Annotated in this window: 104 protein-coding genes, 3 tRNA genes and 2 pseudogenes (2 of these 109 only partly in view); 44 read left to right on the top strand and 65 right to left on the bottom strand. The window is 64.8% G+C overall.

The features are described from left to right. From OYT13_RS20290 to OYT13_RS20170, 25 genes are all read right to left on the bottom strand, one after another. Nucleotides 1–33, bottom strand: partial view of a DUF6094 domain-containing protein gene (locus tag OYT13_RS20290; protein ID WP_023095508.1) — the 5' end (the start) only. 1,077 nt of this gene lie to the left of the window's left edge; 33 of the gene's 1,110 nt are visible here — the first part of the coding sequence; its start codon is at nt 31–33; the stop codon falls past the left edge of the window. A gap of 64 nt (nt 34–97) precedes the next feature. Further along, a complete protein-coding gene (locus OYT13_RS20285) occupies nt 98–748 on the bottom strand; it encodes a hypothetical protein (protein WP_023095509.1) in 651 nt (216 codons plus the stop codon). Nucleotides 749–824: 76 nt separating this feature from the next. Beyond that, nucleotides 825–1,085, bottom strand: coding sequence for a hypothetical protein (locus OYT13_RS20280; RefSeq protein WP_023095510.1), 261 nt, complete (start codon nt 1,083–1,085; stop codon nt 825–827). Between the two features lie 16 nt (nt 1,086–1,101). Further along, nucleotides 1,102–1,509 (bottom strand): hypothetical protein, encoded by a 408-nt coding sequence (locus OYT13_RS20275; protein WP_023095511.1) that lies wholly within the window; start codon nt 1,507–1,509, stop codon nt 1,102–1,104. Nucleotides 1,510–1,612: 103 nt separating this feature from the next. Then, a complete protein-coding gene (locus OYT13_RS20270; protein ID WP_023095512.1) occupies nt 1,613–1,954 on the bottom strand; it encodes a hypothetical protein in 342 nt (113 codons plus the stop codon). 94 nt (nt 1,955–2,048) lie between these two features. Then, complete coding sequence (locus OYT13_RS20265) at nt 2,049–2,738, bottom strand: DUF3275 family protein (RefSeq protein WP_023095513.1); 690 nt, start codon at nt 2,736–2,738, stop codon at nt 2,049–2,051. A 95-nt stretch (nt 2,739–2,833) separates the two neighbouring features. Further along, nucleotides 2,834–3,661 (bottom strand): DUF932 domain-containing protein, encoded by an 828-nt coding sequence (locus OYT13_RS20260; RefSeq protein ID WP_023095514.1) that lies wholly within the window; start codon nt 3,659–3,661, stop codon nt 2,834–2,836. A gap of 148 nt (nt 3,662–3,809) precedes the next feature. After that, nucleotides 3,810–4,724: a DUF3577 domain-containing protein gene (locus OYT13_RS20255; RefSeq protein WP_033999126.1), complete on the bottom strand. Its 915-nt coding sequence runs from the start codon at nt 4,722–4,724 to the stop codon at nt 3,810–3,812. Between the two features lie 339 nt (nt 4,725–5,063). Continuing rightward, complete coding sequence (locus tag OYT13_RS20250; protein ID WP_023095516.1) at nt 5,064–5,342, bottom strand: hypothetical protein; 279 nt, start codon at nt 5,340–5,342, stop codon at nt 5,064–5,066. A gap of 92 nt (nt 5,343–5,434) precedes the next feature. After that, nucleotides 5,435–6,172, bottom strand: coding sequence for a DUF5983 family protein (locus OYT13_RS20245; protein WP_023095517.1), 738 nt, complete (start codon nt 6,170–6,172; stop codon nt 5,435–5,437). Nucleotides 6,173–6,382: 210 nt separating this feature from the next. Continuing rightward, nucleotides 6,383–6,775, bottom strand: coding sequence for a hypothetical protein (locus OYT13_RS20240; protein ID WP_023095518.1), 393 nt, complete (start codon nt 6,773–6,775; stop codon nt 6,383–6,385). A gap of 21 nt (nt 6,776–6,796) precedes the next feature. Then, entirely contained in the window at nt 6,797–7,009 is a 213-nt protein-coding gene (locus tag OYT13_RS20235) for a hypothetical protein (RefSeq protein WP_023095519.1), read from the bottom strand. 329 nt (nt 7,010–7,338) lie between these two features. Beyond that, nucleotides 7,339–7,896, bottom strand: coding sequence for a hypothetical protein (locus OYT13_RS20230; RefSeq protein ID WP_023095520.1), 558 nt, complete (start codon nt 7,894–7,896; stop codon nt 7,339–7,341). After that, nucleotides 7,880–8,488 carry a DNA cytosine methyltransferase gene (locus tag OYT13_RS25310; RefSeq protein WP_023095521.1) on the bottom strand — a complete coding sequence of 203 codons (609 nt, stop codon included), beginning with the start codon at nt 8,486–8,488 and terminating at the stop codon, nt 7,880–7,882. Before OYT13_RS25310 ends, OYT13_RS20230 begins: the two co-directional genes overlap by 17 nt. A gap of 531 nt (nt 8,489–9,019) precedes the next feature. Then, a complete protein-coding gene (locus OYT13_RS20220) occupies nt 9,020–11,041 on the bottom strand; it encodes a DNA topoisomerase III (RefSeq protein WP_023095522.1) in 2,022 nt (673 codons plus the stop codon). A 273-nt stretch (nt 11,042–11,314) separates the two neighbouring features. Continuing rightward, nucleotides 11,315–11,767, bottom strand: coding sequence for a single-stranded DNA-binding protein (locus tag OYT13_RS20215; RefSeq protein WP_023095523.1), 453 nt, complete (start codon nt 11,765–11,767; stop codon nt 11,315–11,317). Nucleotides 11,768–11,840: 73 nt separating this feature from the next. Beyond that, the gene (locus OYT13_RS20210) at nt 11,841–12,368 is read right to left on the bottom strand and encodes a DUF3158 family protein (RefSeq protein ID WP_023095524.1); all 528 of its coding nucleotides are present in this window, start codon (nt 12,366–12,368) and stop codon (nt 11,841–11,843) included. Next, entirely contained in the window at nt 12,365–13,147 is a 783-nt protein-coding gene (locus tag OYT13_RS20205; protein WP_023095525.1) for a PFL_4669 family integrating conjugative element protein, read from the bottom strand. The genes OYT13_RS20210 and OYT13_RS20205 overlap by 4 nt, the downstream gene beginning before the upstream one ends. A 445-nt stretch (nt 13,148–13,592) precedes the next feature. Further along, nucleotides 13,593–14,855 carry an STY4528 family pathogenicity island replication protein gene (locus OYT13_RS20200; RefSeq protein ID WP_023095526.1) on the bottom strand — a complete coding sequence of 421 codons (1,263 nt, stop codon included), beginning with the start codon at nt 14,853–14,855 and terminating at the stop codon, nt 13,593–13,595. A gap of 3 nt (nt 14,856–14,858) precedes the next feature. Next, nucleotides 14,859–15,419: a DUF2857 domain-containing protein gene (locus tag OYT13_RS20195; RefSeq protein WP_023095527.1), complete on the bottom strand. Its 561-nt coding sequence runs from the start codon at nt 15,417–15,419 to the stop codon at nt 14,859–14,861. Nucleotides 15,420–15,434: 15 nt separating this feature from the next. Beyond that, the gene (locus tag OYT13_RS20190) at nt 15,435–17,069 is read right to left on the bottom strand and encodes a ParB family protein (protein ID WP_033999127.1); all 1,635 of its coding nucleotides are present in this window, start codon (nt 17,067–17,069) and stop codon (nt 15,435–15,437) included. Continuing rightward, on the bottom strand, nt 17,062–17,310 hold the full coding sequence (locus OYT13_RS20185) for a hypothetical protein (RefSeq protein WP_033999128.1): 249 nt from the start codon (nt 17,308–17,310) through the stop codon (nt 17,062–17,064). The genes OYT13_RS20190 and OYT13_RS20185 overlap by 8 nt, the downstream gene beginning before the upstream one ends. Continuing rightward, nucleotides 17,294–18,169 (bottom strand): ParA family protein, encoded by an 876-nt coding sequence (locus tag OYT13_RS20180; RefSeq protein ID WP_033999130.1) that lies wholly within the window; start codon nt 18,167–18,169, stop codon nt 17,294–17,296. The genes OYT13_RS20185 and OYT13_RS20180 overlap by 17 nt, the downstream gene beginning before the upstream one ends. A 42-nt stretch (nt 18,170–18,211) precedes the next feature. Continuing rightward, complete coding sequence (locus tag OYT13_RS20175) at nt 18,212–18,424, bottom strand: AlpA family transcriptional regulator (protein ID WP_024890131.1); 213 nt, start codon at nt 18,422–18,424, stop codon at nt 18,212–18,214. 118 nt (nt 18,425–18,542) lie between these two features. Beyond that, complete coding sequence (locus tag OYT13_RS20170; RefSeq protein ID WP_033999134.1) at nt 18,543–19,298, bottom strand: hypothetical protein; 756 nt, start codon at nt 19,296–19,298, stop codon at nt 18,543–18,545. Between the two features lie 841 nt (nt 19,299–20,139). Here OYT13_RS20170 and OYT13_RS20165 point away from each other — a divergent pair. Further along, a tRNA-Gly gene (locus OYT13_RS20165) sits at nt 20,140–20,215 on the top strand. A gap of 113 nt (nt 20,216–20,328) precedes the next feature. Continuing rightward, nucleotides 20,329–20,402 (top strand) — tRNA-Cys (locus OYT13_RS20160). A 268-nt stretch (nt 20,403–20,670) separates the two neighbouring features. Here the strand turns inward: OYT13_RS20160 and OYT13_RS20155 are convergent. Genes OYT13_RS20155 through OYT13_RS20140 form a run of 4 tightly spaced genes read right to left on the bottom strand, consistent with a single transcriptional unit; the run spans nt 20,671 to nt 23,822 of the window. Beyond that, nucleotides 20,671–21,432 (bottom strand): MBL fold metallo-hydrolase, encoded by a 762-nt coding sequence (locus tag OYT13_RS20155; protein WP_017232525.1) that lies wholly within the window; start codon nt 21,430–21,432, stop codon nt 20,671–20,673. Between the two features lie 41 nt (nt 21,433–21,473). Beyond that, nucleotides 21,474–22,376: an alpha/beta fold hydrolase gene (locus tag OYT13_RS20150; protein WP_017232526.1), complete on the bottom strand. Its 903-nt coding sequence runs from the start codon at nt 22,374–22,376 to the stop codon at nt 21,474–21,476. 52 nt (nt 22,377–22,428) lie between these two features. After that, entirely contained in the window at nt 22,429–23,124 is a 696-nt protein-coding gene (locus OYT13_RS20145) for an alpha/beta fold hydrolase (protein ID WP_268566868.1), read from the bottom strand. 38 nt (nt 23,125–23,162) lie between these two features. Further along, the gene (locus OYT13_RS20140) at nt 23,163–23,822 is read right to left on the bottom strand and encodes an HD domain-containing protein (protein WP_261939777.1); all 660 of its coding nucleotides are present in this window, start codon (nt 23,820–23,822) and stop codon (nt 23,163–23,165) included. Nucleotides 23,823–24,095: 273 nt separating this feature from the next. Between OYT13_RS20140 and OYT13_RS20135 the strand changes: the two genes are divergently transcribed. After that, nucleotides 24,096–25,061 (top strand): GlxA family transcriptional regulator, encoded by a 966-nt coding sequence (locus OYT13_RS20135; protein WP_026131697.1) that lies wholly within the window; start codon nt 24,096–24,098, stop codon nt 25,059–25,061. 96 nt (nt 25,062–25,157) lie between these two features. Here OYT13_RS20135 and OYT13_RS20130 read toward each other — a convergent pair. Next, nucleotides 25,158–25,514 (bottom strand): annotated as a pseudogene (locus tag OYT13_RS20130) (LysR substrate-binding domain-containing protein); the annotation flags it as partial. Between the two features lie 89 nt (nt 25,515–25,603). Continuing rightward, entirely contained in the window at nt 25,604–26,809 is a 1,206-nt protein-coding gene (locus OYT13_RS20125) for an MFS transporter (protein ID WP_268566867.1), read from the bottom strand. Nucleotides 26,810–27,125: 316 nt separating this feature from the next. Between OYT13_RS20125 and OYT13_RS20120 the strand changes: the two genes are divergently transcribed. After that, the gene (locus OYT13_RS20120; RefSeq protein WP_268566866.1) at nt 27,126–28,394 is read left to right on the top strand and encodes a M20 family metallopeptidase; all 1,269 of its coding nucleotides are present in this window, start codon (nt 27,126–27,128) and stop codon (nt 28,392–28,394) included. Further along, nucleotides 28,391–29,035 (top strand): trimeric intracellular cation channel family protein, encoded by a 645-nt coding sequence (locus OYT13_RS20115; protein WP_017232534.1) that lies wholly within the window; start codon nt 28,391–28,393, stop codon nt 29,033–29,035. The genes OYT13_RS20120 and OYT13_RS20115 overlap by 4 nt, the downstream gene beginning before the upstream one ends. A gap of 90 nt (nt 29,036–29,125) precedes the next feature. Here OYT13_RS20115 and OYT13_RS20110 read toward each other — a convergent pair whose 3' ends face one another. The 3 genes from OYT13_RS20110 to OYT13_RS20100 all read right to left on the bottom strand — a co-directional run bounded on the left by OYT13_RS20110 (nt 29,126) and on the right by OYT13_RS20100 (nt 32,635). Beyond that, nucleotides 29,126–29,872 (bottom strand): FadR/GntR family transcriptional regulator, encoded by a 747-nt coding sequence (locus OYT13_RS20110; protein WP_017232535.1) that lies wholly within the window; start codon nt 29,870–29,872, stop codon nt 29,126–29,128. A 237-nt stretch (nt 29,873–30,109) separates the two neighbouring features. Further along, a complete protein-coding gene (locus OYT13_RS20105) occupies nt 30,110–31,270 on the bottom strand; it encodes a porin (protein WP_017232536.1) in 1,161 nt (386 codons plus the stop codon). Between the two features lie 81 nt (nt 31,271–31,351). Beyond that, nucleotides 31,352–32,635 carry a glucarate dehydratase family protein gene (locus OYT13_RS20100; RefSeq protein ID WP_268566865.1) on the bottom strand — a complete coding sequence of 428 codons (1,284 nt, stop codon included), beginning with the start codon at nt 32,633–32,635 and terminating at the stop codon, nt 31,352–31,354. A 311-nt stretch (nt 32,636–32,946) separates the two neighbouring features. Here OYT13_RS20100 and OYT13_RS20095 point away from each other — a divergent pair, with 311 nt between their 5' ends. The 7 genes from OYT13_RS20095 (at nt 32,947) to OYT13_RS20065 (ending at nt 39,399) form a co-directional block, all read left to right on the top strand. Continuing rightward, nucleotides 32,947–34,122, top strand: a complete 1,176-nt coding sequence (locus tag OYT13_RS20095) for an ABC transporter substrate-binding protein (RefSeq protein WP_017232538.1) — start codon at nt 32,947–32,949, stop codon at nt 34,120–34,122. A 21-nt stretch (nt 34,123–34,143) separates the two neighbouring features. After that, nucleotides 34,144–35,226 (top strand): ABC transporter ATP-binding protein, encoded by a 1,083-nt coding sequence (locus OYT13_RS20090; RefSeq protein ID WP_017232539.1) that lies wholly within the window; start codon nt 34,144–34,146, stop codon nt 35,224–35,226. Beyond that, complete coding sequence (locus OYT13_RS20085; RefSeq protein ID WP_150562559.1) at nt 35,223–36,107, top strand: ABC transporter permease; 885 nt, start codon at nt 35,223–35,225, stop codon at nt 36,105–36,107. Before OYT13_RS20090 ends, OYT13_RS20085 begins: the two co-directional genes overlap by 4 nt. A gap of 110 nt (nt 36,108–36,217) precedes the next feature. After that, entirely contained in the window at nt 36,218–37,060 is an 843-nt protein-coding gene (locus OYT13_RS20080; RefSeq protein ID WP_232424539.1) for an ABC transporter permease, read from the top strand. 217 nt (nt 37,061–37,277) lie between these two features. After that, nucleotides 37,278–37,670, top strand: coding sequence for a COG4315 family predicted lipoprotein (locus tag OYT13_RS20075; RefSeq protein WP_017232542.1), 393 nt, complete (start codon nt 37,278–37,280; stop codon nt 37,668–37,670). A 176-nt stretch (nt 37,671–37,846) separates the two neighbouring features. Further along, nucleotides 37,847–38,410 carry an RNA polymerase sigma factor gene (locus OYT13_RS20070; RefSeq protein ID WP_017232543.1) on the top strand — a complete coding sequence of 188 codons (564 nt, stop codon included), beginning with the start codon at nt 37,847–37,849 and terminating at the stop codon, nt 38,408–38,410. After that, nucleotides 38,410–39,399, top strand: a complete 990-nt coding sequence (locus OYT13_RS20065; protein WP_261939780.1) for an anti-sigma factor — start codon at nt 38,410–38,412, stop codon at nt 39,397–39,399. Before OYT13_RS20070 ends, OYT13_RS20065 begins: the two co-directional genes overlap by 1 nt. A gap of 102 nt (nt 39,400–39,501) precedes the next feature. Here OYT13_RS20065 and OYT13_RS20060 read toward each other — a convergent pair whose 3' ends face one another. Both OYT13_RS20060 and kdgD read right to left on the bottom strand, forming a co-directional pair. Further along, entirely contained in the window at nt 39,502–41,076 is a 1,575-nt protein-coding gene (locus tag OYT13_RS20060) for an aldehyde dehydrogenase (NADP(+)) (RefSeq protein ID WP_268566864.1), read from the bottom strand. A gap of 11 nt (nt 41,077–41,087) precedes the next feature. Continuing rightward, nucleotides 41,088–41,999, bottom strand: coding sequence for a 5-dehydro-4-deoxyglucarate dehydratase (gene kdgD / locus OYT13_RS20055; RefSeq protein WP_017232956.1), 912 nt, complete (start codon nt 41,997–41,999; stop codon nt 41,088–41,090). A 386-nt stretch (nt 42,000–42,385) separates the two neighbouring features. Between kdgD and garD the strand changes: the two genes are divergently transcribed. Continuing rightward, entirely contained in the window at nt 42,386–43,993 is a 1,608-nt protein-coding gene (garD, locus tag OYT13_RS20050) for a galactarate dehydratase (protein ID WP_268567911.1), read from the top strand. Nucleotides 43,994–44,007: 14 nt separating this feature from the next. Here garD and OYT13_RS20045 read toward each other — a convergent pair whose 3' ends face one another. Then, complete coding sequence (locus tag OYT13_RS20045; protein WP_017232958.1) at nt 44,008–44,484, bottom strand: nitrate reductase associated protein; 477 nt, start codon at nt 44,482–44,484, stop codon at nt 44,008–44,010. 579 nt (nt 44,485–45,063) lie between these two features. Here OYT13_RS20045 and OYT13_RS20040 point away from each other — a divergent pair. From OYT13_RS20040 to OYT13_RS20030, 3 genes are all read left to right on the top strand, one after another. Continuing rightward, nucleotides 45,064–45,270 (top strand): hypothetical protein, encoded by a 207-nt coding sequence (locus tag OYT13_RS20040; RefSeq protein ID WP_268566863.1) that lies wholly within the window; start codon nt 45,064–45,066, stop codon nt 45,268–45,270. Continuing rightward, complete coding sequence (locus tag OYT13_RS20035; protein ID WP_268566862.1) at nt 45,267–46,247, top strand: hypothetical protein; 981 nt, start codon at nt 45,267–45,269, stop codon at nt 46,245–46,247. The genes OYT13_RS20040 and OYT13_RS20035 overlap by 4 nt, the downstream gene beginning before the upstream one ends. A 101-nt stretch (nt 46,248–46,348) precedes the next feature. Beyond that, a complete protein-coding gene (locus tag OYT13_RS20030) occupies nt 46,349–47,242 on the top strand; it encodes a DMT family transporter (protein ID WP_261938019.1) in 894 nt (297 codons plus the stop codon). A gap of 48 nt (nt 47,243–47,290) precedes the next feature. On the opposite strand, the gene OYT13_RS20025 is transcribed toward OYT13_RS20030, so the two are convergent. The 4 genes from OYT13_RS20025 to OYT13_RS20010 form a co-directional block, all read right to left on the bottom strand. Beyond that, nucleotides 47,291–48,118, bottom strand: coding sequence for a DUF4088 family protein (locus tag OYT13_RS20025; protein ID WP_017232962.1), 828 nt, complete (start codon nt 48,116–48,118; stop codon nt 47,291–47,293). Between the two features lie 432 nt (nt 48,119–48,550). Next, a complete protein-coding gene (gene egtD / locus OYT13_RS20020) occupies nt 48,551–49,534 on the bottom strand; it encodes an L-histidine N(alpha)-methyltransferase (RefSeq protein WP_017232963.1) in 984 nt (327 codons plus the stop codon). Further along, complete coding sequence (gene egtB, locus OYT13_RS20015; RefSeq protein ID WP_017232964.1) at nt 49,534–50,757, bottom strand: ergothioneine biosynthesis protein EgtB; 1,224 nt, start codon at nt 50,755–50,757, stop codon at nt 49,534–49,536. The genes egtD and egtB overlap by 1 nt, the downstream gene beginning before the upstream one ends. An 86-nt stretch (nt 50,758–50,843) precedes the next feature. Beyond that, on the bottom strand, nt 50,844–51,047 hold the full coding sequence (locus OYT13_RS20010) for a hypothetical protein (protein WP_017232965.1): 204 nt from the start codon (nt 51,045–51,047) through the stop codon (nt 50,844–50,846). A 91-nt stretch (nt 51,048–51,138) separates the two neighbouring features. Here OYT13_RS20010 and OYT13_RS20005 point away from each other — a divergent pair. After that, nucleotides 51,139–51,223 (top strand) — tRNA-Leu (locus tag OYT13_RS20005). 268 nt (nt 51,224–51,491) lie between these two features. On the opposite strand, the gene OYT13_RS20000 is transcribed toward OYT13_RS20005, so the two are convergent. Continuing rightward, entirely contained in the window at nt 51,492–52,103 is a 612-nt protein-coding gene (locus OYT13_RS20000) for a DUF2239 family protein (RefSeq protein ID WP_268566861.1), read from the bottom strand. Between the two features lie 296 nt (nt 52,104–52,399). On the opposite strand from OYT13_RS20000, the gene OYT13_RS19995 reads away from it, so the two are divergent. Then, nucleotides 52,400–53,266, top strand: a complete 867-nt coding sequence (locus tag OYT13_RS19995) for a crotonase/enoyl-CoA hydratase family protein (protein ID WP_268566860.1) — start codon at nt 52,400–52,402, stop codon at nt 53,264–53,266. A gap of 40 nt (nt 53,267–53,306) precedes the next feature. On the opposite strand, the gene pdeR is transcribed toward OYT13_RS19995, so the two are convergent. Next, nucleotides 53,307–55,310 carry a cyclic di-GMP phosphodiesterase gene (pdeR, locus tag OYT13_RS19990; RefSeq protein WP_017232972.1) on the bottom strand — a complete coding sequence of 668 codons (2,004 nt, stop codon included), beginning with the start codon at nt 55,308–55,310 and terminating at the stop codon, nt 53,307–53,309. 513 nt (nt 55,311–55,823) lie between these two features. Between pdeR and katG the strand changes: the two genes are divergently transcribed. Next, nucleotides 55,824–57,998, top strand: a complete 2,175-nt coding sequence (katG, locus tag OYT13_RS19985) for a catalase/peroxidase HPI (protein WP_442796426.1) — start codon at nt 55,824–55,826, stop codon at nt 57,996–57,998. Nucleotides 57,999–58,046: 48 nt separating this feature from the next. On the opposite strand, the gene OYT13_RS19980 is transcribed toward katG, so the two are convergent. Together OYT13_RS19980 and OYT13_RS19975 are read right to left on the bottom strand one after the other, a co-directional pair. Then, nucleotides 58,047–59,231 carry a chromate transporter gene (locus OYT13_RS19980; RefSeq protein WP_017232974.1) on the bottom strand — a complete coding sequence of 395 codons (1,185 nt, stop codon included), beginning with the start codon at nt 59,229–59,231 and terminating at the stop codon, nt 58,047–58,049. Beyond that, a complete protein-coding gene (locus OYT13_RS19975) occupies nt 59,228–60,208 on the bottom strand; it encodes a chromate resistance protein ChrB domain-containing protein (protein WP_268566859.1) in 981 nt (326 codons plus the stop codon). The genes OYT13_RS19980 and OYT13_RS19975 overlap by 4 nt, the downstream gene beginning before the upstream one ends. A gap of 130 nt (nt 60,209–60,338) precedes the next feature. On the opposite strand from OYT13_RS19975, the gene OYT13_RS19970 reads away from it, so the two are divergent. Together OYT13_RS19970 and OYT13_RS19965 are read left to right on the top strand one after the other, a co-directional pair. Further along, entirely contained in the window at nt 60,339–61,400 is a 1,062-nt protein-coding gene (locus tag OYT13_RS19970; RefSeq protein ID WP_026131770.1) for a DMT family transporter, read from the top strand. Between the two features lie 120 nt (nt 61,401–61,520). Next, on the top strand, nt 61,521–62,294 hold the full coding sequence (locus OYT13_RS19965) for a hypothetical protein (protein WP_268567909.1): 774 nt from the start codon (nt 61,521–61,523) through the stop codon (nt 62,292–62,294). A gap of 41 nt (nt 62,295–62,335) precedes the next feature. Here OYT13_RS19965 and OYT13_RS19960 read toward each other — a convergent pair whose 3' ends face one another. Then, nucleotides 62,336–62,728, bottom strand: coding sequence for a hypothetical protein (locus OYT13_RS19960; RefSeq protein WP_017232978.1), 393 nt, complete (start codon nt 62,726–62,728; stop codon nt 62,336–62,338). 127 nt (nt 62,729–62,855) lie between these two features. Next, on the bottom strand, nt 62,856–63,839 hold the full coding sequence (locus OYT13_RS19955) for a LacI family DNA-binding transcriptional regulator (RefSeq protein ID WP_315973431.1): 984 nt from the start codon (nt 63,837–63,839) through the stop codon (nt 62,856–62,858). 222 nt (nt 63,840–64,061) lie between these two features. Between OYT13_RS19955 and OYT13_RS19950 the strand changes: the two genes are divergently transcribed. The 4 genes from OYT13_RS19950 (at nt 64,062) to OYT13_RS19935 (ending at nt 69,562) form a co-directional block, all read left to right on the top strand. Then, nucleotides 64,062–65,483 carry an MFS transporter gene (locus tag OYT13_RS19950; protein ID WP_327198101.1) on the top strand — a complete coding sequence of 474 codons (1,422 nt, stop codon included), beginning with the start codon at nt 64,062–64,064 and terminating at the stop codon, nt 65,481–65,483. A 39-nt stretch (nt 65,484–65,522) separates the two neighbouring features. Continuing rightward, complete coding sequence (locus OYT13_RS19945; protein WP_268566858.1) at nt 65,523–66,605, top strand: SMP-30/gluconolactonase/LRE family protein; 1,083 nt, start codon at nt 65,523–65,525, stop codon at nt 66,603–66,605. A 46-nt stretch (nt 66,606–66,651) separates the two neighbouring features. Beyond that, nucleotides 66,652–68,001, top strand: a complete 1,350-nt coding sequence (gudD, locus tag OYT13_RS19940; RefSeq protein WP_017232986.1) for a glucarate dehydratase — start codon at nt 66,652–66,654, stop codon at nt 67,999–68,001. Nucleotides 68,002–68,074: 73 nt separating this feature from the next. Next, a complete protein-coding gene (locus OYT13_RS19935; protein WP_017232987.1) occupies nt 68,075–69,562 on the top strand; it encodes a SulP family inorganic anion transporter in 1,488 nt (495 codons plus the stop codon). Between the two features lie 30 nt (nt 69,563–69,592). On the opposite strand, the gene OYT13_RS19930 is transcribed toward OYT13_RS19935, so the two are convergent. The 5 genes from OYT13_RS19930 to OYT13_RS19910 form a co-directional block, all read right to left on the bottom strand. Further along, complete coding sequence (locus tag OYT13_RS19930) at nt 69,593–70,060, bottom strand: c-type cytochrome (RefSeq protein ID WP_302476043.1); 468 nt, start codon at nt 70,058–70,060, stop codon at nt 69,593–69,595. A gap of 159 nt (nt 70,061–70,219) precedes the next feature. Next, nucleotides 70,220–71,017 carry a transporter substrate-binding domain-containing protein gene (locus OYT13_RS19925; RefSeq protein ID WP_017232989.1) on the bottom strand — a complete coding sequence of 266 codons (798 nt, stop codon included), beginning with the start codon at nt 71,015–71,017 and terminating at the stop codon, nt 70,220–70,222. A 43-nt stretch (nt 71,018–71,060) separates the two neighbouring features. Continuing rightward, nucleotides 71,061–71,789, bottom strand: a complete 729-nt coding sequence (locus tag OYT13_RS19920) for an amino acid ABC transporter ATP-binding protein (protein WP_017232990.1) — start codon at nt 71,787–71,789, stop codon at nt 71,061–71,063. After that, nucleotides 71,773–72,426: an amino acid ABC transporter permease gene (locus tag OYT13_RS19915; RefSeq protein WP_017232991.1), complete on the bottom strand. Its 654-nt coding sequence runs from the start codon at nt 72,424–72,426 to the stop codon at nt 71,773–71,775. The genes OYT13_RS19920 and OYT13_RS19915 overlap by 17 nt, the downstream gene beginning before the upstream one ends. Beyond that, nucleotides 72,423–73,238 carry an amino acid ABC transporter permease gene (locus OYT13_RS19910; RefSeq protein ID WP_261938027.1) on the bottom strand — a complete coding sequence of 272 codons (816 nt, stop codon included), beginning with the start codon at nt 73,236–73,238 and terminating at the stop codon, nt 72,423–72,425. The genes OYT13_RS19915 and OYT13_RS19910 overlap by 4 nt, the downstream gene beginning before the upstream one ends. 424 nt (nt 73,239–73,662) lie before the next feature. Here OYT13_RS19910 and OYT13_RS19905 point away from each other — a divergent pair, with 424 nt between their 5' ends. From OYT13_RS19905 to ubiA, 6 genes are all read left to right on the top strand, one after another. Next, nucleotides 73,663–74,124 carry an Lrp/AsnC family transcriptional regulator gene (locus OYT13_RS19905; RefSeq protein WP_268566857.1) on the top strand — a complete coding sequence of 154 codons (462 nt, stop codon included), beginning with the start codon at nt 73,663–73,665 and terminating at the stop codon, nt 74,122–74,124. 189 nt (nt 74,125–74,313) lie between these two features. Beyond that, the gene (locus OYT13_RS19900; protein ID WP_017235836.1) at nt 74,314–74,937 is read left to right on the top strand and encodes an iron transporter; all 624 of its coding nucleotides are present in this window, start codon (nt 74,314–74,316) and stop codon (nt 74,935–74,937) included. A 100-nt stretch (nt 74,938–75,037) separates the two neighbouring features. Then, complete coding sequence (locus tag OYT13_RS19895) at nt 75,038–75,361, top strand: cupredoxin domain-containing protein (RefSeq protein WP_051060359.1); 324 nt, start codon at nt 75,038–75,040, stop codon at nt 75,359–75,361. A gap of 58 nt (nt 75,362–75,419) precedes the next feature. Then, nucleotides 75,420–76,256: an FTR1 family iron permease gene (locus OYT13_RS19890; protein WP_017235834.1), complete on the top strand. Its 837-nt coding sequence runs from the start codon at nt 75,420–75,422 to the stop codon at nt 76,254–76,256. A 196-nt stretch (nt 76,257–76,452) separates the two neighbouring features. Continuing rightward, a complete protein-coding gene (locus OYT13_RS19885; RefSeq protein WP_268567907.1) occupies nt 76,453–77,796 on the top strand; it encodes a 4Fe-4S binding protein in 1,344 nt (447 codons plus the stop codon). A 76-nt stretch (nt 77,797–77,872) separates the two neighbouring features. Next, a complete protein-coding gene (gene ubiA, locus OYT13_RS19880; RefSeq protein ID WP_017235832.1) occupies nt 77,873–78,745 on the top strand; it encodes a 4-hydroxybenzoate octaprenyltransferase in 873 nt (290 codons plus the stop codon). A gap of 113 nt (nt 78,746–78,858) precedes the next feature. Here ubiA and proC read toward each other — a convergent pair whose 3' ends face one another. Together proC and OYT13_RS19870 are read right to left on the bottom strand one after the other, a co-directional pair. After that, entirely contained in the window at nt 78,859–79,671 is an 813-nt protein-coding gene (gene proC / locus OYT13_RS19875) for a pyrroline-5-carboxylate reductase (protein ID WP_017235831.1), read from the bottom strand. A gap of 91 nt (nt 79,672–79,762) precedes the next feature. Next, nucleotides 79,763–80,476, bottom strand: coding sequence for a YggS family pyridoxal phosphate-dependent enzyme (locus OYT13_RS19870; protein WP_268566856.1), 714 nt, complete (start codon nt 80,474–80,476; stop codon nt 79,763–79,765). Between the two features lie 227 nt (nt 80,477–80,703). On the opposite strand from OYT13_RS19870, the gene OYT13_RS19865 reads away from it, so the two are divergent. Beyond that, complete coding sequence (locus OYT13_RS19865) at nt 80,704–81,201, top strand: glutathione peroxidase (protein ID WP_017235829.1); 498 nt, start codon at nt 80,704–80,706, stop codon at nt 81,199–81,201. A 53-nt stretch (nt 81,202–81,254) separates the two neighbouring features. Here OYT13_RS19865 and OYT13_RS19860 read toward each other — a convergent pair whose 3' ends face one another. Then, nucleotides 81,255–81,746, bottom strand: coding sequence for a hypothetical protein (locus OYT13_RS19860; RefSeq protein WP_261938030.1), 492 nt, complete (start codon nt 81,744–81,746; stop codon nt 81,255–81,257). 176 nt (nt 81,747–81,922) lie between these two features. Between OYT13_RS19860 and OYT13_RS19855 the strand changes: the two genes are divergently transcribed. Continuing rightward, entirely contained in the window at nt 81,923–83,461 is a 1,539-nt protein-coding gene (locus OYT13_RS19855) for an aminotransferase-like domain-containing protein (RefSeq protein ID WP_442796425.1), read from the top strand. Nucleotides 83,462–83,512: 51 nt separating this feature from the next. Here OYT13_RS19855 and glcE read toward each other — a convergent pair whose 3' ends face one another. The 4 genes from glcE to OYT13_RS19835 are packed head-to-tail and all read right to left on the bottom strand — an operon-like array spanning nt 83,513 to nt 88,430. Beyond that, complete coding sequence (gene glcE / locus OYT13_RS19850; protein ID WP_268566855.1) at nt 83,513–84,595, bottom strand: glycolate oxidase subunit GlcE; 1,083 nt, start codon at nt 84,593–84,595, stop codon at nt 83,513–83,515. After that, nucleotides 84,595–85,464 carry an ion transporter gene (locus tag OYT13_RS19845; protein WP_017235824.1) on the bottom strand — a complete coding sequence of 290 codons (870 nt, stop codon included), beginning with the start codon at nt 85,462–85,464 and terminating at the stop codon, nt 84,595–84,597. Before OYT13_RS19845 ends, glcE begins: the two co-directional genes overlap by 1 nt. 1 nt (nt 85,465) lies before the next feature. Beyond that, on the bottom strand, nt 85,466–87,001 hold the full coding sequence (locus OYT13_RS19840) for an FAD-linked oxidase C-terminal domain-containing protein (protein ID WP_017235823.1): 1,536 nt from the start codon (nt 86,999–87,001) through the stop codon (nt 85,466–85,468). A gap of 7 nt (nt 87,002–87,008) precedes the next feature. Further along, nucleotides 87,009–88,430 carry an FAD-binding oxidoreductase gene (locus OYT13_RS19835; RefSeq protein ID WP_017235822.1) on the bottom strand — a complete coding sequence of 474 codons (1,422 nt, stop codon included), beginning with the start codon at nt 88,428–88,430 and terminating at the stop codon, nt 87,009–87,011. 333 nt (nt 88,431–88,763) lie between these two features. Here OYT13_RS19835 and OYT13_RS19830 point away from each other — a divergent pair, with 333 nt between their 5' ends. Then, entirely contained in the window at nt 88,764–89,324 is a 561-nt protein-coding gene (locus OYT13_RS19830; RefSeq protein WP_261938033.1) for a cob(I)yrinic acid a,c-diamide adenosyltransferase, read from the top strand. A gap of 131 nt (nt 89,325–89,455) precedes the next feature. On the opposite strand, the gene aroG is transcribed toward OYT13_RS19830, so the two are convergent. Then, nucleotides 89,456–90,529 (bottom strand): 3-deoxy-7-phosphoheptulonate synthase AroG, encoded by a 1,074-nt coding sequence (aroG, locus tag OYT13_RS19825; RefSeq protein ID WP_017235820.1) that lies wholly within the window; start codon nt 90,527–90,529, stop codon nt 89,456–89,458. Here aroG and OYT13_RS19820 point away from each other — a divergent pair. Further along, nucleotides 90,528–90,929, top strand: a complete 402-nt coding sequence (locus OYT13_RS19820; RefSeq protein WP_268566854.1) for a hypothetical protein — start codon at nt 90,528–90,530, stop codon at nt 90,927–90,929. The genes aroG and OYT13_RS19820 overlap by 2 nt on opposite strands. A 53-nt stretch (nt 90,930–90,982) precedes the next feature. On the opposite strand, the gene tldD is transcribed toward OYT13_RS19820, so the two are convergent. Beyond that, entirely contained in the window at nt 90,983–92,443 is a 1,461-nt protein-coding gene (gene tldD / locus OYT13_RS19815; protein WP_017235819.1) for a metalloprotease TldD, read from the bottom strand. Between the two features lie 420 nt (nt 92,444–92,863). Beyond that, nucleotides 92,864–97,228: a YhdP family phospholipid transporter gene (locus OYT13_RS19810; protein ID WP_268566853.1), complete on the bottom strand. Its 4,365-nt coding sequence runs from the start codon at nt 97,226–97,228 to the stop codon at nt 92,864–92,866. A gap of 155 nt (nt 97,229–97,383) precedes the next feature. On the opposite strand from OYT13_RS19810, the gene glnE reads away from it, so the two are divergent. After that, complete coding sequence (gene glnE / locus OYT13_RS19805; RefSeq protein WP_268566852.1) at nt 97,384–100,266, top strand: bifunctional [glutamate--ammonia ligase]-adenylyl-L-tyrosine phosphorylase/[glutamate--ammonia-ligase] adenylyltransferase; 2,883 nt, start codon at nt 97,384–97,386, stop codon at nt 100,264–100,266. Nucleotides 100,267–100,347: 81 nt separating this feature from the next. Here glnE and recN read toward each other — a convergent pair whose 3' ends face one another. Further along, complete coding sequence (gene recN / locus OYT13_RS19800; RefSeq protein WP_017233372.1) at nt 100,348–102,012, bottom strand: DNA repair protein RecN; 1,665 nt, start codon at nt 102,010–102,012, stop codon at nt 100,348–100,350. Nucleotides 102,013–102,035: 23 nt separating this feature from the next. Continuing rightward, nucleotides 102,036–102,944, bottom strand: coding sequence for an NAD kinase (locus tag OYT13_RS19795; protein WP_026131837.1), 909 nt, complete (start codon nt 102,942–102,944; stop codon nt 102,036–102,038). On the opposite strand from OYT13_RS19795, the gene hrcA reads away from it, so the two are divergent. The 4 genes and pseudogenes from hrcA (at nt 102,943) to OYT13_RS19775 (ending at nt 108,448) form a co-directional block, all read left to right on the top strand. Next, the gene (gene hrcA / locus OYT13_RS19790; RefSeq protein WP_085982686.1) at nt 102,943–104,085 is read left to right on the top strand and encodes a heat-inducible transcriptional repressor HrcA; all 1,143 of its coding nucleotides are present in this window, start codon (nt 102,943–102,945) and stop codon (nt 104,083–104,085) included. The two genes, OYT13_RS19795 and hrcA, sit on opposite strands and share 2 nt — an antisense overlap. Nucleotides 104,086–104,345: 260 nt before the next feature. After that, nucleotides 104,346–106,760 (top strand): DUF6600 domain-containing protein, encoded by a 2,415-nt coding sequence (locus OYT13_RS19785; RefSeq protein ID WP_268566851.1) that lies wholly within the window; start codon nt 104,346–104,348, stop codon nt 106,758–106,760. 105 nt (nt 106,761–106,865) lie between these two features. Next, nucleotides 106,866–107,897 (top strand): annotated as a pseudogene (gene hemH / locus OYT13_RS19780) (ferrochelatase); the annotation flags it as partial. Nucleotides 107,898–108,046: 149 nt separating this feature from the next. Beyond that, the gene (locus OYT13_RS19775; protein ID WP_150562597.1) at nt 108,047–108,448 is read left to right on the top strand and encodes an RNA-binding S4 domain-containing protein; all 402 of its coding nucleotides are present in this window, start codon (nt 108,047–108,049) and stop codon (nt 108,446–108,448) included. A gap of 54 nt (nt 108,449–108,502) precedes the next feature. Here the strand turns inward: OYT13_RS19775 and OYT13_RS19770 are convergent, their stop codons facing one another. Next, complete coding sequence (locus OYT13_RS19770) at nt 108,503–108,691, bottom strand: hypothetical protein (protein ID WP_017232021.1); 189 nt, start codon at nt 108,689–108,691, stop codon at nt 108,503–108,505. Between the two features lie 298 nt (nt 108,692–108,989). Here OYT13_RS19770 and grpE point away from each other — a divergent pair, with 298 nt between their 5' ends. The 4 genes from grpE to OYT13_RS19750 form a co-directional block, all read left to right on the top strand. Then, the gene (gene grpE / locus OYT13_RS19765; protein ID WP_017232022.1) at nt 108,990–109,535 is read left to right on the top strand and encodes a nucleotide exchange factor GrpE; all 546 of its coding nucleotides are present in this window, start codon (nt 108,990–108,992) and stop codon (nt 109,533–109,535) included. 251 nt (nt 109,536–109,786) lie between these two features. Continuing rightward, nucleotides 109,787–111,712 (top strand): molecular chaperone DnaK, encoded by a 1,926-nt coding sequence (gene dnaK, locus OYT13_RS19760; protein ID WP_017232023.1) that lies wholly within the window; start codon nt 109,787–109,789, stop codon nt 111,710–111,712. A 127-nt stretch (nt 111,713–111,839) separates the two neighbouring features. Continuing rightward, nucleotides 111,840–112,991: a molecular chaperone DnaJ gene (dnaJ, locus tag OYT13_RS19755; RefSeq protein ID WP_017232024.1), complete on the top strand. Its 1,152-nt coding sequence runs from the start codon at nt 111,840–111,842 to the stop codon at nt 112,989–112,991. 4 nt (nt 112,992–112,995) lie between these two features. Next, on the top strand, nt 112,996–113,530 hold the 5' end (the start) of the coding sequence (locus OYT13_RS19750) for a bifunctional anthranilate synthase component I family protein/class IV aminotransferase (RefSeq protein ID WP_268566850.1). The gene runs 1,466 nt beyond the window's last position; 535 of the gene's 2,001 nt are visible here — the first part of the coding sequence; its start codon is at nt 112,996–112,998; the stop codon falls past the right edge of the window.

The following is a 113,530-nucleotide window of genomic DNA, read 5'->3' as shown; positions in this document are numbered from 1 at the left end:
ATTGCGGGCGAGCCGCGGGAACATGAGGGCCATGGAAGTCTCCTGGTTGGCGGGGATGAAGTGCGAGAGCACGCCTTGGCGTGCTCTCGCGGGTGGGTCAAGCCGCTACCGCTTCCGGCGTCCAAATCTTGGCCGGATAGGGATAGGCGGTGAGCACGTCACTGCGGATCAGAGAGCCCAGCGCCAGGGTCAGCGCCGGCACATCGATGGCGAGCCGATGGCCTTCCAGCGGCCCGAGGGCGAACGGAAGGCGGGCCAGCATCTCGCGGGTCTGTAGCAGTTCCAGCACGGGTTCGCGCCAGTGGTCGAGTAGCGGAAGTGGGCAGGTGTCCCGTACCAGCATCCACAGGCGGTCAAGCCGGTGGGCGCTGCCCTTGGGCAGCAATGCCAGTGCGCTGGCGTTGGCCTTGTCGGGCTTGACGCAGCGGCGGTCGAACAGCCACACGTTGGACAGCGAACCGAACAGCGTTCGCCGGTAGGCGCGGGTCATGCGCTTTTCCAGGCGATCGACGTTGCTGACGAACACCGGGACGCTGCCGCCCTGGTCGGTGATGACGTGGAACTGGTCCAGGCCCTGTTCGTCGCGCCCGAGGGTCAGACGAGCGAGGAACTGCTGGACGGCGGTGTCGCGCGCCCAGATCGACAGAAAGATCAGATTGCCCTGGTCATCGCCGACGCAAGCGTCGGCCATCACGTCGGAGCATTCGTCGATGCGATACAGCGTGGTGGAAGAAGTGTTTGCGGGCATGGTGGTGTCCTCGGATGAACGGGAACAGCACCGCCCGCTGGGGCAAGTACTGCCCCAGGGGGTGGAAGAAAGCCGCTCAGTCCGGCTCGAACTGCCGGGTGTGCGGGTTGAAGTGCAGCGCCTCATCTACCGAAGTGATTGGCGTGAAGCCCTCCAGGTAGATGTTGTTGAGGTACTGGTCGCGGTAGGTCAGTGCCTGCCGTGCCTGTTCCTCGGTGAGACCGTTGCTGATGAAGTACTCCAGCATTTCCTCGTCGGACGAAACTTCGTCGTTGGACAAACTCCCTTCAACGAGCTTCAACAGCGAGGGCGGAAGCGCAGCCAGGATCGAGTCCATGTCGGTTCCTCCTGGCTCAGGCCATCAGCGCTGCGGTGGGTGCCGCAGGTGCCGTGGGTGTGCGCCGCCGCGCGTGGTAGGCGCGAACGCCTGCACGCCAGTCGGCGGACTGCTCCGGTGCGAGATCCAGATAGGACAGCGGGCACGAGTAGTAGTACGGGTGCATGGACTCGTCCAGCGGCTTGTAGCCCCACTGGCCGCCGCTGCGTTCGAGCAGATCGCAACGGATGTAGCGCAGGGATTGGCCCGGCGCCAGATGACGATGCACGCCTTCGACCTTGGCCGTCACTTCCGTGACGGACCAGAGGACGTTGCCGCGCAGCGCGTGGGCGATGACCTTGACGCTGGCGCGCTCGGTCTCTTGCGGTGCGATCAGTTCCGCGATCAGTTCAGACCGCGATTGGGGGGAGAAATACCAGCCCATGAGAGGCCTCCTGAAAAATGGAGCCGGAGGCCTCCCCGTGGGGGAGAACCCCCAGCGGGTGATGGAATACCGCGTGTGCGGCGAAGGAACCTATGCTTTGCCCTCAGTCCCAGTCGTCATCGTCGCGATCACAACCGGCCGGGCAGTAGCCGAACTCGATCCCATGCGAGCAGTGACCATGCTCCGCATTCCAGTCCTGGGTTTCCTGCCGTTCGGCAGGCGTTGCGTAGTCCCATTCCCGGGCTGCGATCTCCAGCGCTTGAGTGCGCTGGTCCTGCGGCAATCGACTGGCTTGCGTGTCGATCTCAGAACTGAAAAGCGTGACCCAGTGATCCCAGGACAGGCCGCAACCACGCTGGGCGTGCTCGGCGGCCGTCTTGCAGACCGCGCGCCACGCGGGTTCGTCCAGCGTGGAATGAGGTGCATCGCAAGCGATGGTGGACATGATGAAAACCTCCAGAAGAAAGCCGGAGCCTCCCCCGCATGGGGAAGTAACCCCGGCGGGTGGATGAAGAACACCGCGGATGCGGCGTCTGCGATCACGCAGGTTGCAGTTCGGCCTGGCGGCTCCACTCCTGCGTCTTGAAGTCCAGCGCGTAACCCAGTTCACCCAGGCGGGCGATCTGCGCGCGCAAGGTGCGGCGGTCGATGGTCGAATCCAGTTTCACGGACTCGCCCAGCGGCCAGAGCAGGCCGAACAGTCCGGCGTCGCCGTCTTCGGTGCCGCCGGGGGCAGCAGCCGCAGCGGGCGTCGGTGCATCCACGCCGAAGGGCGTGGTATCGACGAGAGGGTCCGCAGACACCTGCTCGGGGGCGGGCTTGGCGGGCCTGGACACCTTGGCGGGCTTGGCCGGCGTTGCCGCAGGCTGCGTCCCTTGCTCTTCATCGAGGGGATCGACATCCTGGGTGGCGAAACTGCGTGCTTCGTCACGGCTCAGTTTGTCGATGCCGTTGAGCGTCATTCCGTCGAGGCTGGCGCGGATTTCGAACCGCATGCCGCCACCGACCGGATAGGACCTCGGAAAGATGTAGCGGATGATGAACTCCCCGTCGTACTTGCCTTCGGGATATTGCTCCAGCTCGGGGTCCTTGACCTCGAACACACCGAGGTGCGTGGCGAGGCGACCCACCGTGAACGGGCCGTTTTTGCCGCGGATGGTGCGCAGCGTGAGCTGGCCCGGAACGACGATGGGCGATACCGATCTCTCGGGCGCCGATGTGGTTGCCATGATGGTTCTCCTGATGATGAATGACGGGCCGCCGACGGCACCCGGTGGATGAGAGGGAATGGGCCTCGCCCGAGATGGGCGAGGTCCGCTTGGCATCACGCCTTGAGTTGGCGCATACCTTCGGCCAGGAGCCACAGCGCCCGGTTCAGGCGCAGGTTCTGGTCGATGCCTTGCACCGGACGGGTGCGTTGATGGCGGCCGTTGGCCGAGCGTCCACTCAGCCCCCCTTTGACGAGGTTCTCCTGGACGCGGTTGAAGACGGCCCACAGGTCGCCCTTGCGGTCGTCCCACCGTCGCGGGGTCAGAAGCTGGCTTTCCGTGACAGGCGTGGACTTGGCCGGGTCGTCATACTTGAGTGCGAGGGCGGAATGCGCAAATATTTCCGCTTCGCCTTCATCGAGGGTGATGGTGCGCATCGCGTCGCGCGAGTTCTGCACGCGCTCGAAGCCTTCGAGGACTTCGTAAGCACCTTCGATCACCTGGCTTGCCACGTCGCCCTTGTGGGGCACGCGGATGTCGGCGGTGGTGTCACCGCAGACCAGGCCGTTGTGGCAGACGAACCGGAACATGCCTGCCAGCATCTGGTAGCTGCTCGTGCCGTCGTGGCTGTTGAGCAGGATGATCTCGTTCGCCTCGTCGCCGTTGATCTGGCTGGCATGGCGAAGTCGGATGAGGTGCTTGGTGTATTCGCGCCGGTCTTCGTTGCGCACGCGGGTCTGGCACACCATGAAGGGCTCGAACCCCTCCTGGCGCAGCTTGGTCAGCACGGTCGCGGTCGGTATGTAGGCATACCGTTCGGACCGGCTCCCATGCGGAGCGTCGGCAAAGATCGATGGAGCAACGGAACGGATGCGGTCATCCGAGAGTGGGCGATCGGAACGCAGGATCGGGGACTGCGGGGCAAAACGGGATGCCAGAGACATGGTTGTTCTCCTTGGAGAAATGCGACAACCGCGCGGCCCTGAAACCACGCGGAACTCGGGGGATGAAGAACGCAGACGCGCTGGGCGCCAAGGGGCGCAGCGGTTGCGGGGATGAGAACGGCAAGGCCCCGTGAGGGGCCATGCCGGTTCAGAACGAAGCAGCCAATGCCGGCTCCTCCTCGACTTCGCCTGCGGGCTCGCGCTCGGCGGGCTCGACAGGCTGGTCGGCAGCGGTGTCGGCGGCAACCTCGGCTTCGGGCGCGGGTGTGTCCTCGGCTTGCGGCGCCTCGGCTTGCGCCTGGCTCGTCGGATAGACCTGGGTGCCGTCGATCTTGATGAGACCGATGTGGACCAGCGTCGATTCCAGGCTCGCTCCCGGTTCCCCGGCGCGCTCGCCCTTGGTGTGGATGTACGGATCGATCTTCATGTCGTTCAGACGGAAGGCGATTAGCACCTTGCGGTCCCCTTCGATGGCCTGCACGCACCGGCGAACCAGGTGCTCGGCTTCAGGGGTGGCGACGATGGTGTCGAAGTACCGATATTCCGGTTCACCGACAGGCCCGGCCAGTGCCGCGACGCAGCACGACAGGAACGGATCGCCATCCTTGGGGGAGACGTCCTTCGGACGGCTGAGGTAGCCGATGCCGCGGGTGATCAGCTCGTGCTGCTTGATCGAAGCCAGTTCGGCCCGGTCAAGCGGCTCGGCCTTCAGCAGTCGTGCTTTCAGAGACGCGGCGGCCTGGCCCTTGTGCTCACCCTTGTCGCGGATGTACGCATCGCCCCAGAGGTCGCCGAGGCGGAAGCGCACCAGGGGCCGCTGCTTGGGATCGTCAACGCCGATGTAGCGCTCGACCAGTTTCTTGGCCTCGGCACCCGAGACCTTGACGTCGAAGTAGCGGTAGCTGGGGTCCTTGGCGGAACCGACCAGTGCGGCGATGGTGCATGCCAGGAAGGGCTGCGCACGGCGGCCGCCCCGGACGGGAACCTCGCGGGCACGCTGGATGTACCCGATGCCCGAGGTGTGGAGGTCGAAATACGATTTCTCGTTGGACGTGGTGCTCATGGTGGATCTCCATTGGGATGAAGCGGAGACACACCGGCCCCACGCATGCGGGGAAAGGTGCGTAACCCCGCGGTGGGTTGATAAGGCGAAAGCATCCGCCACCAGGACTGGTGGCCGCTCGCGGATGGATGCGGTGCGAGCTGGCTCGGTCACGCAGTGGGAACTGCGCGGCAACCTCGAAGACCGATGGTTGCCTGGCATGTCGCTGACAACGTCAGCAGGCATGGGGGCAGCATGTCCGGGCCTCGCGCGCGCGACAGCAAACAATGCGCATTCGGTCGCTCCCGTCTTTCCAGCACGCCGTGGAAAGAAAAAGCCCCTCGAAAGGGGCTGGTCGGGTCAGGCTTCGTACACGAAGTAGTGCTCGCGCGGACGCGGGAAGAAGACGTGCTTCCACGTGTCGCCGCTGGTGTTGCCGCCGTCGAACACGACCATTTCGTAGTCGTCAATGTCGGTGTCCATCAGGTCGGCGCTGGCGATATGGCGCATGTGCAGCGTGCCGTGCGTGCGCTGGAATACCAGAATCTGGCCGATGGCGTCGTCCTGGCCCATGGCGTTGACGCAGGCTCCAAGCTGGTGCTCGAAGTCGGGTGCGCGTGAGATGAGGTCGGGGAACATGAGGTTGCTCCTATGAAAATGGACCAGCCCGGCTCCTTGGGAGACGGGCTGGCATGGGGGACAAAGAGGAAGATTGGCGCGTCGTGCGGCTGCTAGGACTCAGCCAGCGGCAGGCCCAGCAGCGCAGGTGCGTCGGCGTCGAGGATCAGGATGCGCACATCGGCCTGGCCAGCCAGGTCAAGGATGTTCGCCAGGTCGTCCGGCATGCCCTTGTTCCGATGCTCCTGTCGAAGCTGCTCCGCGGTGATGCCTTCGGCGTGCTCCAGGTTCTGGTCCGTCCAGGGCGTGGAAATCAGCTTGACGCCGATCGCCGGGCTGTACGGCACCCGGAAGGCGATGAACAGCATGGCCTCCGGCGTGGCGAGGTCCGCCAGGTTGGCGAGGTAGTGCCAGGTATCGACCGTGATGTGCTCACGGCTGATCTCCCAGCATCGGCTGTAATAGCCGGTCTCGAAACTCAGGCGCTGCATCACTTCCCGCGCGGCCTCGGCCGAATAGGCGTCACCGACGTGGACTGGGCGGCCGTCGAAGTCCTCGCCATGGATGGCATAGACCACGGCACCGATCACACCTTCGCCGCTGACGCCTTCACCGGCATCGCATTCGGCCAGTACCTCGGCGCTCACGGCTTCGCGGCCATTGCTGACCACGGCGAAATCGCTGGCGACGATGCAGGACGATGAAACCAGTTCCTCGTCGGAGAGGTGTTGCTGGCTCGCGTGGATGTTGCGCCAGACATGCGGGCTTCCGTCCTCGTAGCTGATGCACAGCGTGCGGATGATTTTCAGATTCCAGTAGCCGCGAAGAAAGGGATTAGGTTTCTGAGACATGGGAACTCTCCAGATTGAATAATGGAGCCAATTCCCGCCACCGGGAACTGGACCCGGTGGGTTGAAAGTGGAAGATGCGTCAGACAACGCTGACCACGGCGGCGTCAGCACTGCGCTGGACGACGGGAAATAAATTGAGGGACATGGCCTCGTGGGCGCATGTCCCTCATGGGGAGTGAACGAAGACGCGGTGGTGTGCCGGAGACCGGCTCACCAACCGTTGTAGTTCACCAGCAGGTCGGCGATGACCCTGCGGCGTTGCAGGTCGAGACCGTCGAAATCCGACAGCCCGTGGAAGTGGCAGCGCTTGAGCATGGCACCGCCCTCGCGCGCGTTGTAGAAGCTGACCATGGCGGACAGGAACATGCGTTCTCCGCTGCTCAGGACGCCGAGGGCGTCGTTGAGCCGCAGCATGTTGGGCCGCAGATCCCACTTGCTCTTGGCCTGGTTCAGACCTTCACGGGTGCCGTCGCCGAACCACTCGGGGCCAGCGATCTCGACACCGCGCTTCCAGGCCTCGAAAAAGGCTTGGGGCGCGGCAGCGAAATGCTGCTCTTCCCGCATGATCTGATCGACGACTTCCCGAGGCAGTAGCTGGTTCATGACGTGATTCCTCCAGTTGGATCAAGGAACGGCGAGCTGGGACCAGCCGCCTCTTTCGAGGGCACGTTGAGCCGCGGCGTAGCTGCGGAAGTACTCGCGGGATTCCCGCGAAACGGGGCCTTCGGTATCGCGCGTGCCGATGTAGTGACCGGCGGCGCTTTGCAGGACTTCGAGCGGCAGGAACTTGCCGCAGTAGGTCGAGGCCAATTGGCCGAAAGAGGCTTGTTGGGACATGGACGGGCTCCTTGGAAAAGCGGGGCCTCGTCCCTCACGGGATGGCAGCTCCCGCACGCGGTTGATAAAAAGCATCGACGTCACGGGGACGCGCGTCCGCAGACCTGATGCGATGCGGACTGGTGGGCAACGCGGGAGAGACCCGCGGCAGCCTGGAACCCTGGCTGCTGGCATGTGCTGACGAATCAGCGAACATGCGGGCAGCTTCGTGCGCGGCCCGCGCCGCGTCAGTTAGAAAACGGCATCCGGGCCAGCCCCGATTGATGCGCGCAGAAAAAAGAAGCCCCGCATCGAGTGCGGGGCTGTCAGGAAGGTGCGTCGGTCCTGGGTCAGTCGGGCGTGTCGCCCAGGATATGCTTCTTCCACAGGTCAATTGCCTGCTCGGGCGGAAGCTCGGCAAGGATGATGATGGGCTGGGTCTGCCGAGCGCGCAGCGAAGCGAAGTACGCCTTGCGGTCCGCGATGGCCTTGAGCTTGATGCCCTTGATGAACAGAAGTTTGCCGTCCTTGATGAACAGCACCCTGTTGCCGATGTCGCGCTTGAACGCGGCTCGCAACTTGCGTTCCCCGTGCATGGCTTCGGCCAGTTCATCGACCAGGAAGTCGAGCGTCATGTCGATGTAGTGAGGGTCTTCGCCCTCCTGGCCGAGGTCGAGCGGAGCAGGCGGCAGACCCTTGGCGAAGGCTTCGGCCTGAGCCAGAAGCGCCTTCTTGCCATCGAGCGCACGCAGGAATGTCGAACCGCCGTTCCCGCCGTTGTGGGCCTCGGCAATGGGAGTGCCGTCGAACACGACAATGGCGGTGAAGCACAGCGTTTCGTCGCTGGCGAAGTCGGACACTCTGAGGTCTTTCAGCGTGATGCGGTCTTGCTTAGTGATGTTTTCCATGGGAAGTCCTGAAATCAACCGGGTGGCGACATGCCCCTGGCGGGACGTGGCGGCCATCCCGTGGGTTGGAGAAAAGAGGCATCGATGCCCCGGTGGGCAGCGTTCGCCGGTGAGATGCCGGGGCGAACTGGCGGGTGGCGCGGGTCGAACCCGCGGCAGCCTTGACACCCTGGCTGCGGGCTGTTGCCGATACATCGGCAATGCAGGAGGGAGAATGGCGCGGCCCGCAGGCTGCGTCGCCGATCAATCCGAAGCGGTCGAGCCCGTCTTGTTCAGGTACTGCACCAGGCGCTGGCCCAGCCATGTCATGCACGGACTGGCACGGCATGCCGCCGACCAGGACGTCGGGCGCCGGCACGGTGCCGGCGCGCACCTGGCGGGCGATCGCGGTCATGCCGCCCAGGTTGGGCACGCGGGGGTAACGGTGGGCGAGCACGGCGCTCGTGAACGGCTCGATTTCGGCGAACCACGCGGCTTCGAGGCCGAGGGGTTGCCAGGCGAGGCTCACGGCCTCGATGCCGCTGCACACGCTGCCGTACAGCAGTGGCGCGGCCTGGGGCGCACCGCGTGAGGTGCGAGGTTGCGGGTTCATAGTCGGGTCTCCTGTTCGTGTGGCCCTGGACCGTGTGGCCGGGCCGGGACGTTGATTGGCAGGAGAAAGGCGCCGAAGGCCCTGCGGCCTTCGGCTCGGGAGGACAGAACCACCCGTGGGCTGATTGGCAGGCCCGGTCGTCGCTAGAACCGTCTGCTGTCAGCAATCACACCCGGCGCATATCGTGGTTGGCGCCGGCATCTTCTGGCGCACATCCGCGCACAAAAGGAGCCCAGTTTTTCGCCGTTGGGCACGGCGTCGAATACCGCTGACCACGAAGGGTCTCCGGGTGGCTCGCGCTACTTGGCAAGCCATCGGGGGACCCTTCGCAGAGGCGGAAGAAATGCAGATCAGCAGAACGCGCGGGTGGCGGTTCGCGGAGAAGCTACCTTCAGGCCCCGCAGCCGGGAACGGCTGGGCGGGACGCGCACACGGACAAGAGAAGGCGTTGCGCGCTGGGCGTCCCGCAGGGCGTGCGGGACACGGGCCACGCCGCCGATGGCGGGCACGGCTCTCGGGGAACGGGGTTGGTCAGGAGCCTTTGCGGCCGCTGCTGTTCCTGCTTGGGGGGCGCGAGGCACCACGCTTGGACGCACCGGATTCGACCGGCAGCGTGCCTTTGCAGTCGGGGTAGCGACTGCACGACCAGAACGGGCCGGTCTTGCCGGTGCGCTGGCGCGTGGGTGCGCCGCACTGCGGGCAAGCGGGCCCGGAGGGAATCTTGATGGACAGCGAAGTACTGCCGTACTGCGCGATCAGCTGCGAAATCCAGGCGGCTTGCTTGCCGATGAACACGTCCAGAGTGAGCTGTCCAGCTTCGATCATGTCGAGCGCCTGCTCCCACACGGCGGTAGTTCCGGGGTCAGCAATCGCCGCAGGCACGGCGTCGATCAGTGTGAACGCCGTATCCGAAGCACGGATGGAACGGCCCTTCTTCACGAGATAGCCCCGCGTCAGCAGGCCGGTGATGATGTTTGCGCGCGTGGCTTCGGTGCCGATGCCCGTCGTGTCCTTCAACTTCTGTTTCAGGCGCGGGTCGGTCACGAAGCGCGCCACGCCTTTCATCGACTTGACCAGTTCGCCCTGCGTGTAGGGCTTGGGCGGCATCGTCTTGAGCGCCTTGATCTCGGCTTCGGCCACCTGGCACGCCATGCCCTCGCGCAGCGCAGGGAGCACCTGGCTGCGCGCCGTGGCTTCTCCATCCTCGTCCGCTTGCGGCTCGGCCAGCACCAGACGCCAGCCTCTGACGACCACCTGCTTTCCGGTGGCCGCCAGCTTCTGCTGGCCGCAGGAAAGCTCGGCAACGGTGCGGTCGAACTCGTGGTGAGGGAGGAACTGCGCGAGGTAATGCGCGCGGATCAGCCGGTACACCGCCAGTTCCTTCTCGCTCATCGCAGAGAGGTTCGCGGGTTCGAGCGTCGGGATGATGCCGTGGTGCGCCGTGACCTTGCCGTCGTTCCAGGCGCGTGAGCGCTGGGAGCGGTCGAGCTGGCCCATGATGGGATGCAGCGAGGGGTCGGTCTTGAGCAGGCTGTCCAGGACAGTCGGCACTTCCGCGAACATGCTTTCGGGCAGGTAGCCCGAATCGGAGCGTGGATACGTCGTGGCCTTGTGCGTCTCGTACAGGGCCTGGGCGATCTCCAGGGTCTCCTGCACGTCCAGCCCAAGCTGCTTGGAACAAACCTCCTGAAGCGTTCCCAGGTCGAACAGCAGCGGCGGACCTTCGCGCACGCGCTCGGTCTCGACCAATACGACCTGGGCGCTGCCTGCAGCGCGGATCTGCTGCGCGGCCTGCTGGGCGATAGGCTGCTGCAGGCAGCGGCCGGCGTCGTCGGTGCAGCCATCGGGCGGAACCCACTGCGCGCTGAAAGTCTGTCCACCTGCGGAAAGGGACGCGTCGATGGCCCAGAACGGCACCGACTGGAAGGCCGCGATCTCGCGGTCGCGGTCCACGACGAGCTTCAAGGTCGGCGTCTGGACGCGACCGACGGACAGCACGCCGTCGTAGCCGGCCTGGCGCCCGAGCACCGTGAACAACCGGCTGAGGTTCATGCCCACGAGCCAGTCGGCGCGTGAGCGCGCCAGTGCCGAGTAGTACATCGGCAGCGTGTCGGATGAGGGCCGCAGCTTGCCGAGCGCGGTGCGGATCGACGCATCGTTGAGCGCCGACAGCCATAACCGCTCGATGGGGCCGCAGTAGCCGCACAGGTCGATGATCTCGCGGGCGATCAGCTCGCCCTCGCGGTCGGCATCGGTGGCGATGACCAGATGGGTCGCCTTGGCCAGAAGCGCCTTGACGACCTTGAACTGCGTGGCGGTCTTCGGTTTGACATCGACCCGCCACTGCTGGGGAACGATGGGCAACTGCTCCAGCGACCAGCGTTTGAGCGCCGCGTCATAGACCTCGGGAGCTGCCGCTTCTACGAGATGGCCGATGCACCAGGTGACGGTGACGCCGGAGCCGCTGAGACAGCCTTCACCGCGCTGTGTCGCGCCGAGAATTCGGCCAATGTCTTTGCCCTGGGAGGGCTTCTCGCACAAGAACAGCCGCATGTCCGTCCATCCGAATTCCGTGGTTCATTGAGTTGCTGGAATCGAGGATGCCGAGCACCACCAGGGGCAGCAGCAAACAAGCCGCACACGGCGGCGACCACTTTCACGGGATGGAATGGCGGGGACGGGAGTGGCGTGCGGCCGGGAGGGTGCGGTTCGGGAGCCGCGGTTTTCGGGAGCGCGTGGAAGCCGGTGGACGTTGATGGAGCTATCCCCTGGGGATAGCTCGCGAGGGCGTGGGGCGACGGACGACTGCCGCCGCCCCATGCCGGGTCACTTCCTGCGCTTCGGCTCCTTCGGCGCGGCCGGTTCCTGGGCGGCCTGGGGATTCGGCTGCGTGTCCTGCGTGGTCTCCTGCTGCCTGGGGCTGAGGGTCACGGACTCGATGCGGAACGGCAGGATGCCGACACTGCGCGCGTTGATCTGCCAGGTCTCGCGCGGCTGATCCTCGTTGTCCGTCCAGGGTTCGCGCTCCATGCGGCCGACGACCAGCACGCGCATGCCCTTCTGGTAGAGGTCCTTCCAGTGCGCGGCGTCGCGGTGCCAGATTTCCACCGGCGCCCAGAAGCCGCCGCGATCCTCGAAGCTGCCATCCTTCTTGGGAATGGGGTTGTCGAAATAGACGTTCAGGCGCAGAAGGCGGCTGGGCTCGTCGTTGCCGTTGGGGAACTCCCGGTACTCGGGGGGCGAACCGATGTTGCCCTCGCCAGAAAAGTGCGTGCTCATGTTGCAATCTCCGTGGTGGTTGAAAAACCCGCACCTGGTTGGCGGCGGGCGCGTGCTGGGGTGCGTGGCGCGATCACCGATCACGCATGGCGGATGGCATGGACTTGAGCCGGCGCAGGTAGGCGTCTTCCGCCTCGGCGGCCTTGCTGGCGCACTCCTGCGCCTGCCGGCCCAAGGTGTGCAACAAGCTGATCTGCATGTTCAGCGTGATGCGCTGAAGCTCGATGGCGTGCAGGTCGACCAGCAGGTTGACCGGCGTGCTGGTACTCGCCATCAGCTCCTGCCACAAGGCGACGCCCATGGCCGAGCGGTCGTGCTTGCGCCAGCGCAAAAACACCGTGCCTGCGCCAGTGGTCTGCTGGGCCAACTCGATGGGCAGCAGGTGGAAGGGATGCCCGACCGCCTGTGGCAGCACCTGTCGCTGCGCCAAGCCAATCAACTCGTCGCGCATGGCGAAGCACTGGCTGGCCCAGACCTCCAAGTCCCCTTTACCTTTAAAGGGCTTCAAAAGGCCTTTTAGAGAGCCTGCGTGTTCCAGCCGCATGAAGGCGGTCTGTTGCAGCGGGCGGAAGTAGCGGGTGTCGCGGTTCGGGTCGCTCATGCCTGCGCGTCCTCGTCCGCGGTAGTCTCGGGTGCCTCGGTGGTGGTGGCCTCGTCGCTGGGCAATGCGGCTGCGGCAGGACCGTCACCGCGCTGCTGCAGGCCACGGCGCACGATCGGCGGCGCGAACTTCGAGCGGCGCGTGCCTTCCAGCACGTCCTGCGGCAACTCGCCGAATTTCTCCAGCGCCGCCCGTGCTGCGGCATTCTTGGCGGCGAAGTCGTCGCGGGTGCAGCCCGAGTAGCGGTACTGCTGCGCCAGGCTGAAAAGACTGCGCAGTGCATGGGCGCCTTCGTTGAGCCAGCGTTCGAGCGTCGAGCGATCGATCAGCGCGGTGTGGTGCGCGAGGATCAGCTTGCGGGCGATGTCGTCGTAGTCGGCCAGCAGATACACCGCGGCAAAGCCCAACTGCGCATTGACGAACAGCGGCAGCTTGACGGGCTGCACGTTGAGGTTCTCGCCCAGGGTGAGTGCCGGCGGCACGCTCGCCAGGGCCTGGTCCACCTGCTCGCGCAGCGATTGCAGCGTGGCCTTCGTCTGGTCGAGCTTGTCCTCGATGCGCAGCATCCAGAAGTCGCTGTACGGGTCGTCCTGCTCCGAGCCGCGCCGCATCTTGTTCATCTGGGCGATGTAGCCGTTCAGGCCGACGATGCCCGGTCGCCCCTCGGCGGCGGCGCGGCCGTGCCAAATGCGCGAGGCGTGGTGCGTGTGCAGCGTCAGCGACATCGCGCTGCGCAGGGAGCCGAGATTCAGTTGCAGGGGTTCGTTGGTGGTTGCCATGGTGTCCGCTCGTTGTTGGAAAAGAGCGGACAGCTTCGGCAGGTGGCGGAAGGCAGTCAGTCAACAAACCGAAACCCGCCAGTCCCCGGTTCACGCGGCGGGCGCATGCGGCGCGAGCTATCCCCAGGGGATAGCGCCATGGAGCGCCAAGGAACGCTGCACACCTGGATCAGCGTGGACAGGGCCGATCCCACGGCGGGCGATCGAGGCCTGGCGTGCAGCGGTTCGACGTCGTAGCTGTCAGTGGAACTATCCCCAGGGGATAGTTCCATGGAGCGCCAAGGAACGCTGCGCGCCCGGATCAAGCGCGGACAGGGCCGATCCCGCCGCAGGCGATCGGGGCCTGGCGTGCTGCGGTTCGACGTGTAGCCGTCAGTGGAACTATCCCCTGGGGATAGCTCTACGGGAAGCCACTGGCATCCACTTCACCGCCTTGCAGGCCCGCTCACTTGCTGGCGAGCAGGTTGCGCAGCCGCTCGATGTGCTGCCTGGCGACTTCTGGCGGCACCGGCTTGCCCTGCGGCTGGGATGGTGGCGGTGCTGGTGGTGGCCGCTCATTCGGCGGAGCGTGTGCCGATGGCGCGTCTTTCTTGGCCCAGGCGTTGAACTCGCCATGGATGGCCCGCTGGATGATGCCGAACAGATACCCCGCAGGATTGCGGATGCCGTGGCTGCTGCATCGTGCGGCCCATTCGTCCAGCACGGCCTGCCTCAGCGCGGCATCGACCTGCTGCAATGCCACCCGCGCACCTGTTTGCTGCTCTGCCTTCAGTTCCGCGAAGCGTTTGGGCCATTGCAGGTCGCCCAGCGCGCGCGCCTGCGCCTGTGCCTGCGCGGTAGTACGTACTTCATTGATACGACTACTACGTACTGTACGGGCCTGCTTCGGATTCCGAAGAGAGGCGTCTGGCGCGGGTTTCGACCCTGCTTCGGATTCCGAAGTGGGGTCATCGGAATTCCGAAGAAGGCTCGTCGGCCCTTCTTCGGATTCGTGTGCGGCATCCTCCTGTGGATAACTTTCGTGCGCCCCGACGCCCTGGCTGGCGAGGCGCTCGGCCAGGACTTGCAGCCTCGACGGCAGGGTGCGCCCGGCCAGCATCGGGTCTTCGCCGATTTCCTTGAGGGTGTGCAGGCCCACGATCTGCACGGCTTTGGCCGAATGGCCGAGCGCCTGGCTGACGAGCTGCAGGTAGTCCGGGTCGAGCTGCATCGCTTCAAAGGGGGTCAGCGGCTCGTCGTGCAGGACATAGAGATTGCCGAGAATGCGGCCGGTCTTGGCGTCGCGCCGTCGCCGCACCAGGCTCAGCCATCGGGTCAGCCGCAGCAGCGTCAGGGCTCGCGCCACGGTTTCGTGCGAGGCCTGCCCGGCGCAGGGCATCGAGGCCAGCCAGGGCCGCAACTGCTCATAGGTGGGGAATGCGGTCACGCCGTCGTCGTTGAGCATCAGCCGGAACACCTGCCAGGCGTTGCGCTCCAGCGGCGTCAGGCGGCGGTCGAGGAACAGCCGCCGCGGTACAGTCTCATGCCGGTTGCCGCTGAAGAGGAACGCATCGCCGGACGCAGCCGGTGTCGCAGGTGACGGCGCAGATATAGGCATGCGCGTGGGCGTGGGCGGGCTGGGCCTGGGCGCAAGGTCTTTCAGCGCCGCGTCGAACAGGTCAGCGAGTGCGACGGGGCCATGGCGTGGTGCGGTGTCGTCCACGGCCATGGCTCAACCCAGTCCCTGATCGACCCACGACTTGATCGCGGCCCAGACCACCGACAGCGGCAAATCCATGCCTTCGGCGAGGTCCATGGCCGCGTCGAGAATCGAGGTCTCGTCCTCCAAGTCCACATTCCTGCTGCTGGTGAGCGCTTTCCAGCGCCGCCACAGTTCGACGTCCTGCTTCTCGTCCAGGACAGGGTGACGCCCCTTTCGCTTGGGCAGGCCCAGCACCTCACGGCGCAGGGCGACTTCCTGATGGGTCAGGCCATAGAAGCGGCTGACCATCTCCGTGCTGGCCCCCAGGCGCAACATGCGATCGACGGTCGCGATTTCCTTCTCCACGTCCTGCGCCTGCGAGAGCAGACGCCGGAGCACCTCGCGGTTCACGGACACGGAACACCACGAGACATTGGCGTTGGCCAGCACGCTCACCATGGCGGGATGCTTGAGCGCATCCAGCTCGGCCTCGCTGAAGCCCATCGCCTTGCAGCGGCGCAGTTGGCCGTTGCGCAGGTCGTAGAGCGCCTGGGCGATGACGGCTTGATTGAGCGGGTGCGGGGCGGACATGCGGGTCTCCTTCCTTCATGCCCCAGGGCCTGCGACGCCGGATTCCAGGTCCAGCAGGCGCCGGGCCAGGCGCAGCAATCGGAACAGCTTGACCAGCGCGGTGTCGCTCAAGCGGCGTGTCGCATCACCTTGGCCGTGCAGCAGCGCCGGCAGCTCGGCGGCAAGCTGCCCGCCGTCCAGATCGGCATCGGTGAAGCTCTGGCCTGCCAGGCTCGCCAGCAATGCCAGCACGCCGCGGCCCTGGGGTGATGGGGGCTGCGCGCTGGCATGGCATGCGAAGCCCACGCCGTCCGCGCGGTCCTCGATGCACTGATTAAGGCCTGCCTCACCCGCGATCTCGCGTGCGAACTGCGCGATGTGGATGCGCAGGCGATCGGGCGTGTCCAGGCCCGCGTCGATGTGCCAGACGTCGGAAATCGGGTAGAGACCGCCTGCCTGGACGGGAATGGACTGCAAGACGTTGGCCGAGAAATCGGGCAGCGCATCCCCCAGCTCGTCGGCGACCATCCGCTGAATGGATTGCAGCCGCTCCGTCGTAGGTGCGGGCGAAACGATGTGCCCCTGCAGCAGATCACCAGGAGCCGCCACGGGGCTTCCTGCGGGCGAGCCGTCCGTCCCTGAGCTGTCCTTGCGCTCGCGCGACCCAGGTATGGCCGCCGGCGTCGGGGCCGATGGGGCCGGCGCGGCGGGCGGGCGGGCCACGGTGCCAGGCTCAGGAAGTGCGGGCGGTGCCGATGGCGGGGTCGGATCGCTGACCAGGGCGCGATGGCGGCTTTCGGATTCCGTGAGGTCGAGCGCCAGCACGTCGTAGTCGATGCCGAGCAGCTCGGACATCTGGCCGATCAGCTCGTCCTGCACGCGCTGGGGGACGAACTCGTCGGCCTGCGTGTCGAACTGCGACAGCACCTCCTGAAAGAAGTCGTCGAAGTCCTGTACCAGCGTGCGGCCCTTGGCGTAGCGCTCCCACGCGAGCATGCAGGCCTTGCGCATGACCGACAGGCGTTCGACCTGGTGGCGGCCGAGCCCGCCGTAGAGCACGGTCGGGATCGCCGGCAGGAGGTAGCGCACCGCGTCGTTCATGCGGCTGATGTGCGACTGCTGGACTGGGAAGCCATCGGCAGCAAGGCGTCGGGCCAGTTCGGACTGGCTCAGGGTGGTGCCGCTTTCCTGCTCGTAGAACTCGCGCGCCTTCTCGACGCCGAGGGCGCGCTCGATGAAAGTGAGCCCGCCGCGCAATTCGTTCTCGGCCAGGTGGCCGGTCAGCATGACGACTTCGCCGCGGCTGGGCCAGGGCCGGAACAGGCACGAGATGCGGAAGAAGCGCTCGTCCTTGGTCTCCGACCACAGTTCGCGCAGGATGGCCAGCCGCGTATTTCCGCCGTTGCGGATGATGTAGTGGTCGTCGCCGGGGCGCCGGGTGATGGCCGGTGCCGCATCCAAGCCGCGCTCGCGGATGGATGCCTTGATTTCCTCGTAGGCCGGATTGCGCTTCTTGCGCGGGTCGTGGTCGTAGGGACGCAACTGGTCCAGGGTCACGATCATCGGGGTGTCGGCGATCGGGTCGCTCAAGGCCGAGGCTGATGGGCCGCTGCGCTCGAACCCCGCTGCAAGCAGCTTTCCCGCCATCTGCTGGGAGGTCATTTCAGCCATGGCCGCCTCCCTGCGCTTGGGACCGGGCCGCGCGCTCGGCACGGCGGATCTGCGCACGGGCGTTGAGGGCCGCCCGATGGTCGCTTGCCGTCGAACTGGTATAGATCGCGGCGCAGCCTGCCTTGGTGAATTTGAGGTGGCCGCCCGGTGTGCGCTTGACGTGCCAGCCTTCGCTGACGGCGAACTCGATCAGGGCGCGTAGCCGCTTGTGGCCTCGGGCCAGTTCATGTGCGTTCGCCATGAGACCTCCCGGTTTCAACGGGTCGCTGCAGGCGGCCGGACACGCGGGCCAATCGGTCCTGCCATTGCGGGAACAACTCGCTGGCGAGCGCGCGCATGGTGTCGAGCGCAGCGGGGGCGACTCTGCCTGGTGGTTGGCGGTATTCGACCCGATGCACCGGCAAGCCGCGCGTCGCGGCGCGCGGATATGCCTCAATAGCCGGCACGTCGGTGCCCATCACGCGAATGCCGGCGTGGTCCTGAAACAGGTCGCGCAGGGCCTGCTGGATCAGCCTTGCGTTGGCGGATACCGGGTGGACGCGGTTGATGAGCAGGTGCAGCGGCGGCGGCTCGATGCCCAGGTGCCTGTATGGCGCGATGTCTTCGAGCAACTGCATGGTGCCGCGCCGCAGTTCGCGGGCCGCGAGAATCTCCGGGGTCACAGGCGACAGCGCGAGGTCGGAGGCGAGTACCGCCATCTCCAGCAGCACCGAGCGCGCGCCCTGGGTGTCGATCAGTACCAGATCGTAGAGGGGGGCCAGCACTGGCAGCAGGTGCCGCAACCGCAGGCGACCATCCGGCGCATGCAGCAGCAAGGTGTTCAGCTCGCCCCGATGGTCGTTGGACAGCACCAGGTCCAGGCCCGCGATGATCGTGCGGGACACAAGCTGGCTGAGGTCGCGCTCGTTGAAGGCCAGCAACTCGTAGATGCCGCCAGGTGCGCGGTGGCCCAACTCGTAGTAGGACGACAAGGTGGGCTGCACGTCGAGATCGAGTAGCAGCACGCGCAGCCCCGCGTCCGCGGCGAGCCCGCCCAGGTTCGCGGCCGTGGTGGTCTTGCCGACGCCACCTTTGGTTGAAATGATGGATACGACCTGCATGGCGTTCTCCGTGTGAGGATGGGAAGTCCGCGGGAGAACGGGTCAGGCTCGGTTGTTGACGCGCTCGGCGATCCACTGATCGATCTCGATGGAGTCCCAGCCCACAGCGCGCACGCCCAGGCGCAGCGCCTGCGGAAACTGGCGCTTCCTCATCAGGGCGTAAATGTGGGCGCGCTTGAAGCCGGATTTCGCTTCGACTTCTTCCAGGCGTAGGATGCGGCGCTCGTTCGGTGGCAGTGCAGGTGTTTGCGACATGTCGGTCACTCCTGAACGCTCAGTGGCGTTTGTTGGCGTGACCTCTATTCAATAGACCTGGCTGCGGAAAGACATTGCAAATGCAATCTCCGCGATTGCACATACAAGCTGGAAAACTTCAGACTGCCGCGCTACGCACGCGGCGTCTGGCCGTGGCGAACTTGCCATTCAAGGTTCGCTCTGCGATGCCCATGGCGCCGCGGTGATGCGCGACCAAGGCACTGACCACGGCCTCCTGCGTCTTGAAGCTGGAGTAAGGCTTACCCGAAGGCGACTGGCCGAGCATCAGTTCCAGCATGCCTCCAATGATGTTCAAGTAGGTGGCCTCGGCCCGATCACTGATCGGACACTGCGAGCATGCGGGGACCGCCGTGGACTGCTTGAGCAGCCCGTCGTGCTTTTCCTGCAGGTCGCGGAGTTGGCGCTTGGATTGCTCCAGGGCGGATTTCAGTGCGAGCCGTTCGACCAGCATGGCTTGCCCGGTTTCCAGCGAGATGAAGGGATGGGCGATGCGTTCGCTACGGGAGAAGAGAAAACCGGGGCGCTGCTCAGGGTAGTGCTGACGCATCCAGCGCTTCAGATCGACGTGGCGTACCGTCAGATCAGGGGCGTCGATCAATGCGGTATCGCGTGAAGTGATGCCGTTCTGCCCGAAGGGCAGTTCCCCATTGAGGATGCCGTCGTAGATGCGGTCGGTGTACAGCCGCAGTTCGCCCCAGCGTGGGCAATCCAGCGACTGAGGCAGGTTCCTTGGCGACGAAATCGAGGCCAGGATCACCTGCTCGTACCGCAGCAGTCCGGCCCAGCGGATGGACGCTTCGATCGGGCGGTAGAACACCTTTGATGATGGCGCATCATTCTTGTTCTCGTGCATGCTCCGTCTCCTTCCAGGAGAAGAACTACATGACCGACTCCTTTGCCGCCGTCCTCATGGTCGGCCTGTGGTCTGTGCAGGAAGCGAGTCCAGAGGCTCGCTTGAGTACTTCTCGCCAGTTCGCGCTACTGGTAGCCGTTGTGTGGTCGATGTGCAAAAATCTATCGATCGCTAGAAGGTGCGAGCGTCGGTACGCAGGTTCGACAGTGACGCTCACGCTATCAGGGTCGTAAGAAGTTACGGCTCCTGCAAAACCGTCTCGGTATGGCCTGATATGCCAACGGTTTCACGAGGCGCGAGAGGGATGGCAATCGTCGTTCAACGTGCGGGCAGTCGCGGAGAACCCTTGCCTGTCATGCTTGCCCCGGCATCCTGATATATCGATAAAGAATCGCGCGCCGACGCGCCACCGCTACGGTGTGCGTTCTTCCTACGCGACTTGTGCGGATGAAGCGTCGCGCAGCGATGCGCAGTGCGTGCCGCTACACGGCGGCATCCGACCTGCGCCGCGACACCAGAAGCATCTGTCTTGTCGGCATCGCGGCGGGGATGTGGGACCAGAGAACGCTGCGTGGGTGGCCAGTCCGAGTCCGTCCCGTCTGGCGATGTGCCGAGCGCGTGTCTTGTGTGCTGAGTGCGGGTCTATGGACGCCAGTGGAACTCTTTGGACGATATTGTTGGCGGGGGCGAAAAACTAGGCTACAATTTAGGTCTTCGCTGACCACCTCGGCGAAGAAACTGTTCGGGAAACAACGACTTACGTGCCTAGTGCAAGTCTCGTTTCCCGCTCCAGTTTTCACACTGGACATTGAGTGAAGCAATCCTTGGTGTTCGGTGTCATGCGGGAGTAGCTCAGTTGGTAGAGCGCAACCTTGCCAAGGTTGAGGTCGCGAGTTCGAGACTCGTCTCCCGCTCCAAATCCAGAGGGAAGCCTGGCTTCCCTTTTTATTTGCCGAAAAGCCCGCGGCGATCGATCCGAAGGGCGCCCTCGATGGCAACACCGAGCGGTTACAATGCGGCATATCCCAATGGCGGGATGGCAGAGTGGTCATGCAGCGGCCTGCAAAGCCGTGTACGCCGGTTCGATTCCGACTCCCGCCTCCAAAATTCAAAAGCCCTGACTTGTCAGGGCTTTTTCTTTTTCCGCCGTTGATACGGCGCGTCCATGCAGATGCTGGTGCGCTGTCAAGTGCCGCTCGTTCATAGCGTTGCGCGGCTCACCCATGTCAGCATCATGGTCCGTTGAGAATTGCCGCATTAATATTCTGAGAACGATCCCAGGCATCGGAAATCGATGAAAGACATGACCGTCCCGAAACTGTTTTGCGTGAGCGCATTTTTGACGAGCACGCATTGCCGATGCTGGAACGGGCTAGTGATGCACGTGTTTGCATTGGCCAGACACGCACGGATTGCCCGCCAGCTTCGCAAGCGCTTGGGCATGGCGCAGCACCTCGCGAACCTCCAAAGGCCCACCGTGACCCATGTGGAACCGCTTGCCGCCGCTCTGCACCATCCGAATCAGTTCACGCGACACCGTGGCGGGGTCATCTTCAAACGGCGGTCGAATGGCTCGCCCCTTTCGAATCACGCCACCGATAAGGATGCCTGAGGCGATCAGGTCGCCAACCATCATGTCCTGGGACGACAACTCCACGGCAATCGAGCCGGGCGTATGGCCGCCCGTATGCCGCACGATGCCATCAACCCCGAAGTCGAGCAGGTTCACCGTGTGGCCGTTGCTCATCATGATGTCCGGGACAAAGCCGTCGTATGGTTCATGCGGAACTGGCGTCTTGAGAAACAGCTTGCCGACCCAGCTCGTCGTGCAATAGGTCATCGGCTCCTTGCGGCTGTAAAAATCCGCGTCATTCTGATGCGCCAGAATGGGCGCGCCCGACAATGCGCGCACACGTGCCGCGCTGCCGGCGTGATCGGTATGCGCATGCGTGACAACGATCAACTTGATGTCGCGAAACGTCAGGCCGTGTTCGGCGAGCACCTTGCCGATCTTGAGCTCCGATCCGGGAATGCCGGTGTCAATGAGTACACAACCGGCCTCGCTGCGGATGAGATGGGCGTTGACCATACCGAAAGGCAAGATCGGAATGGTAATGATCTGGGTCTGAAACATGACGTAATCCTTGGATAGGCAAGTAGACGGTGGCATGCGGTCTATGGTGTCGTGGCGAAGTCTTCGTCATCGCTGCGATGCGGTGCGAAGCGTTGCGTGGTGCCCGCGATCATGTTGCGCTCGGCAGGAGGCGCTTCCGCAGGCTCGATCAGTGCGGGCGTTGCAGCTGCTAACGGCGTGGCAAAGTCCCGGATCAGGTCTGACAGGTCGCCCGGTGCTTCCAGGGGCGAGAGATGGCCGATGCCCGACAAAATATGCAAAGTGGCGTGCGGTATGCGCGTCATCAACTCCTGCCGCAGCACAGCAGGGGGATCGACCTGATCTTTTTCGCCTGAAATGACGAGTGTGGGAACGCGAATCAGTGCGGCTTGCGCGCTGATGTCTTCCTGGCTGGCGGCCAGCGGCCACGCCACTTTGGCTGCGGGCGCTCCGCGCAGGCTGTCCTGCACGACGGTTTCCAGATCGTCCGGCTGAAGCGGACTGGCTGCCAGCACCTGCCGGACGGTGGCCAGGATGCTTTCCCGGCTATCGTAGGCGCTGACCATGTCTTGCCTGACGGCAAGCGGCACGCGCATCGGCGATGGCGGCGATGGTGCTACCAGCACCAGTCCCGCCAATCCTGCCGGGTGGCGCGATGCCAGCAGTTGCGCGACTTTGCCACCCATCGAATGCCCGACCAAGAGGTAATGGTCGAGGCCGAGGCTTTCGATCAGCCGTTGGGCATCGTCGGCCAGCGTCGCGAGCGTATAACCACTGGATGGTTTGTCCGACTGGCCCCAGCCGCGCTGATCGAGCGCGATGGTGCGAAAAGCGGGCCTGAGGCGCTGGGTGACATGCCGCCACGTGCGCGACGACCCGCCCCAGTAATGCAGGAACACGAGCACCGGAGCGGTTATCCCGAGATCCTCGACATGTAGTTGGACGGTGTCCGAAAGGGTGTTCATGAAACGGCTCCTGAAACAGGCTGGCAGTGAGGATATTGCGGCTGTGGTGATCTCAGGCGGCGGCCTGAAGGATGAAGTCAGCGACGACAACGGGATGCGACAACATCGGCACATGGCTGGAAGCAACACGCTTGACCGTTGCATTCATGCGCGCGGCCATGCGTTCCTGATCCACGCGCAGGATGGCCTGATCGTCTTCGCCAATCAGGTAGAAGGTGGGACGACTGCGCCATGCGGCCTGTGTCAGCGTGCCGCCGAGCGCCGCGCCGTTGATCGGGCCTTGCGTGGCATGGACGACTGTCTGCTCGGCGGGGTCGAGGTCCTGTGCGAACAGGGTGGCGACGCCTTTGGCGGTGAGCGACAGGAACCCTTGCGCGTCGGGCCTGATTTCGTCGTTGAGCGGGGCGGCTTCGAACTGGGCGAAGAGCGAGCCGGCTGATTCGCCCGCGTCCGGCGCAAAGGCGTCGATGTACACGAGCCGTTTGACCTTGGGATCGTTGCCTGCCTGCCCGATCACCGCGCCCGCATAGCTGTGACCCACCAGAACCACATCGCCCTGCGCCAGCGCGATGGCACGCCCAACCGCCGCGACATCGGCCTCGAAACTGGTGAGCGGAAGCTGGACAGCAGTGACGGCCATGCCCTTGGCGGCCAGCAGAGGGATGATCCTGGCCCAGCTGGAGCCATCAGCCCAGGCGCCGTGAACGAGGATTACGTTAGAGATCGAGTTGGATACAGAGGCAGTCATCGCATTTCTCCTTGAATATATGGTTTGTGGGAAGAGGCTTAGCCGTGCCAGTGTGAGCAGCGGATGACGGCGCAGAAATTCCCGCGATGGAAGTGCGGCGCCTTGTCGGCGATCACATCTGCCTTGACGTTGCCGAATGTGGTGTCGGGCTTATGCTTGATGCCGTCGTAGAAGGCCTGGATGATGTCTTCCTTGAAGGCGGGGGTGCGTGGAAAGGCGGCGACCACGGCCTCACGGATGTCTGAGGGATAGCGGTCATAGGTCAGGCCCAGCACGTCCATCTCAACGCCTGCGGTGGTAAGGGCGATCACCGGATGCATGAATTCGGGTACGCCCGGCGTGGTGTGCAGCGCAATGCCGGTCCACACCTTTTCAATGTCGGCGGGGTCGAGCTTGTAGCTTTGCAGGAAGTCGCGGGCGGCGTTCGCCCCATCCACTTCGAAGCGCAGGTCGGCGCTGCTGTGCGACGGCATCAGACCGACATCGTGGAACATCGTCGCCGCGTAAAGCAGCTCCGGATTGAAGGTCAGTCCGCGTTGCTGCCCGGCGAGGGCGCCGAAGAAATAGACCCGGCTCGAATGGTTGAACAGCAGCTCGGTCTCGGTATCGCGCACAAATTCGGTGATCGCCCGGGCCAAGGCGCTGTCGGGAATGGCAATGCCATTGATGGCCGGCGTTGCATGATGATGGTGGGTCAAGATGGTTCTCCGTAGGTAGCGAACTTGGCGGGTATCGGATGAATGCGCCAGCGACGGTGCTGACGGCCATTGCCGTGGATCGAATGCGTGGTTTGGCTGGCGCCCGACTAGGACCTCGCAGCCGACCTAGTCATCATCGCGACAATCCGGTGTGGCAGCAATCGCATTGATCCGCGAAAAACCGCCAAGCGTGAGTGATAAACTGCCAGCGGCGTTTCGGGCGAATGGGAGTCCGAAAAACGGATCAATCTTGGCGCGGGGGCACGGGTACTGATGGCAAAGCGAGAAGTTGCAATCGTCATTTTCGACGGCGTTCAAGCGCTTGACGTAGCCGGCCCGCTTGATGTCTTCACGGCAGCCAATGGCTTCTTGCCGGAGCAGGACCATTACCAATGCGTTCTGGTGGCAAGCAACACACAGCGCCTGCGCAGTTCCAACGGAATGTGGATGATGGCTGATCTGAGCTTCGATCAGGCAGACCGCGCTTTTGACACGGTGCTGGTGGCAGGCGGCCCGCACCTTCCCGCAAGTCCACCCGACGATGCCTTGTCGGCATGGCTGAGGCGATGGGGTGTCGCGGCCCAGCGATATGGCTCGATTTGCACGGGCGCTTTTGCGCTAGGCCATGCCGGACTGCTCGATGACCGAACCGTCACGACGCATTGGATTTGTTCGGAGCAGCTCGCAACGCAGTTCCCTGCAGCGCGGGTGGAGCATGACCGGATCTATTCTCGTGACGATCGCTTGGTGACCTCCGCCGGCGTGACGGCCGGCATTGACCTCAGCCTCTCTCTGGTGGGTGAAGATCACGGACCTGCGCTTTCTCTCGCATGCGCCAAGGCGCTCGTTGTTATCGCGCAGCGCCAGGGAGGCCAATCTCAGTTCAGCCCCCTGTTGATTTCGGCCCGTGACCCGGAAACTCCGCTGGGCAGGGTGCAAACCTACGTAATGGAACATATCCGCGAGGCGTTCCCGGTTGAGCGGCTCGCTGATATCGGCGGTGTAAGCCCGCGTAGTATTGCGCGGCTCTTCGTGAGTGAACTGAGCGTAACCCCGCATGAATTCGTGGAAGGGGTTCGCCTGGATCAAGCTCGCAAACTTCTGGAATCCACCGAGGCGGCCCTCAAGACCATCGCTTTCGACTGTGGTTTTACCAGTCCCGACCATATGCGCAGCGCGTTTCAGCGGCGACTCAACGTCACGCCTCAGCAATATCGAGGAAGCTTCAAAACCGTGTAGAAGAATTTGCCTCGGTGAAGTTGGCCCTTCGTTGTTGAACGGCTCACTCGCCGGCAGTTTCGCGCAACACTCATGCCGCCGCGCCGAGGCGCGCGACTACCTGAGCGCGTGGTGACCAAAGCGTTCAACGAGAAAATCAATGAACGCGCGTGCGCGTGCCGACTGATTCAGTTTGTTCGGGTAGTAGACGAACAAATCGGCATCCGGCGGAACGTGTTCGGGGAGTACCGCGCGCAGTCGCCCGCTCTCCACGAGATCCACCGGCCGATCCGTCACGTCCAATTGCACTTCCACGTGGGGGTGCCGCTTGGCGAATTCGGAAAGGAGCGGCGCAATCACGGTGCGCCCGAACCCCATGGGCGCGTTGACGCGCAACAGGCCTCGCGGCACTGACCGGCTCGACGATACCGCATCCTCCATCTCTCGGATCTCGGCCAGGATGCGCGTCGCATGAACTTACGTGGGGGGGCGCAAGCGACGGGCGGGCGGTGCGGACCGACCGGCATCGGCCAGCAACGTCGCTTTGCCCCTCCGCCATTGCGTCAACCGATGGAGGGGCGTGCGGTGGCGCGTCGTGACAACAGCATCAGCACTGTCAGCACGCAAAAAATGGCGCCTGCGTAAAACGTCGCCATGGCGCCGACCCGATCCCACAGCATGCCGGCAATGACGCTCGACCCGAGCGTGACGATGCCGCTCACCAGGTTGAAAACACCAAAGGCCGTCCCCCGCAATTGGGCCGGCGCCGTCTGGGCGACCATCGTGGCAAGCAGCCCCTGGGTCATGCCCATATGCAATCCCCAAAGGGCGACACCGACGAGCAGTACCGTCCAATGGTTGCCGTGCGCGAGCACGATGTCGGACGCGAACAACATCACAAGGCCCGCGATGAGCAATCGGGTGTGGCTCATCTGGTCGGCGAGCTTTCCGAAGGGATAGGCCGACAGCGCATAGACGGCGTTCATTGCCACCATCACCAGCGGCACCCATGCGACAGGCACGCCGCTGTCCATGGCCCGCAGCACCAGGAATGCTTCGCTGAATCGCGCCAGCGCAAATACGCCCCCCACGCCGACGACCCACCAATAGTCGCGTCCGAGGCGTTTTGCGTTCTCCCAGCGAATCGGGTTGACCCGCTTGGCCCCGCGGTCGTGAGCGGGTTCTTCAATGCCCAGCGTGAGCAGCGCCACGGCGATCACGCCGGGGATCATGGCCAGCCAGAAGGCCAGCCGAAAGTTGTCCGATCCTGCGAGCATGATGAGAACCGCCAGCAACGGTCCCAGGAACGCGCCCACCGTGTCCAGTGCCTGTCGCAAGCCGAACGCCGCGCCGCGCAGGTGGGGTGGCGTAACGTCGGCCACCAGCGCGTCGCGTGGGGCACCGCGTACGCCCTTGCCAACACGATCGAGCACGCGCGCGGTCACGACAACCCCGATCGTGGGCGCGATGGCGAACAACGGTTTGCTGATCGCACCGAGACCGTATCCCAAGACCGCAAGCCACTTGCGATTACGCAAATAATCGCTGAGCGTTCCGGAAAACACTTTCACGATTGGGGCCGTGGCTTCGGCGATCCCTTCGATCAGGCCGATCGTCGTCGCGCTCGCGCCGAGACTTGCCATCAGAAACATCGGCAGGAGGCTGTGGATGATCTCGGATGAAATGTCCATGAACAGACTGACGAAACCGAGTATCCACACGCTTCGTGGGATCTGTTGCAGTACCTTCGTTCGCGGGTTGGCTGACATCGAACATTTCCGAGGGGCGGCGGAATCGAGTGGGGGGCTGGACCTGCCTCCCACAGGGTAAACCACCTGCAGGTTAGCTGGCAGGCACGTTTTCGGCTATTACTATTGTTGGGATTGCCCTGCCGCCGGAGCGACTGCTGCTGTGCGTCGTCGCCCTGCCAGGGGGCAACCGCGGAACGACGTGTCCGAGCGTGCCGGCTGGAAAGCGCCCGAACTCTTCTCTACAATGAAAATCCGCACTCGAAGCCGAAACCGAACATCGGCTTGCGAGCCCGCCGGCTGCGCTGGCGAACGCCGGCAATCAAGGAAGGCAACCATGTCGACACTGATCGAAACGATGACGGGCGCGATCGACGGCCTACTGCCGGAACTCGAGGCGATCTACAAGGACCTTCACCAGCATCCGGAACTGTCGATGCAGGAAGTCCGCACCGCACGGATCGTGGCGGACTACGTCGAGAAGCTCGGCTATGAAGTCGCGCGCAACGTGGGCGTGACCGGAGTGGTGGCCGTGCTTCGCAACGGCGCCGGGCCGACGGTGATGCTGCGTGCCGACATGGACGCGCTGCCGATGGCCGAAGCCACCGGACTGCCCTATGCCAGCACGGTGAGCGCGAAGGATGAAGACGGCGTCGAGGTCGGTGTCGCACACTCGTGCGGTCACGATATGCACGTGACCTGGCTGATGGGCGTCGCGCGACTGATGGCCGAACATCGCGACGCCTGGCACGGCACCCTGATGGCCGTTTTCCAGCCCGGAGAAGAAGTCGCCCGCGGCGCGCGCAGCATGATGGACGATGGGATGACGCAGCGCTTTCCGAAGCCCGACGTGATTCTCGGCCAGCACGTGATGGTCGGCGCGGCGGGCACGGTGGGCTATCGAAGCGGCACGATTCTCTCCGCCGGCGACAGTCTCAAGGTCAAGCTGTTCGGCCGTGGCTCGCATGGGTCGCAGCCCCAGACGTCGATCGATCCGGTCATCATGGCGGCGTCCACGACGCTGCGCCTGCAGACGATCGTGTCGCGCGAAATTTCGCCACGCGACAGTGCGGTGTTGACCGTCGGGGCCCTGCAGGCGGGAACGAAAGAAAACATCATCCCCGACGACGCCACGCTCAAGCTCAATGTGCGCACATTCGACGAAGACGTGCGCGAGTACATGCTCGGTGCGATCCGTCGTATCTGCTGTGCGGAGTGCGCCGCCTCGAACGCCCCGCGCGATCCGGAGTTCACAACGCTGTCGAGCTATCCGCTTACGGTCAACGATGCCGCGACCCACGCGCGCCTGCTTGCCGCCTTCGAAGCCCATTTCGGCGAGCGCGTTTATGAAACGCAGCCCGCGGCGGCCAGCGAGGACTTCAGCGTGTTCGGCCGTGAATGGAACGTGCCCTATGCCTTCTGGTTCGTCGGCGGCACCGATCCCGAGGTGTTCCGGCGCGCCGTGGCGGCGAAGCGGATCAACGAGATTCCGAGCAATCATTCGCCGAAATTCGCACCAGTGATCGAGCCAACGCTGCGCACCGGGTTGGAGGCCATGCTGTGCGCCGCCGGCGTGTGGCTCGCCCAACACGACGCAGCGGCATGAATTCCCACACGGTCTATCTCGTTCTCGACCTGATCGGTACCTTCGCCTTCGCGCTCAGCGGCGCGGTCGCGGCGCGTCAACGGCGACTCGATCTCTTCGGCATTGCGGCAGTGTCGTTCATGGTGGCTTGCGGCGGCGGTATCATCCGCGATGTCTGTATCGGCGCGATTCCGCCCACCGGACTCTCGAACTGGCGCTATCTAGCGGTGTCGTTGCTGGCATCCGTCGTGGTAATTGCCGCCTACGCGCCGGTTCGCCGGATGCACCAGCCAGTGCTCTTCTTCGACGCGATCGGGCTCGGCCTGTTTGCGGTCTCGGGCGCGCAGAAGGCACTGGCCTTCACACACAGCGCCGAACTGGCGATTCTGCTGGGGATCGTGAGCGCGGTCGGTGGCGGCGTCATGCGCGACGTGCTGCTATCGCGCGTGCCATCCATTCTGGACCGGGAAATTTATGCCTCGGCGGCGCTTGTCGGCGCGGGCGTGCAAGTCGGTTTCTTCTATGCGGGATGGACGGACTGGTGGACGCCGTGGTTTGCCACGTTTGCCTGCGTCGCGCTGCGTCTCGCGTCACTTCGTTTCGGCTGGGGGCTGCCGGTATTCGGCAAGCCGCGCGTGATCGACGGCCCCGACGGAAAGTAGTGGGGCTTCCGGCAGGCAGGACCGCGGAACACAACCGGCCGTCAAACGTCGACTGTCAAAGGCGCTGTGCTCGCGTGCCGGGCTGCGGCATTACGCTTGCGGACCGGCCGATTCCTGCGCGCGACGCAGACGCTCGCGGCTGTTGGTGAGGTGCGTGCGCATGGCCGCGCGCGCCGCTTCCGGATCGTGTCGCGCAATGGCGTTATAGATGTCTTCGTGCTCGCGATTCACGCGATTGAGATACGACACCTGGTCGTCGTCGGCGAGCTCGGCGGAATTCACGCGCGTACGTGGAATGATCGTGTTGCCGAGCTGCTCGAGAATGTCGTGGAAATAGCGGTTGCCGGTAGCGTTGGCCACTTGCAGATGGAACGCGACGTCGGCCGTCACCGCATTGCCCGTGCGTTGGCGCACGTGCATCTCGAAGTCGTCCAGCGCCTGACGCATCAGCTTGAGCTGTGTGTCGGTACGGCGATTCGCCGCCAGCCCGGCCGCTTCCGTTTCCAGCGAAATACGCAGCTCCAGGATCGCCATCACGTCGAGCATTGTGAGGATGCGGTTGGTGTCGACCTGCAATGAATTCTCGCGCGGCGCTTCGAGCACGAAGGTGCCGATGCCGTGGCGCGTTTCCACCAGTTGCGCGGCTTGCAGTCGCGAGATCGCTTCGCGGACCACGGTGCGGCTCACGCCCAGGCTTTCCATGATGGCCGACTCGGTCGGCAGCTTGTCGCCCGGGCGGAACGTCCCGCTGCGGATCTGCTCGGACAACGCGCTCACCACCTCTTCCGTGAGGCTGCGAGACTTGCGGCGAGGACGTGCGGGCAACGGGCTGGTCATGGACATGGCGTTGGTTGGAATGTTGGGTGACGACAGAACGCCCCCAGTTTACCTTATCGCCGGTCGCATACATACGACAACCGATAAGAATCGACCGCCAACGCCACCCCCTAATCGGTATCAGGCATTGGCGGCCGAAAGTACCACCTCGTGCGACTTCTCGCGACCACTCATGACTGCCTGGGCCGGCACGCGCACGGCGCCAGCCCGGACAGCTTTCCTACGGACGAACCCGCGTCAGAAATCGACGCGGATCCCCAGCATGCCGACGACCTGCGAACTCGTCGCCGACGGCGTGCTGTTCTGCGAGTCGCCCACCGCCGGGCCGGCATTGATGATGCTTGCCGCATTGGCCGAGAGCGACTTGCCGTTGGCGTGCTGCCAGGCTTCGAGCGCGTACAGCGAGGTGCGCTTCGAGAGCGAATACACTTGCGCAAGCGAGACCTGATGATAGGTGGCGGCATCGGTGATGCCGTTCGCCTTCGAGGCCGCCGTGTAGCTGTACGCCGCCGCCAGACGCCACTGCGGCGACACGACCCACGACGCATGCACGCCCGCGGTGTTGAAGATGGCGGTGTCATGGAAGAGCGACGCCGCGCCCGGCTTGTACTGCACGTTGCTGTAAGTCGCGCCCAGCGTCACGCTGCCGATCGTGTAAATACCGGCCACGGCGATGTGTTGCAGCACATCGGCGGTGACATAGCCCTGGTTGAGGGAGGACGTGCCCGGCGTGCCGGTCGACGCACCATTCCACGTCGCCCCGCTGCCGCCCACGTTGTTCAGGCGCAGGTAGCCGGCGGCCAGCGAGAGCGGGCCACCGTCGTAGCGCAGCGCGCCGGAGTAAGTGTTGCCCTTGCTGAACGCACCGGCCTGTCCGCCAAAGCCATATTGCAGGCTGGCCGTCACGCCCCACATCACCGGCGACGTGTAGGTCACCGAGTTGTTGATGCGGATGGTGGTGTCGAGACCGTCGATATCGCCCGGGTGTGCGCCGGTCGCGCCCGTCACGTAGGTCGTCGGGCCGATGGTGCCGACCATCAGGTAGTACGGCGTGTACTGACGGCCGATGGTCACCGTGCCGAGCCGATCGTTCTTCAGGCCGACGAAGGCTTGACGATTGAACATCGAACCGGACGCGCCGAGTGTGCCATTGTTGAGGTCGAAACCGTTTTCCAACTGAAACAAGGCCTTGGTGCCACCGCCCAGATCCTCGGTGCCGCGCAGGCCCCAGCGACTCCCCGCCAGATTGCCGCTGCGCAGATAGGTGTTCGACTTGCCGTTCTGGTTGCTGCTGTACGTCATGGCATCGTCGACGATGCCATACAGCGTTACGCTCGACTGCGCAAACGCCGGGACGGCGCCAGCGGCGAGCCCGGCCAATACAAGCCCGGCAAACAATTTCGAATGTCTCACGACTTCTCCTTTTGTGGTGTGTTTTCTTGGACTTCGCTTGAAACGTTGTTGCATGCTCACGGGGGACTAAAAACGGGGTGCCCGGCCGCTCCAGTCGGGTTGGTATTTGCGCATCTGGATGGCGTCGTTGCGAGTGCGCACGCCGCAACGCAGAAACTGCTCGTGCAACTTGGCCAACTGGTCCTGATCGATCTCGAGACCCAGCCCAGGGGCCTGCGTCACGGCGACTGCGCCATTGCGAATGGCGATCTTGCCGCCGCGCACGACTTCCTCGTCCGGCGCTTGCCACGGGTAATGCGTATCGCAGGCGTACGACAGGCGCGGCACGCTGGCGGCCAGATGCGTCATGGCCATCAAGCTGATGCCGAGGTGGGAGTTGGAATGCATCGACAGTCCGAGATCGAACGTCTCGCACATGCGCGCGAGCAGTTGGGTGTCGCGCAATCCGCCCCAGTAGTGATGGTCGGAAAGGATGATCTGCGCACCATTCAGTCGCACGTTCTCGCGGAACTGCCGCAGGTCGGTCACGACCATGTTCGTGGCGAGCGGCATGCCCGTGGCGCGATGCAGTTCCGCCATGCCTTCCAGTGTGGGCGTCGGATCTTCGTAGTACTCGAGATCGCCGGCGAGTTCGCGGCCCATTGCGATCGCAGTGGCGAGCGACCAGTTGCCGTTCGGATCGATGCGCAACGGCTTGTCCGGAAAGGCGCGCTTGAGCGCCTTGATGCACTTCACCTCTTCCGACGGTTCGAGCACCCCGGCCTTGAGCTTGATGCTGCCGAAGCCGTGGGCGTCGATCATCGTGCGCGCCTGGGCAACGAGTTGTTCGGCGTTGAGCGTTTCCCCCCAAGGGTCGAGCGGATAACCGGTCGCCGGCATGTCGATGTGCTGCGCGTACTTGAAGAACAGATACGCGCTGTAAGGCACCTCGGGACGGACTGCGCCGCCGAGCAGTTCGACCAGCGGAATACCCAGATGACGCGCCTGCAGATCGAGGAAAGGCACCTCGAACGCGGCGTAGATCTTCTCGGCGTCTTTGCGCGGATCGGTGCCCGGCGCGAGTTCGTATTCCACGCGCTCACCGCGCACGCCCTGACGCACTACCGCCGCGACGCGCGCGCGCAAGCCGTTGGTGTCGAACGGATCCATGCCGATCAGGTGCGCTCGGGTGCTGTCAAGCAACGCCAGCACTGGCGCGTCGCCGTACGTTTCGCCGAGGCCCACGTGACCGTTATCGGTCTCGATCTCGATGATCGAACGCAGCGCATACGGCTCGTGAATGCCGGCCGCGTTAAGCAACGGTGGGTCGCGAAAAGCGATGGGGGTGATCGTGATGCGGCGAATTTTCACAGCGACTCATCCTCCGGCTCCAGGGGGAGCAGGGCAAGGGACGGAAACGCAAATTGCGTTTTGTGGACTACTTTTACGTCATCGTATGACTGGCCGTAATTTAGGTGACGGACGGGACGTCTCTCTATCGGTGAAATCCCTGATGTGTATCGAAAGATCCCACTAAAATCCCCGGAATTTCGACAAATAATCAATCGAATAGGAATCTCTTAGGGAAATCTCTGAGATGTTCCGACGTGTCTCCTGATTGCAAATTCACCTTTCAAGTCATATGATGACTTACGAGAAATTCAACACGAAGAGGAGACAGCATGACCTTCAGCCGCAGAGGATTCTGGCAACGCACGCTTGGCGCACTGGCATGTGCGACCGTATTGGGAAGCATCGCGAGTACCGCAACCGCTGCGCCGGTCGCGCTGAACATTGTCGACGTGGCGGGTAACCTCGCCCTCACGCAGAAGGGCTTCGAGGCCTTCCGCGACAAGTACCCGGATCTTGTTTCCAAGATCACGTTTACCAACGCGCCCGCTCCACAACTGCCGGGCAAGATCAAGGCCATGCAAGCGGCGGGTCGTTCCGACATCGACATCGTGCTCACGGGTACCGATGCGCTTGCCGCCGGTATTCAGCAAAACCTCTGGCAGCGTCTGCTGCCTGATGACAGCGCAAAGCTGCCGGGCGTACTCGACAAGTACTCGCCTAACGTGCGCGCGATGCAGGAACTCTCAAAGGGCTACGGTATTACCGTGACGTATAGCCCGGGAGGACCGCTCATTGAATACAACCCGGCCAAGGTCAGTCATCCGCCGAAGACAGCCGCCGAGCTGCTCTCGTGGTGCAAGGCCAATCCGGGAAAGCTGATTTATGCACGTCCGGCCAACTCGGGCCCGGGCCGCGCATTCCTCATGGGGTTGCCGTATCTGCTGGGCGACAAGGACCCGCACGATCCGATCAAGGGCTGGGACAAGACGTGGGCGTTCCTGAAGGAACTCGACTCGTGCATTCCCTATTACCCGGGCGGCACGTCGGCGGTGATGAAGGAACTGGGTGAGGGCAGTCGCGACATGACCGTGACCATGACGGGTTGGGACATCAACCCGCGTGCCTTGGGCATCGTGCCGGCAAGTTTCAAGGTGCAGGCCTTCGACAAGTTCACGTGGGTCAATGATGCGCATTACATCGTCGTGCCCAAGGGCGTTGCCAAAGAGAAGATGGAAGTCATTCTCAAGCTGATCAACTTCATGCTCGAGCCTGCGCAACAGGCGCTCGCCTACGACGACGGCTACTTCTACCCGGGCCCCGCCGTGAAGGATGTGCCGCTGTCCGCCGCGCCGGCGAAGAGCCAGGAAGTGATTGCGAAGTATGGCCGTGCGGAATACGCGAAGCTCATCGCCGACTTCCCGCATGCCGTGCCGCTCGATGCGACCGCAATGGTCGCCGCATTCCAGAAATGGGATGCCGAGATCGGCGCGCGCAAATCGAAGTGACCGGAGTGATCGGAGTCGTCCATGAAGCACAACTTTCAACACCTGCGCCTCGACAACGTCGCGCGCGCTTTCACCAACGCGGAAGGTCAGTCCGTGGCCGCCTTGAACGGCCTGGACCTGACCATCGAGCGCGGCGAATTCATCGCGCTGCTGGGGCCGTCGGGATGCGGTAAATCCACCGCGCTCAACTGTATTGCCGGACTGACGCCGCTGACCGGCGGCGCCATCTGGCTAGACGACGAGCGCATTGACGTGCTGCCAAGCGAGAAGCGCGGCTTCGGCATGGTCTTTCAGAACTACGCGCTGTTTCCGCACATGAGCGTGCTCGATAACGTGGGCTTCGGCCTGCGCATGCGCGGCATGCCGCGTGCGGAGATCGAGAAGCGGGCCCGTGCGGCCTTGCAACTCGTGCAGCTCGTGGGGCACGAGCGCAAGCTGCCGGGCCAGCTCTCGGGCGGGCAGCAGCAGCGCGTGGCCATTGCTCGCGCCATCGTGATCGAGCCGCCCGTCGTGCTGATGGACGAGCCGCTCTCGAACCTCGATGCGAAGTTGCGCATCGAGATGCGCGCCGAGATTCGCCGCATTCACGGCGAACTCGACCGCGCTACGATCTACGTGACGCACGATCAGGACGAAGCGCTCTCGATGGCCGACCGCATCGTGGTGATGAAGGAAGGCGTCGTGCAGCAGATCGGCGTGCCGCGCGATGTTTATTGCCGTCCGCGCAATCTGCATGTGGCGCGCTTCATGGGCTATCGCAACGTGTTCGACGTGTCGATCACGTCGGCGCAGGGCGATCGCGCCCGTGTGTCGAGCGGTGGTGCGTCGTTCGACGGCGTGCTCATGGAGTCGCCCGGCAGCGAGGGCAAGGTCAGCGTGGCGATTCGTCCCGACGATTTCGAGCGTGCACAGGCCGCCAATGACAACGCATTCGATACGGTCGTGGAGACCGTCGAATACGGTGGCCGAGATTCGTTGTTGCGGGTGGCGTCGCCCTTTGGTCCGTTGTATGCGCGCCTGCCCGGCGACTATGCCGTGGGTGAGCGCGTGCCACTTTGCGTGCCGGTCGAGCGCACGCTCGTCTACGCCGGAGAGCGCGCATGAGTGCCGCCGCGTCCTCCCCGTCGCTCACGCCGGCCGCGCGCTTCGACGGCCGTGGCTGGCTCGTGGCCCCGGCGCTCGTGTGCCTGCTCGCGATGTTCGTGTACCCGTTCGCCTACGGCCTGTTCCTGTCCTTCCAGCCGATGGAGGGCGGCGTCTTCGCGAACTACGTGAAGTTCTTCACCGACCCGACGCTGTGGCCGACGGTGCTCATCACGCTCAAGCTCGCCGTGCCGGCCACGTTGATCAACGTCGGCGCGTCGATTCCGGCGGCGTTCGCGCTGCGCAAGAGCACGCGCGCGTCGAAGTTCGTGACGATGCTGCTCGTTGTGCCCGTCACGCTCGGCACGGTGCTGATCGCCGACGGCATGCTGACGTACTATGGACCGAACGGCTGGTTCCCGCAGGCATTGCATGCGCTGCATCTCTACAGCGACGAAGTCCGCCTGACGCACAACTATTGGGGCGTGCTGATCTCGCTGGTGATTTCCGGTTTCCCGTTCGCGTTCCTGCTGATTCTGTCGTACGTAACGGGTATCGATCCGACGCTCGCGCGTGCGGCCGGCACGCTTGGCGCCGGGCCGTGGCAACAGTTCCGGCTGATCTATTTGCCGCTGCTGGTGCCGGGATTGACGATGGCGGCGTGCCTGTCGTTCGTGCAGGCGTTCTCGGTGTTCCCGTCGGCGGTGCTGCTCGGAGTGCCGGCCGGGGCCACACGCGTGGTGTCGATCGCAGCGTATGAAGCCGCGTTCGAGAGCTACGACTACTCGCTGGCGTCGTGCGTGGCGATCGTGATGGGCTTCGTGCAGTTGCTGATCGTGGCAGGGATGCTCGGCGCGCGCCGGGCCTTCTATAGCGGTCCGACCACGGGAGGCAAGGGATGAGCGCCACCAACAAGCATTTGGCCGGAACCCTGGCCGCGCAAAACGGAGATTTCATGACCACGCCTTCGCCCGTGAGTTCGCTGGCGGCTGCCCCCACGACCCGACGCAAGATGCGCCGTGAAGGACCGGGCTCGCGTCTGTGGCGTGTGCTGGTGTGGGGCGCGATGATCTTCTTCCTCGTGAACGTGGGGTTGATGATCGCCACCGTCACGATGAACTCGCTGGCCACCCGCTGGTTCGGCACGCCGCTGCCGCAAGGCTTCACGCTGCATTGGTACGCACAGGCATGGCGCGATTTCCAGCTTGCCGATGTGCTGTGGGTCACCATGGAGGTCGTGGGTGCGGTCGTGCTGCTGTCGATTGCGCTGGGCGTGCCTGCGGCGTATGCGCTGGCGCGTGCGCAGTTCCCCGGCAAGAAGCTCGCGATGCTGGTGTTCCTGCTGCCGTTGATGGTGCCGCCGGTCACCTACGGCATTCCGATGGCGACGGTGCTCTACAAGGTCGGGCTGGGGGGCACGCTCGCGGGGGTGATTCTCGCGAACCTCGTGCCGTCGCTGCCGTTTGTGATTCTCGTGATGACGCCGTTCATCGAGCAGATCGATCCGAATCTCGAAGCCGCCGCGCGCATCTTCGGGGCCAACACGCTGAAGTATTTCCGCTACGTCTTGCTGCCGCTGCTGGTGCCGGGGATTCTCGCGGCCGGGTTGCTGGTGCTCGTACGCACCATCGGCATGTTCGAGCTGACGTTCTTCACGGCGGGTCCCGACACGCAGACGCTCGTCGTCGCGCTGTACTACGCGGTGTTCTCGACCGGCGTGCGGGCGCCGCAGTCGATCGACGCCATGGCCATGATCTATATGGCGATCACGCTGTTGTGGGTGCTCATCGCGCTGCAATTCGTGAGTCCGACGCAGCTCGTGAGCCGCGTCAAGGAAGCGCCGAAGGGCGAGTAGGTCGTTGGGAGTGCCGCCGTCGCCTTGGGAGGGTCCGGGGGATGTGCGGCACTTGCCGCTTCCGCTGCCATGGCATTGCCGTCCCCCGCTGTTCTCTCCTTCGCTCCGCGCTGCATTGCAGCGCAGCAAAAAAATCGCTGACATCGGACGGAATAAAGCGTCGCGACCGGGCGTTCTGAGAGTGTCGTCCCCGACATTTCATTCAGGAGCCAATGTCATGAACCAACGTCAATCGATGTCCTCCGTTCTCACCGCACTCGTGGCGGCCGCCGGCCTGTTCGCCGCTGCCGCTGCCCATGCCGAAGCCCCGCTCAAGGCGATGGGCGGCATGATGGTCGATAGCCAGAACCGTACCGTCTACACGTTCGACAAAGATGTGGCCGGCAGCGGCAAGAGCACCTGTAACGGCCCGTGCGCCGATGCGTGGCCGCCCGTGATGGCCGCGCCGGGAGCGAAGGCCGAGGGCGATTACACCGTCGTGACGCGCGACGACGGCACGATGCAATGGGCTTACAAGGGCAAGCCGATGTATCGCTTCTCGAAGGACACCGCCCAGGGCGACATGAAGGGCAACGGCTTCAAGGACGTGTGGCACGTGGTCAAGCCCTGAGCGGGAGCGCACGCAGATCCGACAGGGAGTCAAGGGTGTTGGCGGTCTGGCCGGCCACGCGGCGTAGTGCAAAGTCGCGGCGGCTCAGTATAATTTCGCGGCAAGCGTCGGCGGTCGTCGCCGGCGCTGCTTCGGACTGGCTTGACGCCAGGCACCCTCCGCCAGGACATTTGCCGATGACCGGTCAGGATTTGCCCAGCTTGCTCCCTGGCTTGCTGCCGCGCCTCTGGGCGTTCGCCCTGCGCATTACAGGCGATCGCCACGATGCCGAGGATCTCGTGCAACGTGCCTGCCTGCACGCGCTTGAGCGCGTGCATCAGTGGCAGCCGGGCACCTCGGCGTTGAGCTGGATGTACCGCATCGTGCACACCACGTGGATCAACGAGATCCGTGCGCGTCGTGTCCGCTCGCGCGGCAGCCTGGCCTGGGACGATGCCGACGTCGAGGCGATTCCCGATCTTCAGGCGTCCACGCCCGAAGACCTGGCCAGTTACCATCAGGTGTTCGGCGCCGTCGATCGTCTGCCCGAAGCCCAGCGGCTCGTGGTGCTGCTCGTCGCTGTCGAAGGGCTGAGCTACCAGGAGGCCGCGCTGGTGCTCGACGTGCCCATCGGTACGGTCATGAGCCGCTTGTCTCGCGCACGCCGAACCGTCGGCGACCAGTTCCGTCAATCCAGGGGGCAACCCCGCCGTGCCGACAACGTCGGCCCTGACGCTGGCGCACGTGAGGAGGATGCGTGATGAACGAAGACGATATCCGTCTGCTCGCGTACGTCGACGACACACTCCCCGCTGCCGAGCGGGCCGAGGTCGAAGCGGCCATCGGCGCGTCGCCCGAATTGGCCGACGCGGTCGAGGCGTTGCGCGCGTCGCGCCTGCCGTATCGGGAGACGTTCGCCGCACAAGTGATCCCGCCCGTGCCTGCCAGCCTGAGCGCCCATCTCGATGCATTGCTGCGCGCGCATGCGCAGCGGCAGACGCCGCAAGACGGTGCCGATGCCATGAAGCCGTTGAGCTCGGCGTCGCCCGTCGCGTCCGTATCCGTCAATGCATCCCTTGGTCCGCCCGCGGCGAACGATGCGCCCGCCGCACGCCGCGTGCGCGCGGGGTGGCTGCTCGCCGCATTTGCCGCTGGCGTAGCCGTCACCGCCATCACCTTGCCCTGGTTGCCGGGTGCGCTGAACCGCCTGGGCGCGGGGCACGGAGGACTCATGACGGCCTCGGTAACGGCGCCGCCGAAGTCGCCGCAAGGCACGACGTGGGTGCGCGCGGCCGCCGAATACCAGCAGCTCTATGTGCGCGACACGATCGCGTCCGTACGGGTGGACGATGGCGACATTGCGCGCACCGTCAGCGATATTCGGCACGACGACAATCTCGATATCAGCGTTCCCGACCTGCGCGCACAGGGGCTGACGTTCAAGGGCGTGCAACGCCTGCGCTGGCAGGATCGAACGCTGGTGCAGATGGTGTACCTGCCGGAGACGGGCGACCCCGTCGCCCTGTGCGTGGTGCGCGACCCGCGTCCGGATCAGGACGTGGCGGAGCAGAAGATCGACCGGATGGGCGTGGTGACGTGGCGCAAGGGACAGATCGGCTACGCGCTGATCGGTGCGCCGGGTTCGATCAATCTGAAGGCGGTGGCGAAGGGGCTGGCGCAGGGACAGGTCACGCGACTGTATGGTCTGGTGACGCCGCCGGCGCTTGCGCGAGGGGATGTGGCGTCGTAGCCGCGACCGCTGCCCTGTATCCAAGACAAAACACCCTCGGATCGAAATCCGAGGGCGTTTGTCGTTGCGGCAATGTCGTTCGCTACGCGTTGAGCCTGCGTGTCATGCCTGCGACATCTCACCGTCGCGAAGTCGCCACAGGCCGAGCGGATTGGCTTCCTGCAGGGCTTCGGGCAACAGCGTGTCGGGCAGATCCTGATAGCAGACCGGACGCAGGAACCGATCGATGGCCGTGGCGCCCACCGACGTGAACATGGCGTTCGACGTCGCCGGGAACGGACCGCCGTGGACCATCGCATGACACACCTCGACGCCGGTCGGGAAGCCGTTGGCGAGAATGCGTCCGGCGCGACGCTCCAGACTCGGCAGCAAGCGGCGCGCCGCCTCGGTATCGCCGGCGTCGAGTTGCAGCGTCGCCGTGAGCTGTCCTTCCAGACGCTCGGTGATCGCGATCATCTCTTCGACGGTATCGCAGGCAATCACGACCGATGCCGGGCCGAAGACTTCCTCATGCAGTGCCGGCGTAGCGAGGAATTCGGCGGCGCTCGTGCGGAAGAGAGCCGCTTGGCCCTGGCATGCCCCCCCCGCCTGACCGCGCGCGAGCAGCGTCACGTTCGGTTCGTCGACCAGTCGCGTCACACCCTTGTCGTACGCCTGATGAATGCCCTGCGTCAGCATCGTGCCGGCGGCTTTCGCACCGAGCGCTTCAGTAGCCGTGCGGCAGAAGCGCTCGAGCGCGTCGCCCGCGATGCCCAGCACCATCCCCGGGTTGGTGCAGAACTGACCGACGCCCATCGTGAGCGAGTCGACGAACCCCTTGGCGATCGCTTCGCCGCGCGCGTTCAGCGCCTCAGGCAGCAAATACACTGGATTGATACTGCTCATTTCGGCATAGACCGGAATCGGTACGGCACGCGACTGCGCAATGCGCTGGAGCGCGAGGCCGCCGGTGCGCGAACCGGTAAAGCCCACGGCGGCAATCGCCGGATGCGCAACGAGCGCCTCGCCCACGGCGCGTTCGCCCACGAGCAGCGAGAACACCCCTTCCGGCAGGCCAAGTGCCTGCACCGCTGAGCGGATGGCGCGGGCCACGAGTTCCGACGTTCCCAGGTGCGCCGAATGTGCCTTGACGATCACCGGGCAACCCGCGGCAAACGCCGATGCCGTGTCGCCGCCCGCCACCGAAAACGCCAGCGGGAAGTTGCTCGCGCCGAACACGGCCACGGGACCGAGACCGATCTTGGCCAGACGCAAGTCGCTGCGCGGCAGCGGCTCGCGCGCCGGCTGCGCCGGGTCGACGGTGGCGTCGAGGAAGTGGCCGTCACGCACCACGCGGGCGAACATGCGCAGTTGGCCAACGGTGCGCCCACGCTCGCCTTGCAGGCGGGCGGCAGGCAATCCGGTCTCCGCATGCGCTCGCTCGATGAGCGCGTCGCCCAGATCGAGAATGGCCTGGGCGACGGCCTCCAGGAACTCGGCACGCTTGGCGAGCGGCAACGCGCGGAACGGGTCGAACGCGGCGCGAGCCAGCGCGCAAGCGCGTTCGACGTCTTGCGCGTTGCCCGCGCCGAACGCGGGCGTCAGCCGCTCGCCGCGCGACGGGTCGAACGCTTCGAGCGTTCCCGCGCTGCCCCGCACGTCGGCGTGGCCGATCAACATCTCACCGGTAATTTGCATGCGTGGGCTCCTTAGCCTTCAACCTTCTTGATCAGCGCGTCGAGCATCTCGAGTTCGTTCGGCAGCAGGTCGGTCAGCGGCGCGCGCACCGGGCCGGCATCGCGACCGACGAGCTTCGCGCCCGCCTTGACGATACTCACGGCGTAGCCCGCGCGGCGGTTGCGGATTTCCAGGTACGGCAGGAAGAACGTGTCGAGCAGGCGGCCGATCGTGGCCTCGTCGTTCTCGCACACGGCGTGATAGAACGCCATGGCCGTCTTCGGAATGAAGTTGAAGACCGCCGACGAGTACACCGGCACGCCCAGCGCGCGGTAGGCGGCGGCATAGACTTCGGCCGTCGGCAGCCCACCCAGATAGGAGAAGCGGTCGCCCATGCGGCGACGGATCTGCACCATGCGCTCGATGTCGCCCACGCCGTCCTTGAAGCCGATCAGGTTCGGGCACGTCTCGGCGAGACGCTCGAGTTGGTCGGCGCCGAGCTTCGAATTGGCGCGGTTGTAGACGATCACGCCGATGTTGACCGAACGGCAGACCTGTTCGACGTGAGCGGCGATCCCGTCCAGGCTCGCTTCGGTCAGGTAGTGGGGCATGAGCAGCACGCCCTTGGCGCCAAGACGCTCGGCTTCCTGAGCGTATTCGATAGCCAGACGCGTCGGGCCGCCGGCGCCTGCCAGAATCGGCACCTTGCCTGCGCAGGTGTCGACGGCCGTCTTGATCACGGCGCTGTAATCGCGCGGGGTAAGCGAGAAGAATTCGCCCGTGCCGCCCGCCGCGAAGAGCGCCGTCGCACCGAACGGCGCCAGCCACTCAAGTCGGGCCGCGTAACCACGCGCATTGAAGTCGCCGTTCGCGTCGAAGTCGGTGACGGGGAAAGACAACAAGCCGTCGGAGACGATCTGCTTGAGTTCTTGAGGTGCGGTCATGTCAAGAGTTCCTGTCGGCCACGGGGCCGGTTTCGATAAGGAAGAAAGAAGCTCAACCAGCGCGCGGCGCTGAGTTATATGTCATCGTATAACATGTGGCGAAATCGAACAAGAGGCTGTTGGAAAGAATGGCAGTGGGATTAACCCGTACAAAGCATGGAAGGGGGATTTCCCCGATTTATCCGGCAGACTTGAGGGGTACGCACAGCGCGAATCTAGATGTATGATGACACATGAGTGGCGGCATGCGCGACAACGTCGAAATTCGACGCCGTTATGCGCGCTGGCCGAGAGAGTCTTCAGCGTCGATGGTGTATCGCATGTGTGAACCCGTGCAGGCGCCGCATCTCATCGGAAAACAGGAAGGAGTGAGCAACATGGCATCAATGATGGACGCGGGGCGCACGGACGCCGCGGGCGAAGCCGGGTCTGGGACGAAGGATGTGCCGCGCTATATTCGGATGCAGCCGGACGACAATGTCGCCATCGTCGTGAACGACGGCGGTTTGCCTGCCGGTCGCCGGTTTGCCGACGGGCTAACGCTCGTGGACGCCGTGCCCCAGGGGCATAAGGTCGCGCTGACCGATCTGGCCGAAGGCGCGCCGGTGATTCGCTACGGTGTGGTGATCGGCTATGCGGCGCGCGCGCTGCCCGCAGGCAGCTGGGTCAACGAGCGCAATCTGGTCATGCCCGAGGCGCCTTCGCTGGATCGCCTGCCGATCAGCACACGGGTGCCTGCGTCACTGCCGCCGCTCGAGGGCTTCACGTTTCAGGGCTATCGCAACGCCGACGGCTCGGTCGGTACCCGCAACATTCTGGCGATCACGACCACGGTGCAGTGCGTGGCCGGCGTGGTCGAATTTGCCGTCAAGCGGATCAAGGAGACGTTGCTGCCTCAGTATCCGAACGTCGACGACGTTGTCGGGCTGGAACACACCTACGGCTGCGGCGTGGCCATCGATGCGCCGGACGCCGACGTGCCGATCCGCACGCTGCGCAACATCTCCACGAACCCGAATTTCGGCGGCGAAGTGATGGTCGTGAGTCTCGGTTGCGAGAAGCTTCAGCCCGAGCGCCTCTTGCCGGCGGGCAGTATTCCGATCGGCAGCGCCAATGCGGATGGCAAGCCCGATACCGTCTGTCTGCAAGACGACGCGCACGTTGGCTTCCTGTCGATGATCGATTCGATCCTGGCAACGGCGCGCACGCATCTGGAGCGGCTCAATGCGCGCCAGCGCGAGACGGTGCCGGCGTCGGAGCTGGTGGTGGGCGTGCAGTGCGGCGGCAGTGACGCGTTCTCCGGGGTGACGGCGAACCCGGCGGTGGGCTTCGCCACGGATTTGCTCGTGCGCGCGGGCGCGACGGTCATGTTTTCCGAAGTCACCGAGGTGCGCGACGGGATCGATCAACTCACCTCACGCGCGGCGACCCCGGAAGTGGCCGACGCGATGATTCGCGAGATGGCCTGGTACGACGCCTATCTCGAGCGCGGCCGCGTCGACCGCAGCGCCAACACCACGCCGGGCAACAAGCGCGGCGGGTTGTCGAACATCGTGGAAAAGGCGATGGGGTCGATCGTGAAGTCCGGCACGGGGCCGATTCACGGCGTGATCGCGCCGGGGGCGAAGCTTGATCGCTCGCGCCAGCGCGGGCTGATTTACGCCGCCACGCCAGCGAGCGATTTCATCTGCGGCACGCTGCAACTCGCGGCGGGGATCAACATGCACGTCTTCACGACCGGACGCGGCACGCCTTACGGGCTGGCCGAGGTGCCCGTCGTCAAGGTGGCGACGCGCTCCGATCTGGCCCGTCGCTGGCATGACCTGATGGATGTCGACGCCGGGCGCATCGCCACGGGCGAAGCCACCATCGAAGACGTCGGCTGGCAGCTCTTTCACCTGATGCTCGCCGTGGCGAGCGGCGAGAAGACCTGGGCGGAACGCTGGGGCCTGCACAACGCGCTCGTCCTCTTCAACCCGGCGCCCGTGACCTGACCCGGAGGCGCACTTCAGAGATCGGCTGGCGTTTGCGCCAGCCCGAACTCGAGCATGGCCGGGACAAAGCAATGATTGAGCGTGTCGCGCCGCGAGAGCTTCGCGAGCACATAGCGACGGAACGGCGTGAGCGTGGCCCAGTCGCCCACCGCGGGCGGCAGCAGATCGGCCAGTTCGCACTGCTTGAGCAGTCCCGGCGGCAACGCGTTCGTATCCTGCCAGGCGGTCGGCGCAGGGTCGACGCTGCGCGCCACCGCTTGCCCGAGATACTGGCTCGCCATCTCGTCGAGACGCGCGGCAAAGTCCTCGTCGCCGGGCCTGCATGAGGCCAGCGCCTCGCGCGCCGCTTCGGGCAGGCGTTGCCAGTCGGCCAACGATAGATGTTGACCGTTGCGATCCAGATTGAAGCGAATCGCCATCGTGATGAATGTCAGGTTCTCGCAGGCTTCGATCTCGAAAACGAAGATCGGCAGACGCTGATAAAGATGCATGAGAGTCACTCCCCGGGGCGCAGCATCGAAAACAATCATGGTACTTCAAGAGGGCGCACTCTCGTGCGCTGCGCTGTGTCGCCCGCGTCGCTACGAGGAAGGCGTGCCGGCGGAACGTCGTATTCCGACATCAATCCCCTAGGTTCTTGGGAAAAGTCTTGAATTTGCGTGTTTGAGCGACGTTGTCCGCATTTGCCGTTCACGATGGCGACCGACGTCGAATCGTCGTCATCCCTCGGGGCGCGGACGGTCGTTCACGCCGCCCCCGCGGGGAGGCCGGAGGGCTATGGAGCGACGTGGTTTGCGCACTTCTAGAGCCTCCGTTCTTTTTCGTATCCCTAAGGGATTCCTATGGTAGATGTTTGGCCCGCAGGCGCCTGCGTTCATGCCCGGCATGGCATGCGCGGCTTGCGCGGCAGTCTTGCACGAGGCGCGGGCGTCCGCGCCATCCGATTTTCGAAAGGAGCCGACATGCCGTCCAATGCGCCGCCGTCACCGTTTCCTTTTCTTCCCGTCGTCCTGGAGTCGCCCGTCGGGGCGCAAGGTCGCGCGATGTCTTCGCCCGACGGGACCGCCTGCATGCCTGAGCCGGCGTCACGTCGGCTGGCGCGCGGCGCGCCGGACACGCCGCGTGGCAAAGGGCGAACCCCGCCCCGCCGTCGTTTGGGCGCCGTGCAGAACGTGCCGGGCCTGTCGCTGGGCGATGGGGGCGCGACGCTCCGCGTGGAGGTCGTCAGGCGTATCGATCCCGCGGGGGTGGCGCTGCTGGGGGCGATCGTCCGATGAGTGCCCCGATCGCGTCACCGGTCGCCACGCCTCTGCCCGCTGCGCCGGTCGCGTTGGCGGCGTACGACACGGCGGTATGGGTCATCGCGTCGCCGCATGCGCGATGGACGGTCGAGGCGCAGGCCGTCGTCGTGTCGTCGCACGAGGTGTCGTGCACGTTGCACGGCGCGCTTGCCGAAACCGCGATGTGGCTGGATCGTATGCGGCACGGTGTGCTGCTCGCCGAGGCGCCGTTGCCGGGCACCTGGCTCGCGATGCTGGTCGACGAAGCGCTGGTGCAGGTGTTGCCCGCCACGCAGGGCAGTATCGTGCCGGCGTTCGGGCGCATTTGCGACGATTGGGTGCGCGGCATTTTCGCCGCGCCATTCTGGACCCGCTTCCTGGCAGGCGAATCGAGCGACGTCCAGGTGCTGGCGTTTCTCGCGCAGCACTACCATCGCGCGGCGGGGGCGGATGTGCACAATCGCATGGCGGTCGAGCGCTGCACCGACGCGGCGCTGCGACCAATGCTGTTGCGCCAGTATCGCGAGCAGCGCGGACAGGCGACGATGCTTGCCGCCGGCCTCCTTCGCTGTGGCCCGGCGGCCCGCACCTTCCTCGACAGCGGTGCGTTCGATGCGACGCACGCGCTCATCGACTTCATCATTGGCGCGGCGGGCGACATGCCCGCCTACGTGGGGTGTTGCGCGCTCAGTCAGGCACCGGCGGCGGTGCGTGCGGCCAGCGAGATCGAGGCGCAGTTCGACGCGCTCGCGCAGCGATATCCGTCGGCTGCCGAAGGGTTCGCGGCCGTCGGAGCGCACGCGCGGCAAGACGCGAGTGTCTGCGGCGGGACCCCGTTGCTCGCGCAGTGGGTGGAGGAGGCGGGCGAGCCCGATGCGGCGTCGCGCTTGCGCATGCTGCGCGGGGCGCACGGTGTGGCGGCGGCCTATCGGGTCATGTTCGACACGTTGCATCGTCTGGACGACGAAATCTGAGGTCGGCGCGCGGGCCATGCCCCCGAATGGGGCATGCGACTCGTATAATGGCGTCCGAACGGCGGGGGCGGTGGTGCCTGCGAGCCGTCTGCCCCCTGACCATGACAACCCAACTCGCCTACCTTGCCGCGCTCGGTGCTGCCCTTTGCTGGGCCTTCAGCGGCATGATCGCCATTACGCCCGTGCGCCGGGCCGGTTCCTTCCCGTTCAATTACGCCCGCATGCTGCTCGTCTTCGCGATGCTGCTCATCGCGGTGGCGGTGCAGCGAGGCTGGCCGTCGCTTACGCTGGAACAGTGGCTGCGACTCACGGCGTCGGGGCTGATCGGCATTCTCGTGGGCGACACGATTCTCTATACGTCGCTCGGCCGTCTCGGGCCCCGCCGCAACTCCATCGTCTTCGCGACGAACGCCCCGATGACCGCCGTGCTCGGCTATGTTTGGCTCGGCGAGGCACTGGGCTGGCGCGCGGTGATCGGGGTGGCGCTGGTCACGACGGGCGTGGCGCTCGCCGTCGCATTCGGTGGCCGGCGCGAGGATGCTCATCACTGGGAGTCCGTGCGTGGCGATGTGCGTGTGGGCGTCGCCATCGGGCTGGTGGCGGCGCTGTGTCACTCCGTGGGAACGCTCATCGCCAAACCGGTCATGGCCGCCGGCGTCGATCCGGTGAGCGCGTCGGCGGTGCGTGTGGGGGTGTCGGCGCTCGGGCTGACGATGCTCGCCGCACGGCGCGGGCGTGACCTCTTCTCGGCCTTCACGCCGGGCACGCTCGCGCTCACGGCAGCGTCGGGCTTCGTCGGCGTGGCCGTCGGCATGACGCTGCTGCTCTACGGCATGGGCCACGGCAACACCGGCGTCATTGCGACGCTCTCGGCGACCACGCCCGTCGTGGTGTTGCCGCTGATGTGGATTCGCACCCGGCAGCGTCCGGCGGCAGGCGCCTGGTGGGGGGCGTTGATCGCGAGCGCGGGCGTCGCGTTGATCTTCAACCGGTGAGCGGAGACGGACGCCAATATGGGGGGCGGCTCAGGTGCCGCCTCGCGCTCAGCGCGTGAGTGGCGGTTGCAGGGGGTCGGAATGCTGACGCGATGCGTCGGTCGTCATGCCGGACGGCGGTGCTTGCGGCGCAACGGCCGGGCGAGGCAGGTCCGGCGTCAGCAAACGCCGCAGCCAGGCCGCAAGCCGTTCGAAGACGCCTGGATCGTCGTTGAACAACTCGGGGCGCAGGACTCGCAGGTAGTCGAGAATCTGTTCGGCCTCCTGAGCACCAACCGACCCGTAGATCACCGCCAGATCGAGGAGTGCACGCAGTTCGCCGAGTCGCTCGCGCGCTTGCAGTGAGCGGGCCGTTTCCACGCTGCGCTTGGCGTCGAACACGCGCTCGCGCAGCACGGAGGCGGCGCGCCACGCGGGCGTCTGCAACGACGCTTCCAAGGCGCGGAGGTCTTGGGCAGAGCTGACGATCTGTCCCGCGAGCGATTCCACGATGCGTTCCTCGCCCTTCGCTTCGCGCACGATACCTTCGGCCCAGCGGCTCGCCTGACGCGACATGTCCTCGCGCGTCCATTCGGGGCGAGAGACGAAATAGAAGCCGTGTTGACGCGCCTGGTTCAGGATGATCGAGACGACGTCCGGGAACTGCTTGTCGAACGTGCGCTTGGCCCACGCGTAATGCCCCCCGGCGAGCAATTGTGCGACGGCGGCTTCGGTGAGCGGAACGGTGCTGTCGAGCAGGCGGGCGCGCAGGAAGTCGTCGAAGGGCGGTGGCGTGAAGTGACGGTCCACGGCGGCGGAAATGCGCACGAACGCGTCGAAGTCTTTCTTCAGATCCGCCAGCGCGATGTCGGAGAGGGTTAGCGAAATGCGGCTCATCGTGACCGACCCCAAGGCGCCGTCGCGACGACGCAAAGCCGACGCGCGAGCGAGTGCGCGTTAGCCAGTCGAGTGTCTGTGCCAGTGCCGCGAGCCGCAGGTGTTACTGCCGAAGCTCGTGCCACGTGCATCCCCATTGCGCGTGAAGTCATGTGCAGCGATACGTGTCAACGGTGCGCCGCGGTCATGGCCGCGCGCTGTGAAGATGGCCCTTGAGGGGACACAGGCGGACGTCCCGGCGTGTCGGATCCCATGGCGTTCATGGCGGCAATGCTAGCCTAATCCTGGCTAGCGATCCCCGCGTCTCCACCGTCTCCCCAGGAAATTCACATTTCGCATGGCGGACAGCAGGCGTCTGCATGCATCAACGGCATGGTGACGTCAAAACTTTAGCGATAAGGGCCGGATTTTTTGCGCGGCGTCGTGCGCGGGTCAGCTTCCCGCCGCGGGGCGCAGCAGATAGACGGCGAAGCGCGCGCGGGCATCGAGCCAGACGCGCTCGACATCCCACCCCGCGGAGCTTGCCAGGGCGCGGAACTCCGTCTGACCGTACTTGTACGAGTTCTCGGTGTGAATGGACTCGCCTGTCATGAAGTCGAAGCGATGGCCCAGCACGCTCGCGCGGAAAGGGCGCTGGGCGACGAGATGCATTTCGATCCGACTGGCGGCCGCGTTGAAGCGGGCTTCGTGACGGAAGGCGTCGAGCGGCAGGTCGCCGTCGAGTTCGCGATTGATGCGCGTGAGCACGTTCAGATTGAACTGCGCGGTGACGCCGCGCGCGTCGTCGTAGGCGGGCAGCAGCACGGCGGCGTCCTTGCAGGCATCCACGCCGACGACCATCCGGCGGCGCGGGCCGAGCATCTTGCCGACGTGGGCAAGAAAGGCGGCGGCCTGTCCGGGCGCGAAATTGCCGATCGTCGAGCCGGGAAAGAAGCCCAGGCGCGGCCCTTGGGTGGTCTGCAACTGCGGCGGCAGGCGAAACGGCCGGGTGAAGTCGGCGCGCACCGGCAACATGGGGATGCCCGGGCAGCGGCGGGCCAGCGTGGCGACGGCGTCGTCGAGGAAGTCGTCGGCGATGTCGACGGGCACATAGGCGCGCGGCGTGACCAGCGCGTCGAGCAGCAACGGCGTCTTGCGACTCGAGCCGCTGCCGAATTCGACGACGACGGCGTTCGGGCCAATGACGTCGGCAATCGCGGCGGCGCATTCGCCGAGCAGCACCGTTTCGGTGCGTGTCTGGTAATACTCGTCGAGGCCGGTAATCGATTCGAATAGTTCGCTGCCGAGCCGGTCGTAAAGCCAGATGCTGGGCAGCGACTTGGGCGTGTGGCCGAGACCGGCGAGCACGTCCGCCGCGAACGCATTTTCCGGCAGCGACGGACAAACGAACGGCGTGGCTTGGGGGGCTTGCGACATCAGCGATCCTCCGCGAGCCTCAGGCCGCAGAACTGCCAGCGCTGATGCGGGTAAAAGAAGTTGCGATACGTGGTGCGTGCATGTCCCGGCGGCGTGGCGAGCGAGCCGCCGCGCAGCACGAATTGTCCGCACATGAATTTGCCGTTGTATTCGCCGACGGCCCCCGCCGCCGGTCGGAATCCCGGATAGGCGACGTAAGGGCTGGCCGTCCATTGCCATACCGGGCCGAAGCGTTGCGCCATGGCGGGTTGCGAAGCGGGCGACACGGTTGCCGCGACCTCCCACTCGTGTTCGGTCGGCAGACGCTTGCCGGCCCATCGCGCGAAGGCGTCGGCTTCGAAATAGCTTACGTGCCGCACGGGCGCGTCGTCGTCGATCGGTTGCATGCCGGCGAGCGTCATCGACTGCCATTCGCCGTTGTGCAACTCCCAGTACAGCGGATGTCCCCACCCTTCGCGTTGCACCGTCGCCCAACCGTCGGACAACCAGAGTCCCGCCGTGCGATAGCCGCCGTCGTCGATAAACGCGCGCCACTCCCCGTTCGTCACCACGCGCGAGGCGATCGCGAAGGGGCGGAGCAAGATGTCGTGGGCAGGGGTTTCGCAGTCGAACGCAAAGGGTCCGCTCGATTCGCTCTCGTGCCCGACGCGATGCTGGCCACCGCTGTGGGCAATCCATTGCAGCGGCCCGGCGATGTCGCCGGCGCAGGCCGGTTGGCGATGCGCGGGACGCAACGGATTTTGCGCGAACAGATGCAGCAAGTCGGTGTGCATCAGCTCCTGGTGCTGTTCCTCGTGATGCAGGCCGAGGGTGACGAGTGCGTGAACGTCGGGCGGGAGATCGGCATGCAGCAGGCGCTCGTGCATGGCGGCGTCGACATGGCGCCGATAGCGCAGCACGTCATCGAGCGTGGGGCGAGAGAGCAAGCCGCGTTGCGGGCGCGGATGGCGCGGACCGGCGGCCTCGTAATATGAATTGAAGAGATAGGCGAAGCGCGGATCGTAGGGGCGGTAGTGGCGGCCCGACAGGGCGCCGGACTCGCTCAGCAAGAAGGTTTCGAAGAACCATGTGGTGTGCGCGAGATGCCACTTGATGGGGCTGGCGTCGGGCATCGACTGCACGGTGGCGTCGGCGTCGGAGAGGTCTTGCGCAAAGGCGACCGAGGCGGCGCGCACGGCATCGTAGCGCGCCACGGCTTGCGACGTACAACAGGGGAGGGCCATGGGGACACGCCGTGTTGTGAAACGTGCTGCCTATTGTAGACCCGTTGCTTGCCCCTCGTGTGTCACCGGGCATCGCGTCGGCGAGGTCACGACTGCCCGTTGCCGGTGGGGCCGTGGAGTTCGTGTTCGAGACGCACGACTTCCTGCGCGACGAGTGCGATGGCGTTGCGAATTTCCATGAGCGCGGTGTAGAGCGCTTGCGCGTTCTGGGGAGATTGCAGGGCGAGGTCGCGGGCGGCGGCTTCGATGGCGTCCAACGACAGGGCGATGCGGTCGAGATTCTCCAGCATGGGGCGATCTCCGATGGCGCGCGCAGCGCGTGCGTAGCCCTATGATACCCAACTGACGTATCTCGGTGGGGATGTTAGAATGCGTGCCCTTGCCGGGGTGATGAAATTGGTAAACATAGCGGACTTAAAATCCGCCGCCTTCGGGCTTACCGGTTCAAGTCCGGTCCCCGGCACCAGTCATGCATCCGTTTCGCTGAAAGCGCAGACCGCGTTGGACGTTTTCGCAATCGTCCGGGGTCTGCCACAAGCGGGCGTCCATCGAAGTCACTCCCATTGTCTTTCGCCGTGGCCTACCGTCGCGGTACGACACCCAGTTCATCGTTTCCGGCCCATCGTTCCCGTTACCCGCAGCGTGACGAGGTCGCGGTCACGCGAAAGCGCTGCGATGGCGCCGGCATTCAGCGGCGTGAATTTCATCCGTGCCATCTCTGCGACCAGCGTCGCTCACGATTCGTCGCCAAAGCCCAGCGCAAACGCATGATGGCGCACGTCGGCCGGCCAGCCGGCGACCCGTTCGCCAAAACGCACACGATCGTCTGCAAACAGCGCTCGCGCCGCTTCCTCGAAGCCGGGTAGATCGCCGGCTAACGCCGACATGAAATGATAGGCGCGTTCGTGCGAGGCGCGGCGATCGTCACGTTGGGCGTGAGCGCGGCGCGCGTCTTCAACCAGCTTTCGGAGGGCGACCGATGCACCGCCCGGCTGCGCCGCGAGCCAATCCCAATGGCGTGGCAACAGCGTGACCTCACGCGCGACGACGCCGAGCTTCGGACGTCCTCTGCCGCGTGTTTCGCTCTGCGGCGCCGCGCTGTCGGTGTCGTTGCCGTAGGGCGCATCGGATACCGCCTGCGTGAAGCGCGCGCTGATTTCGTCGTCGGTCCCGCGTGTGTCGATGTCGATCGCGCGCCCAGTCGTGTTGTCGAAAATCAGCACCGGCGTCCGGGGCGCCTTTTCCACGGCACGCTTTACCGAAAGCGCGACGGCAGCGAGCGAGCCGGAGGCAATGCACCGTTGACCCGCGAAGGCGATGTGGGAGGGAAGCGTCGAAGGTGTCATGGTATCTAGCCGGATAGTGAGAAGCGCAATTTATACCCGGATAAAAATAATGTCAATATTATCCGGGTATAAATATAACGGCGACCGTCCGGAGAGTGTCCAGAGGCTGACCGTTGTCCATCCGAGCCTGCGCAACGCGGGCTGACTTTTTTAGGTATCGAAAATTTAAAGAATCCGCATTTCTGATAGTTGTGCGCGCGCAAGAATAGCGGTGCCGTGCGGCCACTTCGGCAACGTTTCCGAATGGCTTGTCGCGACGGCATTCAACCGCAAACCACAGCTACACAGGAAAAAACATGCAACTCCAAAACCACCCGTCATGCAGGCCTTTCTACGAAGCCGGGGACATGTCGCAAATGGCCGCATTTTATGAGGAAGGCCGAAACATCATGTGGATGATGCTCCGTGCCGCCCCCCGCCCGTGTTTCAATCAGGGGCTTCTCACTGAGATCATGCACCTTGCCCGTACGGCGCGCGAATCCGGGGTGCGCATCGATTTTTGGGTCACAGGATCGCTGGTGCCCGAGCTTTTCAACGTTGGCGGAGATCTTAGCTTCTTTGTCGATGCGATCCGCTCCGGCAAGCGCGACATGCTGATGGCGTACGCGCGGTCGTGCATCGATTGCATCTGGGAGATGTACAACGGCTACGGCACCGGCGCGATCTCGATCGCGATGGTCGAGGGCAGCGCGCTCGGCGGCGGACTCGAGGCGGCGCTCGCGCATCACTTCGTGCTTGCGCAGAAAGGCGTGAAGCTCGGTTTTCCGGAGATCGCGTTCAATCTGTTCCCCGGCATGGGCGGATATTCGCTCGTCGCACGCCGAGCCGGCATGCGCGTGGCGGAGGAACTGATCAGTACCGGAGAGTCGCACGTGGCCGAGTGGTTCACGGAAAAGGGGCTTGTCGACCAGCTATTCGAGCCCGGCGACGCGTTCCTCGCGACACGCACGTTTATCGACGTGATCCGGCCTAAGCTGAATGGGATTCGCGCGCTGATCCGCGCGCGTCAACGCGTGCTGCCCCTGGATCGCTCGGAGCTGATGGACATTACCGAGGACTGGGTTCGGTCGACGTTTACGATCGAGACGAAGGATCTCGCCTATATGGAGCGACTGGTGATGATGCAGAACCGCCGCGTTTCCAAGCTCCGCACGGTATCTTGAGGCACAACGGCGGTAAAGTGATGTAGCGAATCGAGAAGGCTCAGGCGATAAGCCTGAGCTTTCTTTTTTCGATGATCCAAGCCTCGAGATCGTGTGCTGGCATCGGCTTCGCGTAGAGGTAGCCTTGCGCACGTTCGATCCCGGCCTGCCGCAGGAATGCCGCCTGGGCGTCGGTCTCGACCCCTTCCGCCACCACCGAAAACCCCAGCGCCTTGGCCAACGTGAATACTGACGACACGAGCGCCTGGGCATTCGTGTCGCTGTCGACGCTGGTCACGAAACTGCGGTCGAGCTTGATCACATCGAATGGCAGGCGCGCGAGCTGCGCAAGTGACGAATAGCCGGTGCCGAAATCGTCGAGATAAATCCGTGCGCCGAGCTTTCGGAACTGCTCCATCAGACTGAGCACCCGGTCCTCGTCCTCGATGAAGCAGCTCTCGGTCAACTCGACGTCGAGCAGGCCGGGCTTCAGACCGACGCTGTCGCAGATCTCGCCGAAGTGATTTGCGACATTCAGGTCGCTCAATTGACGCGCGGACACATTGATCGAGACGCGCATGTTCAGGCCCTTCGCTTGCCACTGAACGGCCTGTTTCGCTGCCGCTTCCATCACCCAGCGTCCGAGTGATCCGATCAGGCCGAATTCCTCGGCATGGCGAATGAATTCGACAGGCCCCACCAGTCCGCGCTCCGGCGATTGCCAGCGGATCAATGCCTCGACACTTTGTATGTCGCCCGTCGCGATGTCGACGAGCGGCTGATAGTGCAATACGAACTGCTTTTCCTCGAGCGCCTTGCGAAGATTGGTATCGAGCCACATGGCCTTCGCGACCTTCTGGTTCATTTCCTGAGTGAACACCCGATACGTCCGCTTTCCGGCTTCCTTCGCAACGTACATTGCCGTATCGGCGTTGCGGATGAGGGTTTCCATGGTGTCGCCATGTTGCGGATGCAGCGTGATGCCGATCGAGCAACTGGTATAGACCTCCATCACGTCCAGGCGAACCGACGTCTCGAACCGGTCGATGATCGTCTTCGCGGTGTCTTCGAGCATGGCGAGCGTTGCGTGCTCGAACAGCACCAGGAATTCGTCGCCACCGAGACGCGCGAGCGTTGCACATTCGGGCAGGCAGTTCCTGACGATCGCGGACACTTGGGTCAGTAGACGGTCGCCGGTCACATGTCCATAGTGATCGTTGACGTGCTTGAAGTTGTCGAGATCGAGAAACAGGATGCCGACCTGCCGTGGGGTGTCATCCGGGCCGCCAGCTAGCGCGGCGCGGATCATCTCGGTGACGGCATGGCGGTTCGGCAGCCCGGTCAGCACGTCGGTATTCGCAAGCTCGGTCAGGCGCTGCTGTGCGTTGCGCTCCTCGGTGATATCGACGCCCGAGCAAATCAGGAACCGCTCGTCGAGTCCGCTGCCGCTCTGCACGAACTTATTGCGAAACTGATACAGGCGCGGGCCGTTGACCGTATTGATGAAGCGCTCGACAGCGAATGGCTTGTCGTTTTCGAAGAAACCCGTGATGTTCGTGCTCGACTTCTTGCCTTGCTCTTCGGTCATGAACAGATCGAAGGCGCTCCTGCCAATGACGTCTTCCTCGCGTTTGCCCAGTACTTCTTCGGCGAGCCGATTGAAGCGCTGCAGGATGCCGTGCCGGTTGAGGACCACGACGAGCGAATTGACTTCGGAGACGACCTGCTCGGCAAAGGCAAGACCGTGCGCGAGGTCGCGCGCGACGGAGCGAGTATCCGAGTAGGCGGAGGCGGTGCCGGCCCAGGTGGTCGCATCGAGCTTTTTGCCAACCATGTGCAGGCGAAGCGGATGGCCAAACAGGGCGATCTCGAGTTCGAAGGACGAGGTGACGCCAGTCAGGCTGCGAATCGTGGCGGCCTGCGCGGCATCGAGCGCGATGCTGATGTTCGTCAAGCCGCGAACCGCGGAAAGCTCGAGTGCGTTGCTGTCGATGCCCAGGCGCCAGTATGGGCTCTGTGTGCCGAGGTGGACTTCGAGGACTTCACTGTCGTTTTCGTCATGCATGGACGAGACCCGCCTTTAAACCGCATAAGTTAGACGGCGCTCCATGACGGATGCCCATCGACGCGCCTCGCCATACGTTGCGCCATTCGCGGCAAAGCGCGATGCGCATCTGTTCTCGCCGGCTGGCGTCCCGGCTTGCGCCGACCGGGCGGTCGCATGGGGTGCATTGAACGATTACGTGTCGGTCATCTTATCAAAAGATGACTATGGGTTTCAATGTTCATACCTAACCAGTGACGTTCGCGTGCGGTCGGTGCGCTTCCCCCCTCATCGTCGGCAATAAACGGACATTATCGAACCCGAACGCCAATCTGGTGGAAGTCGTATTTCAAACGCGCGTCAGCGAGTACTGCTTTGCTTTACCCATTGTCACGGCCCCACGTGGTGCATGACGCCTTCCCGCAGCCCCCGGAACCGCTGCCGCGCTGACCTTCGCCGAATCTGGTACTTTTTGGTATCTGCGCCCGGATGCAGATCCGATCGTCTGATTTCATGCAACGTATGGAGCGAGAAATGGAAAGCAAAAGCGCGAGTGCTTCTGGCAAGTGCCCGGTGATGCATGGCAGTGCCACGTCGGCGGAGATGTCCCACATGGATTGGTGGCCCAAGGCGCTGAACCTTGACATCCTGCATCAGCACGACAGCAAGACCAACCCGATGGGGGCGTCGTTTCACTATCGGGACGCCGTCAAGACGCTCGACGTCGATGCGCTCAAAAAAGACCTCAAGGCCCTGATGACCGACAGTCAGGACTGGTGGCCGGCGGACTGGGGGCACTACGGCGGCCTGATGATCCGCATGGCCTGGCACTCTGCAGGCACCTATCGCATCGCCGACGGGCGAGGCGGCGGCGGCACGGGCAATCAGCGATTCGCGCCGCTCAACTCCTGGCCGGACAATGCCAATCTCGACAAAGCCCGTCGTCTGCTGTGGCCGATCAAGAAGAAGTACGGCAACAAGCTGAGCTGGGCGGACCTGATCATTCTCGCCGGCACGCTGGCTTACGAATCGATGGGGTTGAAGACCTTCGGCTTCGGCTTCGGACGTGAAGATATCTGGCATCCGGAAAAGGATATCTACTGGGGATCCGAAAAGGCGTGGCTCGCGCCCACCGACAACCCGAACAGCCGCTACTCCGGCGAACGTGATCTGGAAAACCCGCTGGCGGCAGTCATGATGGGGTTGATCTATGTGAACCCGGAGGGCGTCGATGGCAAGCCCGATCCGCTGAAGACCGCGCGTGACGTGCGCGAGACCTTCGCGCGCATGGCGATGAACGACGAGGAAACGGTCGCCCTGACCGCTGGGGGCCACACCGTTGGCAAGACGCATGGCAATGGCAACGCGGCCAATCTCGGCCCGGCGCCGGAAGGTGCGGATGTCGACGCGCAGGGGCTGGGCTGGATCAACGCGGTCAGCCGTGGTGTGGGGCGCGACACGGTCACCAGTGGCATCGAAGGGGCCTGGACCACGCACCCGACGACGTGGGACGGCGGCTATTTCGACATGCTTCTCGGCCATGAGTGGGCGTTGCAGAAGTCGCCCGCCGGCGCGTGGCAGTGGGAGCCGGTCGACATCAAGGAAGACGCCATGCCCGTGGATGTCGAAGATCCGTCGATCCGCCGCAAGCCGATCATGACCGACGCCGACATGGCCATGAAGATGGATCCGGCATACCGGAAAATCTCGGAACGGTTCCATCAGGATCAGGCGTATTTCTCGGAAGTCTTCGCTCGCGCATGGTTCAAGCTGACGCACCGCGACATGGGCCCGAAGTCCCGCTACCTCGGCCCGGATGTGCCGAAGGAGGACTTGATCTGGCAAGACCCGGTTCCCGCGGGCCGCAAGGATTACGACGTGGCTGCGGTGAAGGCAAAAATCGTCGCCAGCGGCCTCGGCATCGCCGATCTGGTGGCGACGGCGTGGGACAGCGCGCGCACCTTCCGAGGTTCCGACAAGCGCGGCGGCGCCAACGGCGCACGCATTCGTCTGGCACCGCAGAAGGATTGGGAAGGCAACGAGCCGGTGCGTCTGGCCAGCGTGTTGGCCGTGCTGGAGAAGATCGCGGCCGAGACGGGCGCCAGCGTGGCCGATGTGATCGTGCTGGCCGGTAACGTCGGTGTGGAGCAGGCGGCCAAGGCGGCGGGTGTTCACGTCACCGTGCCTTTTGCACCGGGGCGTGGCGATGCCACGCAAGCGCAGACCGATGTGGCGTCGTTCGACGTCCTGGAGCCTGTGGCGGATGGGTTCCGCAATTGGCTGAAGCAGGCATATGTGGTGAGCCCGGAGGAACTGCTGCTCGATCGCGCCCAGTTGATGCGGCTGACGGCGTGCGAAATGACGGCCTTGATGGGCGGCATGCGCGTACTGGGCACCAACCACGCGGGCACCCGGCATGGCGTGCTTACGAACCGCGTTGGCGCATTGACGAATGATTTCTTCGTCAATCTGACCGACATGGCGAACCTCTGGAAGCCCGCGGGCAACAATTTATACGAAATCCGCGATCGCAAGTCCGGCGAAGTGAAATGGACGGCCACGCGTGTCGATCTGGTCTTCGGCTCGAACTCGGTGCTGCGGGCCTATGCGGAGGTCTACGCACAGGACGACAATAAAGAGAAGTTTGTGCAGGACTTCGTCGCCGCCTGGACGAAGGTCATGAACGCCGATCGGTTCGACCTGGCGTAATTCCCGATGGGGCGTCCCCCGCAGCCCGGGCACGGCTGCGGGGGGCGTTCAGACACCGTGCGAGCGGATGAGCGGATAAATCAGCACGCCAATGATCGCCGCCGCCAAGACAACCACCGGCTCCGGCAGACGTTTGAAGCGCCATAACAAGGCGATGGTCACGACCGCCATCAGCAGCGTGGGCCAGTCGACGATCGAGCGGCGTGCGATGACAAGGACCGATCCCGTGATCGCGCCTACGGCTGCTGCTGTGATGCCGTCGACGAAGGCCCGTATCGCGGGCAGCTTGCCGTACTTCTTGAAGTACGGCGCCGGCAGCACAGTAAAGAGATAGCAGGGGAGAAACGTGCCGAGCGCGGCAACGCACGCCCCCGTCAATCCAGCCACGAGATAACCGATAAAGCCGACAGTAATGACAACGGGCCCCGGTGTGATCATCGCCACCGCGACGGCGTCGACGAACTGCTTGTCGTTGAGCCAGTGGTGCTCGGTGACCACCCCGCCATATAGAAACGGCACGATGGCGAGTCCCGAGCCGAACACGAAGGCGCCGGCCTTTGTGAAGAACAGACCGAGTTGGCCAAGCAGAGGCCAATCGAGACCGCTGATTACGCCGCTTGCCGGCGGCAACTGCGCCAACGCAACTGCGTTGATGCCGCCTTTGCCCAGCCATTTGGGCGGTGCCTTAACCAGCCAGTTGATGACACCTCCCGCAATGAACAGCCACGCGATCTCCGATTCGGTGACCACCGTGACGGCAGCCAGCGTCAGGTAGATCGCGAGTAAGAGCCGGTGTCTGCCCACCGTCTTTGTGGTGAGCTTGTACGCGCTCATTGCAATGATGCCCACGACGGCCGCGCCGACGCCATAGAAAACCGCCTGCATCCAGGCAAGACCGCCAAAGTGCGCGTAAGCCCATCCGAGCAGAACCACCATCGCAAACGACGGCAGGACGAAGGCGATGCCAGCGAGCGTCGCGCCAACCACACGATAGTGGACGTAGCCAAGATAGATGCCGAGCTGCGCGGCGAGCGGGCCGGGCATCATCTGCGCCAGTGCCAAGCCCTCGCGGTAGTCCGCGTCGGTAATCCAGCCGCGCCGTTCGACAAGATCGCGATGCATGTACCCGACCAGTGCCACGGGACCGCCGAAGCCGAAGGTGCCAAGCCGCAGCATATAAAGCACCATCTGACCCAGCGTGTAGCCTGGTGCGGAGGCGGTTGTCGTGCTCATGGGCGGCTCCTGCTTTCCTTGTGCTTCGTGCTGGCGGCAAAGTGCGCGTAGAGCGCGTCGAGAACCGGCATCATCGCGTCGAGCAACTGATCATCGTCGGGCGCAGCCTCGCGCGTGCCGGCCAACACGGCTTCGAAGCCGCTGGCCTCTGGCACGGACTCGCCGCCGACATCCAGTGAATGAACCAGTTGCCCAAGGCGCAGCAGCGCCGCGTCGTGATCGAGACCGAACGTCGCGAGCAAAACCTCGAAAGTCACCCGGTCGTCGACGTGCGTGAATGCGGCGCCATCGAAATCGAAGCCGAGCGCGTCTGCGGGACACGCCTTGGGCGACTCGAGCCACACGAACCGAGCCTCGAGATCGATAAACCGACCAATCAGCCATGCGCTCGCTACCCGGTCTACCCACAGGCGACGACGTGTCGCCCAGATTCGCCGCTGATAGTCCTCGCGCTTGAGGAGGGCGATGGGCTGGTGGGCCGCGTGCGGCTCACCCGGCGACACGACCGTCTCGACATGAGAAACGAAGTCCCCCCACGCGGCTGCCGCGCGTGCGGCAGCCTCGGTGGGGAAGTAATCGATTGCGGCAACGCTCTCATAGTCCTTTTGCAGCCGCCGTTGCAACCGGGCCAGCTCGGCAGGCGACTGCGCAGACACCGCCTTGCGTGCCTCGGCGAGCGATTGGACGACGTTGTCGTAGTCGTCGGATCGGTCGAACAGCCCGCGGAAGTACGCCTCCTGCGCCGCGTCGAGGCTTGGGGTGCGCAGCAGATGCGCGGTGCCGCCGCTGTCGTTGATGGATTCGGCAAGCTCGCGCAGCATGCCTTCACGCTCGGCGTTGTAGGGCAGCAGATAAACGCCGTCCCGCAGAACGGCACAGCCCCGGGCTTTCAATGCGCGCCAGTACCGCATGCGCGCGGTGGCGTTTTCCGTCGGCAGTGACAGCACTAGCAGCGACCAGGTGGAAATTCGTTTCATGTAGATAACATTACGTCAACGTAACATACTCTACAAGTTTACTTTTCGTATGATCGGCCAGGTTTTGTCCGCCGAGCCGGCTGGGGGCCAGTACACTTCCCCCCAATAGACGATGCGAGGTTTGACGACCGTGAAATTCCGATACAGCGCGGTATTCACCGCTTTGGCTGCCGCGGCGCTTTTCGGCGCCGCGACGCCGCTCGCCAAAGCGATGCTCGGCGCCGTCAGTCCATTCATGCTGGCCGGGCTGTTTTATCTGGGGAGCGGCTTGGGGCTGGGTGTCGGGATCGCGTGGCGCGCGTTGAGTGGGCGTGGGCGTCATGCCGGCAGCGACCATCGCATCCAGCGGGGCGAGCTGCCGTGGCTGATCGGCGCGATTGCGATGGGGGGTGTCGCCGGCCCGGCGTTGCTGATGCTGGGGCTGTCGAGCACCCCGGCGGCAACGAGTTCGCTGCTGTTGAACCTCGAGGGCGTGCTGACGGCCGTCATTGCCTGGGTGGTTTTCCGGGAAAACGTGGACCTCCAGGTTTTTCTCGGCATGGTGGCGATCGTCGCGGGCGGCGTGCTTCTCTCATGGCACCCTGGCGGGGTGGGTTTGCCGGTGGGCGCGCTGTTGATCGTCTGTGCGTGTATGTGCTGGGCTATCGACAACAACCTCACGCGCAAGGTCTCGGCAAACGACGCAATGGTGATTGCGTGTCTGAAAGGATTGGCGGCGGGTCCGGTAAATCTTGGCATTGCGTTCGCGGCGGGTGCTTCGCTGCCGTCGCCAGGGACAGTGGCCGCGGCCATGGCGACAGGGCTTGCCGGTTACGGAATCAGTCTCGTGCTGTTCGTGGTCGCGCTGCGCAATCTCGGAACCGCGCGTACTGGTGCTTACTTTTCGGTGGCGCCGCTGTTCGGCGTCATACTTTCTCTGATCATCTGGCCCGCATGGCCTGATCTGACTTTTTCGTTGGCTGCCGGACTCATGGCGGTCGGTATCTGGCTGCATGTGCGTGAGCGGCACGAACATGCGCATACGCACGAGCGGCTCGAGCATACGCATCGCCACCGCCATGACGAACATCATCAGCACGAACACGACTTTCCTTATGCCGGCGATGCGCCGCACACGCACGCGCACGCACATCTACCCATCACGCATTCGCATGCGCATTTTCCCGACATCCATCACCGGCATCGGCACTAGCCGGTGGGGTCGGTCCGAAGTCGGGGCAGCATGCAGCGACACCTCGGGATCGCGCCATGGATGTGGTTGAAGCAGCCGTCCGGCGCGCGGTGCATTCCGGTCCCTTTCATTACATTGACGATGCGCCGAAACGCTCCACAACCTCCCACCCCAAACCACCTCACTTCGTACTTTTGGAGTGGCGACGCCATCCGCAGGCGGTGCGTGAGCGACGTTGTGCTGTCGGGCACTGTCGACGTGCCTGAGCTCCCAACGCGCCTGCTCGCCGATTGGACGCGGGAGTTATCGCTGCGCATGACGCTGGGCGCCGGGGATGTCGATGTGATGCCGCTCGCTCGCGCGCGGGCGCGCTGGCCGAACTATTCGCAATATGTGCAGGCCGCGTCCGATTGGACGAACACGCTTGGCTTGCCCGGGTGGCTCGCGTCGAAGGATGTCGCGCTCATGGCGTGCCGTGGTGCGAGGTATCACCACGACGGAGAACAGTACGGCGGCGCGGCCTTTTGCAATTTGTTCCTGAGCGAAGACAAGGGGCAGGACGTTCATTTCCCCGGATTGGACCTTCGCATTCCTTTGACCCGGGGGACGGTGCTGATATTCGACACCTGCCAGCCGCACGGGGTGATTCAACGCGGCCGCCACGCCTTCGATGCCGACGATTTCCCCGTAGATCAGGATGGCACGCAGGTATTCCTGACCTGGGAGCTTCCGATCGAGGATCCCGATGTCGCACGCGCCCTCCACGTCGCCTTCGACGTCGACCCATCGGGCCCGACGACGGTGAATGACGAGCAAGTGCGGCGCAATGGCGGAAGGGTCGAGGTCTGCCCGCAATCAGGTCACTGGCGTCGCGCGGGCGCATCGGGTCACGCGTTGAACGACGGCGTTCGATGATGCCAACGGCGTGGGCTGCTGCGCGCCAGCACCAGCGCTGACTACAGCGGGACGTCTTCGATCAAGGCCAGTCGAAGTGCGCGAATCCGTCGATCGACGAAATAACCACCGCCTTCCGTGTAGCGCAGATACAGCCGAGCGCACGACGTGCATTCCCACACGCTGCAGCGGTTGTATGGGAAGTAGCGCGGGGCGATCGGCGCATCGTCCGCCCAGTACGTCGTCTTGCCCGGCAGGTATTCGGCAACGGTCGGTTCCGGAGTGTCTTCCGCGAGCAAGGTGCCGATCTCCCGCAATAGCGTTTCGTCGAGGGAAACCGGTTGGGATTGCCAGCCGTCGAGCGGCGTTTTCGTGCACGCACACGGACCGGGCGTCTTGGCTTGCGCGCGTCGTGCAAGATCGATCAGGGTGGCGGTGTCCAGAGGGGCGGGCATGGTGGGTATAGTCGTGTCGATGAGGCGGCAAACGCGCCATCATGCGCGCGTTCGCCTGGGTTCGGCAAGCTGTCAGCCGTTCATCATTCGGTCACGCGGGTCCCGGCGACCGTCGACGACACGACCCTCACGTGCTCTCTCGATCGATGATCGTGAACCCTGTATCGACACGCAGCGTTTCGTTGAAGGGCGGGTTCCCATCCAGTCGCTGCAGCAGGGCCTCGGCGGCAAGGCGTCCGATCATCGCCCCGTCGATGCGGACCGTCGACAAGGACGGATGGACGTGGGCGGCGGTGCTCAGATCGCCGAAACCCATCACCGCCACTTGCTGAGGAACGCCAATGCCGCGACTCGCCGCCTCGGCGAGAATGCCCTGCGCCAGCATGTCGGTGCTGCAAACAATCACGTCGGGCAATCCTTTGTCGAGCAAGCGTACAAAGCCTTCGCGCCCCGCTTGCAGTGTTGCCGGCGCGGGCAGGACTTCCAACGGCACATCGTCCATTCCGTGCGCCTTCAATGCCTCCACGACACTGATACTGCGGCGCATTCCGCGCGGATCGTCGGCTGACATCAGGGCGAACCGCCGGTACGATTTCTTCAGCAGATGGTCGACCACCGCGCGGCCGACGGCTTCGTGCGAGAAACCGACCAGCATGTCGATGGGGTCGTCGGCCAGGTCCCACACTTCCACGATCGGCACGTTCGTCTTGAGCAATCGCTCGCGTGTGACGCGGGAGTGGTCTGTGCCGGTCAGGACGATCGCATCCGGTCGACGGCCGAGCAAGGTGTGCACGAGTTGCTCTTCCCGTTCGCGACGGTAGTCCGTTAGCCCCAGCAGCGTTTCATAGCCCGACGCGGCCAGCGTCGACATCATCGTCTGCACCAGTTCCGTGAAGATCGATGTCGCAATCGTCGGCAACAGCAACGCCACGAGGTGGCTCCGGTTCGTGGCAAGCGCGCCCGCCAGCAGGTTGGGCACGTAGCCGGTCACGCGAACGGCGTCGAGCACCCGTTGCCGCGTTGCTTCGCGTACGAGTTCCGGTCGCTTCAGCGTGCGTGACACCGTCATCGCCGTAACGCCGGCAAGGCGTGCAACGTCTTCCAACGTCACGTTGTCGTTCGTCTGAGGCGGCCGACTGGCGGACGGCCTGTAGTGCTCTTCCATCGCGGCTCCCTGAGTTCATCCATTCTATCGATAAGAGAACGCGATTAGAGAGCCCAATGACATACGACGTCGTATGTATTAATCCCGGGAAAACCCGGATTTTCGGACTGTTTGCGCTAACATATGCTTCCAACACATAAGACATCACACAACATTTCGGAGACGATGATGGAAAATGGCGTAACGCGGGCAGCCTTGGCTCGGGATGAGGCGCTTGGCACGGCGGCCGCGACGGCAGGCGGCGTCGATGGCCGTTATGCGGGGCAAAGCAAGGCGCGCTACCTGGTCGTTTTCATGCTTTTCCTGATCACGACGGTCAACTACGCCGATCGCGGAACGCTCTCTATTACGGGCACGGCCATACAGCACCAACTGGGTATTTCGCCGGTCGCGATGGGCTACCTGTTCTCGTCGTTCGCATGGGCCTATGTCGCCGCGCAGATTCCCGGTGGCTGGCTGCTCGATCGCTTCGGCACCAAGCGGGTCTATGCCTGCAGTATCTTCTTTTGGTCACTGGTGACGGCGCTGCAGGGTCTGGTCGCGGGCTTGCCGGTGGCGATGGCGGTCATCACGCTGTTCGCGTTGCGCTTTCTCGTGGGGGCGGCCGAGGCGCCGGCATTCCCGGGCAATTCGCGCATGACCGCCACGTGGTTCCCGACGGCCGAGCGGGGCACGGCGTCGGCCATCTTCAATTCGTCGCAGTATTTTGCCGCCGTGCTGTTCACGCCGCTCATGGGCTGGATCACGCATGCGTACGGTTGGCAGTACGTGTTCTATGTGATGGGCGCGCTGGGCATCGTGCTCACCGGCGTCTGGCTGAAGACCATCTATGCGCCGCGCCAACATCCGCTCGCGAACGACGCGGAAATCCGCTTCATTGCCGATCACGGTGCGATGATCGACCTCGAAGACAAACAAGTCGCCGCGCAGCGTCGCGTCGCGACGGCGGGTTCGAACGACGGAATGCAGGGGCGCAAGATTTTCAGGCAACTGCTCAAGAGCCGCATGATGCTTGGCGTGTTCATCGCGCAATACTGCATCACGACGCTCACCTATTTCTTCCTGACGTGGTTCCCGATCTACCTCGTGCAGGAGCGCCATATGTCGATCCTGAAGGCGGGCTTCGTGTCGTCGATCCCGGCGATTGCCGGCTTCCTCGGCGGCTTGCTCGGCGGCGTGGTGTCGGACCGGATGATGAAGCATGGCTTCTCGACGTCGACCGCGCGCAAGGTGCCCATCGTCGTCGGGCTGCTGCTGTCGACCTGCATGATCGCCTGCAACTACGTGGACAACCAATGGGTGGTGGTCGGCATCATGGCAGCGGCGTTCTTCGGCAAGGGCATCGGCGCGCTGGGCTGGGCCGTTGTGTCGGATACGGCGCCGAAGCAAGCAAGCGGGCTGTGCGCGGGCCTCTTCAATACGTTCGGTAACACGGCAGGTATCACGACGCCGATCGTGATCGGATATCTCGTGCAAGACACGGGTTCGTTCGCGGCGGCACTGGTCTTCGTGAGCGCCAATGCGCTGATTGCGATCGTGTGCTACCTGTTCGTCGTGGGCAAGATCGAGCGCTTCGAGCTGGCGGCGTAACGCATACCTGGCTACCGGTCCCATCGCAAGGAGATTCGATTGAATACCGCCCGCGGATTGCACGAGCAAGGTTCGCCCCTCGAGGCCGCATCGTCGAGCGCCATGGCGACGGCGGATGCCTTCGCCGGTGCGCAGCCGCTCGGCGGGTCGCCCGATGCCCATCGGGTGGCATTCCAGCCGAGCACGCGCTACCCGGACGTCGCCATCGAAATTCTCGATCCGAGCTTCGCGAAATACCGGCTCTACAGCAGCGCGGTCGAGCAGTTGGGGACCGGAATGCGCTGGGCCGAAGGCCCCGTGTACTTCCCCGCGGCACGCTACCTCGTCTTGAGCGACATTCCCAACAATCGCATGATGCGCTATGACGAAGTGACGGGGCATTGGGGTGTCTTTCGCCAGCCGTCGAATCAGAGCAACGGGAACACCCGAGACCGGCAAGGGCGACTCGTCACGTGCGAGCATCTCACGCGGCGCGTCACGCGCACGGAGCACAGCGGCAAGATCACGGTGCTCGCGAACGGCTATCAGGGCAAGCGCCTGAACTCGCCGAACGACGTCGTCTGCCAGTCGAACGGCGCCCTCTGGTTTACCGATCCGCCCTTCGGCATCGCGGGGCATTGGGAAGGCGAGAAGGCGACGCCCGAGCTGCCGCCATCCGTCTATCGTCTTTCGCCGGACGGTGAGTTGCAGGCGAGGATCACTGACCTCGCCGGGCCGAACGGCCTGGCGTTCTCACCAGACGAGTCGAAGCTCTATGTGATCGATAGCCGGGCCACGCCGAGCCGCGTGCTGTGGCAATACGATGTCGGCGCAAACGGCGTCACGCTGTCAAACAAGTCGAAGCTTTTCGATGCGCACGGCGCCGGGGCGCTCGACGGCTTCGCGGTCGATACGGATGGCAACCTGTGGTGCGGCTGGGGCGCTGACGGACGCGCCGGTGTCAGTTCCGCCGACCTCGACGGGGTGAAGGTCTTCAACGCGAACGGCAAGCCGATCGGTTTTATCCGATTGCCGGAACGCTGCGCGAACTTGACGTTCGGCGGCCCGAAGAACAACCGGCTGTATATGGCAAGTTCGCATTCGCTTTATTCGCTTTACGTGGAAGCCGAGGGCGCCGTCTGATCGTCACGACGCTCGCCTGTTTCCCTCAACTACTGGTACTTCGCTTATGTCCACGACTCTCACTCGCGTCAACGCCACGCCTACCGTCACCGAACTGCGCGTCATTCCCGTCGCCGGGCGCGACAGCATGCTGATGAATCTTTCGGGCGCACACGGCCCGTTCTTCACGCGCAATATCGTGATCCTGACCGACAGCGCGGGGAACACGGGCGTAGGCGAAGTGCCGGGCGGCGAGACCATCCGCAAGACGATCGACGATGCGCGTGCCTACGTCGTCGGTCAATCGATCGGCAACCTGCAAGCGATTCTGAATCGCGTGCGTACCGCGTTCGCCGATCGCGACGCGGGCGGTCGCGGTCTGCAGACCTTCGACCTGCGCACCACGATCCACGCCGTCACGGCGCTCGAAGCCGCGCTGCTCGACCTGCTCGGCCAGCACCTTGGCGTGCCGGTCGCTGCCTTGCTCGGCGAAGGCCAGCAACGCGACGAGGTGGAGATGCTCGGCTACCTGTTCTACGTCGGCGATCGTAACAAGACCGATCTGCCGTATGCCTCGGGCGCGCAAGGGCGCGACGATTGGGAGCGTCTGCGCACGGAAGTCGCACTGACGCCGGAAGCGGTCGTGCGTCTGGCGCAAGCCGCGAAGGCGCGTTATGGCTTCAACGATTTCAAGCTCAAGGGCGGCGTGCTCTCAGGCGACGCGGAAATGGAAGCGGCCACCGCGCTTGCGGAGTGCTTCCCGGAAGCACGCGTGACGCTCGACCCGAACGGCGCCTGGTCGCTTGCCGAAGCGATCCGCCTGTGCCGTGACAAGCACGACGTTCTTGCCTACGCGGAAGACCCGTGCGGCGCGGAGAATGGCTATTCTGGCCGCGAAGTGATGGCCGAGTTCCGTCGTGCGACCGGACTGCCGACCGCGACCAACATGATCGCGACCGACTGGCGTCAGATGGGCCACGCGATTCAACTGCAATCCGTTGACATTCCGCTGGCCGACCCGCACTTCTGGACGATGCAGGGCTCGGTGCGTGTTGCGCAGATGTGCAACGACTGGGGCCTCACGTGGGGCTCGCACTCGAACAATCACTTCGACGTGTCGCTGGCCATGTTCACGCACGTTGCCGCCGCCGCGCCCGGCAAGATCACCGCGATCGACACGCACTGGATTTGGCAAGACGGCCAGCGCCTCACGCGCGATCCGTTGCAGATCGTCGGTGGCAAAGTGAAGGTGCCGGAAGTGCCGGGCCTCGGCGTAGAACTCGATATGGACGAAGTCGAGAAGGCGCACGCGCTGTATCAGCAGCATGGCCTCGGTGCGCGCGACGACGGGGTCGCGATGCAGTACCTGATTCCGAACTGGACGTTCGACAACAAGCGTCCGTGCCTCGTGCGCTGAGGCACTTCGCTCGAGCATCGGTGGAAAACATCGGAGGCTGGTAAAATGCGCGTCCCATGCGGAACGTTATTTTATGAAGTCTCAAACACTTCGGGAGCAGTGGCTACCGAATCTCCCCGGCAACGTGCTTGCCGGTCTGACCACGGCGTTCGCGCTAGTGCCCGAGTGCATCGCCTTCGCGCTGGTCGCTCAAGTCAATCCGCTCATGGGCCTCTACGGGGCCTTCATCGTCTGCGCGCTCACCGCCATCTTCGGCGGTCGTCCCGGCATGATCTCGGGGGCGGCCGGATCGATGGCGGTGGTCATCGTCGCACTGGTCATCCAACACGGCGTGCAATATCTGCTGGCGACCGTCGTTCTGGGCGGCGTGCTCATGATGCTCTTCGGCCTGTTGCGTCTCGGCAAGCTGATTCGCATGGTGCCGCACCCGGTGATGATCGGTTTCGTGAATGGGCTCGCGATTGTCATCGCCATGGCGCAGCTGGCACATTTCAAGCGAGCCACGCCGCACGGCGACGTCTGGCTGCAAGGCACACCGCTGGCAATCATGTGCGCGCTGGTTGCGCTCACGATGCTGATCGTCTATGGGCTGCCACGCCTCACGAAGGCCGTGCCGCCCGCGCTCGTCGCCATCGTTGGCGTCGGGCTCTTCAGCCAAGGACTGCACCTGCCCACGCGTACGCTCGGCGACATGGCGCACATTGCCGGGGCACTCCCGTCGCTCCATCTGCCGCAAGTGCCTTTCGATCTGGAGACGTTGCGGATCGTCTTCCCCTACGCATCGCTCATGGCGATGGTCGGTTTGCTGGAGACGCTGCTCACCTTCAATCTCACCGACGAGATCACGCAAACGCGCGGCCGTCCGAATCGAGAATGCCTCGCGCTTGGCGCGTCGAATGTCGTATCTGGAATGTTCGGGGGCATGGGCGGTTGCGCCATGATCGGCCAGACCATGATTAACCTGAGTTCGGGCGGACGCAGCCGCGTTTCGGGGGTGACGGCTGGCATCATGATCCTGCTGTTCGTGCTTTGCCTGTCACCGCTCATCGAGCGCATTCCGCTGGCGGCGCTCGTCGGTGTGATGTTTGTCGTCGCCCAGCAGACGTTCGCCTGGGGCTCACTTCGCGTACTCGGCAAAGTGCCTCGCAACGACGCGCTCGTGATCGTCGCGGTGACGGTCATCACCGTGTTCACGGATCTGGCCGTCGCGGTGATGTGTGGCATTGTTATCGCCGCACTCAACTTCGCCTGGCAGCATGCCCGCGACATTCGTGCCGACGTGCAAGAGAACGGCGACGACGCCCGTACCTATGTGCTTCATGGCACGCTGTTCTTTGCGTCGACCGCCAATTTCCAGGACCTGTTCCAGCCGTTGTCCGATGTCCGCCGGATCGTTGTGGATTGCCGGTCTCTGCACGTGGCGGATCACTCGGCCATCGTGGCGTTCGAGACGCTCAGGGAGCGTTATCGGACGTCGGGTCGAAACGTGCGCTTCGTCAACCTTTCGTCGCGCAATCAACGCCTGCTGGAACGAGCCGGTGTGAGCCTCGTCGAGGCCTGAGGCACGCTTGCGGGCGATGGCCGTCGCGCGTTACTTGAACGTGTGCAGGTAGGCCAGCAAGTCGGCCACCTTGCGCTCGTTTCCGATGCCCCAGAAGCGCATCTTCGTTCCCGGCACGGTCTTGCCTGGATTGGCAATGAAGGTGGCGAGCGTCTTGTCGTCCCAGACAATGCCGGACTGCTTCATCGCCGTAGAGTAATCGTAGTCCGGCACGCTGCCCGCGCGGCGGTTGAAGAGGCGGTTGAGTTGCGGGCCGAAGCCCGACGTCGCCATGGGGCCGACCGCATGGCACGACGCACAGCGTGCCGCGAACATTGCCTTGCCGGCTTCCACGTCGCCAGCGGCCATGGCGGGCGACGCGAGCGCGCTCAGCGCGCCGAGCAGCGCGAGCGTTGGCGCAACCCGGCGTCGGCGGGCGGCAAGCGGGAGTGGCGGGAGTGGCGCGAGTCGTACGACACGCGGGACAGCGAAGATCGGGAAAGCGGAGCGGGCAGTCATCGGAGGGCGTGCAGCCGGGGAACGGGTCGAAGGCAATCCGCTAACTTACCGCGTTCCCTCCGGCGCGACCAGCGATTCCCGTGCGAAGGCGGTGCGACATCGTGTCGCGGCCGTCGACGCCAGAGCATCGACGGCCAATCGCCGCAGGCGGCAGCGGTCTTACGCCGCGCCCTTGATCACGCTCTCCGGCAAATCGCGACCGTGGTACTTCTTGTAGATCGCGTTGAGCTTGCCGTTCTTCAGATTGGTCTTCACCCAATGGTTGATCCAATCCTTGAGCGCCGGCTGATTCTTGTTGAGCGCAATGCCCAGATTGAATTCCGTCTGCGCGAACTTCAGTTCGAGGTTCTTCTCCGGGGCGCGCTTTTGCATCTCGCCGAGATTCGACGGCGTGCTCGAGAAGATGTCGACCTGACCGGTCACCATCGACGTGATGAGCGTCGCGTCGTCTTCGTAGCGCACGATCTGCGCACCCTTGGCGTTTTGCGTGGTGAGCGTGTCGTTGACGGTCGCGCGCGTGAGGCCGATGCGCTTGCCGTTCAGGTCGTCATAGCCCTTGATGACCATGCTCTTGGGGCCGCCGACGATGATCGAGATGACCGCGTACGGCATCGAAAAATCGATCACCTTCTCACGCTCCGGGGAGATCGCGAGATCGGCCACCACGATATCGGCGCGGTTCGACTGCAGCGTAGGGATGCGTGCGGCGTTCGTCACGGACACAATGTCGAGCTTCACCCCCAGATCCTGGGCCAGCAGCTTGGCCGTTTCGACGTCCGAGCCCACCGGTTGCAGGTTCGCGTCGGCATACGAATACAGCGGCGTGCCCATGGCGATGGCGACGCGGATCTTGCCTGCCTTCTTGATGTCGTCGAGCTGGTCGGCGAGGGCAGCATGCGCCACGGCGCCGAGCAGAGCGGCGGCGCAAGCTTGGGTGAGGAACGTCTTGAGTTTCATGCGGGTGTCTCCTTGGAATAATGGATTGTCTTGCGTGGCCGGACTACAGGCCGTTGGCGAGGAATGCACGCAGTTCGGGCGTTTGCGGGTTGTCGAGCATGTCGCCCGGACCGACTTCCCACACCTTGCCCTGATGCATGTAGATGATCTGGTCGGCGACGCGCTTGGCGAATGCCATTTCGTGCGTGACGAGCACCATCGTCATGCCGTTCGCCGCGAGGTCTTCCATGACGCGCAGCACCTCGCCCGTAAGCTGCGGGTCGAGCGCCGACGTCACTTCGTCGAACAGCATGACCTTCGGCGACATGGCGAGCGAGCGCGCAATGGCCACGCGCTGCTGCTGGCCGCCCGAGAGTTGCTCGGGATAGCTCTCGGCCTTGTCCGACAGTCCCACCTGATCGAGCACGCGCTTGGCCACGTCTTGCGCTTCGCTGCGCGCCATGCGCTTGACGTGCCGCAGCGCGAGCATGATGTTCTCGCGCACGTTCAGGTGTGGGAACAGGTTGTAGCTCTGGAAGACGATGCCGACTTCGCGGCGCAATTGATGCAGGTCGATGTGCGGATCTTCCACGCGAATGCCGCACACTTCGATGGAGCCTTCGTCGATGGTCTCCAGACGATCGATGCAGCGCAGGGCCGTACTCTTGCCCGAGCCGCTGGCGCCGATGACCGCCACCATCTGGCCGCGTTCAACTTCGAATGACACGCCCTTGAGCACCGGGTTGTCGCCAAAGCGCTTGTGAATCTGGTTGACCTTAACGATTGCCGACATTGAGCTTGTCCTCCAGTGATGCGCTCCAGCGCGAGAGCGGGTAGCACAGCACGAAATAAAACACCCCGACCAACGAGAACACGAGGAAGGGTTGGAAAATCGAGTTGTTGATGATCTGTCCGGCGCGCGTCAGCTCCACGAAGCCGATCACCGACGCGAGCGACGTCATCTTGATGATCTGCACCAGGAAGCCGATGGTCGGTGGCAGCGACAGGCGCACCGCCTGCGGAATGATGACCAGACGCAGCGTCTGCCAGCGCGAGAGTGACAGGCACTCCGCGGCCTCCCACTGCGCCCGCGGCATCGCTTCGACGCAGCCGCGCCAGATGTCGCCCAGGTAGGCGCTGGTGTACACCATCAATGCCAGCGCGGCCGCCACGATGGCGGGTAACTCGAAGCCATACACCGACAGGCCGAAGTAGACGATGAACAGCAGGATCAGCAGCGGAATGCCCTGAATTGCCTCGATGAACACTTGCGCAGGCAAGCGCAGCCATCGGCGCGGCGAGATGCGTCCGAGCATCACGACAAAGCCGCCCGCGCTGCCGAGGACGAATGCGATGAGCGAGAGCACGAGTGTCCAGCCGATGGACTGCACCAGATAGTTGAAATAGGTCCAGGAAAAATTGCCCATCATGAGGCGCTCCGTTGCGCGGCGTTGGTACCGGATGTGCCTGAAGCGCCCGGCGTGCCGGCGTTGCCCGGGGCGTTCAGGCCGGCGGCGCGCGACGCGGCCGCCCGACGGCGTGCGGCCTGAGCGGTCTGCGCGGCGGCGCGTCGCACGATGCGGCGGCGCTTGAAGAAGTACTCGCCGGCGGCCCACGCCACGAGCTTGACCAGCAGCGAGAGGCACAGATAGAGGGCGGCCACGACGATATAGGTTTCGAGCGAGCGGAACGTGTCCGACTGCACGGTATTCGCCACGGCCGTCAGTTCCTCGGCGGAAATCTGCGACGCCATGGCCGAGGCCTGCATCATCAAAATGAACTGGGTGGTGAGCGCCGGATAGACCTTTTCGATGGACGGTTGCAGCATGACGTGCCACGCGATGCGCCATTTCGGCAGCCCCAGGCACTCGGCGGCCTCGATCTGACCGCGCGGCACCGATTCGAGCCCCGCGCGAATGATCTCCGCCGCGTACGCGCCGATGTTGATCACCATCGCAATGACCGACGCGGCGAACGTCGGCATGTGCACGCCTACGCTGGCCAGGCCGAAATACAGTAGAAAGATCTGGACGAGGAACGGTGTGTTGCGCACCGCTTCGATATAAATGCCGCACAGGCGGGAGAGCCAGCGGTGGCGGCTGCGCTTGGCAAAGGCCACGAGCGTACCGACGACGGTGCCGAGGACAACCGAAATCACCGTCATCTTCAGCGTGAGCCACGCGCCATCCAGGAATACTGGCCAGTAGGGGAGCAGTGGGGCGAAATTCAACGAGAAATGCATGGCAAGCGCCTGTCTCCGGTGACGTTCGGGGCCGACGCGCCAGGCAGTCCATTGCGGTCACGGCACCCGCAATCACTGTGGTGGGTCTTTCTTGTACGTCGTCATATAAGTGATGCGATTTTGCGCATCGCGATACGGCGTTGTCAATAGCGGAGGATTGGGGGGATACCCTTGGCTTTCGCCTTGTCGGGGAAAGGGTTAAAGGGGATTCTGGCCGGTGGGGCAAGCAACCGCACGCCGCGTGAGGCGGCCTCAACGGCGGGTTGATGAGGACGGATTTTGTCTGCGTGTCATCGTATCTCTTGACGTCGGGGGGGGGGCGTCGGACGGTTGGGCAGTCGGGAAGCGCCGAGCGCGGCGGCGCGGTTCCTGGTTCTATAATCGCGCTTTGCCATTCCAACCGTGACATTCAAGGCGAAATCCGATGACGCTGTCCGCGACCGCCCTCGACGAACTCGACCGTAACCTGCTCGCCCTGCTGCGGGTCAATGCGCGCGAGAGCACGGCCAATCTGGCGCGCCGTCTCGGCGTGGCGCGCACGACCGTGGTGGCCCGCCTGGCGAGGCTAGAGCTGGCGGGCGTGATCGCCGGCTATACGGTACGACTCGGGCAGGACGCCGCCGGAGGCGGGTTGCAGGCCTGTGTCGGCATCAGCGTGCAACCGCGCTCCGGGCGCGACGTGTTGCGGCGCCTGAACAAGATGCCCGAGATTCACCTGCTGTGCACCGTCAGCGGCGAGTTCGATTACGTGGCATGGCTGCACGCGGCGTCGGCAGACCAGCTCGACGCGCTGCTCGACACCATTGGCGAGATCGACGGCGTCACCCGGACGACAACGTCGGTCGTGCTCGCCCGCAAGATCGACCGGGGGGGCGTGTTGCCCTGAGCATCGCCCAGTAATTTTTCGTAAACGTCGGCCAAGAATCGCGCCGCGCGCCCGCCGGCGCTCGCGCCGTGCTCGAATTCCCCGTTCATCCCCGTGTTGCCTTGACTTCGTGGTTTGTCTGACGAATGCGTTAGTGCTAAAATTACTGAGAATTGTTTGCATTAACTTCTTTGTCAATCTGGAGTGTGTATGCGCGTGAAATCCCTCGTGGCTGCGGCGCTGTTCGTCGGTGCAGCCACCCTGGCGAATGCCGCCGAATTTCCCATTGGTAAGCCGCTGAATGTGGCGGGCATGGAGATCAACACGGTGTATCTCCAGCCGATCTCGATGGAACCGGCCGGCATGATGCGCGACGCCGCCAAGTCGGACATCCACCTCGAAGCGGATATTCATGCGATTGCCAAGAACCCGAACGGTTACGCCGAAGGCGACTGGATTCCCGGGCTGGAAATCACGTACAAGCTGCAAAAGATGAAGAGCGACGGCAAGACCCCCGAGGGCGCATCCATCGAAGGGTTGATGATGCCGATGGTCGCGAGCGATGGTCCGCACTACGGCGATAACGTCAAGCTGGCCGGTGTCGGCAAGTACAAGCTGACGATGGTCGTCAACGCACCGGGCACGCTGCAGGCGTTCGGCTGCAAGATGGGCGGCATGCCCGCCGCCGACGCCCATGCGGCGCACGGGGGCATGGGCCCGTGGTGCTTTGGCCGTCACGTCGACAAGGAAACCGGCGTGGGTCCGTGGTTCAAGCCGGTGACCAAGGAAGTGGATTTCACTTTCTCGGGAATTGGCAAGAAGGGCGGGTACTAAGTCGCCCGCATGAATTTGACTCGGCGTTGGCCTGCGGGCCGGCGCTGTTTTCGTTTGGAGCGGAAGAATGAATCAGCGCATCGCGCGCCTGCTGGCCACGATGACAGCCGTGGTGGCGACTTTGTTCGTGCTGGCGGGGCCGTCGCTCGCGCGAGCGGACGACTTGCCAACCTTCAGGCTGGAAATGAACAACGGCAAGCTCAACCCCGCGCGCATCGAGGTGCCGGCCGGCAAGCGCATCAAGATTGAAGTGCACAACACCGGCACGAACGCTGTCGAGTTCGAGAGTCTGCAACTTCGCAAGGAAAAGGTGTTGGCACCGGGTGCGCAGTCGTTCGTGGTGATCGCGCCGCTGCAGCCGGGCGAGTACAAGTTTTTCGACGATTTTCACCAGCAGGCACAAGGCGTGATCGTTGCCAAGTAAGCGGGCGGAAGTCGTTCTGGATAGTCGGTAAGACACGCATCACGAGAGGAATCAAACGATGGGTCAGGTCATGTTCATCGTCTGGCGCGAAAGCGTCGAGGCATTGCTGGTTGTCGGCATTCTCCATGCCTGGCTGGCCAACCCGGAGCACGGTGCCAAGCGCGGCCTGCCTTATCTGTGGGGCGGTGTGGCGCTCGGGATTGCGGCGGCCGTGGCGCTGGGCGCCGCTCTCGTTGGTTTTACCGAGGTGCTCTCGGGCGACGCGCAGGACTACTTCCAGACGGCCATGGTGCTGGTCGCCTGCGTGCTGATCGTGCAGATGGTCTTCTGGATGAAGCGCCACGGGCGAACGCTCAAACGCGACATGGAATCGTCGCTGCGCAAGAACCAGGATCAGGGCACCTGGTGGGGCGTGCTCGTGCTGGTGGCGCTGGCCATTGCCCGCGAAGGCAGCGAGACGACCATCTTCCTGTACGGCATCGGCTTCGGCCAGCAAGGCAGCGTGCCGCCATCGATGTGGCTCGCGGTGCTGATCGGTTTCGCCCTGGCACTCGCCACGTTCTGGCTGCTGCAACTGGGCGGAAAGATCTTCTCGTGGCGCCTGTTCTTTCGCGTGACCGAAATCATGCTGCTGTTCCTCGCCGCCGGGCTGCTGGAGTCCGGGCTCGATCGCCTGATCTCGCTCGAGCTGGTGCCGACGCTGGTCGATCAACTGTGGGATACCTCCGCACTGCTCGACGACACCAGCCCGTTCGGCAGTCTCGTCGCCACGTTGACCGGCTATCGCGCGCATCCGTCCGGCATGAATCTATTGGTGTACGGCATCTATTGGCTGTTCGTCTGGGCCTTGCTCAAGCGGGCTGATGGGCCGCTCAAGCAGGCCAGGCCCGCTTGAGCGGGCCGCAGGCATCGGGGGCGCAAATCTCGCCGGTGCACGACAACGGTCTGTTCGGACCGGTCGGTGCCAGCGTCACAAGCGCTCCGGCATTGGCAAGGTCCGCCAGCCTGACAAGGTTGTTTCCCCGACGTACGAGTTGAGCATGAGCATCGCCATACCTGTCCCGAACCGACTGGCCCGCGCAGGGCTTTGGATGCAACGCCATGGCAAGCTGATTCGTGGCGTGCAGTGGGGCATCGTGCTCGTGTACGCGTTCCTCATCGGGGTGCCGGTCATGTTGCCGTTGCCCGACGAGACGGCGCACATCCTCAATAACCTCACCGTCTTCGCGCAGTTCACTTTCTGGGGCATCTGGTGGCCGTTCGTGCTCATCAGCATGGTCTTGATGGGCCGCGTATGGTGCGGGGTGCTGTGCCCGGAAGGCACGCTCTCGGAATTCGCGAGCCGTCACGGACGCGGTCGCGCCATTCCACGCTGGATGCGCTGGGGCGGCTGGCCGTTCGTGGCCTTTGCGGGTACCACGCTCTACGGCCAGATGGTCAGCGTCTACCAATATCCGAAGGCCGTGTTGCTGGTGCTTGGCGGTTCCACCATCGGCGCGATGGTGATCGGCTATTTCTACGGCCGCGACAAACGCGTGTGGTGCAAGTACCTGTGCCCGGTCAACGGCGTGTTCTCGCTGCTCGCGCGTCTGGCGCCGTTCCACTTCAAGGTCAACGAAGAAGCGTGGCGTCGCTCGTATCACACCAACGGCCACAAGATCATCCCGGTCAATTGCGCGCCGCTCGTGCCGCTGCGCAACATGAAGGGCGGCGCGCAATGCCATATGTGCGGGCGCTGCGCCGGGCATCGCGACGCCATCGCGCTCACGGGCCGCTCGCCGGGCGACGAGATCGTGAAGTTCGGCGCGACGGAGAACAACAGTGTGTGGGACAGCGTGCTCGTCATGTATGGCCTGCTTGGCGTGGCCATCGGCGCCTTCCACTGGACGGTGAATCCGTGGTTCGTAGCGACCAAGACGATGCTCGCCACATGGCTCATCGACCGCGACATCATGTGGCCGTTCGCGACGAACGCGCCGTGGTTCGTCTTTACCAACTACCCCGCACAGAGCGACGTCTTCTCGTGGCTCGACGGCGGCATGGTCGTCACGTACATCCTCGGCAACGGTCTGCTGCTGGGCTTGGCGTTCACGACGATCTTCGCGCTGGCGAACCGGGCGATGGGGCCGTGGCAGACCTCGCGATTCAATCACCTGGTGCAGTCGTTGATTCCGATTGCCGGGGCCGGGGTGTTCATCGGTCTGTCGGCCACGACGATCAGCCTGCTGCGCGCCGAGCATCTGCCGGTGTACTGGGCGAACGATGTGCGCGCTGCGATCCTCGCCGCGACCACGCTTTGGAGCCTGTGGCTTGGCTGGCGCGTGACCGGGCGGCATGCGCGCTCGCTGGGGCGGCGTCTGGCCGGGATGGCGGGTGTCGTGGCGGCGCTGGCGCTGGTCAACTGGCTCTGGCTGTTGATGTTCTGGATCTGGTGACGTTCGGGGCGCGTCGATTGTCGCGCCTCAGGCCGGTGGCCTACAATGGCGCCACCGGTCTTTCTGTGTAACGCTCATGTTGCTCGCTCAACGTCTCCCGCTGTATTTCCGCCTCGTTCGTCTCGATAAGCCGATCGGCACCGTGCTGCTGCTGTGGCCAACGCTTGCGGCGCTGTGGATCGCTTCGAATGGGCATCCCGACCTCTGGCTGCTCGCGATCTTTACGCTCGGCACGTTCCTGATGCGCTCGGCGGGTTGCGCCATCAACGATTACGCCGACCGCGACTTCGACAGGTACGTCAAACGCACGAAGGAGCGGCCGATCACGTCGGGACGCATTCGTGCCTGGGAAGCGGTGGCTGTGGCGGCCACGCTTGCGCTGGCGAGCTTTTTGCTGATCCTGCCGCTCAACGCGCTGACCAAGTGGCTCTCGATCCCGGCCCTGTTCGTGGCGGGCACCTATCCGTTCACCAAGCGCTTTCTGGCGATTCCGCAGGCGTATCTCGGCGTGGCCTTCGGTTTCGGCATTCCGATGGCCTTCGCCGCAGTGCAGGATCAGGTACCGGTCATCGCATGGGTGCTGCTGCTCTCGAATGTGTTCTGGTCGGTCGCCTACGACACCGAATACGCAATGGTCGATCGCGACGACGACCTGAAGATTGGCATCAAGACCTCGGCGATCACGTTCGGACGCTTCGACGTATTGGCGATCATGCTCTGCTATGCAGGGGCGCTCGGCATTCAGGCGGGGGTGGGCGTGTATCTCGGCTTCGGCTGGCCGTTCTGGCTCGGCATGGCGGTGGCGGTGAGCTTCGCGATCTATCACTACTTCCTGATTCGCGCACGCGAGCGCATGCCTTGTTTTGCCGCCTTCCGCCACAACAACTGGCTCGGTGCCGCCGTGTTCGCAGGCATCGCGGGCCACTACTTGTTGGCCGCGCGGGCATAGGTTGGCGTGTCGATGGGAAGGTCGGCGCGAACGACGACCGGTGAAATGAAAAACGGACCGCATGCGGTCCGTTTTTCGTTCCGGCAGACCGGCGAATCCGTCGGCCGTTCCGCTCAGGCGTCGCCCAACTCGTCGCCAAGTTCCTTGGCGCGGGTATTGGCCGCATGCACGCCGCGCACGATTGCCGCCTTGATGGCGTCGCGCTCGAACGAGCTGAGGGCAGCAAACGTCGTGCCGCCCTTGGACGTCACACGCTCGCGCAGCACGCTCGCGGGTTCGCTCGACTGCGCCGCCAGTTGCGACGCGCCAGTAAACGTGGCGATGGCCAACTGACGTGCCTGCTCGGGCGAAAAGCCCAGCTCGTTCGCGGCTTGCTCCAGCGCTTCGATGAAATAGAACACGTATGCCGGACCGCTGCCCGAGATGGCCGTCACGGCGTCGAGCTGGCTTTCCTTCTCCACCCAGACGATCTGGCCGGCCGCACCGAGCACGGTCTCGGCGCGCTTGCGCTGGTCCGAATCCACCCCCGACAAGGCTGCCAGACCCGTGATGCCCATGCCGATCAAGGCGGGGGTGTTCGGCATGCAACGCACGATCTGATTGTGGCCGCCGAGCCAACGCGCGAGATCGGACGCGCGAATGCCTGCCGCGATGCTGATCACCAATTGACCGATCAGGTGCGGCTGGAGCGCTTGTGCGACGTCCTTGAGCACTTGCGGTTTGACGGCCAGCACGATCGTGTCGTAATCGCGCAGGCGATCGTTGGGCGCGCTGGCCGTGTCGACACCGTACTGCTTGACGAGACCGTCGCGCGTCGATTCGTTGACGTCGATCGCGAGAATGTCGCGCGGGGCCGTGCCGCGCTTGACGAGTCCGCCGATCAGGGCATTGGCCATGTTGCCGCCGCCGATGAATGCAATTCTCATAACCATCCTTTGCGTTTCGTGAGTCGTTACCGTCGTTACCTTTTGCCGCGGCGAGTCGTCAAAGCGCGCTCACCGCCAAGGCGCGCCGCGATCAGGCGCGTGAGCCATAATCGCGTGCGCCGAAAATCGCGGTGCCGATTCGCACCATTGTCGCACCCTCGGCAATCGCCGCCTCGAGATCGCCCGACATGCCCATCGACAGCGTGTCGAGCGGCAGACCGTCGGCGCGCAAGGCGTTGAACACATCGCGCACGGCCTTGAACGGTGCGCGTTGGCGGGCCGGATCGGCTTCAGGCTCGGGAATCGCCATCAGGCCGCGCAATCGTAAATTCGGCAGCGCCGCGATGGCGCGTGCCACGGCGGGCACGTCGGCAGGCGCTACGCCGCTCTTGCTGGCTTCGCCGCTGATGTTGACCTGCAGGCACACCTGCAAGGGCGGGAGGTCTGCCGGTCGCTGCGCACTCAGGCGCTCGGCGATCTTCAGGCGGTCGACCGAATGCACCCAGTCGAAGTGTTCGGCCACCGGCCGCGTCTTGTTGCTTTGCAGTGGGCCGATGAAATGCCATTCGAGCGGTTCGCCATTGACCGTCTCGCCGGACAACGCGGCGATCTTGTCGAGCGCCTCCTGCACATAGTTCTCGCCGAATGCCCGCTGGCCAGCCGCGAGCGCGTCGCGTACGGCACCGGCGCCAAAGGTCTTCGAGACGGCGAGCAAGCGCACGCTGTCCGCTGGCCGGCCGGCGGCGGTGGTGGCGTGGGCAATGCGGGAGAGCACGTCGTCGAGATTCGCGGCGATGGTCGACATGAGGCAGGGCGGAGCGTCAGTGAGGGGGTGTCTGTGGCGCGGGGGCGCGTTGCAACGGCGTTGCGGATCAACGATTATAGCCGTGCCCGCACGCGAGGTGCTACCCGGGAAAAACGAGGTGCTACCCGCGCCGGGGTTCCGGACGGGAAGGCACAACGCACGCGGCACGGCGCCGGCGCGCGGCTTGTGGCAGACTGCGCGGTGCCAACCATCACTCGGAGCCAGAGATGAGCGCGAATTCGCAGACAGTTTACGATTTTTCCGTCCAGACGCTCGCGGGCGAGACCGTCAGTCTGTCGCATTATCGCGGCAAGGTGCTGCTCATCGTCAACACGGCGAGCGAGTGCGGGTTCACGCCGCAGTACGCCGGCCTGCAAGCGCTATACGAACAGCTTGGCCCGCGCGGGTTCGAAGTCCTCGCGTTCCCGTGCAATCAGTTCGGCAAGCAGGAGCCGGGCGACGCGCAAGCCATTCGCAGCTTCTGCGATCTGCGTTTTCACGTCACGTTCCCGATGTTCGCCAAGGTCGACGTCAAAGGGCCCGACGCCGCGCCGCTCTACGCCTACCTCACGCGGGAGAAGCCCGGCGTGCTGGGCACGAAGGCAATCAAATGGAATTTCACGAAGTTCCTCGTGGATGCGACGGGGCAGGTCGTGGCGCGCTATGCTCCGACGGCGAAGCCCGAGGACATTCGCGCCGATATCGAGAAACGGCTCCCCGCTTGAGCGGCGCCGTGGCCTGACCGGGTCGCCCCGGACAGGCTATCGCGCGGATCGGTTCAGCGCCCGAAGCGCTCGAGAATCCGCTGCCATTGACGCACGATGGCCCCCCGCGACTCGGCAAGGCGACGTGTCGGGCTCGCCCCCTCGCGCAGTGCCAGCTGCGCGCCGACGTCGCTGCTCAGCGCCAGCCAGCCGGACGTCTCCACCACGTACACCTGCCCGGCACTCAGCGCGATGGCCTCTCGCCAGACACCCCCCGACAGCCAGCGCGGCGCGAGGCTGACCGCCACCTGACCTAGCTGGACATGGAATACCGTGCCACGGCTTGCATACGCATGAAACGCTTGCCCACGCGCCAGCGCGAGAGGGAACGCTCGTGTGCCGGACGTGGCGCCGTCCATGCCGGCCGGATGGGAGGGGACACGAGAAAGGGCAACGCGTTCTCCTGGTGAGCTGGCATCGCCGTGACTTCGCGCAAGACGGGCGTCAGGGCGCAGGGGAGACAGCGAAGGCAGTGCAGACGGCGGCGGGAAGGGGGGCTTGGCCATGTGGGACTCCGGGGCGTTGAACGGGTAAGGACAGCCTATCGACCGCCGCGCCGCCCCGGTAGGCACACAGTTGCCCGGTTTCGCCCGCAACAGAAGGGTCCCCGGCAATCTGTTACGATCAAGAATCGCTGAATCTGTATCTGTTATGGTCACGTGCGATGCACGATCATCTGCGCATGGATGCCGCCACTCTCCCTCCCCCTCTCGCTGCCGCGGACGACACATCGCTGACCTCGGACGGTCCGAGGCCCCCACCCGTGGCCGTCCCGCGGGAGCGCGTGCCCCTCTACCGCCGACTCGCGGGTCACTATCGACATGCCATCGACGCGGGTACGCTCGCGCCGGGCGACCGCATGCCGAGTGTTCGCACGTTGATGGAGCGGCATCAGGTCAGCTTGTCGACGGCGCTGCAGATGTGCCGTCATCTGGAGGCGCAGGGCCTGCTCGAGGCGCGTCCCCGCTCGGGCTACTTCGTGCGCGCACGTGCGCGGGCGAGTCTCGTACCCGTGGCCGAGCCGCGGCCGTGGATGCCCGATCTGCTGCAATATGTGGGCATCAACCAGCGTGTGTCGTCGATCCTCGCGCGAGGGCTTCAGGCGGACGTCAAAATCAATCTCGCCGTGGCCCACGGTTCGCCGTCGCTCTATCCGGTCAACGCGTTGCGCCAGGCCACGATTCGGGCGTTGCGCGATCACCCGATGCTCTATGGCACCCCGCCGCCCGGCGGTGGCGAAGCCCGTTTTCGCGCGGCGATTGCGCGGCGAGCCCTGGAAGCGCGCATGCACGTCAATCCCGAGGAGATCGTCGTCACGCATGGTTGTATCGAAGCGATCAATCTCGCGCTGCGTGCGGTGGCTGGCGCGGGCGACGTGGTTGCCGTCGAGTCGCCCACGTATTACGCGCTGTTGCAGACGCTGGAGAGTATGGGCATGCGCGCACTCGAAATTCCCACGAGTCCGCAGACCGGCATCTCACTCGAAGCGCTCGAACTGGCAAGCGAGACCTACGACAACATCAAGGCGATCATCGTCGTGCCGCATTTCCAGAATCCGCTCGGGTCGGTGATGCCCGATTCGCACAAGGCACGGCTTGTGAAGTGGGCGGCGTCGCGCGGGATTGCGATCATCGAAGACGACACCTATTCGGCGCTGGGCGACGACGGTAACGTGCCGGCCGCCGTTCGTTCCTGGGATACGACCGGCAATGTGATTCATTGCGCATCGCTGCACAAGACGCTGGCGCCGGGCATGCGGTTGGGCTGGATCGCGGGCGGCAAGTGGCAGGGGCGCGTGGAGATGTTGAAGTACGCGCAGACGCGTCCCAACGAAGCGCTCGCCCAGATCGCGATGGGCGAGTTTATCGACTCGCCGCGCTATGACCGCCATCTGCGGCATTTGCGCGCCCAGTTGCGCGAGCATCGTGCGGCGATGGCCGAAGCGATCGCGACCTACTTCCCTGCGGGCACGCGACTGACGTTGCCCGCGGGCGGATTGAGTCTGTGGGTCGAGATGCCGGGCGGTGTCAGCTCGGAGTTACTGTTCGACGCTGCACTCGCCAAGGGGATTCGCGTAGCGCCGGGTAGCCTGTTTTCCAACTCGGCACGCTACGACCACTTTCTGCGCATCAACGGCGGGCAGCCGTTCACGCGTGAGGTCGACGCGGCGGTGCGCACGCTCGCGTCCGAGATCGCGCGATTGCTCGACACGAAGCGTTGAGCGCACCGAGCGCGAGATTGTCGGGCTCGGTGCCGCCACGGGGCATCCCGCTCAGAACTCCGGATACATCCGCCCCGGATTGAAGATGCCGGCGGGGTCGAACACCGACTTCAGATTGCGGTGAATGCGCATGACCGGTGCGGGCAGCGGCGTGAAGACGCTCACGCCAGGTTCGCCGTAGCGGAAGAGCGTGGCGTGCCCGCCGTCCTGCCGTGCCGCCGAGCGCACGATTTGCGCGTCGGCGTCGGTGATCCACCAGCGCTGTGCGCCGCCCCACTCGATGAGTTGCTTGCCTGGCAGCCGGTGCGGCTCGGCCGTCGAAGGCACCGCCAGGCGCCACAGCGCCTGCCCGGGTCCCGCGTCGGCGAAGAAGTTGTCGGTCTGCTCGCGGATGGCGTGCCAGAACTTGGCCGCATGAATGGCGTCGACCAGCTCCCCGCCCATCTTTACACGCGCGGCCTTGATCCCCGCCGACGCGCCCGCCAGACGAATCACCAGCAAGTCGTTGCGCCACGCACTGCCGGTGATCGGCAGCGGTTGCCCGCCCCATTCGTTGAGCTTGCGTACGGCGTCGATGGCGTTCATTTCGAATTGCAGCGTCAGCTCGGCAAACGGTTGCGGCAGCACCTTGAGCGACACCTCGAGAATGAGGCCCAGCGTGCCGAGCGAACCGGCGAGCATGCGCGAGACGTCGTAACCGGCGACGTTTTTCATGACCTGCCCGCCGAAGTTCAGCACATGACCCCGACCGTCCATCAATTTGGCCCCGAGCACGAAGTCGCGCACGGCCCCCACGGCACTGCGGCGTGGCCCGGCAAGCCCGGCGGCCACCGCGCCGCCGAGGGTCGCGCCGTGGCCGAAATAGGGCGGCTCGAACGGCAGCAACTGATTGCGTTCTGCGAGCGCTGCTTCAACGTCGGCCAGTGGCGTGCCGCAGCGGGCGGTGATGACCAGTTCCGCCGGGTCATAGGCGACGATGCCACTGTAGTCGCGCGTGTCCAGCACGTCGCCCACGCGTTGCTGGCCGTACCACGCCTTGGTGCCGCCCCCCCGCAATTGGAGGGGCGCGCGGTGCGCCGTGGCGTGCTCGATGACGGCGCGGAAGTGCTCGAGAGTGTCGTTCGTATCGGTCATCAGCTGGGTTCTGGCGGCGGTGGCAGGTCGGATTGATAAGGCCCCAGCTCGCTGCCGCAATCCTTGCAGTAGCGGGCGTCGGGGTCGTGCCCTTCGGTGTGGCACTGATGGCAGGTGCGCGTGGTGATCGCCTTCTTGCGCATGGCCGAATGAATTTCGGCACCCATGATGCCGGTGGGAATCGCAATCACGCTGTAGCCCAGCAACATGACGAAGCCGGTGATCGCCTTGCCCAGTCCGGTGACGGGCACCACGTCGCCATAGCCGGTGGTCGTGAGCGTGACGATGGCCCAATAGATGCCGACCGGAATGCTCGTGAAGCCATGTTCCGGCCCCTCGATGATATGCATGAGCGTGCCGAAGATCACCACGATGATCGAGATGAACCCGAGAAACACGAGGATCTTGCGGCGCGCGTTATAGAGCGCAATGCTGAGCACGCCGGCTTCGTTCACATACGCCGTGAGCTTGAGAATCCGGAACGCGCGCATCAGGCGCAGCAGGCGCACGTCGATCAGGCCGTGCAGCTCGGGCACCAGAATCGCCAGGTAGGTCGGCAGGATTGCGAGCAGGTCGATGATGCCGTAAAAGGACAGCGCGTAACGCAGCGGCCGGTGCGCGCTGAGCAGCCGCGCGAGGTATTCGGCCGTGAAGAGCAGCGTGAAGAACCACTCGAGGATCGCCATCGGCAGCGAGGCCGTGGCTTGAACGGCCGGCACGCTCGACACGATGACCGTGAGCACCGACAGCACGATGGCGATGAGCAGCGCAATGTCGAAGAGCCGCCCTTCGCGCGTGTCGGCCTCGAAGATGATGATGTAGAGCCGCTGCCGCCAATCGTGTGGCAGCCATTCCGACAGCGCTCGCATGTCAGAACCTCGGCAGGTCGGGATGCGGTAACAGACCGCCACGCACATGCAGCTTGCCGTATTCGGCACAACGCGCGCGCGTAGGGATCCCCTTGTCGGGATTGAGCAGCCCGACCGGATCGAAGGCGCGCTTCACCCCGAAGAACGCGTCGCGCTCGTCGGGCGAGAACTGCACGCACATCGAGTTGATCTTCTCGATGCCCACGCCGTGCTCACCTGTGATCGTGCCGCCGAGTTCGACACAGGCTTCGAGAATGTCGCTGCCGAACGCCTCGGCACGGTGCCACTCGTCGAGGTCGTTGCCGTTGAAAAGAATGAGCGGATGCATATTGCCGTCTCCCGCGTGAAAGACGTTAATACAGCGCAATCCGTACTGTTGTTCCAGACCTTCGATGCGTTTGAGCAAGGTCCCAATCGCACGGCGCGGAATCGTGCCGTCCATGCAGTAATAGTCCGGCGATATGCGCCCGGCCGCGGGGAATGCGTTCTTGCGTCCCGACCAGAAGCGCAGACGCTCCTCTTCACTGCGGGAAATCTGTAGCCGTGTCGCGCCCGAGGTGCGCAGCACGTGGGAGATGCGCATGATTTCCTCGGCGACTTCTTCCGGTGTGCCATCCGATTCGCACAACAGGATGGCGGCCGCTTCGAGGTCGTAACCGGCGTGCACAAACGACTCGACGGCCTGGGTGGCCGGCTTGTCCATCATTTCCAGGCCCGCCGGGATGATGCCCGCCGCGATGATCGCGGCCACGGCGTTGCCGCCGGTCTCTACGTCGTCGAAGCTCGCCATGATGATCTGTGCCGTCTGCGCCTTGGGCACCAGCTTGACGGTGATTTCGGTGACCACGCCGAACATGCCCTCGCTGCCGATGAAGACCGACAGCAGATCGAGTCCTGGCGCATCGGGGCCAAGCGAGCCGAATTCGATGGCCTCGCCGGACATCGTGATGGCGCGCACGCGCAGCACGTTGTGCACGGTCAATCCGTACTTCAGGCAGTGCACGCCGCCGGAATTCTCCGCGATGTTGCCACCGATGGTGCAGGCGATCTGCGACGACGGATCCGGCGCGTAATACAGGCCATAAGGTGCGGCGGCTTCCGAGATCGCCAGATTGCGAACGCCGGGCTGCACCGTGGCAGTGCGCGCATAGGGATCGACTTCGACGATCTTCTTGAACTTGGCAAGCGAGAGCACCAGGCCGTCGGAGATGGGCATCGCCCCGCCGGACAGGCTGGTGCCCGCGCCGCGCGGCACGACCGGGATGCCGAGCTGATGACACGCCTGCAGAATGCGCTGCACCTGCGATTCCGACTCGGGCAGCACAACGGCGAGCGGCACACGACGATACGCGGCGAGACCGTCGCACTCGTACGGTGTGGTGTCTTCGCGTCGATGCAGAATGCAATGCGGCGGCAGGATCTGCGCGAGCGCATCGAGCAAGTGACGCTGGCGCGTGGTCAGGGCGTCGGCATTCTCGGTCGCGGCACCCGCCGGAAGCGGGCCGGATTGACCTTGCGGGGTGGCGGGGGCGTTCATGCGGCGTTCAGATCGCCGGGTGCAGCTGGAAAATCTTGCCCGGATTGAGCAGATTGTGCGGATCGAGCGAAGTCTTGATCGCCCGCATGACGTCGATCGCGCCTTCGCCATGCTCGGTCACGAGGAAGCCCATCTTGTGCAGGCCGACGCCATGTTCGCCAGTGCATGTGCCGCCCATGCGAATTGCTCGCTCGACGATGCGCTGGTTGAGTTGTTCGGCCTCCTCGATCTCTTCAGGCTTGGCCGGATCGATGAGGATAGCGACGTGGAAATTGCCATCGCCCACGTGTCCCACGATCGGGCAGGGCAAACTCGACGCCCGCAGGTCTTGCTCGGTTTCGCCCACACACTCGGCCAGACGCGAGATCGGCACACAAACGTCCGTGGTCACCGCGCGGCAGCCTGGCCGGAGTTGCAGCATTGCAAAGTACGCGCTATGCCGCGCGCTCCACAGACGGTTGCGGTCTTCCGTGCGGGTGGCCCATTCGAAACCGGTACCGCCGTTGTCCTTGGCCAGTTCCTCGACGGTTTGCGCTTGCTCCTTCACGCCCGCATCGCTGCCGTGAAATTCGAAGAACAGCGTTTGCGTCTCGGGCAGCGTCAGCTTGGAATGCTTGTTGATCGCGCGCACGGCCAGCGCATCGACGAACTCGACGCGAGCGACCGGCACACCCAACTGAATCGTCTGAATGACGCAGTTCACGGCGTCCGTCATGGTGGGGAACGCACAGATCGCGGCGGACACAGCCTCGGGCTGCGGATACAGACGCACCGTCGCCTCGGTAATGATGCCCAGCGTGCCTTCGCTGCCGACGAACAGGCGCGTCAGGTCGTAGCCGGCCGAGGACTTGCGGGCGCGCGTACCGGTGTGGATCACGCGGCCGTCTGCGAGCACGACGGTCAATGCCAGCACGTTCTCGCGCATCGTGCCGTAGCGTACGGCGTTGGTGCCCGACGCGCGCGTGGCGCACATGCCGCCAATGCTGGCGTCGGCGCCCGGGTCGATCGGGAAGAACAGGCCGGTGTCGCGCAGTGCTTCATTGAGCGCCTTGCGCGAAATGCCCGGTTGCGTGGTGACGGTCAGGTCTTCGGCGTTGATCGAGACGACCTGATTCATTTCCGAGAGGTCGAGCGACAGGCCGCCCTCGACGGCGAGCAGGTGACCTTCCAGCGACGAGCCCGCGCCGTACGGAATGATGGGGACGTTGTATTTGGCGCACAGCTTGACGATCTGCGACACCTCGTCGGTGCTGTGCGCGAAGGCGACGGCATCGGGCAGCATGGGATCGAACGGAGACTCGTCCCGGCCGTGATGTTCGCGCAGCGCCGCTTGCGTGCTCACGCGCTCGCCCAGCAGCGCTTGGAGCTCGGTGAGCAGCACGTCGGGGAACGCCCGCTTGGCGGCGAACGGCAGGTGGGGATGATTCACGGCTTTCTCCTTCGGGTCTCCGGGCGGCCAGCGCCGGTCGGCGGTGGCAGGCTCCAAATCGGTGGCGGGGTCTCGGGCATGGGGTGCAACGACAATACTTCGGTGCGCACGCCCTGACGCCTTATGAGCGGGGATTTTACGCTGTGGCGGCGTTTTTCCCCACCCTTTGCGTCATATCATACGGACTTGCCGCCAATGCGCGCCATCGGAATCGCCCGAAAAGTGGCCATCCGGGGCCTGCGCGGCGCATTTCAATCGATGAAGGCAAGTGGCCCCCGCAGCCGGATTGCGTGCTGGCGGGCAAGCGATGCCGCAAGGGGTAGAGAGCAGAAGATGGGGAATCGTTTGAGCAAGATCGTCACGCGCACGGGCGACGGCGGCAAGACCGGCCTCGGGGACGGCGCGCGCGTGGACAAGTTCAGCCCGCGTATCGTCGCCATCGGCGAGATCGACGAGACCAATTCGCACCTCGGGGTGCTGCTGTGTGAAGACTTGCCGCCGGACGTGCGCGCCGTGCTTCTCGACGTTCAGCACGATCTGTTCGATCTCGGCGGAGAACTGAGCATGCCGCGTCACACGCTGATCGGCGATGCCCAGGTGGCCAGGCTCGACGGCTGGCTGGCGCATTACAACGCCGATCTGCCGCCGCTCAAGGAGTTCATCCTGCCGGGCGGCACGCGCGCGGCAGCGCTGGCGCACGTGGTCCGGACCGTTGCCCGAAGGGCGGAGCGCGCCATGGTGGCGCTGGGCGTCGAGGAGACAGTGGCCCCCGCGCCGCGTCAGTACATCAATCGCCTGTCCGACCTGATGTTCGTGCTCGCTCGGGTGCTCAATCGGGCCGGTGGCGGCACTGACGTGCTGTGGCGGCGCGATCGGTCCGAAGGCAACTCATAACCACGACGCGACCGGCTGACCGCGCCCCAGGCCCGCGGGAATTCGCGGGGAGGGTGGAGCGGCGGGGAGCGCGGGGAGGCGGGGAGCGCGGGGAGGCGGGCAGAGCGGGCGGCCACCGGCCGCCCGCCACATCAATTACCTGCGCCGCGTGCCAGACGACGCGCACGCACGGCATCGGCCAGCGTATCGAGCACCTTCAGACTGTCTTCCCAGTCGATGCAGGCGTCGGTGATGCTCTGGCCGTAAGTCAGCGGCTTGCCGGGCACATGGTCCTGACGCCCGGCCACGAGGTTCGACTCGACCATCACACCGATGATCCGGTCGTCGCCGCCGGCGATCTGGCGGGCGATGTCCTCGCAGACCGGGATCTGGTTTTCATGCTTCTTCTGGCTGTTGGCGTGCGATGCGTCGATCATTACGCGCGCGGCCAGGCCCGACTTGGCGATGTCGTCGCAGGCGGTCTGCACGCTGGCGGCGTCGTAGTTCGGCGTCTTGCCGCCCCGCAGGATCAGATGACAGTCTTCGTTACCCGCGGTCGACACGATGGCCGAATGGCCGCCCTTCGTCACCGACAGGAAATGGTGCGGCTGCGACGCGGCCTTGATGGCGTCGACGGCGATCTTCACGTTGCCGTCGGTGCCGTTCTTGAATCCGACCGGGCACGATAGGCCCGATGCCAGTTCGCGGTGCACCTGCGATTCGGTGGTGCGCGCGCCAATGGCGCCCCATGACACGAGATCGGCGATGTACTGCGGGCTGATCATGTCGAGGTACTCGGTGCCGGCGGGCAGCCCCAGTTCGTTGATCTGGGCAAGCAGGTCGCGCGCGAGGCGCAGGCCGTCGTTGATCTTGAAACTGTTGTCCATGTGCGGGTCGTTGATCAGACCCTTCCAGCCCACCGTCGTGCGCGGCTTTTCGAAGTACACGCGCATCACGATTTCGAGTTCGCCTTTCAGGCGCTCGCGCTGTTCGACCAGGCGCGCGGCGTATTCCATCGCGGCTTTCGGATCGTGGATCGAGCAGGGGCCGATGATGACGACGAGACGGTCTTCCATGCCGTGCAGCACGCGGTGGATGGCGCCGCGCGAGCGATGGATGAGGTCCGCGCTCTTGTCCGAGCATGGGTATTCGCGAATCAGATGCGCCGGCGGCGTCAGTTCCTTGAGTTCGCGAATACGGACATCATCGGTGTTGTGGGGAGGCATGGCATTTCTCCTGCGCAGTTCGAACTGCGGTTCGTTTCTCGGGATTCGGGTCAAAAAAAAACCGCCAGGCTGTCTGGCGGTTTTTCAGGATTCGTTTCGGTGCTTACTGCTGCAACTGCCCCTCTCCTTCCGCCAGCGGTGTGAGAATCGCAAAAAAATAAAAGTAAGACGGATGGGCGGTCATGAGAGATGTGTTCAACATTGCATTGCACGCATTTGCCGTGCACTGGAATCACTTTATACGCCTAATCGAATGACGCCGCAACCGCAGGGGCCGCTAATCGGCTGGAAAAAACGCGGATTTTACGTATTTCAAGGCGTCAAATTGCATCAAATAATCGTGTTTATCGAAAAACACGCGAAAACGCCCGGTTTGAGCCGGGCGCTTTGCTATGCTTGACGCATTTTTTGCGGTGCGCCATCCGACGCGTAACATGGCACGCGCCGCCAGCCTTACGCCGTGCCGCCGACCGTCATGTTCTCCATGCGCAGCGTCGGTTGACCGACGCCCACCGGCACGCTCTGGCCTTCCTTGCCGCACACACCCACGCCCGAGTCGAGCGACATATCGTTGCCGATCATCGTGACGTCCTTGAGCGATTCGGGCCCGTTGCCGATGAGCGTGGCGCCCTTGACCGGGTACGTGATCTTGCCGTCCTCGATCATGTAGGCCTCGGACATCGAGAACACGAACTTGCCATTGGTAATATCCACCTGGCCACCGCCGAAGTTCACGGCGTACAACCCGCGCTTGACCGACGCGATGATTTCCTCGGGATCCTTGTCGCCGCCGAGCATGTACGTGTTGGTCATGCGCGGCATCGGCAGTGCGGCATACGACTCGCGCCGGCCGTTACCCGTAACCGGCATCTTCATCAGACGCGCGTTCAGGCTGTCCTGCATATAGCCGCGCAGAATCCCGTCTTCGATGAGCGTGGTGCACTGCGTCGGATTGCCTTCGTCGTCGATGTTCAGCGAGCCGCGGCGGTTGGACAGTGTGCCGTCGTCGACCACCGTGACGCCCTTGGCGGCGACACGCTCGCCGAGGCGTCCGGAGAAGGCCGACGAGCCCTTGCGGTTGAAGTCGCCTTCCAGACCGTGGCCGATGGCTTCGTGCAGCAGCACGCCGGGCCAGCCCGGCCCGAGCACGACTGTCATCGCCCCGGCCGGTGCCGGGCGGGCGTCGAGCTTGACGATCGCGCCGTCGACCGCTTCCTTGACGTATTTTTCGAGCAGATCGTCGGTGAAGAACGCGTAGTCAAGACGCGCCCCGCCGCCACTGTTGCCCATTTCACGGCGGCCGTTGGATTCGACGATGACCGTGACCGACACGCGCACCAGCGGACGCACGTCGGCGGCGATCACGCCGTCGCTGCGCGCGACCAGCACGACGTCGTACTCGCCGGCCAGCCCCGCCATCACTTGCGACACGCGTGGATCGCGTGCGCGCGCGAGCTTTTCGATGCGTTCGAGCAACGCCACCTTGCCGTTTGCGTCGAGCGAGGCGAGCGGATCGGACGGCAGGTACAGCCCGTGCCCGCTGGTATTCGAGAGCTTGCTACCGACCTTCACACGCCCGCGTCCGGCCGTGGCGATGCTGCGCGTGGCCGCGGCGGCGTCCTTGAGCGCGATGTCGGAGATGTCGTCGGAGTAGGCGAACGCCGTCCGGTCGCCCACGATGGCACGCACGCCCACGCCTTGATCGATCGAGAACGACCCCGATTTGACGATGCCTTCCTCGAGGCTCCAGGCTTCGCTGCGTGTGTATTGGAAATACAGGTCGGCATAGTCCACGCGGTGCGTGAAGATGTCACCCAGTGCGCGTTGCAGGTGGCTTTCGTCAAGGCCGTACGGCGTGAGCAGCAGCTCGCGGGCCGTGGCCAGGTTCTGGATGCCGGTGTCGATGATTTTCATGCGGTGTCAGGCCAAGGAAATATGTTCGATAGATGAGGGCGGAGATAGCGAAATCAACCCTGCAGCACGCCAGGCCGCCCTGCGCGCACGCCAGCACGCGGCACGGATGCGCGACGGCCCGTGGTCGACAGGGGCCGCGGGTACGACGCCGAGCGTACCGTCGCCCATGGCACGGGGCAACCCGGGAAAACGCAGGGCGTCGCCACCCGACCGGCCCATGCGGCCATCGAAGACCCCGGCAAGGCGTGCTTCCAATGTCCGTATGGCAACGCCGGCGCGGCGGTGGACTGTGCGGTAGACGGTGTGTCGGGACTCGTCATGTCATCGGTGGATGTGGCGCGGAACCGTGTCTCCGGCATTTCCGGCGAATAAAGCGGCATATGGCACATACCGAACGTCTCAGGCATCTCGGAAATGCCCTCAGTTGCCGCGCATGCCGGACAGTTGCGCGCTGTTTTGCGCGCCGGGCAGCGCTTCCGGGGATGGCACGATCTTACTCTTATTGCCGTCGGCTTGTTCGATGATGGGATTGTCCCAGGATCCGCTCACATGGTAGGTCGTCGAGAGCGTGCGCGAGAGCTGCTCGCCCAGCGCCAGTTGCGCGAAAAACGAACCGATGCCCAGTGCCGGGTTGACAATCGCCCACGCGAGCGACGCCGACGCCGCATTGATCTTCGGCAGCACCAGCACGGTCAGGTCCTGCGTCTCGCGCGCGAGGTCGGTATGACCGTCGATCCTGATGGTCGCGGCATTGGCATTGATCGTCAGATCGGTGGTGTTGGCCACGCCACCCTGCATCGTGGCGTTCCCGTCGATGCTGTCGAATGGCAGGCCGCTGCCGATCACGCTGCTGAAATTGAACGTCAGGAACTTGGCGAGTGTCTGCACGGAAAAAATGCCCAGCAGCTTGGCCAGTCCGGGGTCGGCCTTCAGGATCTGCCCGCGCTTGAGATCGATCGTGACACGGCCGCCGAGCGTCGGGTAGTCGATCGCGTCGGGACCACCTCGCCAACCGAAACGGCCCGAGACCGTCCCGGAGCCGTCCTTGACGGTCTTGGGCATCCCCAGACGGTCGAGCAGGCCACCCGCGTCCTTCACGTCGAGATTGAAGTCGAGCATGGTGCGGCGCGGCACGTCGTCGCTCGCCGCGGGGGCTGCGCGGCGACGCGAGGTGCGCCAGTTGCCCTTGACGTTGAGCGTGGCGGCGCTGTTGCTGAGCGAGAGTTGGGTGAGTTGCCACACGGGCACGCCGTCCTCGATATCGTTGTGCGCGTTCAATTGCAGCCGGCCCAGCGGCTTGTCGCGCAGCACGAACTCATTGGCCACGACGTCGATGGCCGGGAACTCGTCGCTCGGCTCATCGAGCACTTGGGTGAGAACATCGTTGCCGTGGTCCTCGCGCGGAATCACCAGCTTCGCGAGCCGCGCGCGCAACGTGCCCGACGGGTTCTTCGCATCGGGCGCATGCCACTCGGCAAAGCCGGAAACGAGGTCGGAGGCCAGACTGACCTGCCAGTCGCGATCGCTGCGCTGGGCGCCCACCACCAGTTCCGGCCACTGGCGCGACATCAGGCGCACCTGCTTGGCATGCAGGGCGAGACGCGTCGGCAGGTAGGGCGTGAGCGCGCCGAACTCGTCGCGCGCCGTCGTGACTGTGGCCGACGGCCCCGCCGGGGCGGGGGGCGTGCCCGGGGCGCTTTGGGGGGCTGGCGCGTTGGCGCTCCCGGCGTCGCTGGTGAGCGACGCGATCACGCTTCGCCAGGCGTCCACGTCGAGCGTATCGAACTGGGCGGCTGCCTGAACCCCCTCGCGCGGCGCGGGCACGGGCTGGTTGATGCCGATGCCGCCACGCAGCACCTCCACGCGCGCGGGGTTTCCGGCACTCCCGCCGCTATGCTCTTGCACGTAATTGCCTTGAACGCTGCCGACGGCGAAGTCGAGTGTATCAATGCGACGGCCGCCCGGACTCGGCTGGGGACGCAGCGTGAAGCGCGCGGGCAACGAGGTCTCCGCACGCTTGCCGAGCGGGGCGGGCAGGTTGACGGCCAGGCCGACGAGCGTGGATTGGACCGCCACCTCGGTCATGCCTTGGCGCACCGTGACCGTTGCCGAATAGGGCGTGCCGCCCGTCATGCGCTTGGCCAGTTGCGCCAGTGAGGCGCTTTCCTGATTGTCGCGCAGGCCTTGCGCGCTCAACGTGCCGCCAATGTTCAGCGCGATGGTGCCGTCGCTGCGACTGCCGCCGGACGCGCGCAGGTCGCCGCCGAGGAACGTGCCGCGCAGATTGTCGAGCGAAATGCCGCGCTCGGTGAACGCGAGTTCCCCGTCCACGGCGCCGAAGGTCGGCAGGCCGTTCAGCAGTGTGATGTCGTTGCGCAGGAAGCGCGCGCGGCCCGTGACCTTGGACCGATCGGTGTGATCGAGCGGCATCGACAACTGCATCGCGAGCTGTGTGGTGCCGCTCGCGCGTGTTTCGTCGGTAAAGTCGCCGATCCAGTGCCCCACCGGGCTGCCGTTCAGGTACTTCACGAAGTCGGCCGCCGGGCCGCGCGCGTCGCCCTTGAGGGTGAGCACGGAATCGTCCTGTCCGATGTCGTTGATGTCGCCCACCACCTGGGTGAGCGTGACGCCGAAGACTGTGCCGCTGTCGATGGCGATATGCAACTTGTCGGCGTCGAAGCGCAGATTGCCGCGCACCTTGTCAAAGGCCGGCCAGACTTCCGTGTGGCCGGGGCGCACCGGCGACGGGTTGAAGGCGACGTCGACCAGCGGAATGTCGATGCGGAACTTGCCGCCGCCCTTGCCGTACGGGAAGTTGTCGAGATCGCCCTGTACCGCGAAGGGCGCGTTCTGCACCGTGCCCGCGAGCAGCGCGCGTTGCAGATAATCCCGCACGCTCGCGCCGATGTCGGTCGGCAGATAGCGCGGCACCGCGCTGGCGCTCGCGCGCACAATGTTGCCCTTCAGGTCGACGATGCCATTGCCCTTGCCGCCATTGCGCCACGTGCCGGTCACATCGCCCGTCAATTCGGCGTTCTGCAGGTGCAGGGCGTCCACGCGCACCGCTACGTCCGCCGGGGCGTCGCGTTGCGTCGCCGAGTGCGAGACGCGCCACGACGTGCGCGCGGTGAGCGTATCGAGATCGATGCGCGGCTGGTCGAAGCGGCCGGGAAAGTCGAGCGCGGCGTGCTTCGCGTTGAGGGTCAGGCTGCCGCGCGACTGATCGGCGTCGATGTGCCCGCTCAGATTGGCGAAGCCCGGGCGTCCCGCATTGGGCGACCCCGGATTCGCCGGCGGATGCTCGCTCGGTGCGCTGTCGACACCGAGATCTTCAAAGTCGGCGACCACCCGATAGCGTTCGCGCTCGGGCGGCAGTTGCCGGATTCCCGGCAGGTCGCGCCAATTGCCCGGGCCGTGCGGCTTGGGGGCCTGGTAGCTGATGTCGAAATTGGCCAGTCTGCCGCGCGGCCGAAAACTCGCGAGCGCGTCGCGTGTTTGCGGGGCGAGCGGCAGCGACGGCACGAGCGCCATCGCGGCGCCGATGTCGAAGCGCGGGCCCGCAAAGGTGGCGTGCAGTCCGTGCTCGTTCGTGCCCGGCGCGTAGGTGCCGCGCAGATCAGGCACGTCGAGCGTCGGCCGGCCTGCGGCTTGCAATGTCAGATCGCGGGCGCGCAATTGCCAGCCGGCGTCGGCGTGGGGCGTTACGCGGGTCACGTCGATCCGGCCCTGCGTGGCGTCGAAGGTGAGCGGCGGCAAATCGTCGGCCAATTGCACCGACGTATTCGCTCCCGCGGCGCGCAGCGTCGCCCCCGTGATCGCCCCATCGTCGAAGTCGACCCACGCCCGCGCGGCAACGCGACCGCGCGTGTCCTTGCCCGGCAAGTCGACGTAGCGGGCCAGTTCAGTCAGGTCGAGCGTGCCGACTTCGCCGTAGAGCTGACCGCGCCACCGTTTGACTTCGCCGGGGCGAGCAAACAGCGGATTCGTGAATCGCGCCCGGATGTCGAGCGGTGCCACGATGCCCGTCGGCGGCGTCGCCTGCATGCCGAAGCGATGGTCGAAGCCTCGATTGCGCAGCATGGCGTTGACCTGGGTGACGACGACGTCGGGCGCGTTGCGCGTGGCATCGCGCCAGCGCAAGGTGCCGTTGCGGATCACGACGCGCGACTGACGCATGAGCCAGTCGGCGGCGGTCGAGTCGGTCGCGGCGCCGCCGCCCGTCACCGGCATGCCCGCGACGAGAATCGAGCCGTCGGTGAGGCGTTCGATGGTGAGATCGGGTTCGGACAACGTGAGGTTCGACAGGCGCACGTCGAGGTGAATCAGGCTGGTCCACGAGAGCACCGCATCGAGGCGGTGGAGCGTCAGGCTGGGCTCGGCGGGCGGTGGCGCCCCGGGCGGCGTGTCCGGCGAGGGGCGTGCCGCGCGCGTCGCGGGTGTCGTTCGAGCGCTGAGCGAGGGTGCGCGCGCGGCGGGGGGGCGGCGCGTGATGCGAACGTCTTCGAGCGTCAGGTAAGGGTGCCAGCCGTGCCAGACGGCGTCGATGCGGCCGATGGTGACGGGCAGGCCGATGGCACGCGAGGCAGCCGCTTCGATCTGCGCTCGGTAGTCCGACACGCGCGGCAGGATGACGTACCGGGTTGTGAGGACGACGGCGCCAAGTCCGAAATAGGCGATGACGACGAGCGCCAGCAGCCATTCCAGGCCCAGTCGCAAGCCACGCGGCAGTGACGAGAACCAGGACCGGTTGCCGGTGGACGAGGCGGGCGGCTTACGGTCGGTCATGCTGCGCGTCTACGAGGGAATGTGGTAGTTTCTGTGGCAAAGACTGTAACACAAGCCCAAGGCCGCCCGACGGCCCGGCCGTAGGAGAAACAGACGTGTGATCCGGCGTTTCATCGCGCACGGGTAAGCCTTCGAAAGTCTCTTCAATCTCATTGATGACCGGAACCCCGCCAGTGAGTTCACCCGAAAACCCCATCGATATCCCGTCCTACTCGCGCTACGCGGCGCGCATGCTGGCGAGCCGTCCCGCGCTTGTCGAGGCATTGCCCGCCTTGGCCGAGCACCCTGTGGACGCGCGTTGGCTCGCCCGTCGCTTCGAAGCCATCACCGGCACGCAGCTATCGCCGCCCGAGCAACCCACGGGGGTCGCGGGCGTCGACGAGGCGGGCCTCGCCCGCGCGCTGCGCGTGCTGCGCGTGGAAGCCTTGTGCGCCGTCATGCAGCGCGACCTGGACGGTCGCGCCGAGTTGGCCGAGGTTACCGAAGCCATGACAGCCCTCGCCGAGTTCGCCATCCAGGCGGGCATCACGGTCCTCTCGAGCGAGCTCGAAGCCATCCACGGCGTGCCGCGCAATGCGGAAGGGCAGCGACAGACGCTCGCGGTGGTCGGCATGGGCAAGCTTGGCGGACGCGAATTGAACGTCTCGTCGGACATCGACCTGATCTTCGTCTATGAAGACGACGGCGATACGTCGGCGCCCGACGACGCCGACCCGGCGGCGGCGAGCCGCTTGCGCTCGCTCTCGAACCACGAATTCTTCACCAAGCTCGGTCGCAAGCTGATCGGCATGATTTCCGAACTCACGCCGGACGGCTATGTGTTCCGCGTGGACATGCGCCTGCGTCCCAATGGCGATTCCGGGCCGCTGGTGTGCAGCCTGCCGATGCTCGAAGAGTATTTCTACGTGCAGGGGCGCGAGTGGGAGCGCTACGCATGGATCAAGGGGCGGCTGGTGTCGGAGGTGGCGAGCGAACCCGGCAAGCGCACCGAGCGGCTGCTCGCGGCGCTGGTCCAGCCGTTCGTGTTCCGCCGTTACCTGGATTACGGGGTGATCGGCGCGATTCGCGCGCTGCACGAGCAGATTCGTCACGAGGCGGAGCGCCGCGCGCGCGCCAAGCCGGCACGCATCAACGACATCAAGCTCGGGCGCGGCGGCATTCGCGAAGTGGAGTTCTCCGCACAAGTGTTCCAACTGATTCGGGGCGGGCAAGAGCCGGAACTGCGCGTGCGGCCGACGCTCGCCGTGCTGGGCGTGGCGGCGCGACGCGGCTGGCTCGCCCAGAATGTGGCTGACGAACTCGCGAACGCCTACGTCTTCCTGCGTAAGCTCGAACACCGTATTCAGTATCTGGACGATGCGCAGACGCACATCCTCCCGGCCTCCGGCGACGATCGTCTCGCGGTGGCGCGCGCCATGGGCTTCCCCGACGAGGCGAGCTTCATGACGGTGCTCGACGAGCATCGCGAGTTCGTCGCCGCGCAGTTCGACGAGATCTTCGCGGACAAGGCCGGCGGCAGCGGGCGCAAGGCGGCGTCGTCGGGGGCGGGCGAATGCGAATGCCCGCCGGAATTGTGGAGCGAATGTCTGGCCGACGAGACACAGACGGGCGATCTCGGCCATCAGCTCTCGCGCCTGGGCTTTACCGACGCCGACGGTGCCCTCGACCGGCTACGCGCCGTCTGGACGTCGTCGCGCTACAAGGCGCTGGGCGAAACCAGCCGGCGCCGCTTCGATCAACTGGTGCAGCGCGCCGTGCAAGGCGCGGCGGGCACGGGCGAGGCCGACGTCGTGCTCGCGCGCATGCTCGACCTGCTTTCGGCCATCAGCCGTCGCAGCTCGTATCTGGCGCTGCTCACTGAGTATCCGCGCGCGCTGGAGCGCGTCGTCAAGGTGCTGGCCGGCTCGCGTTGGGCGGCAGGCTACCTGATCCGTCACCCGCAATTGCTCGACGAGCTGCTCGACGACGAAGCGCTCGCCGCGCCGTTCGACTGGGCGTCTTTCAAAACACAGTTGCTGTTGAGCCTGAATGCGTCGGGCGCGGCCGGCAACGTCGAAGTGCAGATGGACATTCTGCGGCGCGCGCATCACGCCGAGGTGTTCCGCATCCTGCTGCTCGATTTGCAGGGCGCGTTGTCGGTCGAGGCGATCGGCGACCGGCTCTCGGAACTGGCGGACATCATCGTCGATGTGACGATCTCGACCGTCTGGCCGCACGTGGCCACGCGCCACCGCGAGGTGCCGCGTTTCTCGGTCATCGCGTATGGCAAGCTCGGCGGCAAGGAGCTGGGCTATGTGTCCGACCTCGACCTGATCTTCCTTTACGACGACGATGACGACCGCGCGCCGGACGCGTATGCCGCACTTGCTCGCCGCTTCGTGACCTGGCTCACCACGCACACCGGCGCGGGCACGCTCTTCGACGTCGATCTGCGGCTGCGGCCGAACGGCTTGTCGGGCTTGTTGGTGACGAGCGTCGAGAGCTTCCGCCAGTACCAGTTCCGCGAGGGCAATGCGAACACCGCGTGGGTCTGGGAGCATCAGGCGCTCACGCGGGCTCGCTTCTGTGCCGGGGACGAGACGATTGGCGCGACGTTCGAGAAGATCCGCGCGCAGGTGCTCGCGACGCCCCGCGAGGCGCTACCGCTTGCCCAGGAAATTGTGTCGATGCGGCGCAAGGTGTTGGAGGGGCATCCGAACCCGACCTCGCTGTTCGATCTGAAGCACGATCGCGGGGGCATGGTGGATATCGAGTTCACCGTGCAGTACCTGGTGCTGCTGCATTCGGGGGCACATCCGTCGCTGCTCCGCAATGCCGGCAACATCGCGCTGTTGCGCGAAGCGGCGCAACTCGGGCTGATCGACGCGACGCTTGCGGACGGTGCAGCCGCTGCTTATCGGATCTATCGCAAACGCCAGCACAAGTTGCGGCTCGATGGGGTGGAAGCGGCCCGCGTGCCGGCCAGTGATGTGGCAGCCGAACGCGACGCGGTCATGGCGCTGTGGGATTCGGTGTTCGCGAGCGCCGGGCCGGTTTGACGACGCTCACGGGCGGACGATGCATCGCCGCCCGTGATTGCCCTGCGAGCGATCGGCGCGCGGTGGGGGCAACGTGCGCGCTCAGAGCGCGAGCATCTCCCGCGCGTGTTTGCGCGTGGTGGCGGTGATCTCGACGCCGCCGAGCATTCGCGCGATCTCCTCGACGCGCTCCGTGCGACCGAGCGGCTCGATTTCACTCATCGTCGAATCGCCGTCGCTGCGTTTTTTCACGCGCAGATGCTGGTGGCCGAGCGCGGCGACCTGAGGCAGGTGGGTGACGCACAACACTTGCCGCCCCTGACCGAGTTCCCGCAGCAAACGGCCGACCACTTCGGCCACGGCGCCGCCGATGCCCGAATCGACTTCGTCGAAAATCAGGGTCGGCGTGAGGCTCACGCTGCTGGCGATCACCTGCAACGCCAGGCTGATGCGCGCCAACTCACCGCCCGACGCCACCTTGGCCAGCGGCCGCGTGGGCACGCCGGGGTGACCGGCGACGAGAAACTCGACCGTCTCCAGACCGAACGACTGCGGCTCCGGCGTGGGACTCAGGGCGACCTCGAAGCGTCCGCCCGGCATCGAGAGGTCCTGCATGGCGCGCGTGACTTCCCGCGAGAGCGACGCCGCGGCCGCCGCGCGTGCCTTCGACAAGGTGACCGCCAGTGTCAGATAGCTTGCGTGCGCGGCGTCGGCGGCCGCCTGCATGGCGGCCGTGTCCTGCGACGCGGTCAGCTCTTCCAACTGGGCACGGCGTTCGGCTTGCTCGGCGGGCAGTTGCTCGGGCGTAACCCGGAACTTGCGGGCCGCCGAGTGCAGCGCCTCGAGCCGCTGCTCGACCACGGCCAGACGTTCCGGATCGAGATCGATGCGTTGTGCATAATGCGTGAGCGAGTGCACGGCTTCGCGAAGTTGGATCTCGGCCGGCTCCAGCGCGGCCAGTGCGTCGGCCAGCCCGGCATCGATCTCGGCCAGTTCGCGGATCTGGTGCACTACGTGACCGAGCGACGGGACGAGCGCGCCATCCGCTTCCGCGAGCACGTCAAGCGCGCCTTGCACGCCGTTGATGAGGCTGGCGGCGTGCGACAGGCGGCGATGCTCGGCGCTCACGTCGTCCCATTCCCCTTCCTGCGGATTCAGCTTGTCGAGTTCGGATGTCTGCCATTCGAGACGCTCGCGCTCGAGCTGTAGCTCGCGGTCGCGCCCGTGCGCTTCCTCGCAACGTTTGACGAGACGCCGCCATTCCTTGTGCGCCGCCGCCGTGTCCGCCGCGAGCGCGGTGGCGCCGGCATGGGCGTCGAGCAGGCGGCGCTGTGCGTCGGCGCGCAGCAACTGCTGATGGGCGTGCTGCCCGTGAATGTCGACGAGCATCTCGCCGAGTTCGCGCAGTTGGGCGAGGGTGGCGGGCGTGCCGTTGACGAAGGCGCGCGAGCGTCCGCCCGAGTCGAGCACGCGGCGCAGCAGCACGCCGCCGTGTTCTTCGAGCGTGAGCGCCTGCGCCTGCAGCCAGGCTTCGAGATCGGGGCGGGCCTCGGCGTCGGCGGCGAACTCAGCGGTAATGTCGGCGCGCGTTTGTCCGGCGCGCACCATACTGGTGTCGCCGCGCTCGCCCATGGCCAGCGCCAGCGCGTCGATCAGAATCGATTTACCCGCGCCGGTCTCCCCCGAGAACACGGTGAAGCCGGCGGAGAATTCCAGGTCGAGACGATCGACGATCACGAAATCGCGAATCGAGAGACTGCGTAGCATGGGCGGTCGGGGAGGGCGTGAAGTCAGGTCTGCGACGGATCTTCGTCGGAGATATGCTCGTTCCAGTGCAGCTTGCGGCGCAGCGTCGCGTAATAGTTGTAGCCGACCGGGTGCAGGAACGTCACCTGATGTTCGGAGCGGCCCAGCAGAATCCGGTCGCCCTGACGCAGCTCGGCAAACGACTGCATGTCGAAGTTGGCGCCGACCTCGCGCCCGCCGGTGATCGTGATGACGATATCGCTCGAATCCGGCAGCACGATCGGGCGGTTCGACAGCGCGTGCGGGGCGATCGGCACGAGCACCACGCCGCCAAGTCGCGGATGCAGGATCGGGCCGGTGGCCGAGAGCGCATAGGCGGTCGAGCCCGTGGGCGTGGCGACGATCAGGCCGTCCGAGCGCTGCTTGTACATGAAGCGGCCGTCGACGTCGACACGCAGCTCGACCATGCCCGAGATGCCCGAGCGGTTCACCACCACGTCGTTGAACGCGAGCGTCTCGAACAGCGTCTGGCCTTCGCGCTCGATACGCGCGGCCAACAGGGTGCGCTGCTCGGCTTCGAAATGCCCTTCGAGCATGGCCGGCACGACCTGACGCATCTCGTCGAGCGGAATGTCGGTGATGAAACCGACGCGTCCGTGGTTCACGCCGATGAGCGGCACCTTCGAGGCGGCCAGCTGACGGCCCACGCCGAGCATCGTTCCGTCACCGCCGATGACCACCGCCACATCGGCCTGCGTACCGATTTCCTGAATGTCGAGGGGACGGTAGGGGGCGGCGGCCGCGCCGATGTTGTGCGCCGTATCACGCTCGAAGATGACGTGATGTCCTCGCTGGGCGATGCATGCCGCCAGCGTGAGCAACGGTTCGGCAACGCCGTCGGCATGGTATTTCCCGACGAGCGCCACGGTCTTGAAAGGGCTCCCTGTTTTCATGCCGCCATTACACCATAAGTCGATGACAGCAACCATCGGCACGCGCGGCCTTGCCGGCCCCTCGGGGTTTGCCGCACGCCGTGCTTGTACATTTCGCGTTACAATTTTCGCCATGCTAGATCAACGTGCGCAAACGCTACTCAAAACCCTGATCGAACGGTACATCGCCGATGGCCAGCCGGTGGGGTCGCGCACGCTATCGCGATACTCCGGGCTCGATCTGTCGCCGGCGACCATCCGCAATGCGATGGCCGACCTCGAGGCGCTCGGCTTCGTGGCCAGCCCGCATACGTCGGCCGGTCGTGTTCCGACGCCGCGCGCCTACCGGCTGTTCGTCGACACCATGCTGACGGTAAGCCCGCTCGGCGATGCCGTGCATCAGCTGGCGTCGCAGGTGCAGACCCGGTTGCAGCCGGCCGGGCCGCAGCAACTGGTCGCCTCGGCAGCGGAAGTGCTCTCGAATCTCTCGCAGTTCGCGGGTGTGGTGCTGACACCGCGCCGCAGCCAGATCTTTCGGCAGATCGAATTCCTGCGACTGTCCGAAAAGCGCGTGTTGCTTATCATCGTCACCCCCGACGGCGACGTGCAGAACCGCATCATCCTGACGGAAAAGGATCACTCCCCGGCGCAACTGGTCGAGGCGGCAAACTACCTGAACGCCCATTTCGGCGGCCAAAGTTTCGATGAGGTGCGCGCCAGCTTGCGCGGCGAACTCGACGCCCTGCGCTCCGACATGAGTGCCTTGATGCAGGCGGCCGTTCAGGCGGGTAGCGACGCCATGGCCGATACCTCGCGCGAGAGCTTGCTGATCTCGGGCGAGCGCAATCTGCTGGGCGTGGAGGATCTATCGTCGAACATGGCGCGACTCCGCAAGCTGTTCGACGTGTTCGAGTCCAAGACCGGCCTGCTGCAGCTGCTCGACGTGTCGAGCCGGGCGCAGGGTGTTCAGATTTTCATCGGCGGCGAGTCGAGCCTCGTCCCGATCGAAGAAATGACGGTCATCACGGCACCGTACGAAGTCGATGGCGAAGTGGTCGGCACGTTGGGCGTGATCGGCCCGACGCGCATGGCCTACGAGCGCGTGATTCCGATCGTCGACATCACGGCCAAGCTGCTTTCCAGCGCGCTCAGCCAGCATTAGGCGGCGGGGGCGGCGTGACGCCCCAGCCTGCGCGTCGTCAGGCGTAACGTCTCGCGTATTGTCCCGGGGCCCCGCGCCTCATCTCGTTACACCCCCGTAGCATTCCTTTACACGCTGTCACACACGGCCGTCTTACGCTTGAAGCGTCACTTGTGGCGAAGCCGTCGTCATGGCGTTCGCCGAAGGATTCGGACAGAGCAACAAGGTGGTGCGGCCGAGACAACGCTTGGCGCGTACACCGGACAGTGCCCGGAGTGTCTATGAAATCCCTGATTTCCTGGCGGACAGTGGTTCGCTGTCTTGGCGTCGGGCTCGTGCTCGGCGCCCTTGGCGCGGCGGGACTTCCCGCGCTGGCGCAGGCACAGAGCGCCGATCCCCCGGGGCGTGTGGCGCGGCTGAATGCATTCGACGGCACCGTCACGTACGCCCCCGCCGGTACCAGCGACTGGCGCTATGCCGATCGCAACCGGCCGCTCACCACGGGCGATGCCGTCTGGGTCGAGCGCAACAGCCGCGCCGAGATGCATGTGGGCGGCACGGCGGTTCGCATGGGGGCGTCCACGAGCGTCGTTCTCTCGGCCGTGACCGACCAGAATGTGCAACTGAACGTAACGCAGGGCACGGTCGGCCTGCATTTGAGGGCTTTCGATCCGAACCAGCCTTACGAGATCGACACGCCCAACCTGGCGTTCGTCCCGCAACAGGCCGGGGAGTATCGTCTGGATGTCGATCCGGGCGGGGTGACGACCGTGAGCGTCTGGCACGGGGCGGCGACCGTCTACGGTCAAGGCGCGTCGGTACCGTTGCAATCGGGCCAACGGGTGGCCTTCGTGGGTCAGAATCTCACGCAGCAGTCGGCCGGGCCACTCGTGGCCGATGGGTTCGACCAATGGGTGCGCCAGCGCGACGCGCGCGAGGAGGGCTCGATCTCCGCGCGCTATGTGTCGCGCGACATGACCGGCTTCGAAAGTCTGGACGACTACGGCGCTTGGCAAGAGACCCCTGGCTACGGCGCCGTTTGGGTGCCGTCGGACGTGCCGACGGGCTGGGCGCCGTATCGCACGGGCCATTGGGCCTGGGTCGACCCGTGGGGATGGACCTGGGTCGACGATGCGCCGTGGGGCTTCGCGCCCTATCACTACGGACGGTGGGCCTATGTCGACGCCCGCTGGTGCTGGGTGCCGGGGCCGGTCGCGGTGCGGCCGGTGTATGCCCCGGCGCTGGTCGGCTGGGTGAGCGGCAACAGCGGCGGGAACGCATGGGGGATTACGTTTGCGGCAGGGGGCGCGGGACTGGCGTGGTTTGCGTTGGGTCCGCACGACGCTTACCGCCCGGCGTATCGCGCCAGCCCGTCGTATGTCACCAATATCAATCGATCGACGGTGATCCAGACGACCAACGTCACGAATATCAACGTCAACAATGTGTATGTGAACCGTAATGTGCGCGGCGCCGTCTCGACGATGCCGGCACAGGCTTTCGTGCAGGGCCGGCGGGTCGGCGCGCCGGTGGCATTGGCCGCCCCGCGCGCCGGACAGACTTGGCGCGTTGGGAATACACCTGGCGTCGCACCGGTGCAGCAGAGCGTGTTCGGGAATAGTCGCCCGGCGCCGGTCACGCCGCCGGCCGGCGTGTTCAACCGGCAGGTGCTGGCCACGCGTGCGCCGGTCGGTCGCGCGATGCCGTCGCGTGAACTCACGAGCACGCTGCACGCGGTGCCGAATGCCGGTGGCGCGCCGCTGACGTTCGGCCAGAACGCACATCCACGCCAGAGCGGCAGGCCGGTGGGGCCGAACCCGCAGGGGCGTGTGCAGCCGCGTGTGACGGTGGTCGACACGCACGGGCCGGTCGGTGCGGCGAACGCAGCGGCGGGTGCAACGCGCGCACAACCGCCCCTCAAGGCCATGGGCGCGGAAGCGGCGCATGGGGGGCTACCGCCCACCCACGCCGTACCGCCGATGCAGGGTGAGCCGGGAACGCCGGGCATGCCAGGCGTGCCGGGGCGCTCGGGGGTACCTGGCGTGCCGGGGGGGCCGGGAGAACCCGGGGTGCCAGGGCGTGGCGTTTATCAGAGTCGTCCGGGGCAGCTCGCGCCGCAGTCCCAACCGCCAGTCCGGGGTGGCCAGGCCGTGCCGTCCGGCGTGCCGCACCCGCCGGGCGTGATGGTGCCGGGGCAACCTGCCGTGCGAGGCGAAGTCCCGCAGGCGGTGCCTCAGCCTGGGCACGACGCGGCGCAACGGGACATGCAGCGGAATCACCCATTCCCGCAGACGCCCGCGGCGTCGCCCGAGCCGCAGCGTGTTCAACCGGACGCGGCCGGAGCGTCGCGTCGACCGCAGCAGTGGCAGTCGCACTCACAGCCGCAAGCGCCGCAGCAACCCGTCCAGCCGCAACCGCAGATGGCGCATCCTCAGCCGCAGCCGCAGCCTCGTCCTCAACCGCAGATCGAGCGTCAGCAAGCCGCGCCGAGACCGCAGCCTCAACCGGAGCGTCCGCAGGCACCCGTTCGGCCGCAGCAGCCACCGCAGGCGGTGCCGCACCCGCAACCGCAGGAACATCCGCAGCCTGCGCCGCGTGAACGCAAGCCAGAGGGTGCGCAGGTCCCCGCGCATGGCGTCGAGCGTCCCACCGCATCGCATCGTCCGTCACGCGAAGGCGAGCCCCCGCGCGGCTAATTGACGCACCGAACGCCGCGACCCGCCGCCATCCCCTGACGGACGGCGGGTGCGCGGCGGCCGGGGCCCGGCACGCGGTGCCCGCCTTGCGGTAAAGTACGCTCCATGCGCTTCGATCCCGAACCCATTTCGCATGGCCAGACCGGCAAGACGGCCGTTCTGCTGATTAACCTAGGCACGCCCGACGAGCCGCGTCCCGCGGCCGTGCGCCGCTATTTGCGCGAGTTTCTGTCGGATCCTCGCGTCGTGGAAATTCCCTCGTTGATATGGCAGCCGTTGCTGCGGCTGGTAATCCTGCCGTTCCGCTCGCGCCAGTCGGCGCAGAAATACGCGACGATCTGGACGCGCGACGGCTCTCCGCTCAAGGTGAACACCGAATACCAGACGAACGCGTTGCGGGCCTTGCTGCACGCGAACGACTACGACGTGGTCGTCGACTACGCCATGCGCTACGGCAACCCGTCGATTCCGGAGCGCATTCGTGCGCTGCGGCAAACTGGCGTCGAGCGCATTCTGGTTCTGCCGCTCTATCCCCAGTATTCGAGCAGTACGACCGCCACCGCGACCGATGCCGTATTCCGCGTGCTCGGCCGGCTGCGCAATCAGCCCGATGTGCGCACGGTGCGCGACTATCACGATCATCCGGCGTACATCGAGGCATTGCGTCAGCAGGTCGAAGGCTACTGGCAGCAGCACGGCCGGCCCGATTTCTCGGCAGGCGAGCGACTGTTGCTGAGCTTTCACGGCGTGCCGCGCCGCACGCTCGACCTAGGTGATCCTTACCATGATCAGTGCGTAAAGACCGCGCGTGCGCTGGGCGCCGCGCTGGGCCTCGACGAGACGACCTGTCGTCTCACGTTTCAATCGCGTTTTGGCAAGGCCGAATGGCTCCAGCCTTACACGGCACCCACGCTCGAAGAGCTGGGCCGTGGCGGCACACCCCGTGTCGATGTGTTCTGCCCCGGCTTCACGTCGGACTGTCTCGAGACGCTCGAGGAAATCAATATGGAAGGGCGCCACGCGTACCTGTCCAGCGGCGGCAAGGCATTCCATTTCATCCCATGTCTGAACGGTGCGAGCGCCTGGATCACGGCGCTTGGCGAAATTGCTGCGCGTCACCTGCAAGGGTGGCCGGTGCTCACGCCCGAGGGCGCCGCTCAGGCGTCGGCGGCGGCGGTGGCATCGACCCGGCAACGGCAAGTCGCGGCCGTGGCGGCGTTCGACGAAGCCAATGCGGCGGCGGCAGCGTCGGCCTTATCGGCGCAGGGCCAACCCGGAGCGGACACGTGAGCGTCAAGGTGGACGATTCGCCGCAGGCCGCCACCCGCATCGACAAATGGTTATGGGCGGCGCGCTTCTTCAAGACGCGTTCCCTCGCCACGCAAGCCGTCGACCGTGGGCGGGTGCTGTGCAACGACGCCCGGGTCAAACCGGCGCGCGACGTGCGCCCGGGGGACCTTGTCACGGTGGATAACGGCAGCACGCGCTGGGAAGTGCGTGTGAAGGCCATCGCGGAAGTCCGGGGCTCGGCCCCGGTGGCACAGTCGCTGTATGAAGAGACCGACGCCAGTCGGCGCATGCGTGCGGATGAGAGTGAACGCCGACGTTTGTTTCAGGAGCCCGCGGCGCAAATGCACGGGCGGCCGACGAAACGGGATCGACGGCGTCTCGGTGGCGTTGGCGAATAGAGGGGACGTGCGAGAGCGCTGACCCGTCGATGAGACGGCCGCGCCCTCGGGTGACTAGCGCGAAGGAATTCCGGTATTGGACGAATGCACCGGAACGCCCGGCATTTCAAAGTCGTGATACAGCACCGCCCGCACGCCACCGTATTCGGTATCGCGGGGGGTGACTGCGCCGGACAAGCAGATCGTAATCGTTACCGTCGTCACCAACGCAAGGATGAAGACAACAGCCAGTGGCAGCTTCATGATGCGCTCCTGAGAGAACGCTCGACGGGACGGGGGATGTCCGGCGAGCGGCCGGGTTCAGCGCGGCACATACATCCGCTGAACCGTATTTCATGTTAGGTCGCAGCAACGGCCGATACAATAGTGGACTCGTAACGCGTGTAACCGGATATTTATCGGCACGCGGCGCGCACCGGCATGGCGCACAGCGCGCCGCCAGCCCTTGAAATCGGTGTGAACGCCCCTACTATCCAAAGGGATTTGAACCGGTGGCGCATCGTCGTGGTGCGCCGCAAGAACCTTTTGACGACTCAAGCTCATGACTGAACCGCAAAACACCCCCGATCAGCCGATTCCGTCCCAGGCCGAAGCGGCCCCGACCGACGCGGCGGGCGCGAACGACGCGCTGCCCTCGGTCGAGGCGCAACTGCTGGCGGCCCAGGCCGAAGCGGCAGCCCTGCGCGACGACGCCTTGCGCGCGCGCGCCGAGATGGAGAACGTTCGCCGCCGTGCGGAAGAGGACGTGGCAAAGGCGCGCAAATTCGCCGTCGAGAGCTTCGCGGAGAACCTGCTGCCGGTGATCGACAGCCTGGAAGCGGCCGCGGCCGACAAAAGCGGCGATGTGGCCAAGCTCCAGGAAGGCGTCGCCCTGACGTTGCGCCAGCTTGTCTCGGCGCTCGAACGCAGCCGGGTGACGGTCATCGACCCGGCCGGTGCGAAGTTCGATCCGCATCAACATCAGGCCATTTCGATGGTGCCCGCCGAGCAGGAACCGAACACCGTCGTCGCGGTACTGCAAAAGGGCTACCTGATCGCCGATCGCGTGCTGCGCCCGGCGCTCGTGACCGTCGCGGCGGCCAAGTAATCGGGTCGCGCCGGCGTCGAACGTCATGACATCATGGCAAGTTTCGGCGTTCCGGCAACCGTCACGGCATTCCCGGCCGTGGACTGCACGGGCGTCATTCCGATGGATACGCTGGCATGACGCGGGGTAAAACCGGACGACAAGAAGGGTCTTGAAATGGACCGGGCTGCACCCATATGACGTGCAGATCAACGATTTGAGCGGGCCACAGGCCCCACGGAACGACGCAAAGGACGCTAGGAGAAATAAACATGGGCAAAATCATTGGTATCGACTTGGGCACCACGAACTCGTGCGTGGCCGTCATGGAAGGCAATCAGGTCAAGATCATCGAGAACGCGGAAGGTGCCCGCACCACGCCGTCGATCATCGCCTATATGGAAGATGGCGAGATTCTGGTCGGCGCACCGGCCAAGCGCCAGGCGGTGACCAATCCGACGAACACGCTGTACGCTGTCAAGCGCCTGATCGGCCGTCGCTTCGAAGAAAAGGAAGTGCAAAAGGACATCGGCCTGATGCCTTACAAGATTGTCAAGGCTGACAACGGCGATGCCTGGGTGGAAGTGCGCGACCAGAAGCTGGCCCCGCCGCAGATTTCCGCCGAAGTGCTGCGCAAGATGAAGAAGACCGCCGAGGACTACCTGGGCGAGCCGGTCACGGAAGCCGTGATCACGGTGCCGGCCTACTTCAACGACAGCCAGCGTCAGGCCACGAAGGACGCCGGCCGTATCGCTGGTCTGGAAGTCAAGCGCATCATCAACGAGCCGACCGCTGCCGCACTGGCATTCGGTCTGGACAAGAAGGAAGGCGGCGACCGCAAGATCGCGGTGTATGACCTGGGTGGCGGCACGTTCGACATCTCGATCATCGAAATCGCGGACGTGGACGGCGAACACCAGTTCGAAGTGCTGTCGACCAACGGCGACACGTTCCTCGGTGGCGAAGACTTCGACCAGCGCATCATCGACTACATCATCGGCGAGTTCAAGAAGGAACAAGGCGTCGATCTGTCGAAAGACGTGCTCGCGCTGCAACGCCTGAAGGAAGCGGCGGAAAAGGCCAAGATCGAACTGTCGTCGAGCCAGCAGACTGAAATCAACCTGCCGTACATCACGGCCGATGCCTCGGGTCCGAAGCACTTGAACCTGAAGATCACGCGCGCCAAGCTCGAAGCGCTGGTCGAAGAGCTGATCGCCCGCACGATCGATCCCTGCCGTCTGGCCATCAAGGATGCCGGCGTGAAGGTGAGCGACATCGACGACGTGATTCTGGTCGGCGGGATGACCCGCATGCCGAAGGTGCAGGAGAAGGTCAAGGAATTCTTCGGCAAGGAACCGCGCAAGGATGTGAACCCGGACGAAGCCGTGGCCGCGGGGGCCTCGATTCAGGGCTCGGTCCTCTCGGGTGACCGCAAGGACGTGCTGCTGCTCGACGTGACCCCGCTCTCGCTCGGTATCGAAACGCTGGGCGGCGTGATGACGAAGATGATCACGAAGAACACCACGATCCCGACGAAGCACTCGCAAGTGTTCTCGACGGCCGACGACAATCAGCCGGCCGTGACGATCAAGGTGTACCAGGGTGAGCGCGAGATGGCCGCCGGCAACAAATCGCTGGGCGAGTTCAATCTCGAAGGCATTCCGCCCGCCGCACGGGGTACGCCGCAGATCGAAGTGACCTTCGACATCGACGCCAACGGCATTTTGCACGTCGGCGCGAAGGACAAGGCCACGGGCAAGGAAAACAAGATCGTCATCAAGGCGAACTCGGGTCTGTCGGACGCCGAGATCGAGCAGATGGTCAAGGATGCCGAGCTGAACGCCGAGGAAGACAAGAAGGCGCGCGAACTGGCCGACTCCCGCAATCAGGGCGACGCCCTCGTGCACAGCACCCGCAAGGCGCTGACGGAGTACGGCGACAAGATCGAAGCCTCGGAAAAGGAAGCGATCGAGTCGGCCATCACGGCGCTGGAAGGCGCGCTGCGCGGTTCGGACAAGGCGGACATCGATGCCAAGGTCGAGGCGCTCGGCACTGCCAGCCAGAAGCTCGGCGAGAAGATGTATGCCGACATGCAGGCGCAAGCCGGTGCTGCGGGTGCCGCGGGCGCCGAGCCGGGCAAGCCGCATGACGATAACGTCGTCGACGCCGAAGTGAAGGACGTCACCGACAAGAAGTAAGGCGTGCATGGCGCGCGACGCTCGTGAATGTGCGTCGCGTGTAGGCCGGGTATCGAAGTTCTCTGCCAAGGGAATCTCGACCCGGCTTTTTGCCTGATGGCGACATGCGCCAACATTGGAAAGACTTATGGCCAAACGTGATTACTACGAAGTGCTTGGCGTTGCCAAGAACGCCGCCGACGACGAAATCAAGAAGGCGTATCGCAAGCTGGCGATGAAGTACCATCCGGACCGCAATCCGGACAGCAAGGACGCCGAAGAGAAGTTCAAGGAAGTAAAAGAGGCGTACGAGATGCTCTCCGAGCCGGAGAAGCGTGCCGCGTACGACCAGTATGGTCACGCGGGCGTCGACCCGAACATGGGCGGCTTCGGCGGGGCAGGCGGTCAGGGCTTCGGCGGCTTCGCGGACGCGTTCGGCGATATTTTCGGCGACATCTTCGGTCAGGGCGGCCCTGGCGGTGCGGGTGCCCGTGGTGGCCGGGGCGGTCCGCAGGTGTATCGCGGCGCAGATCTGCGCTACAACATGGAGATCACGCTCGAGCAGGCCGCGAACGGTTTCGACACGCAGATTCGCGTGCCGAGCTGGGACGAATGCGAGATCTGCCACGGCAACGGCGCGAAGCCGGGCACGAAGCCCGAGACCTGCCCGACCTGTAACGGATCGGGCGCGGTGCGCATGTCGCAGGGCTTCTTCAGCATTCAGCAGACCTGCCCGAAGTGCCACGGCACGGGCTCGTACCTGCCCGACCCCTGCACGAACTGCCACGGCTCGGGCAAGATCAAGAAGACCAAGACGCTGGAGATCAAGATCCCGGCGGGTATCGAAGACGGCATGCGCATCCGTTCGGGCGGCAACGGCGAACCGGGTGTGAATGGCGGTCCTGCGGGCGACCTGTATGTGGAAATCCACATCAAGGCGCACAACGTGTTCGAGCGCGACGGCGACGATCTGCATTGCCAGATGCCGATTTCGTTTGCGACGGCGGCCCTCGGCGGCGACATCGACGCCCCGACGCTGCACGGCAAGGCGACGTTCGAAGTGCCGGAAGGCACGCAGACGGGCAAGACGTTCCGCCTGCGCGGCAAGGGCATCAAGGGCCTGCGCGCGAGCTATCCGGGCGATCTATACGTGCATGTGCAGGTGGAAACGCCGGTCAAACTCGACGACAAGCAGAAGCAAATGCTGCGTGACTTCGATACCGCACTCAAGGCCGGCGGCGCCCGTCACAGCCCACAGACGAAGGGTTGGTTCGACCGCGTGAAGCAGTTCTTCGAGTAATTCCATGTCATGTGAAGCCCCTTTGGCCGCGTTCGCGCTGTTGGACGACAGCGCGGATCCGGCCGGCGGGGCGCGTCTGTATACCGGGCTCGTGCGCGAGGTGACTTGCGACGAGCCCGATGTGCTTTCGGACGCGCTTCGCGAAGTGGAAGACGCCACGCGTCACGGCCTGCATGCCGTGTTGCTGGCCGACTACGAATTCGGTGTGCGTCTCGCGGGCGTACAGACGGTGGCGGCGCGGCGAGCACGGGGACGATTGCGCGCCCTGCTGTTTCGCGAGTTGCAGCGGCTCGACGCGACGCAAACGCAGGCGTGGCTGTCGCAACGCGAAGCGGCCGATGCCTGTGACGGCAGCTTGGCACCCGTCATTTCCGGTAACGGCGACGGCGTTACGCCGCCCGGCGTGGCCGGGGTCGCGGCGCTGCAAAGCGACGTGAGCGATGCAGCCTTCGACGACGCCATCGCCCGCATCCACGACTGGCTCTCGCAAGGCGAGTGCTATCAGATCAACTACACGTACCGTTTGAATTTCGACGCGT

Source organism: Pandoraea sp. XJJ-1, from assembly GCF_026802345.1.
Classification (GTDB): domain Bacteria; phylum Pseudomonadota; class Gammaproteobacteria; order Burkholderiales; family Burkholderiaceae; genus Pandoraea; species Pandoraea cepalis.
Note: the sequence above shows the minus strand (reverse complement) of the source record. Positions and strands in the feature narration are given on the sequence as shown.

Coding starts and splice junctions, on each gene's coding strand:
- OYT13_RS20285 (WP_023095509.1), bottom strand. CDS start 748: ATGCCCGCAAACACTTCTTCCACCACGCTGTATCGCATCGACGAATGC.
- OYT13_RS20280 (WP_023095510.1), bottom strand. CDS start 1,085: ATGGACTCGATCCTGGCTGCGCTTCCGCCCTCGCTGTTGAAGCTCGTT.
- OYT13_RS20275 (WP_023095511.1), bottom strand. CDS start 1,509: ATGGGCTGGTATTTCTCCCCCCAATCGCGGTCTGAACTGATCGCGGAA.
- OYT13_RS20270 (WP_023095512.1), bottom strand. CDS start 1,954: ATGTCCACCATCGCTTGCGATGCACCTCATTCCACGCTGGACGAACCC.
- OYT13_RS20265 (WP_023095513.1), bottom strand. CDS start 2,738: ATGGCAACCACATCGGCGCCCGAGAGATCGGTATCGCCCATCGTCGTT.
- OYT13_RS20260 (WP_023095514.1), bottom strand. CDS start 3,661: ATGTCTCTGGCATCCCGTTTTGCCCCGCAGTCCCCGATCCTGCGTTCC.
- OYT13_RS20255 (WP_033999126.1), bottom strand. CDS start 4,724: ATGAGCACCACGTCCAACGAGAAATCGTATTTCGACCTCCACACCTCG.
- OYT13_RS20250 (WP_023095516.1), bottom strand. CDS start 5,342: ATGTTCCCCGACCTCATCTCACGCGCACCCGACTTCGAGCACCAGCTT.
- OYT13_RS20245 (WP_023095517.1), bottom strand. CDS start 6,172: ATGTCTCAGAAACCTAATCCCTTTCTTCGCGGCTACTGGAATCTGAAA.
- OYT13_RS20240 (WP_023095518.1), bottom strand. CDS start 6,775: ATGAACCAGCTACTGCCTCGGGAAGTCGTCGATCAGATCATGCGGGAA.
- OYT13_RS20235 (WP_023095519.1), bottom strand. CDS start 7,009: ATGTCCCAACAAGCCTCTTTCGGCCAATTGGCCTCGACCTACTGCGGC.
- OYT13_RS20230 (WP_023095520.1), bottom strand. CDS start 7,896: ATGGAAAACATCACTAAGCAAGACCGCATCACGCTGAAAGACCTCAGA.
- OYT13_RS25310 (WP_023095521.1), bottom strand. CDS start 8,488: ATGAACCCGCAACCTCGCACCTCACGCGGTGCGCCCCAGGCCGCGCCA.
- OYT13_RS20220 (WP_023095522.1), bottom strand. CDS start 11,041: ATGCGGCTGTTCTTGTGCGAGAAGCCCTCCCAGGGCAAAGACATTGGC.
- OYT13_RS20215 (WP_023095523.1), bottom strand. CDS start 11,767: ATGAGCACGCACTTTTCTGGCGAGGGCAACATCGGTTCGCCCCCCGAG.
- OYT13_RS20210 (WP_023095524.1), bottom strand. CDS start 12,368: ATGAGCGACCCGAACCGCGACACCCGCTACTTCCGCCCGCTGCAACAG.
- OYT13_RS20205 (WP_023095525.1), bottom strand. CDS start 13,147: ATGGCAACCACCAACGAACCCCTGCAACTGAATCTCGGCTCCCTGCGC.
- OYT13_RS20200 (WP_023095526.1), bottom strand. CDS start 14,855: ATGGCCGTGGACGACACCGCACCACGCCATGGCCCCGTCGCACTCGCT.
- OYT13_RS20195 (WP_023095527.1), bottom strand. CDS start 15,419: ATGTCCGCCCCGCACCCGCTCAATCAAGCCGTCATCGCCCAGGCGCTC.
- OYT13_RS20190 (WP_033999127.1), bottom strand. CDS start 17,069: ATGGCTGAAATGACCTCCCAGCAGATGGCGGGAAAGCTGCTTGCAGCG.
- OYT13_RS20185 (WP_033999128.1), bottom strand. CDS start 17,310: ATGGCGAACGCACATGAACTGGCCCGAGGCCACAAGCGGCTACGCGCC.
- OYT13_RS20180 (WP_033999130.1), bottom strand. CDS start 18,169: ATGCAGGTCGTATCCATCATTTCAACCAAAGGTGGCGTCGGCAAGACC.
- OYT13_RS20175 (WP_024890131.1), bottom strand. CDS start 18,424: ATGTCGCAAACACCTGCACTGCCACCGAACGAGCGCCGCATCCTACGC.
- OYT13_RS20170 (WP_033999134.1), bottom strand. CDS start 19,298: ATGCACGAGAACAAGAATGATGCGCCATCATCAAAGGTGTTCTACCGC.
- OYT13_RS20155 (WP_017232525.1), bottom strand. CDS start 21,432: ATGTTTCAGACCCAGATCATTACCATTCCGATCTTGCCTTTCGGTATG.
- OYT13_RS20150 (WP_017232526.1), bottom strand. CDS start 22,376: ATGAACACCCTTTCGGACACCGTCCAACTACATGTCGAGGATCTCGGG.
- OYT13_RS20145 (WP_268566868.1), bottom strand. CDS start 23,124: ATGACTGCCTCTGTATCCAACTCGATCTCTAACGTAATCCTCGTTCAC.
- OYT13_RS20135 (WP_026131697.1), top strand. CDS start 24,096: ATGGCAAAGCGAGAAGTTGCAATCGTCATTTTCGACGGCGTTCAAGCG.
- OYT13_RS20125 (WP_268566867.1), bottom strand. CDS start 26,809: ATGTCAGCCAACCCGCGAACGAAGGTACTGCAACAGATCCCACGAAGC.
- OYT13_RS20120 (WP_268566866.1), top strand. CDS start 27,126: ATGTCGACACTGATCGAAACGATGACGGGCGCGATCGACGGCCTACTG.
- OYT13_RS20115 (WP_017232534.1), top strand. CDS start 28,391: ATGAATTCCCACACGGTCTATCTCGTTCTCGACCTGATCGGTACCTTC.
- OYT13_RS20110 (WP_017232535.1), bottom strand. CDS start 29,872: ATGACCAGCCCGTTGCCCGCACGTCCTCGCCGCAAGTCTCGCAGCCTC.
- OYT13_RS20095 (WP_017232538.1), top strand. CDS start 32,947: ATGACCTTCAGCCGCAGAGGATTCTGGCAACGCACGCTTGGCGCACTG.
- OYT13_RS20090 (WP_017232539.1), top strand. CDS start 34,144: ATGAAGCACAACTTTCAACACCTGCGCCTCGACAACGTCGCGCGCGCT.
- OYT13_RS20085 (WP_150562559.1), top strand. CDS start 35,223: ATGAGTGCCGCCGCGTCCTCCCCGTCGCTCACGCCGGCCGCGCGCTTC.
- OYT13_RS20080 (WP_232424539.1), top strand. CDS start 36,218: ATGCGCCGTGAAGGACCGGGCTCGCGTCTGTGGCGTGTGCTGGTGTGG.
- OYT13_RS20075 (WP_017232542.1), top strand. CDS start 37,278: ATGAACCAACGTCAATCGATGTCCTCCGTTCTCACCGCACTCGTGGCG.
- OYT13_RS20070 (WP_017232543.1), top strand. CDS start 37,847: ATGACCGGTCAGGATTTGCCCAGCTTGCTCCCTGGCTTGCTGCCGCGC.
- OYT13_RS20065 (WP_261939780.1), top strand. CDS start 38,410: ATGAACGAAGACGATATCCGTCTGCTCGCGTACGTCGACGACACACTC.
- OYT13_RS20060 (WP_268566864.1), bottom strand. CDS start 41,076: ATGCAAATTACCGGTGAGATGTTGATCGGCCACGCCGACGTGCGGGGC.
- kdgD (WP_017232956.1), bottom strand. CDS start 41,999: ATGACCGCACCTCAAGAACTCAAGCAGATCGTCTCCGACGGCTTGTTG.
- garD (WP_268567911.1), top strand. CDS start 42,386: ATGATGGACGCGGGGCGCACGGACGCCGCGGGCGAAGCCGGGTCTGGG.
- OYT13_RS20045 (WP_017232958.1), bottom strand. CDS start 44,484: ATGCATCTTTATCAGCGTCTGCCGATCTTCGTTTTCGAGATCGAAGCC.
- OYT13_RS20040 (WP_268566863.1), top strand. CDS start 45,064: ATGCCTGAGCCGGCGTCACGTCGGCTGGCGCGCGGCGCGCCGGACACG.
- OYT13_RS20035 (WP_268566862.1), top strand. CDS start 45,267: ATGAGTGCCCCGATCGCGTCACCGGTCGCCACGCCTCTGCCCGCTGCG.
- OYT13_RS20030 (WP_261938019.1), top strand. CDS start 46,349: ATGACAACCCAACTCGCCTACCTTGCCGCGCTCGGTGCTGCCCTTTGC.
- OYT13_RS20025 (WP_017232962.1), bottom strand. CDS start 48,118: ATGAGCCGCATTTCGCTAACCCTCTCCGACATCGCGCTGGCGGATCTG.
- egtD (WP_017232963.1), bottom strand. CDS start 49,534: ATGTCGCAAGCCCCCCAAGCCACGCCGTTCGTTTGTCCGTCGCTGCCG.
- egtB (WP_017232964.1), bottom strand. CDS start 50,757: ATGGCCCTCCCCTGTTGTACGTCGCAAGCCGTGGCGCGCTACGATGCC.
- OYT13_RS20010 (WP_017232965.1), bottom strand. CDS start 51,047: ATGCTGGAGAATCTCGACCGCATCGCCCTGTCGTTGGACGCCATCGAA.
- OYT13_RS20000 (WP_268566861.1), bottom strand. CDS start 52,103: ATGACACCTTCGACGCTTCCCTCCCACATCGCCTTCGCGGGTCAACGG.
- OYT13_RS19995 (WP_268566860.1), top strand. CDS start 52,400: ATGCAACTCCAAAACCACCCGTCATGCAGGCCTTTCTACGAAGCCGGG.
- pdeR (WP_017232972.1), bottom strand. CDS start 55,310: ATGCATGACGAAAACGACAGTGAAGTCCTCGAAGTCCACCTCGGCACA.
- katG (WP_442796426.1), top strand. CDS start 55,824: ATGGAAAGCAAAAGCGCGAGTGCTTCTGGCAAGTGCCCGGTGATGCAT.
- OYT13_RS19980 (WP_017232974.1), bottom strand. CDS start 59,231: ATGAGCACGACAACCGCCTCCGCACCAGGCTACACGCTGGGTCAGATG.
- OYT13_RS19975 (WP_268566859.1), bottom strand. CDS start 60,208: ATGAAACGAATTTCCACCTGGTCGCTGCTAGTGCTGTCACTGCCGACG.
- OYT13_RS19965 (WP_268567909.1), top strand. CDS start 61,521: ATGCGCCGAAACGCTCCACAACCTCCCACCCCAAACCACCTCACTTCG.
- OYT13_RS19960 (WP_017232978.1), bottom strand. CDS start 62,728: ATGCCCGCCCCTCTGGACACCGCCACCCTGATCGATCTTGCACGACGC.
- OYT13_RS19950 (WP_327198101.1), top strand. CDS start 64,062: ATGGAAAATGGCGTAACGCGGGCAGCCTTGGCTCGGGATGAGGCGCTT.
- gudD (WP_017232986.1), top strand. CDS start 66,652: ATGTCCACGACTCTCACTCGCGTCAACGCCACGCCTACCGTCACCGAA.
- OYT13_RS19935 (WP_017232987.1), top strand. CDS start 68,075: ATGAAGTCTCAAACACTTCGGGAGCAGTGGCTACCGAATCTCCCCGGC.
- OYT13_RS19930 (WP_302476043.1), bottom strand. CDS start 70,060: ATGACTGCCCGCTCCGCTTTCCCGATCTTCGCTGTCCCGCGTGTCGTA.
- OYT13_RS19925 (WP_017232989.1), bottom strand. CDS start 71,017: ATGAAACTCAAGACGTTCCTCACCCAAGCTTGCGCCGCCGCTCTGCTC.
- OYT13_RS19920 (WP_017232990.1), bottom strand. CDS start 71,789: ATGTCGGCAATCGTTAAGGTCAACCAGATTCACAAGCGCTTTGGCGAC.
- OYT13_RS19915 (WP_017232991.1), bottom strand. CDS start 72,426: ATGATGGGCAATTTTTCCTGGACCTATTTCAACTATCTGGTGCAGTCC.
- OYT13_RS19910 (WP_261938027.1), bottom strand. CDS start 73,238: ATGCATTTCTCGTTGAATTTCGCCCCACTGCTCCCCTACTGGCCAGTA.
- OYT13_RS19905 (WP_268566857.1), top strand. CDS start 73,663: ATGACGCTGTCCGCGACCGCCCTCGACGAACTCGACCGTAACCTGCTC.
- OYT13_RS19900 (WP_017235836.1), top strand. CDS start 74,314: ATGCGCGTGAAATCCCTCGTGGCTGCGGCGCTGTTCGTCGGTGCAGCC.
- OYT13_RS19895 (WP_051060359.1), top strand. CDS start 75,038: ATGACAGCCGTGGTGGCGACTTTGTTCGTGCTGGCGGGGCCGTCGCTC.
- OYT13_RS19890 (WP_017235834.1), top strand. CDS start 75,420: ATGGGTCAGGTCATGTTCATCGTCTGGCGCGAAAGCGTCGAGGCATTG.
- OYT13_RS19885 (WP_268567907.1), top strand. CDS start 76,453: ATGCAACGCCATGGCAAGCTGATTCGTGGCGTGCAGTGGGGCATCGTG.
- ubiA (WP_017235832.1), top strand. CDS start 77,873: ATGTTGCTCGCTCAACGTCTCCCGCTGTATTTCCGCCTCGTTCGTCTC.
- proC (WP_017235831.1), bottom strand. CDS start 79,671: ATGAGAATTGCATTCATCGGCGGCGGCAACATGGCCAATGCCCTGATC.
- OYT13_RS19870 (WP_268566856.1), bottom strand. CDS start 80,476: ATGTCGACCATCGCCGCGAATCTCGACGACGTGCTCTCCCGCATTGCC.
- OYT13_RS19865 (WP_017235829.1), top strand. CDS start 80,704: ATGAGCGCGAATTCGCAGACAGTTTACGATTTTTCCGTCCAGACGCTC.
- OYT13_RS19860 (WP_261938030.1), bottom strand. CDS start 81,746: ATGGCCAAGCCCCCCTTCCCGCCGCCGTCTGCACTGCCTTCGCTGTCT.
- OYT13_RS19855 (WP_442796425.1), top strand. CDS start 81,923: ATGGATGCCGCCACTCTCCCTCCCCCTCTCGCTGCCGCGGACGACACA.
- glcE (WP_268566855.1), bottom strand. CDS start 84,595: ATGACCGATACGAACGACACTCTCGAGCACTTCCGCGCCGTCATCGAG.
- OYT13_RS19845 (WP_017235824.1), bottom strand. CDS start 85,464: ATGCGAGCGCTGTCGGAATGGCTGCCACACGATTGGCGGCAGCGGCTC.
- OYT13_RS19840 (WP_017235823.1), bottom strand. CDS start 87,001: ATGAACGCCCCCGCCACCCCGCAAGGTCAATCCGGCCCGCTTCCGGCG.
- OYT13_RS19830 (WP_261938033.1), top strand. CDS start 88,764: ATGGGGAATCGTTTGAGCAAGATCGTCACGCGCACGGGCGACGGCGGC.
- OYT13_RS19820 (WP_268566854.1), top strand. CDS start 90,528: ATGGCATTTCTCCTGCGCAGTTCGAACTGCGGTTCGTTTCTCGGGATT.
- aroG (WP_017235820.1), bottom strand. CDS start 90,529: ATGCCTCCCCACAACACCGATGATGTCCGTATTCGCGAACTCAAGGAA.
- tldD (WP_017235819.1), bottom strand. CDS start 92,443: ATGAAAATCATCGACACCGGCATCCAGAACCTGGCCACGGCCCGCGAG.
- OYT13_RS19810 (WP_268566853.1), bottom strand. CDS start 97,228: ATGACCGACCGTAAGCCGCCCGCCTCGTCCACCGGCAACCGGTCCTGG.
- glnE (WP_268566852.1), top strand. CDS start 97,384: ATGACCGGAACCCCGCCAGTGAGTTCACCCGAAAACCCCATCGATATC.
- recN (WP_017233372.1), bottom strand. CDS start 102,012: ATGCTACGCAGTCTCTCGATTCGCGATTTCGTGATCGTCGATCGTCTC.
- hrcA (WP_085982686.1), top strand. CDS start 102,943: ATGCCGCCATTACACCATAAGTCGATGACAGCAACCATCGGCACGCGC.
- OYT13_RS19795 (WP_026131837.1), bottom strand. CDS start 102,944: ATGAAAACAGGGAGCCCTTTCAAGACCGTGGCGCTCGTCGGGAAATAC.
- OYT13_RS19785 (WP_268566851.1), top strand. CDS start 104,346: ATGAAATCCCTGATTTCCTGGCGGACAGTGGTTCGCTGTCTTGGCGTC.
- OYT13_RS19770 (WP_017232021.1), bottom strand. CDS start 108,691: ATGAAGCTGCCACTGGCTGTTGTCTTCATCCTTGCGTTGGTGACGACG.
- grpE (WP_017232022.1), top strand. CDS start 108,990: ATGACTGAACCGCAAAACACCCCCGATCAGCCGATTCCGTCCCAGGCC.
- dnaK (WP_017232023.1), top strand. CDS start 109,787: ATGGGCAAAATCATTGGTATCGACTTGGGCACCACGAACTCGTGCGTG.
- dnaJ (WP_017232024.1), top strand. CDS start 111,840: ATGGCCAAACGTGATTACTACGAAGTGCTTGGCGTTGCCAAGAACGCC.